This window comes from Mucilaginibacter corticis, from assembly GCF_007558865.1.
GTDB lineage: Bacteria > Bacteroidota > Bacteroidia > Sphingobacteriales > Sphingobacteriaceae > Mucilaginibacter > Mucilaginibacter corticis.
Genome location: NZ_VLPK01000006.1, coordinates 1 through 112379, shown reverse-complemented (window position 1 = coordinate 112379; position 112379 = coordinate 1). Strand labels below are relative to the sequence as shown.

The window sequence follows — 112379 nt, the reverse complement described above, 5'->3', positions numbered from 1 at the left end:
GGATCGAACGGATGGAAAAAGCAGGGCTGATCAAAAAATTTATGGCGGTACTGGACCGGGAAAAGGCGGGAATGCCGGTATTGGTGATGCTGCTGGTTAAATTGAAGGAGCAAAACACTGCCTTGTTAGACGAATTTGAAACTTTGGCTTGCGCGATGCCGGAAGTATTATCCTGTTTGAATATTGCCGGGCCATGGAACTTTGTGTTGCAGGTGGCGGCCCGGACACCACAGGAATATGCGGTCTGGTTGCTGGAGAATATCAATTCGCAGATTAATGTAGGCAATGTGGAGAGTTTGTTTTTATTGAAAGAGGGGAAGAGTTATGGCGCGATACCCTTAAAAATTTAGTGTGAACGGGTTTTACGCTAATTTTTACGGTAGGTAAAATAATAATAATCCGCGCGATTTTATTCAGGACATTTAAACTTATGCATTTTTTAAAGCATTAACCGCATGAAACCGACCTTCACTGATAATTGCAAATTGAGCCAAAGTACCCAGGTGGCCAGCTTATGGAAACTCATCGGGAATACGCCCTTTATCGCGATCTCGTATAGTTATCGTGGCGGCGCGCCGCAGGAAGTATTGGTGAAATGCGAACAATATAACTTAACCGGCAGTATTAAGGACAGGATGGCTTTATACATTTTACAGAAAGCCTGCGAACAGGGAAAGATCAAACCGGGAGATACGATTGTGGAAGCAACCAGCGGCAATACAGGAATTGCATTTGCGGCCATAGGCAAAGCGATCGGTGCCAAAGTAAAAATCATCATGCCGGACTGGATGAGTCTGGAAAGACGGGCCATTATCAAAGGCTATGGTGCAGAGATACAATTGGTTAGTGAAGAGCAAGGTAGATTTCCCGGCAGCATCCGGATCGCTGAGGCGATGAGCAAGTTAGACGGGGTTTTTCTGCCCAGGCAATTTGATAACCAGTACAATGTGGAAGCGCATGAAAAAACGACGGGCAGAGAAATAGGTCATTCCTTATTATTGGAAGAACTCAAGCCAGCCGCATTTGTTGCCGGCGTTGGAACCGGCGGAACGGTAATGGGTGTCGGCAATTACTTGCGGACCATATTTCCGAATATTAAGATCCATCCGCTCGAACCTGCAGAAAGTCCGACACTTTCTACGGGCGTCAAATGCGGCAGCCACCGTATCCAGGGGATCAGCGACGACTTTATCCCCGGCATTGTCGAGCTGGAAAAACTGGATAGCATCGTGCAGGTAAATGATGGGGACGGGATATTGATGGCACAGTTGCTCACCAAAAACCTCGGTTTATCGGTGGGTATATCTTCAGGCGCTAACTTGATAGGGGCCATCAAATTACAACAAGCTTATGGCGGCAAGCCTGTAGTGACCATCTTCCCGGATGACAATAAAAAATATTTGAGTACCGACCTCTTTAAAACGGAACCTGTAAAAGACCATTACCTGGCTAAGGATATAAAGCTGATCGCTCACCGGGTACTGGCCAGGGTTTAAAAATGTTACGCTCGTTCTTTAGATCAGAAATAGTTAAATGTAAATCAAGCCGCAGGTAGCGTCAGCGGTAAAAAATGGAGGTGCAGCCGGGTTTCGGCGTGCACCTTTTTTGGCGATAATTAAAACCTAAATATACCTATGATCAACTATGCAACTGAAGGCCTTGAAAACCTGGTGAACGAGATTGTTGCGAATGCTAAACACCATAGCTCCAATGAAACATCCATTAAATTACTCGCGTTGGAATGTAAACGCACGCAACAAATTGTTGCCAGGCACCTGACCACCCTTGACCGCAAAGCACATATCCGAAACTTTCAGGATATTTTGATGAACAGGCTGGTGACTATGTGCCGACAAATTGTACGAGGTCAGGGATAGTGATAGGGGAGAAATGAATGTATTGTTAGAGCTGCTGGCTAGTCTGAGAAATACCCTGCCCTTACGCATCAGCAAAAAAACTTTATTACCAATGGCCTTTATCGAAAGGCAATCAGTGCTATTAGAAGAACGTTGGCTAAAGCTGCATCATCTTTTTGCCCAAAAGGGCATTGATGAAATCTTAATAGAGGTGTCCCATATCCCCGTACGCAACTTCAACAACAAAGGCCGGCGGTTAACATGGAGTGATTATACCTGGTTGCGGCGATTCTTCGCGCTTCTGGAAACGATTGATTGGGAAAACCTGCCCTGCGGTTCCGAACAGGAGGCTGTCGTGTCCCAGCTCATCCGGATGGACTTTAATCACCAGCGTTTTTTCGCCTATTGCTACCGCTTGGTCAAAAGCAAGCTGGATGCTCATACAAGCAAGAAAGCAAAATTGAATGAGATCTTACACTGCAAAACACTTGTCCTTCAGGACTCCCATTTGGCTGACCATCGATTTGAACCTAAATCGGAGAAAATCAGTGTTCAGCTTTGTAACTGGATTGATGCGGAACTGCCGATGATCGCTGCGCTCGAACCGGATGATAAATTCGGCAACCCGTTCAAGTTATTACATACAATGAATATTTTTTGCGTAGGCTTATGGTATAAGATGTTATATGACCTGAAATTTTATGATGAACCGAACCTGGAAGTTTTGGCGGAAAAGCTGGTCAATAATATTTCGACTAAACGGGCAGTGGATTTATCGGCCCATAGTTTAAGTGTAAAATTTCATTTGAAAGATGAACGCATCATACGTAAACTTAGGAAATTCGTGCAGCAAATGCTGGAGTATCTGGACAAGCTCTTAGTTGAGATGGTAGCCTAAACCATGTTGTTCCAGGAAGGCCACGTATTCATTCCACAAGTGATGATTAAAATACGGCAGCTCCAAAATATCGTTCATGTGTAAATTTAACAAGTCACTCAAATTCCCAAGCCTGTTTAATAAGCAGGCTTTTTTTAGTTCTATACTAAGTGGCAATTGATGGATAGATTTCAACAGAATGGATTCGTTCATAGCAATCGATTACTCAAAAACAATTATATAGCATTTATGCTATATTTCCTAATAATACTGTTTGCAGTTTTGCCTTTATGGCAAGACGGCACATATCTGAACCTAAAGCAATTGAACTGCTTGCCATGAATGTTCGGAAGTACCGCACCAAAGCTAATATAAGTCAAACCGTTCTCGCGGATTTAATTGGCGTCAGTTATAGCCAAATTGCACGTATAGAATTGGGTGAAATCAATACATCAGTTAGTATGATTTATTTGATAGCGATAGCCCTAGAAATTGAACCTGCACAATTATTGGAAAATTAATTTTTCAACTAGCTTTAATACGTTTTAAAAGAAAATAAAGATGGTAGTACTACCATTTTCCCACTTGATTCGTGCCTGTTTTTCGTGATTTCTTTGTCGGAAATTATTAGAAAACATGAAGCAGAATTTTGACAACAACAGTTTCCGGGATTTCGAATACATCGCCGGTATGGATGCCTGGGCAAGGGCGAAATTATTTCAGGCTTATTTGGATGATCAAACTTTAAAACACCAGCTCAATTACCGCTTACAGGTTGACAGCGGCTGTGGCCCCGTCATCAGCATGAACGGCCAAAGGCTGATAAGCCTTGTTTCGAATGATTACCTCGGTTTCACACAGCACCCGGCCGTAATCAAAGCGGCAGTGGACGGTATAAATAAATACGGCACTGGGGCTGGCGCAAGCCCGGCCATCGGCGGGCATTATGATTATATTGAACAATTAGAAAAGGCAATCGCAAAATTTTTTAGAAAAGAGCATGCGATTATTTATACCACGGGTTATACTTCCAATAGCGCTTCCTTGCAGGCTATTTTGACGAGAGATGATTTGGTGATCATGGATAGCGGTGTGCATACGAGTGTGATGGAGGGCTGCCAGTGTTTTAACCGGAAAACGGTGAAGCATAATGATTTGAATGCTTATGAGCATGTTTTGAAAATGGCGGGTAAGAAACATCCATTGGTTTTGGTGATCATTGATGGGGTTTATTCTCAGGATGGGGATCTGGCACCTTTGCGGGAGATTATTGGTTTGTGTAAGAAATATGGGGCTAAATTGATGGTAGATGATGCGCATGGTACGGGTGTGATCGGAAAAACGGGTCGTGGTTTGATTGAAGTTTGTGATGCCTGGAACGATGTAGACCTGATTACGGGTACTTTCAGTAAAACTTTTGGTCATATTGGCGGCTATGTGGTGGGGAGTAAGGAGATGGTGAATTATTTGAAGTATCAGAGTAAACAGCATTTGTTTTCTGCCAGCTTATCGCCGGCAGCATTGTCAATTGTTAAAGCAATTGAGTTAATAGATGAAGAACCATTATGGATGTCGGTCTTAAAGGATAACTGTAAATACTTCCGGCATGGCCTGCAGCAATTGGGTTTGAATATCGGCAATACCCAGTCCGCTATTTTTCCGGTCAGGGTGGGTGATAAGATCAAAAATGCGAAGATCTGTTACGCTTTGCAGCAGAAAGGCGTTTACGCCAACCAGATCAATTATCCCGCAGTTTCGATGAAGGATGCGAGGATCAGGATGGGTATTACGGCGCGGCACAGCAAGGCGCAGATGGATGAGGTTTTGAACATTTGGTCGGATATCAAACGAGAATTTTCTTTATGAACTCTATTGCCCAGGTTTACCGGCAGGCCTGCAGGGAACTGGGCCTGCCGCCGGAAGAAAAACAACTGTTCCTGAAACTCCTGCGGGAGATCAGTACCAATACCATCAAACGAAAAAAAGCCTGGAACGTCAAGGAAGATTTTATGGTGCTCTGGTTCATCTCCGCGGGTCGGTATCCGGAACTGAGCCACAGCCCTTACCGCGAACTGATCGACCAATGGATCGCCCTCCATTTACCCTTTGAACTCAATGAACATGAACAAGCCCTCCTCTGGTTATGATATCGGTGAATTACGCACCAGACTCATCGCCATCAACGAACAAATTAATGACCTCAAAGTCCCGGTATTCGAAAACCGGGACGCCGAGATCCAGTTTTATAAAGTCACGAAACCAAATTTATATGCGCAGCGCATTTATGAGGTTGAATATTTCAATATCCTCAATAATATGCCTTTGGGCACTTTGGAAATACGCAAAACCTATTTTCACCAGGAACTGGTTTTTATCATCCGTTTTTTTAGGAATCACGCTTTTCATTACCAGTATTACCGGAATAACTGTACAGAATTAGACGATCGTTATTTCTTAAAGGATAGCGAACCCATACCTTATAGGATGGATTATCTTTTTGCGAAATTCATTGCCTACGAAAAAATTCAATATTATTTGATTGAACAGCTCAGCGAAAAGCCGGCTGTTCAAAAGCTGGTGTGGACCGGTGACAAGGTAAACCTCGTTGAACTGGCCTACGGTATTTACCATACGCATCAGATCAAAGCCGAAGTCTCCGATATCGTCGAAGCCCTGTCAAATGCATTCAACATCACCATCACCGGCGATGCCGCCTACCGCATGTACACCGACATCAAACGCCGGAAGGTGATCAGCCCCACCAACTACATCGACCAAATGGCCGCAACCGTCAGGCAACAAATAGAAGACAGCTACAGCATTAAAAAAACAAAATAACCCGCAATTATCTACCACTCCAAAACCTCGTTACATTTATTTTTGTCTGATAAATGAATAGTTCAGTAATCACAATCAAACGTAAAAAGTCCAGAGGTGAATACCTTGATTTTCGATTACAAAGACCATTTAAGGCTGTGCATCTTTTACAATTCAACGTTTAAACAATTGCATAATCCTTGCTTAACGCGCTTCACAGCAAATGCATTAATTAAAAAATTTAAAAATCAGTAGTACACTTGCTAAAGTTCGGAAATTTACCGAACTTTGTTTAATCATTAAATATGAAATTTGTTAGTAAGAAACCGTTATTAAAGCTAAAATCAAAGAACATAGGCAACAGGTTGCTGTGTGAAGCGATTGATGAATTGATTGCTGATATCGAATAAAACGATTGGAAAAGTAAAGAAGAAGTCATAGCAAGCAGGCCTGATGCAGACCAAGTTCATAATGATGGCTTTTATTTTTTCGATATTAATGTTCATAGAACATTGGTGTTAATAGAGCTGGGTGAAGATGGTACAGCTGACGCAGTTTGGGCTGATGACCATGAAGCTTATGAGCGGATTTTTAAAAATGATAAGAATACAATTGCTAAATGGCTTAAAAACAGAGGACTTATATGAAAGATACAAGATTGAATATCCAGGCAGATTTGGATGCTATTTTAAAAATTGGAAAGATCAATTCCGAAGTTGAGCACGAACGTGCAATTATGTTTTATCGTCAACTTCGTTTGATTGTAAAAGAACATCCTGAATTAGCGCATAAGCGAACCGAATTACAAGGGCTGATTCAAGCTTACGAAGAAAAAAATTGGATGAACGGGGATGTCTCCGATGAATTGATTGCGGAAAGCGATGCGGCCGAAGCAATAATTGAAAAGGAACGTATATTTTTTGCAAAACGCAAAGAACTGATCAAACACAAATTAAAAGAACTGTCATTAACACAACAGGATTTTGGAACAATTTTAGGGCATTCCAGCAAAAGCTACATTTCCGAATTAATTAATGGAATATGCTCTTTTTCTATGCGTGATTTTGTGCTTATTCATGGACTTTTGAATATCTGTTTCGAAGACCTGATTCCTACGAGCCGCATTGCCTTGGAAAGAAATAAAGTTGTGGCAACGGTCCATAAGATCAATCCGGATCTTAAAATAAATGAAGAGACCCTTGAACTGTTGGCCGCACAATAAATTGATGTAGTGTTCCAAATAATCAAAAAGCTAGTTTACGCTATATCTGAATTGATAGGTGAGAAAATTATAATGGCGTCAATTAAAAAAGCAATTACAAAAAACAGCAAAAGCCATGCAAATGACGCTTATGTTGTCAGGAAAATAGCCCAGGCTAAGGTCTTTATTGCTAAAGCCGGTGTTCCTAATGTCATATCAGACCTCAAAAGCACTAAATAAATCTCCTCTTAACGGCGCATCAAAACCTAAATTCATCGGTCAGCGGATTTGTTTCTTATATTTTGGAACATCCTTTCTGATTTCTTGATTTTTAATTTAATACATAGTAAAGCAATCGGAACTAAAACCAACAATACCGTTAATTAAAAATTTAAACACTTTGACAACAAGCTAAAGAACTTTAAGCTGGCTTGCTGGTCGTATAGCAGAAAGTTCAGGGCTGAACTGTATCTTCGTTGGATGAATTACCTCGTTTATCTCAGTACAGCCGTCAAATTGTTCAGCGGGGAAGAGTTGGAGCAAATATTGGCTATCAGCAGGATCAATAATGTCAAAAATAACCTGACCGGTTTATTGCTGTATCATGATGGCAGCTTTATACAGCTGCTCGAAGGCGAGCCGTCGGATCTGGCGGACACGTATAGCCGCATTCAGACCGACAACCGGCATAAGAACCTTATCGTAATCGATGAAGGGGAGCTGGAAGAACGGATATTTGCTAACTGGAACATGGGATTTCACCAGGCGAACGGCGAGGAAGCCGCGCAACTGCAAGCCTATACCGATCCGCAATCCATTAAAGACTGGCCCTCAGATTTAGAACACCCGGTTTTTACCATGCTGAAGACCTTCGTAAACACGAATTTGCGCTAGCTATGCAAAAACTGCGGGGAATGCTATTAATTTAATAATTAGATGGCTTATTGATGCATTTATAAACGTGGGTTTTTGCACAGTCTCACGGTTATAAACGTTTACAAAGTATAAAATAATGAATGGGGAAATAATTTTGGAGCTTGATAAGGTAAGCGCGCAACGATTGGGGATGATTAGATAGTAAAAACTTATTATAACTCGGGACGGTCATCATTGTTGCTTAAAAACCACGGTGTTATTTGAAAATCAGGGGTGGAAAATTTACTGTTGACCTTCTTTGGGGCATTTGCTGCAGCATGGCGAGTTGATTTTGCAGATTGATAAGAAATTTGCTTTTGTCATTCAGGTAACTCCGGAGACGAAGGGGAGATTTTCCATTAAGTGCGTCATCGATAAAATTTTTGACCGGGATCTTTTCAAGCAATACGGACTGCCCGATACTTACCGGAAAAAGGCAATACAAATGATCCCGAATCATGAATGAACCCGATAGCCATAGATCACTCCTGAAATCAAATACTACCGGCACAGGACTGGCCAGCCATGCTTTCGGGAGGCAATGTCCAGGATCGCCAGGCAGAAAACTATTTTGGCTTATTTCGAAAAACTGGTCTTTGGCTAAAAGGAATCGCTGATGTTCCCGTTTTAAGCGGGTGCCATCGACGACCCAGATCATATTTCTATAGAAGGCTTCACGGGATGAGCGCACCAGGGGGCTAATGGCTGAATGCTGAAATTCAATGACCAGGCCATTTGCAGTACGAACGTCAGCAATATGTTTTTCTCCTGTTTGATCATCTTTCAGGATGACTTCCTGCCATTCAAGGGGGAAATTGCTTTTCCAGTTGCGGTGCCACTCCGTTTCAGGCTCCCACCAGGGATCACATACTTTACTGCGATGGGCCCAATGATGAATACGTTGTGTTCCGCACTTGGCAATTACCTGCATCCCGCAACCCGCGCATATCCCGGTCAGGTTTGGTTCAGCTTCCACCCGTTTGTTATTGATTAATGCAAAACGCATAGCTTAAGTGATTAGAGGATAGAAATATAAGTAAAAATTACGCGTAGACTAAATTTTCATCATTACGGTTTCCCGTAAAAATTCATGTTTACTTAGGTTTAGATTTGAAATAAAATCTTTAATATGGCACAAAAATATTATGTTCATGATATCGCCCAAACCAGCGGCGATCATGAAGTTCACAACCAGGCTTGCTCTTTCTTGCCAAATGTCGAAAATCGTACCTATTTAGGTGAATTTAATGATTGTCACGCGGCAGTGGAAGAGGCCGGAAAATATTACACAAAAGTTGACGGTTGTTATTATTGTTCGCGGGAATGCGATCATGGCTGAGGATTTTTAACGTATCACCACCTTGAAATAGCTAAAATTACTGAAAATGAATTAGTTCTTGTATTTATGAATTTAACTCTTTAAATTCAGCGGACTTAAACAAATTATTGACCAATAACCTTATCCCATGATCCTGCATACGCAACCCGTTTTTCAATAAATTAAAATCATGGCCGTAGCGGCCCGGGTTTACTAATTGATCTATAATTTATTTTCATGAATAATTTTTACTTACGTCGTAGGAGTATCCTGTACTTGCCAGGCTTTTTTGCAGCTTTATTTTTTTTCAGTTCCTGCGGGCAGAATTTGCAGGATAAGGCGATTGAGCTGGGCCAGGACGGAAAAATAAAAAAGGAAGAACTCAGGGACTTTATAAATTTGGTTTCAGATAAAACAGATCATGGTGATCCCCAGTTTTACACTGCAAATAAAATTGACACGAATAAGGTGATCACTTTTATTACCAGCACCTGTGAAGCTGCCGGTATCAGGATCAATAAAGAGGATGTATATTCGGGCAGCGTAAAACCTATACCACCCAAAGGAAAGCCAAGCTTCAATGTTTACATGGAAGATTCAGAAAGTATGGATGCTTATGTCAATGGCCAGACTGGTTTCAAAGACGCGGTCTATTCGCTTTTAGGTAACGTGATCAATTCGGACGGGGCTTTTACAGGTACAAATCTTTATTATATCAACAATCAAATCACGTTCAGGCAACAAAATGCAAGTTCGAATACGTTATTGCAATTTATCCAGAACCTGGACCCGCAGACTTTCAGGAAAAATGGGGGTAACCGGAGCTCATCGGATATGCGCAGATTGTTTCAGCAAGTATTGGACAGTACCGATGACCGGCACGTCAATATGCTGGTCTCTGATTTCGTTTTTTCTCCGGGCCGGGGTCAAAACGCGGCCCTTTCTTTGCAACAGCAGAGTACCGGTATCAAAATCTCCTTTGCTCAAAAAATACAACATTTTGATTTAGCGGTCGAGGTTATTCAGCTGCGGTCTAATGTTTCAGGAAAATATTTTGATGAAAATGACAGGCCCACTGTTATTTCCGGCAACCGCCCTTTTTATATCTGGTTGTTTGGCCCGAAAGCGGAGATCAATGCCATTCGTAAAAATGGTCTTTTAAACAATATTAAAGGCGGGGTCGATCATAGCCTGGTGGTTTATAAACAAGCTGTCCCGCTTATCCATGCACATAAGCTGTTGTACACCAATAAACAGGGGGAGTTTGAAATGACTGATGGGGCGTCTGGTGATATTCATGGCGCCAAACCGGGCGAGACAAATAACATCTTTGCCTTTGACTTTTTGGTTGACTACAGCAAAGATATGGAAGACCTGGCTTTTTATGACGATACGGCTAATTACGTGCATGATCATAATTATAAACTGACGATAAATCGTTTGACGGCTGGTGAAGATCCGGCAAATGCGAGCTATACCCACCGGTTGCATTTGTCGACAACTGCGCTGGATGACCAGGATCTTCACGTCTATACCAAAGCAGAACCGCCGAGATGGGTAATGGCGGGCAGTTCAATGGATGACCGTAACATCAGGGACCCCTTGGAAATGCGCAAGACATTTGGCTTACAATACCTGATACAGGGGGTTTACGACGCTTTTTACGCCCCTCCTCATCAAAATAAATCAACAGAAGTTCAAATCACCGTAAAGAAGTAAATCATGTTTGACTGGCTTTATTCTATAGGAAAAGACATCCATTTCATCACGGGCGATATGCTGACCCACTTAAAAGGTTTTGATATTCGCTGTTCCGGGTATTACGGCACGCCTTACGCGACCTACCTGGCGATATCGTTTTTAATAATTACACTTGGTGGGATAGGCATGCAGTATTTTGCGATCGATAGCCCGCCAAAACGTCCTGTAGCGACCTGGTGGTTCGTCGAACTGATCATCGCCATCGTAAATTTCATTGCCGCTTACTTTGTAATAGGTTCATCAATTTCTCCGGGACATCATTGTAAGGATTTGATGCTGAATGGATTGGATGTGATCGGCGTCTGTTTTTTTAATGTCCTGTGCGGGTTGATACTTGCCATGCTAGTGACCGGGCTGCCCTGGATCCGACGGATGAGTACCAATAACGTTTTTACCACATTTTATAAAAATAACTAAGGTATGAAGAAACTTTACATTTTCGCAGTTGGCGGAACAGGGTCGCGCGTGCTGAAAGCTTTTACGATGCTTTTAGCAGCCGGTGTGAAACCAGATAGTGGTGAAGCGTATCAAATCGTGCCCATTATAATGGATCCCCATAGTACAAATCTTGATTTTCAAAGAACGACCACGCTGCTGGAAAACTATATGGCGATTACCAAAGCGATCAGGAACGGAAATGGTTTTTTTGGTACCGCGATTAGTAATTTGCGGGGGCTGAACCCCAAAACGTCGGCGCTTCCGGATACATTTACTTACGATTTGAAGAAAGTATCGGGAAGTAAGTTCAAAGATTATATTGGTTTTAACCAAATGAATGAAGCCAGTCAAAGTTTGGCGCAGGTCTTATTTTCCGGTACCACGGTGGATAAGCGAAATCAGCCCATTGACCTGCTTGATATTGAAATGGATATCGGTTTTATCGGCAACCCGAATATCGGCAGCGTGGTCTTGAATCAATTTAAAGATTCTGCTGAGTTCAGGGAATTCGCCTCGAGTTTTACAAATGAGGACCGGATAATGGTGATCAGCTCGATTTTCGGGGGAACAGGAGCGGCCGGTGCGCCAATTATTGTAAAAAATATCCGCAACGCTATGCAGGCAGACGTGGATAGCGCGGGCTTCCTGAGGGATGCCAAAATCGGCGCGGTGACGGTGCTTCCTTATTTTAATATCGCCAAAGACACCAAATCACCTATACAAAAGTCGGTTTTTATCGCTAAAACCCGGGCGGCGCTTTCCTATTATCAAAGCAACCTGGATGGGGTGATCAACGTGATGTACTACTTCGCGGATTCATTGAATGGCAAAGCGTATAAAAATGATCCGGGAAATGGCGGTCAAAAGAATAACGCACACTTTGCCGAACTTGCTTCGGCCTTGGGAATATTTGACTTTTTATCGATGAATGACACGCAGCTCAAAAATTCAAATGGAACTGTACAGCGTTCCGTTTATAAAGAATTCGGAGTAAAGGTGAAAGCGGATAAGCTCAAATTCAAGGACCTGGAGGATGAAACTTTAAGTAAGATCCGTAAAAGCCTGGCGCAACTTTCCCTGTTTAAAAAATATCTCGATGAGGAGTTATCCAACGCCATGGAAAAAACCACCTGGGCCATTATGACACCTAAGGTCGAGCCGGATTTATTGCGGGATGGATTTTACAATACCCATCTCAGGGAGTTTTTAGACGAATTTGCCATATGGCTTGACGAAATGGCGGAAAACGGGAGGGGCTTTGATCCGTTTAATTTAAAAGCCGATGTCCGGACTTTCATTACGGAACATCCTGCGAAAACGCCTTGGTATTCTTTTAAAAAGTTTAATTACAAACACGTGAACGCGAGTTTAAACGCTGCGTCTAAAAAGCGTGACTATGCAGACAATAAAGAAAAACTGGTGCATATTTTCCACCAGGCTACACAAGATACTCTTCAAAAATACTTTAAGATAAAATCCTGATTTATGAGCGAAATATTTGGTTTTTCCGGACAGGACGGCAGGCACTGGTTCAATTCAGTTATCTATGATGAAAATATCATCGAGAAGATCAAAGATCCGGAAGGTGGGGGGCAGGTGCAATTGCCGACAGCGATACCCAGTCCTTTCGCACGGCTTGATCTGATCCGAATCGCTTTTGAGCATATCAACAGGACAGCAAAACTTCAAATGTCAGAGACGGATGGCGAGGTCATCGCAAGCGCTGAAGATGAACGGCTGGTTTCCTGCACGCTTGACTTTTTGGAATTGTTTTTTCATTACGCTGATTTTAGTAAAGATTTTAAGGTCATTCCCTGGAATTTGGTTAATGACATCAGTTCGCTGGTAGGCAACGCGGATACACGTGACTTTGGGGAGGCGCTTAAGCTTTTCATCCAGCAGGATGCCAGGGTTTACAATTTTGATTTGACAGCGAACTTGTACCTGATCAAGTATAAATACAATGTGATTGGCATGACTTCGCCTGTCACGTTGTTTTGTCCAGGGGAGAATGATCTCAAAGCGCTTGATATCCGTGTGGATGGGCAGCAATTGTTCAGCCAGCCCAAGCCTTTGTATTTGCGATCGGAGCAATTTCAACGATTCGTTCATTTTTATTTTAAAAAGTACACTGCTTTAAACAATCTTATGCCCTGGCTTTCAGCTTATGTTTCCAAGAGCAAAGCCGCGTTAAAAAATATGGGTACGGAAGGGGCCAGGTCGCTCTTTCAGATGATCAGTCAAATTGAGGATAACCCGGCTATGGCGGAAATGTCCTATGCCAGTATTGGGGGCCTGAAAATCTTCGATGCGGCCGGGGAGCATTTGCCCTTAATGATGTTAAATCCTGAAATTGAGCAAAGGGCAGCTGATGCCCGGCAGCGAGCCCAGACAGAAGCCGTAAAAACCAAGGCGAGAAGCAGCGCGCTGCGTATCGACTCCGCGAAACAGGATCAGGAAAATCCTGCACTGATCCTTAGAAATGACTTACAGGAGGGGCACCTGTATTTGGATGGGCCATGGAACAATGACACAAAGGTACCAAACGTCTATCATTTACCGGTTAATGATCGCCCTTTACCCGGTTCCGGCGTAATTTATCCTCATTTGGTGGTAAGTGACTTACTGGAGCCGGTGTTGATCCGTTTGGTTTACCCGGTCAGTAAACGATTTTTTAACGGGAACTACCATGCAGACGCGGGGTTTGCAAATAAGGGATACCTAATACCGCTGAAACCTAAATTCTTTGAGTACTTTACCGTTGATCAACTAAAGTCAGGCCTGGCAGGAGCGCCAAAGATCGAAATCAGGCAGCATGTTGGCGCTGTGCTTGTCAAACTGCAAATCCCTTTAGCCAATGGCAGCTATGTGCCCATTGAACGGACTTATTATGATACTGAAAAGGATATACCGGTTTTAGAGATAGAGCAGACCAACCGCGGCTTGATCCGGGAGCACGAGGTCGGGATCACTTTGTTCCCATTCCTCAGGACGCGCATCCCTGAATTGTCAGCGCTGTACCGGGTTCAATTGGTAGACAGAAATACGAACAACCAATTCGCGGCTTTGGATTACCGGCTCGAATTTTTCGCGGACACGGATAAAGGGTATCGTCAAATCGAAAATAAAGAAAAAACGCGCAGTAATAAACGTGTCCATAATCTGGGCACGAAATATTATATTGTAAATGAAGAATTTGATTTTGTAAGTGTCAAATCTCCTGCCGCTAGCGGTCTGATCATTCCCGACTGGCAACCGTTCCACCAGGGTAATGTGACCTATGATTTTGCAATTGATTTTGGAACGACGAATACCCATATGGAGTACCGTACCTCTCAAAATCCGGTACCCCGGCCATTTGACATCGGGCCGAATGAAATCCAGATCGCAACGCTTTTTGACCCGGACACCACCAGCGAAGACTTTTCCGGCAGCGGCGCTATCGCGATCCGTGAGTCTATCCTGGAGGAATTCGTTCCTTTCCAGATCGGGCGCCCCCAATCAGAGTTTAGTTTCCCTCACCGGACCGTACTGGCATTAACGCCGAACTTAGGCAGTAATGAGACGGCCGCACTTGCGGATTACAATATCCCTTTTATTTATGAAAAGAATGATTTTCGTTATAATAGCGATTTTGAAACTGACCTGAAGTGGTCAAAGCATAACACGGAAAACTTCAATAAGGTTAAAGCTTATTTTGAAGAGCTCCTGTTTTTGATCCGGAATAAGATCCTGATCAATAAGGGAAGGCTGAGCGAAACTAAAATTACGTGGTTTTACCCTACGAGTATGCAGCCAAGCCGGGTAGCGACGCTAAAGCAACTTTGGGAAAAAACGATAGCAATTTATTTCCCGCCGAGCGTTTCCGTTTTTAACATGCCGGAGTCCCTGGCGCCTTTCTATTATTACAAGTTTTCGAATATTATTCCCGGGGGCAATCATACCCCGGCGGTATCCATAGACATCGGTGGCGGAACATCGGACGTGGTTATTTTTAAAAATAACGCCCCGCTTTTCCTCACTTCCTTCAAGTTTGCCGCCAATACCTTATTCGGTGACGCATTTTTGTCGCTGCGCAAGGACGATCTGGGGATGCTCGGAAAACATTTGCCGCATTTTAAAAAGGAACTGGGAGCAAACAATGATTATAAACAAGTCCTTTCCGCATTAGAGCAGGTGTGCCTCCGCGGAAAATCGGCAGATATCAATGCCTTTTTGTTTTCGTTGGAAGGTAACCCGAAAATAGCCGACCGGACGTTGTTTTCTTATGATATGCTATTGAACAATGACGAGGAACTAAAAATTGTTTTCCTGTATTTCTTTTCAGCTATCATTTATCATGTCGCGGACTGGATGAAGACATGTGGGGTGGAAATGCCGACTTATGTATTTATGAGCGGAACGGGTTCAAAGGTGCTCAATATTCTTTCTCCGGATAAAAGTTATGTCGAACAATTAGTATCCAGGTTATTCGCGGCGGTATACCATACAAATTCACCTGACAAGATAAAGATCATTACTGATGCTAAAATCCCGAAAGAAGCGACTAGCAAAGGGGGGCTGCTCAGTATGGGGCAAACCGCGGAATTTGAACTTGATGCTGTTAAGCGGGTTTTAAATTACGACGAGAATGGCCCCTCGGTCAAAAAACTACGTTACGACGAAGTTAATGATACAATTAAGAAGGCTGTCGTGAGCGAAGTGGCGGCATTTAACGATATTTTTATTCACCTGAATGATGACGGATTTTTGTTCGACAAATTCAGTGTTTCCAGCCGTTCATTTAATTATTTCAAAGGCCATGTGAATGATGCGCTCGGCGACTACCTGGCTGACGGCATTCAGTTTAATATGAATTTGAATGCCGAAGAGGATCGTGATAAGGTACTGGAAGAAAGCCTTTTCTTTTTGCCGCTAATCGGCGTGATTTATAATATGACGAATTACTTAAGCAGTCTGCAATGAAAAAAGCCATGACCTTAACCGGTATCATTTTGCTGGTTTACGATTTTGCATACGCCCAACCTAATGTTGAAAATAAAGATTCGCATAGCTATATCGCGCTTATTAGCGCAATTTTGCCTTACTTATGCTTTTTGCTGGTCATTTTTTTTATCATTAAACAATCGAGGTTCGAAACGAAACAAAACGCAAGACATGAAAGGTTGAAGCGATCGGTTGCGGATACAGAAAATGAGATACGCACGTTAAACCGGCGCCAACATTCCGCAACGGGTACAGACAATGAATTTGCTATCGCGAAACTCGGGGATCAGTTAGCAGAGATAAAGATCGCATTACAGCTGTTACAGGCAGATCCGATCAAAGCGCCCCTAGAACCAAGTTTGCCTGTTGTTGAAGAAATAACGGGGTTGCGGGAACCGACGCCGCCGGAACCACAGGAGGTGCAAACCCCGGAAGAGATATTTTACCTGTCGACCCCAAACGCTGATGGCAGCTTTAATGTGAGTTCGGCACAAATGAATTACAAACCGGGCGCGTCCATTTATCGATTTAAAAAGACTGCACCCAACCTGGCCATGTTCAAGATAGATGAACGCGAGGATGCGGTTAAACTGGCACTGCAATATTCCGACAAAAATATTGACCCGGTATGCGAACCAGTCAACGCCTACAGCAGGAATGCTAAAAAGGTAAAAACGCCTACGGGAGGCGACGGGCAGGCAACCTTACTAGATGATAAATGGGTAGTAACCCAAAAAGCAAAAGTTTTTTATGAATAATGACGGCATAGAATACCTCATTCTGGCTTTTTTCCTGCTATTCCAGGGATCGGTATTTCTTTGGAACATCAGGAAGATCTTCGACTATGAACATATTATTGCTGCTAACGCGGTGTTTCGCTTAATTTCGGTCGATGTAACAGATAGCCTTATCGCTGACGCTGAGTCGCGGGATTTCTATGCCGACGAGATCGGGGTACAGCAATATCATTTGACGGACGAACATAAGCCAGTAAGCGTCAACCTGATTGGTTGTAAGAATGCCTCGAAATCGCTTCAAAACATTCTTGCCGCAATTAACCGCTATTTAATACACAACAATATGGCGGCGGCTGATTTTCATTTGATCAAGGACATTACCGAGCGAAATATGGACGCGGCGGAAGAAGACATCAACCAAACGATCTCTATACCACTCTACCTGGGTTTGATGTCTACGATGATCGGGATCATCATCGGGCTTACTAAAATGCCCAACCTGGACGTGGCAGTCGATCCGACCGGGAAAGATATCTTGCTGAATCAAGGGATCACGATGCTGATAGGCGGTGTAAGGATCGCGATGATCGCTAGTTTCGTCGGCCTTGGGCTCACGATTTTAAGTTCCGGCTGGGTGTTTAAAGGCTCGCGAAACAAGGTTGAAAACCGAAAAAACGCGTTTTATTCTTTTATCCAAACTGCTTTGCTTCCCGTGATGAACCAGAGCATCGGCGCATCGCTCAATTCTTTACAGCACAACTTGTTACGATTTAATGATGAATTTGCTGAAAATCTTCAAAGCCTATCGGGTATTTTCAGGCAGAATTACGATGCCCTGGTCATGCAGGAAAATATTTTAAGGGAGATCAACGAACTGGATATGGTCAAATTGTCACGCTTCAACCTCGATATGTTCCGGGAAGTAGAGCGGTCCGTAAAAGAGTTCGAAAAATTCAACCTGGGTATGTCAAACCTGAATGAATTTGTGGATTCGTCCAAGATGTTATCCGAACGCGTAACCGACCTGATGAAACGGTCTGAAAATTTCGAACGAATCGCCGAAGCCCTTCAGGACCGGCTCTACACGAGTGAAAAACTATTAAAATTCCTGGGGGACCATTTCGAAACGTTGTCCGAGCATAAAGACCTCGTTGTAACAGCGGTGGGTGACACATCGGTATTTGTTTCCAATTTGTTCAGGGAACTGCAGGCGCATTTTCGCCAGTCCGGCCAGGAATTAAAACTTCATACGACAGAGGAACTGCTTGCGCTGAAAGCCGCGCTCGCGGACAGCCGCACCAGCCTGTCCAACCTGGAATTTTTAAAACAACTTGACCAATTGGAGCAACTGGCCAGCCTGAAACGCCTGGACGAACTGGGTAGTTTGCAGTCCCTGAGCGACCTGGATGAACTTAAACAATTGTCAGAACTTAAATTGATCAATAAGGGGGTGGCGACTTTTAATGAGAACGCGGCTTTCCAGACGCAGACCACTGCTTTATTAAAAGAGCTAAATGGCAGCATCGGTGAAGCGGTTAAATTAGTGGAGCAGGTGCACGCCGATTGGATGGCAGATAAAAATTCCGGTATCGGCGGCGCGGTCAAGCGCCTTTTCCGCCGTCAAAATTAATTCAATGAAAAAACAAGCGCAGGACGGTTTTTTCTGGCCAAGTTTTACAGACCTGATGACCAGTTTGTTTTTTATCATGCTGGTCCTGTACGTGCTGACTTTCATCAAAATGAAAATTCAGCAGGAAGTTACCGAACAACAGCTGAATAAGATAAAACAAATCACCGCTGCCGTGAAGGCCCTGGATACCAATTATTTCAGATACGACCCGGTATTCAAACGTTACCAGCTAACCAGGAATATCCACTACAGCTCCCAGGCCGCGGTCATCAGTCCTGTAGACACGACTTACCTGGTTAATGCGGGCATGTCGATCAGCAAGCTGCTGGTGCACCTTCATCAGCTCACCGGCACAGAAGATACACGTTATATTGTCATCGTTGAGGGTATGTCCTCCAAGGATCAATACATTAAGAATTTTCAGCTTAGTTATGACCGCGCCCAGTCGATCCGGGTTTTGTGGATACGCCACCATATCAAGTTTGATCCGGCGATTTGTGAACTTCAAATTTCAGGTTCGGGGATCGGTGGTGTAGGCAGGGACCCGGATGAAAATAAAAATCAACGCATTCTCATTCAGATCTTGCCGAAAATCGGCGACGTCGCTAAATTATAGCTTGCCGCAAGCCTGGCACGTGTTAATTCTGTTTTTTGCGGTAAATAGTTTTCTTAGGACGCTCAAGTTTAATGGCTTACGCCATGCAGCACGCTGCATCGAAAGTTTATGCGATTATAAGACCGTTCTCAATAGGCTGGGATATTCAGATATCAGTACAACCCGTAATTAATATGTGCACCCAGATATGGAGCAAAATTAGTAAAAATGTATAGAATAAATGTTTAAGGGGATAAAGTGATCCCTAAGCAAAAAGGTCAGTGGCATTGCACTGACCTTTTTGAGCGGCCAAAGAAGTTTTGACTGAATATAAAATATGTGATAAGGTTCGGGTAAAGTCTATTAAAATGTCACGGACATTCAGGCAACGACAGGAGATTGTCCGGACTATAGCCATCGGCTTCGGTTTTAAGATACTTGCGGCCGTTGTGGGTAGCAACGACCACGTTAACGCTCCTTCCGTTAACGGAGACAAAGAATTCGTATTTCTTTTGTTCAATCGACAGTATCGCTTCATTTTCTGCTAATTTCCAACGGCTGCGGTCCGGATTTATACCGCCGATGTACGCTATTCGCTCGTGTGCTGATGAATGGTTTCTTTTGTTGATGCAGTGCACCTGATGTCTGCTTGCCATGATCTTAATTTAAGTGATTGATTGACTCAAAATTAAAGGGTCGCGGGGCGTAATTTTTACGGGAATCCGTATCGGCTAAATATAGGTGAACTATTTCTCCCAGCCGCAAAGGGTCTTTCCCCGGCTTTTCGCCTCTTTGAGGCTGAGTTTTACAACACGGTGGCTGCAAGTACGCAATCCTTTACAATTTGGGCTTAAATGATAGCGTTTGGAACCTCGGCTGTCGCAAATGTAGACGGTGGCGGTGTCTGCCGGCGGGGTGATATTTCTGCAATCAACCAGAAGCAATGACAGAAGTAGCAAAGCTTTCATTTTAAAGTACGTAGGCTTAATTAAAATTTATTTAAATATAGCAAAATGATATGAATAACTATTTATCGTTCCTGGCAACTTGGTGAGCATGTTTTACACGCCCCGGCGCCGGGGTAAGATTTTCTTGCTTCATCCAGCGCAGGCTTGCAGGATGAGAATTCACCGATATATATGTGCGCTGTAATGAAGATCAACATTGTTCAGTGTTCGGCATGTAGCTGGTATTTTGCGATATCCTGATTTTTAGTTATGTAAAACCGCATCAGATTATTTTTTTATCCTTGCAAAAGGCAACCAGTTGTTCATTGCTGGAAATATGGAGTGTCTCACGAATATGGTTCAGACGTTTCTCCACGCTACTCAGGCCTGATGGCTTAAGGTTTTGTTCCTGAAGATAGGCTGGTAAGTTTTTTTGCAGCATTCCTTTGGCCAGTTGGGTAATGATGGCTATATCAAGCGGAGTAAAATCGTGTGCGTTTTTTGCTTTAACGGCTTGCTGAAGACCCGGCGAAATAAAGGTTTTACCTTTGTGAATTGTTTCAACCGCTTTTTGCAGTTCTTCTGTATCGCTTCTGCCTTTTTTTACATAGCCATTAACACCTTGCTCCTCAAACAACTTGCCGATCACCGACGCGCTGGACTCCGCTGAGAATACGATTATTTTTAAGGAAGGCTGCAAAGCCCTTGCAGCATCAATGAGCTCTTTTCCGCTGGAAATGATCGATATCGCCCGGTCGTCGAATGACAGATCTGTGATCAGCAACTCAAAGGGCGCGTTATCCTGCAACGCTTTTTTGAGCCTTTGCAGTGCGTTATCGCAATCATAAGCATAATTATCCCGCGCTTCTATGCCCAAATTGGTTAAGGTTTGCGTTACCGAAATTTTTATGCTTTGATGATCCTCAGCGATCAGTACTTTTTCAAACATGACTTACGAGAATGGTAATATAATGGTAATCTGTAAACCACCGTGATCTACATTTTCAAAGGTAATTTTACCGCCAATTGCCTGGATACGGATTTCCGTATTTTTCAAACCATGACCATCGTTTTTATTTTCAGAAATCCCGATGCCGTCATCAAAATAGCGGATTATAAAATGGTCTCCGATATCTTCAAACCTGATGACGACGCTGGCAGCCTGGCTATGTTTATGCATATTGACCATTAATTCCTGAAGTACAATTTTAATTTCTGCACGGCGCAGGGGACTGATTTTCTGCCATAGGGATTCGTCGTTTCCAACCAGCAAAACCTGAGTCAGGTCTGTGGCAAATGCTGTCAGCCGGGCGGAAATATATTCGTGAAAATTTTCACCGGTATTCGCGATGATTTCCCGGGAGAGGTCACGGGCACGTTCGTAGATTTCGTCAATATGATTGATCAGCCAGCTCTGGTCGATATTCGGGTCACTCTGCACCTTTTTCAGGATATAATAAATATCGCCCGCGAGTGTATCGTGAACTTTTTTTGAATCCTTCTGCTGCGTTTCCTGAACAGCGTGTAACGTTGCGGCTTGTTGTTCCTGTTTTCGCCTTTTGTACCAGGATCTGCCTAGGAAAATAAATAAGATGAGAAAGACAAAGATGCCTGCCATAAACAAGTATTGGAGCAGGATCTGATACTTTTTATCACTGTTATCCTTTAGCAATTTAAGATTATCATTTTTGGCTTGTGCCGCGTTATAACGTATCAAGGCAAATTGATTCTTGGCGTTGTTTCTTACGAGTGTGATGCTGTCGTTCAAGTGCTCGTATTTCGCAAAATAACTTCTGATCGTAGCGGGATTTCCGTTCAGGATAAGATGGTTAAGCGCCGTCAGTTGCTCAACGGGGTTTTGCAGTTTTAAAGCCACTTCGTACATGCTCCTGCCGAAAAAATAAGCGGAATCGGGCAAGCGTCCGCGGTAGATTTGGGCTAAATAATCATAATTCAGGTTTTGACCCCATAAATCGTTTCTGGAAATGCTGGACTTAAGGGCGGCAATGAGTATTGGAGCGGCATGGTACTGATGATTTTGCAGCCATTTGGTAAAGGTCAGGTTGGTCAGGGTCCTTGATTTGTCGGCAGGATTTTTTGTCGCCTCCAGTGCTGGATAATAGAGCTTTATAGCTTCATCATAAAGGTGCATTTGTTGGAAATTGTAGGCCAGGTTATTGGTTACGACGGCGCTTAAACTACTGTCATCCGCATAGCTCAAAGAACGATGGTAATAAAGAACAGCGGCTTCGCGGTTTTGTAAATTTGCGCTGGATATGCCCAGTTCGTTATAATCTGATGCCAGGCAACTGCGGTTCTTTAGCAATTGCTCGTTGAGATATTTTAAAGATTGCAGTAAGGTTTCCTGGCTTCCGTAAAAGTCACCCGCATCGGATTGGATCTGGCCCATTTGATTATAAGCCATGGCTATTTCTAAACTGTCTTTGACGGTGTTGGCAACTTTATTGAAATAAAAAAAGGCGGAGTCGTTTTGATGCCAGATAAAGCCGGAAGCTTTATTATAGTCTTTGCTATAATTGGTTTTGGGTAGTACAACCTCTTTTTGCTTGCAGGCAATCAGTAGGATCAGACAGCCCCAAATAAGGTGGCAGGTTTTTTTCAAGTGAAATATTTAGCTAAATGTAAAGCTAACTGAATTTTTCCTGAAAAAGATAAGGCAAGATCGCTCTTGCCTTACCGGTTTTAAAATAGCCGACTACAAATGAGGCGGCGTGCCAGGAGGGATATGCCCGGTTCCGCCACCATTGTCTTGTGTGGAAACTGTCGAGGTATGATCTGTATTGCCATTATTATTGTTCTGCGCAGGGCATGAGCATGCCATAAAGAGCGCTATAAGTATCTCTAACATTTTTTTAATTTTAAAAGGTTAATAAATCCGGCAGTCGCCCGGGACCTTGTTCCAGGTGTTGCTGCCAACCGTGTAAGAAGCGCTTCTTACATTTTTTGGGAAGTGGAAGCATTGGATGCGGAAGCTTTTGACTGCTTCCCAAGCCGGTTTTGGGGCCGCCGCATTTACTGCTAATTAATTCCGGCCATACGTCGTGACCGAAACGGTGAGCAAATGTAGATTCGGTTAACCCGCTTATTTGCAGATCATTCCGATAAGTCCGCTTAGTCCGGAATAATTCCGCCGGGAGGCTGATTGGGCGCGTGTAATGCGGTAGATTTATTAGATTTACCTTTAAATTTTTATCACCATGTTCGCTGAACACAAGAAAAATGTACTGGAGAGTTATCGTCTGTTGAAGGCGTCGGGGCCCCTTTCAGAAAACCTAAAACTGCCTGCACCTGCTAAATTGCGTGACGAATGTGGGGCCATCATAGAGCGGAGGTTTTCGAAGGATGACCGCGAAATTTTAAGTTCTTTTTTTGGGCATCAAGACGATCTGGCGGGTTATGTTGATGCGATTGAAGCTATCGATATCGATCTGTTTAAGCCGCTTATCCGCTTTATGAACGGGACGGTACAGAACCCGCATTCCAAGCATGTGGAACTATTGGCCTGGCTGATTGATTATCATCCGCGACCACATCGGGTGAAAGACATGTATCATGTTCCGAACGGAGATCAGATAAGCCCAGCCGTAGCCATCAAAAAGGAGGATAAAAAAGTTGAACCGAAATCTGCTGAATTTGCGACAACTGCTGCTGCTAGAAAACCATCAAAAAATAAAAATAAGATGCTTTTAGGTATTTTGTTCTTGTCAATAACGGTTTTATCATTTATACTTTTTTTTAAGCTTCGTGGGATTGAAAACGAAGTTCAAAAATGTATGTATTGGAACGGAGCGGAGTTTAAGCCGATTAGTTGTAATGAAAAGCCAGGAGACTCTGATGCTCAGGTAATTGCAAAAGATAGCGATAAGATGATAAACTTTAAGAGAGATACGAGGGCGGATACACTTACGGCGAGTTCGATAGGGAAAATCTGGTATATTAAAATTAATGGAAAAGTAGAATATTATACTGCTCCAGGTGCGCCGCCCTTGTATCCGGACCGGCGGCTATTGCCATTGACCGCTTATATTTTAAATAAATATCCGAGAAATCCGGGTTAATAAAAAGCCCGTGAAGACTTGCTTTTTTCAGTCAGGAGGATTAATTTTTTTTTGTTTAGTTGATAAAATGAGTTGGGTGTTTGGGTTTGCTTGACGGATCAAAATGCCTTTTGCGAATTTCGAACCATACATATTGAACCCTAAATTGACTATTATATAGCCAACTTGGAACTGAAATTGATCTCCCAGGGAATTTAAAAGGATACCATCACCGTGGACGTCCTTGCCCAAAGGTAAAACGCGCCGCTGAACTGATCGAATTTTGCCAGGCGAAATTGCGCGCCATTGAAACAGAAGTACATAAAATCACCAAGCAAATGAAATCATTCGCGGCAAACAAACATTAAGACAAAAATGGAAATGATCCTAACACCCGAATTCAACGACCTTTTTCCGGGTGAAAACGATACGCTAGAAGAACTGTTGAAAGACATTCCATCCTTACTGGTCGTTCAGTTCCTTGCCATGGCCAACGCCGAACTTTATTATCACAGGAGTAATGAAGGGCCGGCACAATATAAAATATTTGATTTGCTCTTGCGCCGGCAACAACCTGAAACACGCAAAGCGATTATTGAAAACGTCAATAAAAAAATTAACCGCAACCCCGATGCGAAAACTCATTTTTTCTCTGTGATTTATAACTTGGAGTTTCTGCATTATGAATTGGTCAATTACCGTGAGCTGCCTGATGAAGAAATAAACCAAGATCAAGATTTACGCCTGTTCAAAGCCTATTTTCTAATCGTGGAAAAAGTCAACGAGTCAATACGAAATACACTTCGTGAGACCCCCGTTTATGATGCGGATTATTTTGCAAAGACGACCTGGCCCTCTTTTATCGACCAGTTTGAAATCAACAGTGAGATATATCCTTTTCCAATCATGTTGCGGGGAGCGGTACTCCTTAACTATTTAAAATACCATTCGCCCTATGCGGTCTATGTTGATAATTATTTAAAAAAGCACGGTAAAGCTACCGCGCTCAATTATGTACTGGACATTTATAACCTGCTGATTTTGGGCTATAAAAAATTCAAGAACAAAAGTCCGGACCAGTGGGCGAGCTGTTCATTTGCTCCATCGGATGGCTTTGAAACGATCTTTGAACAGTTTGACCTCAATATTAAAGATTACCAGGCTGCTTTTTCCGCCGGAAAAAGCAATTACACTGGCATTAGATCCAAGCCCCTCTTAAAGCTGGAAGATGGTAGTCACCTGGTTTTAAGCTGGCCATTCCTGATCAGTAAAATGTATGATGGATTAGTATTTGATTTTTACCAGTATTCAGGGATAAATGAAGACACCAAGTTCAGGACATTTCTGGATTTTAAAAAACATATCGGTGGTGAAGTCACTGAAAAATATCTATTTCAAAAACTACTGGGCGCCTGTTTTAAAAATAAGCACCAGGTGCTCAAGTTTGACGATCTTGATATAAAAGGTCATCCGGATGCCTATTACCGGCAGGGCAACAATGTGATGTTAATCGAAATCAAGGATGCCTATTTCCCCGCCCCAGCTATCGGCTCGTACTCTTATGAAGCGATCACCGAAGCCATCGATCTGAAATTCAATAGTTCGAAAAAAGGAACCGGCCAAATCATCAAGCAGCTGCAATACCTGAGTCAGCAACCTTTCGAAAATCCCCCGGCTTATAAAAACACTAAGAACCTGACCATCTACCCGGTACTGGTTTATAGCGATCTTGTCTTTGGTATGCCGGGCATCAACGATTACCTCGACCGTGCCTTTAAAAAACAACTAGCCGCAAGCGGTTTAAGACGGCACTTTAAAACCATTATGCCCATCACGATGATCAATATCACGTTTCTTATCCAAAAGTTTGACGCGTTCGATCACAAGCAATATTCGCTTATGGAGTTGATCAGCCAGTTTCACGCCCATGCCAATTCCAAAAGGAAAAAAGCCGACCTAACCCGTGAAATCAACGATCATATAGATTCCCAGCCGACCTTTGAAGATTTTGCACTTAAAAAGATTCCCTTACGCGAAGATGGGGAGAATTATCTCACCAGCTGCATCAAAACATTTAATCTCACGAAAGGCTTACCTTGAAAATGGAGATTATTAGAGATTTGTTCTTTAAAATCTCACCAACCCATCGTGATAAATTGATTGTCTAAAATTCTTTGTTACCTTTTATAAAATTTTCTATTTTTTGCCTGGTCAGGTCTATTGCGACCACACGTTCGTTAAAACAATCTTCGCCCGCATTTTTGATCTCCAGTTTCGAAAACCAATCTTTCCATAATTTATTAAGTATATCAAAATCCCGGGGCGTACCGGGGTCATAAGGTTCCTGCGGACTGGTCGCGTGCCGTGCTTTAGCTTCCAATACTTCGACTTCCAGATCTGGAAAATGATCGGTACAATCCATGATCGGCACTATCGATGAAACTGCTCCGGAAATGGAATTACCCGCTTTGAGCTGATTAAAAACGGCAGTCCGTTGCTGGTAAGTACCGGTGTAAAACGCAATACCCGTGGCCTGATTTGTTTGTGCCTCTAAATGGCCATCTGTCAAAATGATCAATATGTTCCGATAGTCGGTGTAAAGTGTGGAAGTCTTTAAATTACGCCTGAGGTCATGGTTAAAATAGCTCCAGTAAATCGTTCGCATTCATTTTTAAACGGGTAGCCGATTCAAAAGACTTCCAGATCTCGTTCATTAAGGAAGTGTCATTGGTTATTTACCCCGGGTTGTTGACCGTATTATTTATGCGGCCGCATAGATCGGGTACGATAATGATATTCAGGCTTTGTGCCGGATTTGGCAGCCAATTGATACATTCTGCTGTTTGACGTTCGGAAAGTTTAAACGAAGAGAGCTTATCCCTTACCGCTTTTAGGTAATCTGGATCATCACCTAAGTCCGGTTTATGCTTTTCCCATGATGCATGAACTTCGTCAATATCTGCGGCTTTTTCTAACTCACCAATCACCTGACTGAACTGGATGAGCGTTACTTCCTGCACGACAGTGACCCGGTACCCTATAAAATGGATTATGTTTTTGCGAAATTCATCGCTTACGAAAAAATTCAGTTTTATTTGATTGAACAGCTCAGCGAAAAGCCGGCTGTTCAAAAGCTGGTGTGGACCGGTGACAAGGTAAACCTCGTTGAACTGGCCTACGGTATTTACCACACCCATCAAATCAAAGCCGAAGTCTCCGAAATCGTCGAAGCATTGTCAAATGCTTTCAACATCACCATCACTGGCGATGCCGCCTACCGCATGAACATCGACATCAAACGCCGGAAGGTGATCAGCCCGACACGTTTTTTAGAGGAAATGGCAGGACAAGTAAAGCAAAGCATAGAAAACAGTTATAAGTAAGGCTTTTCGTCGGTGATTACAGCTGAAGGGTTTCCATTTTTCAAACTATGCGGAGCTGTTTTTCGTAATTGTGATGAATACCACGATACAATGGAAATAAAAGACCAGGAAGCTACACCGGAACAAAAGGCTGCTATCAAGAAACTGCATAACGAAGAGGTCCGAAAATCAAAGATCAGTGCTTATATCATCGGCGCTGTAGTCTGTATCGCTGCAACATTTGTGCTGAAATTAAAGGTCTTCGACTTTATCGGAACTTACCACCATCTGGCGGATAACCTGCTGTTTGCCGGTGCCTGTAGTTTCGGTCTTTCCATCCTATCCAGGTTGGTGCAGGGTCAGATCGCCAAGACATCGCTGGAGAAGGGTTTGGTTTACAACCTGATCCAGTTTACCAGGCTGCTCAGCTTTATTATCATTGTATTTATATTTATCTCCTTTTTAAATGCGAACTGGTATACGGCGGCTGTTTCGCTCGGTCTGATCTCCTTATTGCTGGGATTTGCGCTGCAAACGCCGATCGCTTCCCTGATTGGCTGGTTCTATATTATCGTTCGCGGGCCGTTCAAAGTAGGAGACCGGGTCCAGGTGGGCAGCTTTCACGGCGATGTGGTCGAGATCAATTTTCTGGACACGACCCTTTGGGAATTTGCCGGCAGCCTGATGAGCAGCGATCTGCCCAGCGGGCGGCTGATCCGCTTTCCGAACAGCCTGATCTTTCAGAATCAGGTGTACAATTATTCCTGGCAGAAGATCCCGCTGGTTTGGAATGAAGTATCTTTCTACATTACGTTCAATAGTGATCTGGATTGGGTAGAGCAAACTGTCCGCAAGGCTTGCTTGCAGCAGCTGGATCAAAAAACGAAAGAGAACGTTGAGGCGATGCGTGACCAGATCTCGGAGATCCTGGTAGAAGATATCGAGATCAGAGAATTTCCGTTTGTTAATTTCCGGATACATCAGAATAACTGGGTGGAGGTCTTACTGATCTATATCGTGAACCCCAAACAGTCCTCGCAAACCCGGAGTAAGATTGTTAAAGCGGTGATCGCAGCCTTATTGAAAGCACCTGAAAAGGTTTCCTTCGTTGCGGAAGGCAGCTGACCTGAGTTTGTCGGGTACCGGTTATCCTCATCTTCGCCGATAATTGTTTGGAACACCATGCCTCGCTTTGCGAAGCAGATGGCTATTTGCTGAAACCCTTCCGGGATTACCAGGACCTGCAGCGCCTGCTTTTAAATTTCGTTTATAAACTACAAGTTGTATACAGAACAGGTGATCTGTTAACTTCCGGGGCTTTTAATTGGCTTAAATCAGCTGGATCACGATCTTGGACCGCTTTTTGACGCGCCGTAGTTTAAAACTAAATCATGGCGAAACGCGTGCTCGTGATCGATGATGATGAAGACATCCTCGAGATATTGAATATCATCTTTCAGGAGAACGGTTATGACACCGTTTTGTCCAATACTGGGGAAGCTGCGGAGCATTTGCAGGTCATACAACCGGACCTGGTTTTGCTGGATGTGCGGATCGTGGGTTCTGTGAAAGATGGCCCGGAAATCTGCAAAGAGATCAAGGCCCAGCAGGAAACCCGGCATTTGCCGGTCATGCTGGTCTCCGCGGAATCCGATCTCCGGATCATCGCGCAGGAATGTGGAGCAGATGCTTACCTTCCCAAACCGTTTGATATTTATGAATTGCTTGCGCAGGTAAAAGAATACCTATCTTAGCCGCATGAGCGAGCAAAAGGGGAAGTCCATCCAGTTAGGTTCAAAAAAATTAAAGGTATTTTTTGTGACCCACCTGAACCGGATCTATTATGCCAAGGCGCATCTGGTAGAATGGCTGCCAAAACTCCGGGATGAGGCCCGCTTCAGCGATCTCCGCCATGCTATCGGCGAGACCGTAGAGGACGTAGAAAAACAGATCGCCCGGATGGAATTGATCTACGAACTGCTGGACGCTGAAATCTCCAAAGGCAGCATCAATGGCGTAACCGGGCTGGTAGACGATGCTTTCGAGGCGATCCGCGAACAGGCGGCTGATGCAGAACTGCGGGATATGTCGATCATCTTCTACCTGCAAAATATCGAGAGCGTAGAAATGGCTTCGTTCCAGGTACTGCAAATGGCCGCCGTCAAACTCAAAAACAGACAGGTTACCCAATTGCTTAAAGAAAACTACGACGAGGCCAAAGCCGATCGTACCTTGCTGCTGCTGATCGCGGCCAAATACATCACGAAATAGCGAACTAATTTTAGCCTGCCTTTTCTTCCAGAAAGCCGTTCAGGTGTTCTTCCAGCAAACCGGTATTGTAGTCTGAGCCGGCAGCTAATAACGTAACTGTCAGTTCGTCACCCGTTACTATGATAATCAGCGCCGGGCCTTCGATCACTTCCGGGAAGGAAATATTGATCTCGTCGAATACATGCGCGTATTCAATGGCCAGGTTGGAGCCCAATTTTTCGTTGATATAGTCCGCAAACTCTGTTTTCAACAGGTCGAATAATTTTTCCGCGCTGAGCGGCTTTACATTTTTGATGGTTGTCATAGGCCTGTACAAGCATCGGATGGTGATTTAGTTTCACTTGTTGGCAAATATATCGGGCCGGTGGAAACATTAAGCGGGGTGAGTGCTTGTTTAGGGATAATAGCAAATCATGGAAAAATCACATGCAGCAATCAGCCGAAAAGAGGAAGTACTGTATAGCAAGCCGGATCTGACAGATCCCGAACGGGCGAAAATGCGCTCCGGCGATACCATCGAAAATTATTAAGAATAAAGAGGTAAAGCGCAAAGCCTTAATCACATCATCAAATAATTCGTATCTTGCGTGTTTAACCCCCTAATATGGACGCCATTATCAAAAGAAATAATGTGAACGTGATTGGTAATGGTGAGCAGGTCATCTTATTTGCCCATGGTTTTGGCTGTGACCAGCATGCCTGGAAGTTCGTAATTGATGCGTTTACGGAAGATTACAAAGTTGTTCTTTTCGATTATACGGGCTCCGGCCGCTCAGATTTATCGCAATATGATCCTGCTAAATATAGTAACATAGACGGTTATGCCCAGGATATCCTGGATGTCTGCCAGGCGCTGGATCTCCGGAATGTCATTTTCGTGGGTCATTCGGTGAGCAGTATGACCGGTATTTTGGCGGCGATCCGCCACCCGGAGTATTTCGTCAAACTGGTACTGATCGGGCCTTCGCCAAGATACTTGAATACGGAAAACTATACCGGCGGATTTGAACAAAAGGACCTGGAAGTGTTGTTTGAATTCATGGAAAACAATTACCTGGGCTGGTCAAGCGCGATGGCGCCGGCGATCATGGGTAATTCCGACCGGCCGGAACTGGGTGAGTTCCTGACCGGCAGCTTTTGCTCGACCGATCCGGACGTAGCGCGGGACTTCGCACGGGTGACCTTTATGTCGGATAACCGGGCTGATCTTTCCAAACTGACTGTGCCAAGCCTGACCCTGCAATGTTCGAATGATATCATCGCGCCTTTGGCCGTGGGCGAATATGTGCACCGGCATACGCCGGGTAATGAATTCCTGCGCTTGAATGCCGCCGGTCATTGTCCGCATATCAGCGAACCCGAAGAAACCATCGCCGCGATCCGCGCCTTTATTCAGCGTAACTAATGGCGGGACAAGCGATCATCGACCTGGAGGAACTGTACCAGCAGGCCCCCTGCGGCTATTTTTCCTTGTCACCTTCAGGACACATCATGAAGATCAACCGGACTTTGCTGGACTGGCTGGGCTATGAGCAGGCGGAATTGCTGGATCACAAGTTTTCCGGGCTGTTGTCCAAAGGCGGGCAAATGCATTTCGAGATGTTCTTCTGGCCGATGGCGACGGTTAATAAAGGCGTCAAAGAATTCAGCTATGAGGTGCTGAAAAAAAATGGCGAAGGATTACCCGTATTATTAAATGCTTCAGCAAAATTGGATCAAAGCAAGCGCCTGGTAGCCGTTAATGTCGTTTTGACGGATATTACTGAACGCAAGAGTTTTGAGAAAGAGTTGTTGTTGTCTAAAAAATCGGCGGAGAACGAGCACAAGCGCCTGCAATTTATGGCCGACCTGGTGCCCGAGATCATCTGGACGGCAACGCCTGACGGTTACATCGACTATGTCAACGCCCGCTTTTGCCAGTATTTTGACTGCAACGGCCAGGATACCCGGGTGTCTTTCATTATGTCCAAGGTGCATGCGGATGACCGCAGGGCTTTACTGGCAGACTGGCGCGCAAGCATGCGGACCGGGGAAGCTTTTGAAAAAAGGATCAGACTGGTTGACCGGGACGGGCTGTACGAATGGCACCTGCTGAAGGCCGCATTGTTTTTGGATGAGGAAGGTCAACTGACCAACTGGTTCGGTTCCTGCGCCAATATCCAGCAGCATGTGCTGGATATGAAGAAGAAGGATGATTTCATCAATATTGCCAGTCATGAACTCAAAACACCGATCACCAGTTTAAAAGGCCTGCTCCAGATACTGGACCGGATGAAGGGCGATCTGTCAAACAAGATGGTTCCCGGTTTGATTGACAAGAGCAACCGCAATGTCAACCGGATCAATAACCTGGTGGCCGATTTGCTGAATGCCAGCCAGCTGAATGACGGCCAGCTGCACTTAAATAAAAGTCAATTCAATTTTGCCGAACTGATCGGCGACTATGTACACCACATCCGGATCGACCGGCAATATGAGATCATCACCGAAGGCGACAGGTCCATTACGGTACTGGCCGATGAGGGGCGAATGGAGCAGGTTTTGAGCAACCTGATCACTAATGCGATCAAATATGCGCCGGACAGTATGCAAATCGTGATCCGCTTATCCCGGACGCCGCAAGGTATATTATTGGAAATTGTCGATAGCGGGCCGGGTATTCCGCCGGAAAAGCTCCCGCATTTATTTGAACGTTATTACCAGGTGAGCAGCCAAAGCGCCCAATATTCTGGTTTGGGGCTTGGCCTGTACATTTGTGCCGAGATCATCAGGAAACATGGCGGGGAGATAGGTGCTCAAAGCGTATTGGGTGAAGGCAGTACGTTCTGGTTTACCCTGCCTGCCTGATTTAATCTTTTTTTGCTTCGCGGTGCAGGTTTTCCAGGTCGGTGTTTTGTTTCATTTGTTCCAGTTCGGCATCCGGCTCGTCAATACCTAGTTTTTTTTGAATGACCTCCAGCATATGGAGGATTTTAGTGATCTCGCTTTCCGCTCGGACATTGATCTCAAATTCTACCGCCTCGCGTACTTTTTCGATCTGCCGCTGGCGGTGCTGGCTGATGAGCACGGTAACGGTAAGAAAGATCGCAAAGATGGATACCCCCAGCTCCAGGCCGCCAAAGGGATAAGGCTCGATCGCTTGCAGTCCCAGCAGGCCCGCATTCCACAGCAAATAAACCAGGATAAAAGCGAAGCAGGCACCCAAAAATCGCAGGCTGCCCAACAGGTCAGTGATGCGGGCACTTAGCCGGTCCCTGGGTGTAGTCGTGGTTTTTTTCATGCTTGTTATTTATAGCGGTAGCGTAAACCAAAAGCTGCTGCCTTGACCAGGTTTACTTTCTACGCCGATCTTGCCGCCATGCTTTTCAATGATCTCCGCGCTGATGTATAAACCCAGGCCCAGGCCGGAAAGCTCACCGCCGCTGCGGTCGGCCTGGTAGTAGCGTTCAAAAATATGGCTGACTTTATCGGCAGGGATGCCCGGTCCCTGGTCGGTGACGCTTATTTTAACCGCATGGGTTTGCTGCTCGACCTGGAGGATGATCCGGCGGGATTGCGGCGCGTATTTGACCGCATTATTGAGCAGGTTGACCAATACCTGGTCGATCTGCTGTTCATCGGCGGTAACTTGGAGTTCCAGATCGCCTTGCTGAATAATTTCATGGCTGCCGGCCGAAAGGATGTGCTGGCAGCAGCCCCGGAGCAGGTTCCCGATAGCAAAGGTGGTTTTATGGACCGGGAAACGGCCCTGGCTGATGCGGTTGGTATTCAGCAAACTGGTGATCAGGTCGCTGAGCTTATTCAGGCTGCGGTTGGCTTGCCCTAATAATTTGGCCAGTACCTCCGGCCTGATGTTGCCTTGCATCCGGTCGAGTAATTGCAGCGCGGCTTTGAGCGAGGTGACGGGCGTACGCAGCTCATGGCTGGCTACGCTGATAAAGTCTTCTTTTTGTTGTAATTGCTTGCGGCGACTGGTCACATCCGTGAAGCTGATAATGCCACCATCGCGAAGCGGGGCGGCATTAATCGATATGTATATTTTTTCCTGGTCTGACTGTACAATAGCGATTTCCTGGTCGAATACCGGCTGCCCTGTTCGCATCACCACATACATCGGATGGTCTTCCCTTAACAGTGGCGTTCCGTCCAGCCGTTCGTTATGCCATTTGGTATCATTATAATCGCGTTCCTTGAATTGTTCTTCCGAAATGCCCATGATCTGCTGCGCCATGGGATTCGCATAGGTAGGCTGTCCCGCAGCATTGACGATCACAACGCCCTCTGCCATCGTATCCAGGATACTTTGCAAACGCTGTTCGTTCGCTTCCAGCGTTTTCCGCGCCAGTACTTGTGCCGTCACTTCGACCGCCACATCCATCACACCGATAATTTTCCCCTTATCGAGTAAGGGCCGGTAACTGAAATTAAAATACCGCGTTTCCACCACGCCATTGGTTTTGATCGGCACCGGTGCTTCGTTGCCGTCGGAAGCCTCGCCCGTCTGAAAAACATGAAAAAGCTGGTCGACGGCCGGTGCACCTTTAATTTCCGGTAAGCCTTCCAGCAGCGGTTTACCGATGAGCGAAGCGTCTTTTCCTAAAATCTCCAGCATGGCCTGGTTGACCAGGTCGATCACCATATCCGGCCCGCGGAAAACCAGTATCGCTACCGGTGCCTGTTCGACCAGCCGTTTAAAATCGGTTTCGGATTCCTGCAAACGCAGGTTGAGCAAATGAATATTTTTATTGGAAAGCAGCAGTTCGCTGTTTAATCTCGATAAATCTGTATTAACGGTCTGCATGTCGAGATTCGAACTTGTCAGTTTTTTGTTCAGCGCGCCCATCTCGTTCCGGGCTTTTGCCTGTATCGTATTTTCAACCACCCAAACCGCGATCTTGACCACTATTCCCTTTTCATCCTTAATGGGATTATAGACGAAGGTTACCACCACCTGTTCTTCTCTGCCATTGCGGATCAGGGTCATTTCCACCTCGTTGGCATAATAGGGCTCGCCCGTCAGCGCCACATTTTTCAGGGCATCCTCGTACAGTTCCCGCACTTCAGCAAAAGGCTCCCAGTAAAATTTACCGATGATCGTCTCCCTGGGCTTACCCGCAACTTCGAGGAATTTATCATTCAGCAGTTCGGCTACCATTGTTGTGGCATCCAGCAGGCAAATGCCGATTGGCGCTTGCAGTACCATATTTTGAAGGTTTTGAAAGTCGGTTTGCTGCATTTTGGCGGGCCTGGTTTACTTCCAAAGTTAAAAATATAAATTAGAAGTAGAATATCACCCCGTTTTATTTTTGCCGGTATGTCGTGCCAGGACGAACGACTGCCTTAAAAACAGGGCTACACCAGCTGCGCTTTTATTTTGGAAAGCAAAACATCGAGGTCGAATGGCTTGGTCATGAAATCATTTGGCGCACCCTGCTGGTGCAGCGTTGCAGCCAGGTCATGGGTGCCCGAGATCAGGATCACCGGGATGTGACTGGTCTCCGGCCTTTCCTTTAAGTGCCTGCAAATGACCCATCCATCCAGGTCGGCCAGCATCACATCCATCAAAATCAGGGCCGGATCGAACTGCTCAATGGCCGCTGCAACCTGGTGGCCATCGGCAAGCACCTTTACCTCATAAGCATCTTCCGTTAAAATGTAAGTTAAAATATCCAAAATATGCTGATCATCATCCAGCACCAATATCCGCTTGCCCATAGTCTGTAAGATTAGTTCTAAGCAGTACAGACGAATACGGTGCCACGATCCGGCAACCGCCCTGATACTTCCTATTCAAACTAATCTTCAATGCGGCTGTTCAACAGGCGTGAAGATCGCAAGTTATAACATCAATGGCATTAATGGCCGGTTGACCAACCTGCTCCGCTGGCTGGAAGAGGCCGGGCCGGATGTCGTTTGTTTGCAGGAACTTAAATGCACCGACCAGGCTTTTCCCGAAAACGTCCTGAAAGAATTTGGCTACAACGCCATCTGGCAGGGCCAGCAAAGCTGGAACGGGGTAGCGATCCTATCCAAACACGAAATCAAAGAAACGCGGCGGGGTTTGGATGGTGATGAAAATGATACCCATAGCCGTTATATTGAAGCCTTTATCAATGGGGTGGTGATCGGTTGTTTGTATTTGCCGAACGGCAACCCTTACCCGGGGCCGAAGTTTGATTACAAACTGGAGTGGATGCGGCGGCTGATGGCGCATACACGCAAGTTGTCAGCATTTGATCTGCCGGTGGCGCTGGTAGGGGATTATAATGTGATGCCGACGGAACTGGATACCTACAAGCCTGAAAAATACCGCAATAATGCGCTGTTTCGAAAAGAATCTCGGGAACTGTTTGGTTTGTTACTGGAGCAGGGCTGGACAGATGCGATTCGGACGCTTTATCCCGATCAACGAATTTATACCTTTTGGGATTATTTGCGGGATGCTTATGGCCGGAATGCCGGGCTGCGGCTGGATCATTTTTTATTAAATACGCAATTAAAGGATAAATTGGTCAAGGGCGCGGTGGATGCGGATGTGCGGGGCTGGCCCCACAGCAGCGATCATGCCCCGGTCTGGATCGAATTAAACGTCTGATATAACAGACCACTGACAGCCATTGTTTAGCGCGTAGATTTGTTTTAAGTAGTGCACGCCATCTATGGCCGCAATCGCAATCCACCGTAATAGTACGTTCCCAGTAGGACCAACACAACAAGCGTTAAAAAAAAGTAGATTGATTTCATAGTAAATAGCTTTGGGACGTTTTAATTTTTGACAAAAAACTTATGGAGACATTTATAGCAGCGATATCTGTCAAATGGTAACCAGTATAAAAACCGCTCAAATAGTTCGCCCCGTGGAATTTTGCGGTAGGTGATGGCATCACATTTCGGACAATGGACGTGTTCCTGATAATGATTGTTAATGTCTGACATTTCTTTTATATAAATGTCTCCTTAGTACAATCCGGTGATCTTTATGTTTTTAGCTGCCGATAATAATTTTTAGTATCAGTGATAAGCTGTAAAATAACGCGCCGGTATGGAATGGGCGCGGCAGAGCGCGATGCCCGGGTGGGCGAAATCCCTGCATACCCCGGCTTGTTGCGTAACGGTATCATAGGCAGAGATTTCTACGTTCGAAAACCCAATGCGGTATTTCACATTGGTAGGGATCCAGTCTACAATGGGCATTAAAACTGACCTGCCCAGTCGTCGTCGCTGTTTCGGGTATAAAACAACGAGGCAAACCACAATAATGCACAAGTCAGCAAAGTGTTACGATGTTCCAATTGATGTCCGTGCCCGGTCAGCAATAAAATAGTATCAAGGCAAAGCACACCCATTACAACAGCTAAAAGCAATAACCGGAGTATATATACTTTATCGTTCATACCATTTCCTTCAGGTTTTTTAAACGGAACACTTCACGCGCGATCAGTTTACAGTTCGCGCCTAACTCGTCCAGGGTACAACAAATCGTTTTTATTCTTACCGGGAGTTCGTTAACCGTTTCCATCAGGTCGATGTGCAGCAGGCAATTGTCCTTCATGTCAGCGCTGCCTTTCAATTGAGCGAAGAGGCCATAAGCTACATCACGGTCGTTGCCGAAAAAATACTGGCCGTAGTCCGTAAAACCCTGCGGTGTTTTCAGGCTGAGCAAGATATAAAATCGTGTTTTCATAGCGTGTAAAATTGGAAAAGCTCCTGCATAAGCAGGAGCCTCTCTGGTCAGAAACTATTATCGCACTTATTTAATTTCGATCTGACGGCGAACCGCTTTGGCTTCTTCGCGTTTAGCGATATCAATGCGCAGGATGCCATCGGTGTAAGCGGCCTTGATATTAGCATGGTCGGCACTTTCTGTCAGCGTGAATGAACGCACGAACGAGCTATAGCTATATTCGCGTTTACTGTAGTTCTTTTGATTGTCCTGTTGATCAGCACTTTTTTCCACCGAAATGCTCAGCTGATTACGTTCCAGGTTCAGTTTGAAATCCTCTTTTTTCAAGCCCGGCGCTGCCAGTTCCACATGATAGTTGTTCTCGCTTTCGCTAATGTTCACTGCGGGAACACGGGTGATCATGCGGTCGCTGAAAAAAGTGTCGTTAAAGATGGAATCAAAAACATCACTAAAGCCTGGCATTAATGTGTTGTTACGGTTGTTGTTGAATTTAACTAAGGTCATGGCCTTCTCTTTTAAAAGTTAACAATAAAATTAATTAAACTAATGCCCAGACAACAAACCCTGTGCCAGCCGGTTAACGCGGAAAAAATTGCAGTTTCCCGCTGAAAATTTTTCAGCGCCGGTGTCAAATTTTCAGGTGCCGCCGTCCCGAATAAAAACCCTAACTTGCATTTACTTTGGGGTATAACCATCAAGCTTAAGTTATGGATGTTGCTGTTGCCGGGTCGGTTTTGATACTTATTGCTTCAGTGTTTTTATGCTCGGATCAATTCTTTAAAAGCGCAGGGATGGTTAGCCATATCAAAATCGTATTACTCATGATTCACATACTTAGATCGGGCAGATCATAATTAATTCGTTTTTTACTTTAATTCCAATAATTGCACGGTTACATCTGTCCCCGAAAATTGAAGTGATGGCTGATAAGTTTTTGATAATTCCTGTACAAGACGGGCATCCGGGCTGACACGGTAATACCAGGCCGGAGAATCTATCATATCACCTATATCTGTGATAAACTCGGTATTGTAAACCAGCCAAACCCTTTTTGCCTTTTTAAATTTATTAAAATCGGGGCTAAGGTTGTGATAATAGTCGGCGTAATCTTTTGACTTTAGCCTTTGGTCGGTACCCTCAATGGCGTTATACTTAAAATTGTACATCAGCTTATAAAGCCTGTAACCTGATAAATTATTCCAGTATACATAAACCGCGTCGCCTGGTTGGTAATGTTGATCTATGTAAGTTAAGGCCTCACGCTGGTAAGATTTTTTATGCGAGTAGAAAAACTGTGGTTTAAGCAGGTAATAGGGATAATCCGAAGCCATTGATCATCTCGTTCCGGAATTGCATACAATCAATTCCGAAAAACTTTGACCGTCTTAATTCATTGATTATAATATGAATTTTTTCCACAGTAATTACACAAATTGGTAGTCTATATCTTACGAAATCGTATGGTCAAGCTATCCGGAATATCCAACGAAGGATCGCGTGATCTTTGATTTAATCCCCTATTTTCGTAGCTTAAATTAAATATAGTTCAGAAAATTATGAAAGCAGAAGCGACAAATGCGGAAAAATTCATATCTGCCATGTACAATTTGAGCAGTGCGATAAAAACTGAATCCGAGCATTGTTGCAAGCTCTGCGGTAATCTAAATGAGAAAGAATTATTCATTATCGATTTTATAGGCGGAAAAAAAAGTGTCAAAATGAGTGACATCGCAGACTTTCTGCAAGCTCCCCTGAGCACACTAACCACTATCGTCGATAAGCTGGTCGCCAATAAATTCCTCTTACGCTATAATTCTAGTGATGACCGGCGGGTCGTAAAAGTTGAGCTTGACCGGAAAGGAAAGGCATCCTATAAAGAATTCAACAACCAGAAGGAGATCATGGCCAATAAGGTCTTAGGCCATTTGAGCGAAGTAGAACAAGGAATTCTGATCACTAATCTCATGCAGCTCACCGCTTCGATGAACAAGTGATTTTTTAGTTGAATATTAAGAAGTCCGGACAGTTTTTAAATACAAGTAATGTCATTTGAATCTAAAAAAAATGATTCATATTAGAATACTATTTCGATATCCGTACTATTGCATAATCGAAATATAAATATGAACGAAAGTATTTTAATTACCGGCGCGAATGCCGGGCTAGGTAAAGAAGCTGCCCGCCAGTTGGCCTTAAAAAAAGAAACCAAAAAGGTCATTCTTTTCTGCAGAAACCAGGTAAAAGCCGAGTTAGCAAAAAAAGACTTGGAGGCGCAAACGGGAAAGAAGATCTTTGAGATCTTGATAGGCGATGTTTCGGATGCAGGTTCGGTAAGAAATGCCGTAGAAAAAATAAAGGAACCTATCGATGCCGTAATTTTAAATGCAGGTGGAATGGTTGGAAAGACTGCTTCGCAAATCACCCCTTCCGGTATGAATCAATTGGCCGCCACGAATATCTTAGGTAATGTTGTGTTAGTTGAAGAATTGATCAAGCGTGATCTGTTAGGAAAAACGGTGTTATTCGTAAGTGCCGAAGCAGTACCGGGCGTAAAAAGCCTTGGCATGAAACCGGTTGCCATGAAGAATTCTTCTATTAATGAATTTGCCGGCGTTTTGGATGGTTCCTATTTCGGCAAACATTTCGATGTAACGCAGGCTTACGGCTACGTGAAATATGCTGGAACGATGTGGGCCTTAGCCATGGCCAGAAAACATCCCGACCTCAAATTTGTGGTGATGAGTCCCGGGAACACCAAAGGAACAGGGGCTCCGGACAGTTTGCCTGCGCCTATGCGCTTTATGCTGAAATATATCATGATGCCTATTGTGTTTCCTTTATTAGGAGACATGGTGCATAGCTTGGAAACAGGGGTAAAACGCCTGGTAGATGGCGTTTCGGACGATCGGTATAAAAGCGGCGTTTTTTATGCAAGCAGAGAAGGTAAGTTATCAGGCGATGTCGTTGACCAAAGCACTTTCTACACGGATCTGAAAAATACTACCTATCAGGATAACGCCGATATAGCTATTCACCGGTTCATCAGATAAGCTTGAAAGAAATTATCTCCAACTGTAAAAAGGCGACGTTTCTGATCGAGAAAAAACAGATCGGCGGCATCACTATGCGCGAGGAGATGGCATTACAACTTCACCTGGCCTGTTGTTCCTTATGCCGGGTTTACGAACAACAAAGCATCATGATCAATGACTTGATTCATAAATTTCAGTTCATCAAGGTAACACAACTTGACGACGATCTTAAAAAGGAAATGCAAAAACAAATTGCAGCAAGCCTGGAAAAAATTAATTAAAAACATGCAAATCAAAAGAATCATTACGGCAGAAGGCCAAAACGGCGTAGCCACTAGGACGGATAGCTTCGACACCTCCGCCATTGACTTCCTCACCAATCTCTGGGGATTCGACCGGGTTCCCGATCTGCCGGTCAGGCAGGAGGAAGTTTTAGGCGAATTCCAGAAATTAGGCATTTTTGGCCCGCCCGGCAGTATGCGGATTGACCTGTTTACGCTCCCGCCTGAAACGGAAAAAGGGCCGGGCGAACTCAGGACCTCAGGCCCGATCGATATGGGTACGCCGGCAATGATTCCCGGCGAGGGCGAAGGGATGCACCGCACGGACAGTATCGACCTCGCCATAGTTCTCGGTGGCGAAGTTACCGCCGGATACCCCGGCGAAGATGGCAAATTACACGAAGTAATGATGACCACCGGGGACCTGATGGTAACGAACGGAACGTTTCACAGCTGGCGTAACCGGTCCGGCCATGATTGCACAATCCTATTTGTCGTTTTCGGCGCCGTGCGCAAGACGGCCTGACAAAAATGAAAAAACATAAAGATAAAGTTGCCGTCATCACCGGAGGAAATAGCGGCATCGGTTATGGAATAGCAAAGGAACTGATCGCGCAAGGGGCCGAAGTAGTGATCACCGGCAGAAGTCAAAACGCTGTTAAAGAAGCTGAGCAGACATTAGGCCCGGGCACCACAGGTATTGTCGCCGACCAATCAAATATCGCAGACTTAAGCCAACTGGCAGATCAAATAAAGAAACAATTCGGGCACGTTGATATGCTGGTCATTAAAGCAGGCATCATGTATATGTCATCTATTGAGGAAACAACTGAAGCGCAATTCGATGAAATCATGGATGTGAATTTTAAGGGTGCCTTTTTCACCTTGCAGAAATTTTTACCGCTCATGGAAAGTGGTGCTTCCGTGATCTTCATATTAGCACTCAGCGCTACACAGGGTACGCAAAACAGGTCCGTATACAGCGCCAGCAAAGCGGCGCTGAAATCATTGGCAAGGGTTGCCGCCATTGAATTAGCGCCTAAAGGCATCCGTGTAAATGCCATTTCGCCCGGGCCGTTCAGCACGCCGATTTTTGGAAAAAGCGGTGCCCCGGCTGCCGCACTTGAAAAATTTGCGGATACGATATCCCAGAAAGTCTTATTGAAAAGGTACGGGGAACCCGGTGAGATCGGAAAACTGGTGTCATTTCTTTCCTCTCAAGATGCCTCCTATATCACCGGAGGTGATTATGTCATCGACGGCGGTATGTCCATCAACGTTAGTTGACAAAGTACACACATGAGAATTATCCACAAGCCGCACCGCGCAGCTTTCTTTTCAACATCGATTGTCTGGACTTCAAATATAACTTAGTTTTATCCTGTATTTTTTATATATCAGGATTTTAACAATACCTCTGCTAAATACGATGCTATAATAGCCATTTGTAAAGGCTTTTCTTAAAGAAAACCCATGATTACGGCACTTCCTGGCGCATCCTGCTACCGGAATCCATCACCGATCAGGTGTTTATCAAAGCGCAGCGTATCCGCACGTTGGAAGAGATAAAATTAGCCAGGGTCGATGAAGATGTTACCGGGGAATACATTGGTATCGTCGACTATTGCCTAATTGTTATGATGCAACTGGAATCGGGTAGTGATACGCCTATGGAACTTCCAGAAGATAAAGTTAGCCAATGGTACGACGACAAGGCACGGGAAACCAAAGAATTATGGCTTTAGCAAAGAAAACATTAACTGTAATCACTTCAGTTCATATGACTCGCGAATATATTTGAACAGGCCGGGCCGCAGGTCTTCCGTTGTGGTCAGCCGGATATGGTTAGCAAATTTCCGGCCTACAGCCACGCTTTTGATAACAGGTTTCTCCGGGTGTGCTACTGCCGAATAGAATTTAATGTCCAGCCATTTTTTCATGGGCCGGATGATGAGGAAACCGACGCGCCGGGTAAAGACGATGCAGTTCGGGGTCACACCGATAAGCACTTTTGGCCAGTCGGCCACTTCTGCCAATATCTTATCAAATACCAATACCAGCTCCGGTGAACGTCCTTCAAATAAGCTATCCAGGCTGACCCGCCGGCAATAATGCCGGTAGTCAGCCCAGGGAAGTTCACGGTCACATTTCGGGCAGGTCCAGCTCATTTATGCTTCGTGCGGCGCCTGTTGGTGCTGTACGATATCCTCCAGCTCATCCAGGCCCGTTTTATGCTTTTTCTTTTTCTTTTGTTTGTTTTTGAGGTAATCCTGGGCGTGCTCGTGGCGGTAAGCTTCTGCCTCGGCAGCACGTTTGCCGCGCAGATAGAACCAGATACCTGCACCGGCCGCTAAGGCTCCGGCAACGATGGCGCCGACGATGAGGCCGGTATTATTTTCTTTATGGAATGGGTTTTTCATAGGAGCTATTTTGTTAGTGCAACAAGCGCCGGGACTTTTAGTTGTGCAAATATTGAATTAAGACAATTCTTTAGTTACAAGTTAAAACTATACCGGAATAAGCTTGTTAATCAGGTACATCTAAAATCAATCAAAACTATGGCAACAAGAGGGACAAAAGTGGAAAGGCATTCGGTATCCGAGCAACCACATGAATTGAAATACGAAGCAAAGAAAACGGGAACAACGCCTAAGAAGGTGGAAGACGCCAAAAAGGCTGCGGGCAGCAATCAACGATCAGCGGTCGAAAAAAAGATCAAATAGTAAGTAATTGTGATTAATTGCATGAGCCCCGAAAGGGGCTTTGTTGTCAGGAGATCAAAGTAAAAAAAAACGGGATGGGCTTAAAGGAATACGTCAAGAAAAGGGATTTTGAAAAGACCGCGGAACCCAAAGCCGGGGCCAGCAAGGATAAAGACCATTTGATTTTCGTGGTGCAGAAGCATGATGCCTCGCGTCTGCATTATGACTTCCGGCTGGAAATGGACGGCGTACTCAAAAGCTGGGCCGTGCCGAAAGGCCCCAGCCTGGACCCGAAAGTAAAGCACCTTGCCATGATGGTCGAAGATCATCCATTCGACTACCTCAACTTCGAAGGTATCATTCCCAAAGGCGAATACGGTGGCGGCACGGTGATCGTTTGGGACGAAGGTACCTATGAACCGATCGAACCGATCAAAGGCAAGAAAGCCCAGGAAAAACATTTACTCAAGCAACTGGCCTCAGGTCAGCTGAAGATCAAACTGCACGGTGAAAAACTCAACGGTGAATTCGCCATGGTCAAAACCCACGGCATGGGTGAGAACGGCTGGCTGATGATCAAGCACAAAGACGAATTTGCGACCAGCGAGGATATCACAAAAAAAGATAAGTCTGTACTCTCTGGTAAAACCATCGAAACCATGGAAAAGACCAGTGAAAAGGTCTGGCAGCATGGGCATGAAGAAGATGTGGTACCTGACCAGGAACTGGCTGAAGAAGTAGAAACAGCAGAACCGGAAACCACTAAAGCAGATGTTGCAAAAATTTTAAAGGCAGCTCCTAAATCCAAAGTACCGGCCAATATCAAACCCATGAAAGCCACGCTTGTTGACGAGCCTTTTGACGAGCCGGGCTGGGTCTTTGAAGTTAAATGGGACGGTTACCGCGCCATTGCCAATATCCAAAAGGATGAGGTTTCGCTCATCTCCCGCAACAACCTGCCCTTTGAGAAATATTACCCCATCAACGATGCGCTCAAAAAATGGGGCATGAACGCAGTGCTCGACGGCGAGCTGCTGGTATTGAATGACAAAGGCATCTCCGATTTCGGTGCTATGCAGAACTGGCGCAGCGAAGCCGACGGCAACCTCGTATTCTATATCTTCGACATTTTATGGTACGAAGGCAAAAACCTGATGGGCCTGCCCCTAAGCGATCGCCAGGCAATCTTACAATCCATTTTACCAACTGACAACGATCATATCCGCCAGAGCAAAGTATTTGATGCGAATGGCATTGACTTCTTTGCGGCCGCCGAACGCATGGGCCTGGAAGGCATCATCGCCAAAAAAGCCGACAGCGTTTATACCTCCGACCTGCGTTCTAAAGAGTGGCTGAAAGTTAAAGTACAAAGGCGGCAGGAAGTGGTGATCGCGGGCTTCACTAAAAATGAAGGCACCGGCAAGTCCTTCAGCGCTTTGGTACTCGGGGTCTATGACGCCAAAGGCGACCTGCAATTTGTGGGTAAGGTAGGCACGGGTTTTTCCGATAAGCTGCAAAAGGAAATGATGGCCCAATTCGAGCCGCTCATCACCAAAGACAGCCCATTTGACTATGAGGTAGATGTCGATAAACCGACGCGCTTCCGCCCCAAACGCATGGGCGCCCAGCCAACCTGGCTCAAACCCGAACTGGTTTGCGAAGTCGGATTTGCCGAGGTAACTAGCGATGGCGTATTCAGGCAAGCTTCCTTTAAGGGCATGCGTACCGATAAAAAAGCCAAAGACGTGGTTTTGGAAACACCGGTGGATACGGAAGAAACGGTAGCCGAATCTGATGCTGCCGAACCAGCCAAAAAGGAAACATCCAAAACGAAGAAAGCAGATCTGAAACTGGAACCGGTAAAAAGCACCGGGCGCAAAACGCTGCTCAATCCGACCGAAGATACCCAAACCAAAAAGATCTGTGGTCACGAACTCAAATTCAACCATGTCACCAAACTCTATTGGCCCGAGGATAAAGTGACCAAGGGCGATATGCTCAATTATTACTATAAGGTCGGTGAATACATGATGCCGTATTTGAAAGACCGGCCCATGTCGCTCAACCGCTTTCCCGGTGGTATCCACGGCCAAAGCTTTTACCAGAAAAACGTCACCGATAAAGCACCCGATTGGGCTAAAACCTTCGACCATGTGACCGATGAAGGTAAAGTGACCAAATACCTGGTCGGCACAGACGAAGCTAGTTTATTATGGATGAACTCCCTGGGTTGCATCGAGATCAACCCCTGGTTCAGCCGGGCCGAAACACCGGACAATCCCGATTATTGCGTAATCGATCTGGACCCGGATAAACATACCTATGACCAGGTGGTGGAAGCGGCTCGCATCGCCAAAGATATTCTGGACTCGATCGATGTGCCCAGTTTCCCGAAAACTTCGGGCTCGACCGGCATGCACATCTATGTCCCGCTGGCCGGTAAATACACTTATCAGCAAAGCCAGCTCTTTGCCAATATCATCGTTAAACATGTCCACGAACAGATACCGGACTATACCAGCCTGGAGCGCAGCATTGCCGCCCGCAAAGGCAAAATGTACCTGGACTATTTGCAGAACCGTCCGGGCGCCACTATTGCCGGGCCTTATTCCCTGCGCCCCAAACCCGGAGCGACGGTATCCATGCCATTGAGTTGGGATGAAGTAAAACCCGGCCTGACCATACAGCATTTCAACATCCATAACGCGCTTGACCGCCTCAAAGAGACCGGCGACCTTTTTCATGGAGTGCTGGGAGAGGGCATAGATTTGGCCAATACCTTAAAAAATGCACAAAGTGTGTTTAAGTAGCAATTACTGGCCGGTCTGACGATCCGGCAAGGTGAACCAAAAAGACGAGCCCTTGCCGATCATGCTGTCCACGCCGGTCTGCCCGCTATGACGCCGGATGATCTCCGCCGAGATGTATAAGCCGAGACCCACCGGAGGTTTGCGTTAAAGCCAGGCAGTGACCTTGGTTAATAAGTTTTCAGGAAATTTTATAAATAATTTCAGCGGCGTTAAAGCGCCGCTTTTACCCGGCTGACATCCGGGCCGTCGCCGCGCCCTTCATAGAAGGACATATCTTCATCGGCGCCGACCAGGCGCCAAACCTGGCCACCAGGGGCCTGGAAGTATAAATGCGGGTCGGGTATATCCAGCTTCCGTACGCCGGCAGTCAAAATTTTTGTGGTCATGGTTGGCACATCGCCGGTTTTCAATTCCAGCCACAGGAACCGCGCTTTGCGGCCGATCTCGCTTTCGTCCGGTACGTCGTCGTACAGGAATGCAATAAAAAAGTCGTCGCCCAGCCGGATCAAATCGCGCTCCGGGTCATCGCTGCGGAGTTCACCGCCCAGGGTTTCGAGGTAGAATTTACGGATGTTACCGCGTTCACTGCGCTGGACCACCACAGAAGCGTGGTTGCTAATGCTCACTTTTTTCATATCATTTACTGTTTTAAGAAAATTATCACTGATAATGCTGCGCCAGCCTTCACTGACCTGCGCGTAACATTCTTTGGCAGGTGTCAGGCCCTCATGGGTAAAACGGAGCTGACCGGGCGATAGCTCAAAGACCAGCCGCGTGCCGGTCCATTCGGCGGGATCTTTCAGCCAGCTTAAATTACTTTCGATCACTTCAAAGACCAGGTATTTACCGGGAACCAGCTCGGTGACCTGTTGTTTCGAATAGTGAGTACCCGGGTGCCTGATCGTAAAGACATCATATAAAGCGCTACTCTTGCCTTCCAGGTCCTCAAAACCCCACCATTTTTTGACGTTTAGCAAGGCCTCGAATACGTGTTCTGGTGCCGCGCTTATTGTAATAGTCACGCTGACGCTGTCACTATGTAATAACTTGTTCAGGTTCCCCTTGACAACAAGGTCACAAAGCCCTGCCAACCGATCTTGTTCATGTTCCATCACTTCGCCGTCATAGGTAAAAGTCAGCCGGGTGCCGCGTCCCTGGGGTTCCAACTCGAAGATCATTTGCGTCCCCGTCCAGCTAAAGTAGTCGGTTTTTCGGATGCTGTCCGTCACCAGCCAGGCCAGCTTTTTAGCCGGAACAAACTGGGTTACTTTGTTTTTGGAATAATGATCTTCGCCTGACCGGAAGATAAATTCATCATCCAGGCGGATCGATGACCCTTCCATCGCTTCAGGCCAATAGTCTTCGACCTGATGGATCAGCACATCAAAAACAGCTTCCGGTATCCGGGGCACCGCGACCGTGGTGGTATAGACTGTGTTCATCGCTGCTTAAAATCTCCTTTCCCGGTTGTTAGATAAGAAAATAAACTGTTCCTGATCCAGTGGGTCCAGCCCGGCTGGCAATCTTTGTAGCACTCGGATTCCGGCGTTATTCCCTCGTGCGTAAAGCTGATCTCCGTTTCACTGCCACTTTCGTCCAAGTCGAAAATCATGAGGGTGCCGCTCCATTCGGTTTTATCTTCGTACCACGGCATAAAACAATCACCCACCGACCAAACCACTCTTTTGCCGGGTATCAGTTCGGTAATGGCGCAATTAAAATAGGCTTCCTGGCCCATCCTGATCACAAATTGATCGTCGAGTTTTTCGGTAGGGCCTTCAATGGTGACTCCCCACCAGGCGGGTACCTGGCAGATCTTTTCCAGCGCTGCTGCAGCGTGGAGCGGTACGGTTATACTGGTGCTAAAGTTTTCTTCCATCCTGCAAAGATGGACGGTTGCCAGACGTGGGTATTGTACAAATCGGAAGTCAGGCGCGGAAAGCCTGGCTGCCGAGTTCGTTCAGGCTGCGTTGCAATTCGGTGGGCGTCGCCCCAGTAAAACGTTTGAAAGCCCGCAGGAAATGAGACTGGTCGTGGTAATGCCGGTACATTTCATCCTTGAGATTCCCGCTGATAAACGCTTCGTAGCAGGGTCCAAAGCGAGTGATCGCCGCCAGGTTCTTGGGATTCGTGCCTAAGCGTTCCGCGAACTTGACATTCAGCCAACGAGCGCTATATCCGGTTTCTTTTTCCAGTTGGGAGATGCTCACGACGCCTTGGGTAGCCGTGATTCGTTGGGTGCAATAGTCGAAAATTGGGTCGCTGCTTGTCGCTGCTAACCTGCTTAACAAAAATTCCTGCAAGAGCTGCACTTTAGCCGCTAACGTACCGGCTTCGGCCATGCGCCAGCGCAGCCCGGTGACTGCCTGGCCCGCCAGGTCTTCCAGTGGCAGGATCTGATTCTTGAGATCCGCATAACCCAGCCGGAAAAAACGGTAAGCACCCAGCGGCTTGAATTCCACGCCAATGGTGCCCGTCTGCGCATCCGTCTGCGCGTCCAGGCGCACGGGTTCATCGATCAGGCCGGAAAGGGTGAGTTGGTATTCAGGCATGACGAAGCTTTGTCCAGCGATGTTTGTGCCGATACCGTTGCGGTAAGCAAATGCCATTTTAAAATTGCCGTTGGGTACGATCAGTTTTACTTCCCTCTCGGGCATCCGCCCTTCACTCTCGAATACCCACAGTTTTGCCAGGAATGGCTGTAGTAGCGGATGCGGCAGGAGCGATATAAAGTGGAATTTCGGCATTGCTGGTTATTTGTAAATTAACTCATTTGCCGTCTCGGCCGTTTCCTTGGCATGGTATTTCAAAGCCGGCCTCTTATCAAAAGGGCGTACGCTCATCTCCACGAAACCATAGCCCAAACTAAACCCTGCCGCTTTGTCTTTCACAATATTCAAAGCTACTACGCTCCCGTGCATACTGAACACATCCAGCAAAGTGGTCTCCGTCATCTCCCGCGGAAAACCCACTACGAATAATTTTGAGGTCATAGGGCAAATATAAACAGGGACCGTGAAAAAATAAACCAGTAACACGATAAGTTTAGCAGGGATCCCTTGCCACACTTATTCCTTAAACCCTGCCATGATGATCCCCCTTACCGCGTGCGGAAGGCGACAATCGCACCGATGCTGCACCAACAGTATCACCTGTTTGCTCCGAAGCCCGCGGCCATCCCGGGTTGACCGGCGGTTTGATATTCTCCGTCGCCATTTGTCCCGGGCTGGCCAATGCCGTGCCTGAAGTGACGATAAAGGGGCGGCCCGAACCTGCCAATACAGCGCCAATGGTTTGAATGGCTATCTTGTCTACTTCGCAGACTTCCGCGAAACGGGTAAAATCATGAATAAAACCGGCATGGATCACGCCTTCTGCCTGTGCGGCGCCGGTCCGCAAACTTTCCTGGTCTTCCAGATCGCCGCGCAGCACTTCTGCGCCTGCATGAATTATCTTTTAGGCCGATGCTTCCGAGCGCGCCAGCCCCGGCGCCTCCTGGCCTGCACTTAATAATTCCTGCACGATGGCAGTTCCGATGAAGCCTGCGGCTCCGTTACCAAATACTTTTATAGGTCTTTTTTTCTAATAAACAAAGATTTAGCAGTTTGTAGTCGATTCGTGTGAACGGTTATGTTTCAACGACCATTTCACCATTTCGGAGATCACCGGCTCCAGGTCCTTTCCGCTTTCGGTCAGGCTATATTCCACATGCGGCGGAATGACCGGCATGGCTTTCCGGTTGATGATGCCGTCAGCTTCCAGTTCCCTTAACGTTTGGATCAGCATCTTCTCTGAGACAGCCGTGATGGCCTTCCTTAATTCGCCATAGCGTTTGGTACCGGAGAACAACTGGCGGATCACCAGCGGTTTCCAGCGGTTGCCCATTTTATAGGCAATGAAAGTGATGGGGCACTGGGTGGTGACGAGCCGTTTATTATATTGATTGGTAGAGCTTTCTTTTACAGCCATGATACATACTATTTGGTAGGTACTTGATACTTCGTAAGTACAAATATACTTTTGTTCCGTAATCAAAACGAAAGAAAAAATGAAAGCAATAACGATGACCGGTAAAGGACAGGTGGCTTTGACCGAAGTTCCAAAACCAGAACAAGTCAGCGCAGGACATCTCCTGATCAAAATGAGTGCGATGGGGATCAACCCCGGCGATAAATTCCTGATCAGCGGGAATGCTCCCGCCGGGATGTTTACGCAAAGTCGGTACGATATTGCCGGTGTATCAGGTGCCGGCCAGGTGACCGCCATCGGTGAAGGAGTGCCCGAAAAGTATTTGGGCAAACTGGTGACCGTTTACCGGTCACTGAGCGACGGCAACATTAGCGGCACCTGGAGCGAATATGCCCACCTGCCTTACCTCCAATGCGCTATCCTGCCGGATGATGCTGATCCGGCTGATCATGCAGGGTCGCTGGTCAATATTATTACCGCGTACGCGGCCATGCAACAATTCTTAAAGGTAGGGCACCAGGGTGTGATCATCACAGCCGGTAATTCAGATACGGGCAAAGCAATGCTGGGTTTCGCCCTTGAGGCCAAGCTGCCGGTACTATCGATCGTCCGGAACGAAAGCAGTAAAGCGGAACTGGAAAAACTGGGGGCAAAGCATATCCTGGTGCAGGGAACCGAACAATTTGCGCAGGAATTAATGACGATAGCGACAGCGTTGAAAACGACCGCGGTATTTGACGGTGTCGGCGGCGAACTGCTTAGTCAGCTGATACCCGTACTGCCCGCCGGCGCGACAGTTTACGCTTATGGTTTCCTGGGCGGCCCGGCCCCGGTATCTTTTCATACCGGTATGCTTACCAAAGGGATCACCATCAAGGGCTTCAGTAACTTCAAAACAGCAACGGTGCAAGACCCCCAGCAATTAGCGCAGGCGCTGGAAGCGATCAGCCAGGTGATCCACCTGTCGTTCTTCAAATTCAACGCGGGAAAACAATTCAGCCTGGAAGAGATCGAAGCGGCTTTATCCTATACTGCTGCCGACGGCAGTAAAGCCGTATTGGTAATCGGATAGCTTAACAAGGCCCACGGGCCATTACTTAAAAGAACGGGGCCGGTAACCCGTTCTTTTAGGCGGACCAGTTATACAATAAAACAGATAAATAACTATCTTTAGGAGCATGCTATATAAATTTCGCGAGCTCTGGGAACAGTACCAGTCTTTTCAGCGACGGCTGGATGTGGGTGCCAAAACCCTGCTGCTGGAAGAAGGCCAGCGTTCTGAGCACTATATCTATATCGAAAAGGGGGCTGTCCGCACTTATTTTAATAATAATGGTGAGGACAAAACGGTGCAGTTCTTTTTCGAGGGTGAAGGATTGATGGCCATTGAAAGTTTTATGAACGATGCGCCGAGTCCCATTGCCATTGAAACCATCGAGCCCTCGGTATTGTACCTTTTGCCTAAGCCGCAGGTGCTGGAAATGGTGGCCCGACTCGGTGCGCAGTTGGTGCCATTGCTGGTGCAGCGCCAGATACATTATATGCACGAATTCGTTTCCTTTATCCGCGACACGCCCGAACAGCGCTATCAACAATTGTTGACCGAACGACCCCAGCTTATCCTTCGCGTACCGCAACATTATATCGCTTCGTACCTTGGGATCAGTAAGGTCCACCTGAGCCGGATCAAAAGCAAACTGGCCAAGGGCAAGCGGCATTTCTGAGCATTTGGTAACATATGTTATCGTCCGCGGACAACATCCGGGCTAAATTTGCAGTATGAAAGCAGCTGTAATATCCACTTCGAATAGCCTTCCCCAAGTGACGGAATGGCCCGTACCCGTCCCATCTAATAACGAACAAATATTGGTCAGCGTAAAAGCTGTCGCCCTTAAACACCTGGACAAAGCCCGCGCTTCCGGCAGCCATTATTCCAGCCAGGCACCGGAAGCGGGCGGCAGGATCGTCGGCGGGGATGGCGTTTGCCTGCTACCGGATGGCCGCCGGGTCTATGCGATGGGTGAAGGGATGATGGCCGAACTGGCCCTGGTCGACCGGGACCGGATCGTACCGGTACCTCAGCAACTGGATGATGAGACTGCGGCGGCATTGCCAAACGCTGTGATCGGCGCAGCAATGGCACTTCTCTTTAAGGCCGACATGCAAACCGGTGATGTGGTACTGATCAACGGTGCCACTGGGTTTACCGGGCGGGTAGCCGTGCAGCTTGCCCGTCACTATGGGGCCAAAAAGGTGATCGCGACCGGCCGGAACGAGACATCGCTCCAGGACTTGCTGGCGCTTGGCGCGGATGAAGTACTGTCGCTCGATCAGGAGGAGGCAATGCTCCAAGAAAATTTGGCTAGATTAAACGCGGAAACGCCTTTTGACGTGGTGCTCGATTACTTATGGGGGCCGAGCGCCGGATTGATACTGGGCTGCCTGCAGGGTAAGGGCGCATTCACCCGTCGCGTGCGTTATGTTTCGGTGGGGGCCATGTCAGGGAAATACATCCAGTTATCCGCCGAGCTCCTGCGCAGCACTAACCTGGCTTTGACCGGCTCCGGACTTGGGGCCTGGACACGCCAGCAGGTGGGTTTATTGTTCAGTGATATCCTGCCGGAAATGTTCGAGCTGGCCGCCCAGGGTAAGATCAGGGTGGAAACCATCCCGGTCAGGCTGGAAGACCTGGCTGGATTATGGTCACTTGACATGCCCGGCGGGCGCCGTCCCGTCATTTTGATCTGAGCCGAGCGAGACACAGAAAAGCTCATTAAACAAGAAATTATGGTTTAATCAAACAATAACCGTATTTAACGAATGAGGTTGCCATTCAGTATAGATGTTAGTTAATTATGATACCAAGTAGTAAAATTTATAAGGGATGAACTTGATAAACCAAACAACAGAACAGATCCTCGATTTGGTTCCCGCATTCTTTTTAGCTAATTATTTTAATACGTGGTCAATGAACATACATAGCAAAATAATGTTGTTAATCATTCTAGAACCTACAGGAATGGAGCAAAAATTACTCAAATTAGAACAAGTATTAATTAGCATAAAAAAACGTCGGGGGGAATTAGAATACAGTCAATACAATATGGCGGAATTTTTAGAAATTACACACACGGATATAGTAAAATGGAATCCGGAGTGAATGAATTATCTGTAGAAAGATTTATCAAATTGCAGGTGTTCTACGTACTACGGTAGCAGAATTATTGAATTGAAGATATATTATTTTGGAACTTAGTAAGTAAGCCCGTTACTCTAATAACTTGATGTCTCCTTGTTCCAATTTCAAAATATTCAAAGTATAAACCTACTAAAGCAAAGAAAACATCATAGGCAATAAATGAGTTACTTGATGAATTTTCCTCCGAAAAAATTATTAAATCGCCTACATTGATAATCGGTTTCCCTTCTGCTGATGAATTATTTAAAGTTAAGTAGGTGAGAGCGTCTTTTTGAAAATGAATCATTCCATAATTATTCGATTGATAAATTTAAAATAAAGCAGAAATATTACAAAATTATTTCCGAAAATCAAACAATTTGTACAGTCTGATATTATAAATACAATTGGTTGGCTTTAGTGGTGCTTTAATCAATCAGTTAATTAAGTTAGGGCTAATCTTTTGATAAGGTTAGCCTTTTTTGTATAACAGATTTAGCCAATAAATTTTAAACATGGTTTCTGAGCAACCATAAAAGTAACCTTCCATAATAATAAGTGAAAAAAAAACCCGGGGGAAATATTCATTAACCAATAAAACAAAATTTAACTAACTTATATTTTATAAATACTTGATTATACAATTAGGGGTAATTCAATTAATCAGTAAGTATGTTAATTGGCTAATCAGAAATGGTTAGCCTTTTTATTTAATTACAATATTCGGAACATTCTGAATAAGCTCACGTTCATTAACTGGTGATTCATAACACCATTGGTTATTGTTGTTTTTAAATGAAGGCTAACTTTGAAATACAGGTTAGTCTTTTTTATTAGTTGATAGCATTAGTTGGGTCATATCGCCAAATCGCTTCAACGGTATGCGTTAAATAATATAAAGCCTCACTTAACACCATATTGATACCAACAATACTATCCTTGTTTTTTAATACGGTTTCCACATCATCTAGTCTAATATTGGTTCTTTATCTGCATAATCAACTTCAAACCTGAAAAACTCAACTTGGTCTTTTAACAGATAGATTACTTCCATTAATCCCCGGGTCTCTGTAGTAAAGTAGAAATTATATACAAATAAAGAATTTCTTGAACGGAAAGGCTTACTTAAAAATTCTTGTACATCTTTCACTGGTGTCATAGCTATAGGTTGTAACAAATGTTACGCCATTTATTAAGTTATGTCCCGGACTATGATTGAAATATCTAATAAATCTTAGCTATCCGGCTTCAAAAAGATGTTTTAAAATATCGTTATTAATAATTTCTTGGCAGGGCTTTGAGTTGTAAATAAATAAACAACTGCCATCGATATTGCATTTTTGAATTTCTTGAATGTTCGCTTTCGGCATCATACTTAGATTGCATAGCCTCACATTCTGCCCAATTTTTATTATAAATTTCTGCAATTTCTGATTTAAAGTTATCTGTAAAAACTGCGGAGTGAAGAGCAGTAGCAAATTTACGTGTAAAAAGCTCTGTAATATCAAAATGCAATTGTTCGTGATGTAAAAGATAATCATCATCCCCATTGTAATGACTCCAACTCATTGAATTTTTAGGGTAAAAATCATTATTTATATCAAAAGTAACAATATACTCACAATCAAGATTTAGTACCTTATATGTGTAATCAATCTGAGAATATGTTGAAGCACTCCAACCAAATCCGAGTTTGCCCTTGAAATCGCTCCAAACCAATGGTCTTTTTTCATCCCATCTAATTACCTCTTGTTGTGCTTTTGTCAAAGTGGGACTGATAATTAAAAATAAAAAAACAACTGGTTTTAATATTTGCATTGATAGTGTACTTAGAATAAGGTCATTCGGCACAACTAAAATACAAATATTTTAGAAACCAATAATTTTTTCATAACACTTGTTTGCTAATAACTTTAGCAATAGCTTTGTGTTATGATTACCGCCGACCAGGCTATGAACGAATATTTAACCCGTGTTTGCGCCTTCTTGAAGCGTGAATTGCCAATTAAGTACTGGAATTTGATTAATGTTGAAAATGATAAAGTTGTCATCAAGCTTAATCAATTAAACTAAACCTTTAATGATGTCTATCTGGAATTACAGGAGTACATTACTGAACGCATATATAAGGTCAGGGAGCGACAATTTGACCTTAACTTTAGTATCTGGTCACCAACGCAGGAAAGAAGTTTTAGCATCTTTAAATAGCCCCGGCGATGATGTTTAACTGGCAGCTAAAGGTATCATTTGAGATTAATGGTAAGCAGCATCAGCTTACCTTTGATAAGATTATTATTAAAGGTAATAGACCTGAGAAGTTTTACCGTGTTCCGGCAAAAAAAGGTAATGTCGACTTGATAAAACACAACAATCAATGGTTGATTACAAACGGCCAGTATCATCTATCTTATGAAATGGTAGATGCGCCCGGTGAGGGTATTGAAAGAGCGGTCAGAAACGAAGAATTAAATTTAGATTAATCGGCTGTGCATGTTGGGTGTAGCCTTTATTACAGGGCAAGCAACGGAGCTGAGTAGGATTTTGCTAAATTTTATACCATATCTGCAAAGAGTTTACGGCAAGGCCGGAGGCGTTGATAAATACGTACTGTTACATTTGATCAAACTCTATAGCGAAAAAATTATCAGGGCTGAGTTTGTAGGCTCGAGAGGAGAATTGCAAGAAATGCTTGATCAAATAAATAATATTAATGTGGGCGACCCGAATGCAATACAAAAAACCCTTCAGCCCGCTATCGATTTGACAGGTATCCGCACATTGGAAGACAGAAGGCGATGGCTATATCTATATGAAGAAATTTGATGGGTATTTTTATAATTTTTAAAGGTTTAGAAAGCACCGCTTGTTTATCAGTAACGCAAAACATTGATAGGTTTTAATCGATTATTCCTGCAGTAAGTGCCACCCAAGTTGCCGTCGGTTTCTTTTTTAATGTAGAGGTGATGCGTACTAAAAGTTCATCATCCCCATTTGCAATCAGCTTAATCTTCCTGCCAATAACCGTCGCCCCCACAAGGGCAAGGTAATCCAGGCTATTTGTGTCATACATGTCCATCGTATCAAAATGGTCCTCATACACATTGTTCTGGAACAGGTCGAAGTAATTGTTGATGATATGATCAATGTCAGCAACGTCTTTTGTTCGTGAAGGTTTATCGCCATAGGCAATCAGCTTTAGCATGACCAAGGCCTCCAAACTGCACACCTTCAGTTTTTGCCCGGATTGCAAGTTTACTTCGGTTACAAAAGGATAGGCCTCTCGAAATCCAGGCATACTAATTACAAACAAAGCTGGGTCCGAAAGGCTGATCTCCCGTTGATCATTCTCGATGTCGCCAAACGGCAACAGGTCGATCTCCAGCGTTGACTTGTAAAATAGTTTAATCGCTTCACTGGGATGAGCCTCAAAATCGCCAGACCTGACCAGTGCGTTTTTCAACGCGAGAAATTGGCTTTCATCCCCAACCTGGATGGCAATGTCAACATCTTTAGTTTTCCGGGTGTTGAGATGGTCACCAAGTTGTATATCCCTGGCGATAGCGCCAACCATGTAAAAGTCGATATTTAACGAAATGAGGATTGGCTCTATTCGGGCCAACATTTCGAGCAAAGCGGGTTCTAATATTTCCGACATATCAGATCAGGTATTGATTTTTAATGCGTTCGGCAGTTTCCTGGTTGCGGCTGTCCATGCTGGTGGCTAGTTCTGCGTATGCCATAATTGGCGGCACAACATTCCGGTGCTCCTGTGCCTGTTGTAAATCGTCAGACCAAAATTGGCTTATTGCTTCGACTTTGCCTTTAGGATCAGGAATAAGCTTTTGGTCTTTCATGAGGTTGGTTTTATCCAGCCTGGTATAGATGGTGAATATCTCTGGCCGGAGGTGAGTCGTTAATATTGCTCCGGCATTTTCGCCGCCCCAGATGATGTGCTTATTATTTATTTTTTGCCAGTCCTCTTTTTCCTGCATCCAGCGAAAACGCCCGATTCGTATTTTCGGTTTAAGAATGCTGCTGTACAACTCTATCCAGCGATTTTCCAGGAGTTGTTCATTGTCTAAAAAGTAAGCGGCATTTTTAGTGGGATCAGCTTGAATTAAAAAGCCTTCTTCTTTCAGTTCTGCTAACAAGGGGCCAACGTTTCCCAATGCGATGCCCGCCGCAGCTGCAACTGTGCGGTAGTTAGCGTTCAAAAGGCCTTTGTCCGCCAAGAGGGCAAATAAGAATTTGAGGCCTGTTGGATTCCAAAGCTTGCCTTCTTTAACCAATCGGGTCTCTGTTACTTTTCTGTCATTGATATAAAAATAGAAGTCTTTAGTTTCGATGTAGCAGTTGCCGGATGCCTCCAGGTAATTGATTCGCCGACCTTTTAACTCACTTTTTATAGTTGAAGGAATGTATTGTGCCAACAACATCCAGTTTGAACTTGTGTCTTTGAACTGCTGTATAATTTGGGGCAATTGAAAGCTGCGAATTTCGTTTTTGACTTCCGCAAAAAAATTCTGCTGCTTATCCTTAAAATTAAGTAGCAAATGAGCATCAGCATTTGTCTTTCTATCTTCTAAGGCAGTAATTTTCAGATCAGCCCCGGTAATCAGCGTAAACGCATTTATTGCTTGATCCAGAATTTCCGTTTCCCTCATGTTCAAAAATTTAAAGCGTTCATGAATCATGAACAATCAAATATAATGAACATAAATTAGATTTACAATTATTAATAGCTTTATATAAATATGTATTATCTGTAGAAATTAAAATAATATCAGGGCAGTGTGTAAAAATCAAACCAATTAAATCCGGACAAATATTTGCTTTCGCTATTCAGCAAGCATAACAGAATTTATTTAGGCGACGAACTCAAGAAAAAACTGGTCAGCAACTAGGTAAGACACCGGCGGCAGCCAGAAATATCATTGAACATTTTGCAGGCAAGGGCCTTGTTAAAAGCTCAAGCCCGGTCTCTTTTGGTCGGGGCACTTTCGCTCATTACGCTTTACATAAAGTGGTCACTTTTGAAGATCTCCTGGGCATTACCCGGACAAGACGGCAACAGCTGTTCCGCCTGCTCAGCGCCATCAAAGCTTGCGGCGGCATCCTTTCCTATTACGAAGCCCTAAAGATCGGCGCCGCGCCGCTGCTTCCGTCCAAAACAAAAACCATCGGACTAGACCGATTGCTTAAAGAACTACAATTCTTCGAGGCTATCAGCATTTCCGCCGACCGGTATGAAGTCAAATATTTGATTGCCGATTATGTGGAGCCAGTGCGAATTGCAGCTTTGAAAGCGTGTCACTACAGCCTGATTGCGGCTAAAGCAAGTGCCAGCCTGTTGGGTGCGCGGGAAATTGAATGGAGTTGGAACGCAGCAATGCGGAGCTGGAAACAGCATGAGATTTAGCCTGCGGCCAGGCGCAACCAACAGGTTGGCTCTTGCTGCGCGGGCGGTTGGTCTGGTGAAATGAAAATAAAACTGACCGGCGGCATGGCCGAAGTAACGGTAGGAGCGGCATCCTCCCCGGCAGGGGAAGATATAGCGGATAGCGCGGGCCCGGTAGGGCACTTCCCAAGAAATAATTTTGGTATTTTTACAGTTTATGGAAGGCCAGGAACCGATTATTTACTCACCGGCAGCGGTACTTAATATTTTTAATAACTCGATCTCGCTGAAACAGACGCAGCGGATTATTCAGCTGCGCGGTATTTTCGTGATGGGGAAGGGCGCTTTTTATAACGGCAGCTATTATGATAGTTTGCGGGATGAGTCGACTAATGCGCAGATCACGCTGGTGGTGCCGGCACTGATCCGGAACGAGCTGCAACACCATAAGACGGTAACGATCAATGGCTATATTACCAGGCGGGTGGTAAACAATGCCAGCCGGATCGAGATCCAATTAACGGTAACCGAGCTGGTCGGGCAAACGCAAAACAAGTATTCGGAGGAAGAACTCAAACGGATCGAACTCCAGCAGGACAAGGCAGCAGCAGACTTCCGGGACGTACAAAGCTGGATCAAGGAAAAGATCATCCATGAGCAACCGTTCAGGATCGGGGTGATCATTGGAAAAACGGCCATCATCGACAGCGATATCAAACATCAGTTGCGGGAATCTATCGGCTTTTACGAGCTGGAATTCTATAGGATCGACTTGAGTACGGAGACGGAGATCATAGCGGCGATGACCCAGCTCGACACGCATACGGATATTATCGTGATTTCGCGCGGGGGAGGAGAGAACCTCGACATCTTCAATAAGCCGTCGATCGCGGAACGGGCCTTACAGCTGAAAGCATTGTTGGTCACAGCCATCGGTCACAAGGAAGACGTAACGCTTTTGCAAAAGGTGGCAGATAAAGCATTCATTACGCCGTCGGAATTCGGGCAATTCCTGAATGACACGTATAATCACACCGTGGAAGAAGCGCAGCATTCCCGTGCACAACTGGTGGAATCGGTGACTAATTAATTGTCTGCCGGTTACCAAAAGGAAATTGACAACCTCAAAGAGCAGGTCAAAAACCTGGAAGAACTCAAAAAGCAAAGTGCGGCAGATATGCAAAAGGTTTACGAAGAGAAGATCAGTGGTCCCAACCAATTGCAGTTGGAAAAACAGGCGTTGTACGAGCAGCGGATCGCTGAACTGAATAAAAAGAGCAATGTAAACTGGATAGCGGTGATCATCGCCGTTGTGTTAGGCCTGCTCATTGGTTATTTGCTGCATCTAGTATCATCGTTCGAATACATGAAAATCTCGCCTTGACTGTTCAGCGGATATTTTTTTTAAAAAGATTGGCAATTTAGTAGTGCGCAAATAGGCTGCGCAGGCAGGCTTTTACTTTGTACTTGACAAAGTTAACCTCTTAAGCATTTTACATTTTAAATATTCAGAAAATGAACGGACTTCAAGAAGTGATTCTGATCAGCGAGATCGTCCTACAGTCTAAAATAGCGAAGCGGGCTGCTGAACGATTGCAGGAGACACATGGACATTTTGATCACTTGGAAACCTGTTTGCTATTCAATCCATTCTGGTTTCTGTGGGAAATGTCTCCAAAATTCTTTGGCCCGACAAAAAATATAAAAAAACGCGGTGAAGAATTAAGCAATTGCTTAGAATTGATACAAACAATCCACTTTCTAACCGTTCATTTCGAAACCATTTCGAGGATTAGGACGAGCGCGTAGAGATAAGCGTATTCAAACACTAATTATTGTGCATGCTTTTTTAAATCAGAATAGCCTTTTTTTATAGTCTTATTATAATATATACTGTGGATTATTGCCTTTATTGTTACCTTATCAGTAATATTATAGAATTATTCACTTCGGATCATTAAACTCTTATCAAAAGTTAACCTGTTAATGCTAATCAGGATTAATTAGTTATTTTCTTTGAAATCTTAATTGCCATATTGCATCAACATCGTGTGTTAAATAATATATGGCATCGCTTACTATCATATCAATGCCAAAATTAGTTTCTTTATTTTTAGTTAAAGTTTCCACACTTGCAATGATAATTCTAGGCTGTGCTTCACCGTTATAGTCAACTTCGAAGTGAAAAAACTCTACCTGCTTTTTTAACAGGTAGATTACTTCCATCAGCCCAAGACTATCTGTCTTAAAATAGAAATTAAATTGAAATAAAGAATTTTTTGACCCAAATGATTTACTTAAAAATTCTTGTGTTTGTTTTTCCGGCGTCATAGCTAAAAGTTGTAAGCAAATGTTAAGCCAATATTAAAACAAAAAAAATTAAGTCTACAAGTTTGCGAAGTGACCTGTCTATTCCTGATATAGCTTGTCACTAAAGAAAAGAATACGAAAGCAATTCCGTGGAAGAAAAAGCAAGTTGCGGCTGTCGTAAAACGAAAGCCATTTGAAAAGTTCGACGAACAGACTAAAATAGAGAGCGTTGAAGAGATAAATACCGTTATGATCAGTTGCCTGGGGGCAAGTCGCAAATACCGGGTTCCGAGAAACACGATAAAAGCATGGGCTGGTAAGCTTAATTTGACTACTTTGCTGAGTGCAGAAAACTCTTCAACGCTTCCAGGGATGACCCAAAGTCAGGAATCAAAGTTACTTATCAAGAAAATAAATGAGCTTACCAAAGCATTAGAATTATCCCAATTGAAGAATCTTGCTTTGGAAACAAATATCGAATTAGCGGAAAGTGACCTTTATATAAAGATCCGAAAAAGGCGAGGTACCAAACAATCTTAAGGATGCGGCAAAAGTAACCAGAATACACCCTGGTAGCTATTTGTGCACTTTTTGGTGAAAGCCGTCAGGCTTATACTTAGCTCATCATATTGCGGCAAGGACGAGTATAGCACATATGGTTGTGTTGGCACTGGTGGGTGAGTTCCGTGCTGCTGTTCCTATACCGGAAAGCCCGAAGCAGGAGCAACCAGGCCTGGAGAGTTCCGGGAGACGTTTTGTTTTCGCAAGGTAAAAAGAAATTTAATTGCCGGTTAATCCCTCGGTTTGGGAGGGGGGGTACAAATCCCCCATACTGGGGGATTGCGATGGTAGTGCAGATAGAGTAGCTTTGAAATACTATGAAAAGCTTATGTTATTTCCTTAGGGTAGCCGCGGTCAGCCTGATCACCTTAACCAGCCTGCGTTGCAAGAAGAACAGTCCGGACGATTCGCGTGTTACTCCGGCGATTAAAAGCATCAGTCCTTTACAGGGCATCGCGGGAACGTCGGTGACCATCAGCGGTGTCGGCTTTGATACCGTGTTAAGCAAAACCAGTGTAAAAATAAATGGTCAGCCTGCTGTCGTAAAATCGGTGGCCGCTGACCAAATCGTAGCGGTCGTTCCGGAAAACGCAGGAAGTGGCGAAATAACAGTGATGAATAATAATACCTCCCTGCCTTTTTCGGCCAGCTTTACGTTCAGATCGGTCGCGGTCAGCAAAATCCCTGTTGATGTCGGTGCCGGAGGTCCGCCTAATGTGTTTGACGGAAACCCTATTACGGACCTGGCGGCAGACGCGGCCGGAACACTGTATGTCAACGCGCATACAGATACGGTGTTTAAAATATCTCCCCTCGCGGTGAAGACCATGCTGGCCAAAGTCGGCAGCGGCGGCACCACCTTAGGCGGGACATCGGTGGATGCAGCCGGTAACGTTTACGCAGTGGGCACCAATGATTTTAAGATCTATAAGATAACGTCCGCGGGTGCTGTAAGTGTTTTTGCGGGTAGCGGTGTTTCGGGCTATGCAGATGGAAAAGGGGCTTCGGCACAGTTCACAGCGCCTTCGGGGATGGCGAACGACCCTTCCGGCAACTTATTCGTCACCGATGTTTACCGGGTGCGTAAGATAACGCCTGCAGGTCAGGTGAGTACTTTTGCAGGTAAGGCGACTGCGGGAAAGGCAGACGGACAGGGCACCGCTGCCAGCTTTGGCAGCTATGGGGCTCTGCAGCATATTACCACAGATCCAGGCGGGAATGTGTACGTAAGCGATGACGATCCGGGATCCCGGTACGCCCAAAACAAGGCTTTTTACATTCGCAAGATAACACCAACCGGCAATGTCACTACGCTCGGGCCGTTGCCGATACAATCCGCGCCCTGGGCCAATCAAGGCCCAATGAGCTTGCCCTTCACATCGCTGCTAGCGGCAGATGCCGCAGGCAACCTGTTTTTACCCGGATCTTCCTATAACAACGGTTCTACGGCATCCGGCGGCTGCTGTACCTTCGGCCCGATATTTATGTCCGACGAGGCGCTGAACTCTTCCGTTTTCTATGAGCTCAATAATGTATTATTTTACTTTATCACGATTAACTATACCGGTATCACGTTCGACCCGGCGGGCAATTTGTATATCAGCGCTACAACGGGCTGGGGCCGTCGTTTTTATGAACCACCAGTTTACACCGGCAGCGTAATCCTGAAATTTACTGTACACTAAAATCATGAAAATCAAAGTCCTAATCACAATCATCACTTCCATCGTTGCCCTATCGGCCTGTGAAAAAGAGCGCCCGAAAGAACGTTCGTTAGGAGCAGTGCCGCTCCCGGATTCTGCCGTGTTTGTCACAACAATTGATACGAAAGGTATCAATATATTCGTGCTGAACGCCAGTAACGGCGAATTGAATACAAAATATAACTATCCTTCGACCCCTAACACCACCTGGTGCTACCCGGCCGCGGGCAACGGACTTTTGTACAGCCTGGAAGACCACCAGATCCGGGCCATCGATCCGAAAACAGGAACGGAGCTATGGACGGATGCCGTGGATAATGCAACCGTCCCCATTCTGCACGAAGACACTTTTTTTGGGTTTACAGGCTCTCAACTTTATGCAATGGACGCGATCAAAGCCAGCGCTAAACCGTTGTGGACGTATGCGATGGCTGGCGGGCCCGCTGATCTGCGCTATGCGAACGGCATCCTGTACGTCTGCAAGGATAAGCACATTGTCGCGCTGGACGCTAAAACGGGTGCCGAAAAATGGGGTCTGAGTAATGGCCCTTATGCGCTGGGGGCATTGAACAGCGGCATTATCATTTCCGGATTGATGACGATCGACGCGACCAGCGGCAACGAACTAGGCACCGTTACACCGCCCCTAATCCCTTTTAAATCAGATGAGGATGTATCGTATCCAACGCTGGACTACGCGACAATGGAACTTTCTTTTGTCAGTACAAGACATTATGGGCCCTCTCATTACGGCAGGGGCTACCTGAGCGCGGTGCAAAAAAGCAGCGGAGCGGAAAAGTGGCGAAGAACTTATGGTGAGGGTATCGGTTCCTATGATACCACTAATGTCGTGAATCAGATATGGCATAATCAATTGCTCATCACCAAGACCGTCATCACCGGCGCGGGGAAATACGGCTATACCCTGGCTGAAAACCACTGGATGGCAGATATGAATACAGGCGCTTTAACATTAAACCTGAATGATGGCGGGAAAGGTATCACTGAGGTCGGTTTTATCCTAAACAATACCCTCTATCTCCAGAAACGATCCACCCCGACCCTGAATGGCCTGCCTTCACCTTCGCCGGGAGACTATACCAATGCCAGCTTCCTGTATGCCATCGATCTCTTAACCGGAAAGGTTAAATGGGATGCCAGCAAAATACTGGAGGGTTATGACGGTTTCGTGCACAATTGTGTCTTTGCGGGAGGCAAGGGATACGGTGCGCTGATCCAGTAAAAACCGGCGTTGTCAGTTGAGCCAGTTATTTGTTCCGGCGATCTTCAGCGCATCGGCTTTGCTGCTGACGGCCAGTTTTTGATAAATATTTTTAATGTGGCTGCGTACGGTTTCCTTGCTGATGAACAGGTCCAGCGCGATCTTGGTGTAACTTTTACCCGCAGCGATCCCCTGTAATACTTCGGTTTCCCGGCCGGATAGCGGTGAATCCGCAGCGCGGGAAAACGAACGGACGACCATTTTGGCGATCTGCAGGCTCATCGGCGCTCCGCCGGCGAGGGCCTCCGCAATATCCTGGAGGATATTGCCGCTATCGGAATTCTTAACGATGTATCCGCCTGCTCCGGCGCACAAAGAACGGAACACCTTTTCGCTGTCTTCTAAGACAGTGATGATCAGCACAATGCATTCGGGCCGTAGTTTTTTGATCCGCTGGGTACCCGCTATCCCGTCCATGCCCGGCAGATCGATATCCATCAGGACTAAATCCGGCGCATCGGCCGCCAGGTTTTTCAGCGCAGCTTCGCAATCGGAATAATTACCTATAACCTGGTAATCTTGGGTCTGGTCAATAACGGCAGCAAAACCTTCGCTGATCCTTGGATTATCTTCCACAATGACTATTCGTTTCTTCATAAAAATCAAATTAAATACTGTACGGGAACTGTGATTTCTACGGCGGTACCGCTTGCTTGCTTGTGGACAGTCAGCCGGAAATGATTCCTGGTGCATCTTTTTTCCATATTACTCAAACCATAATGCGTTGTCGCCGGATCGGCTTCTTTCCAGGAACCGTTATCAGACAGCCGATAAACCAGCTTGCCCGGTGTCGCCCAAAGCCGGAGCCGGACCTCGCTGGCACCGGCATGCTTCACGACGTTGGTCATCGCTTCTTTAAAGATAAAAATGATATGGAGCGCGGCAGAGGGGGCCAGTTGTACCTGCTCAATCGCTTCTGCTTCGGCGGAAAATGCGATATCAAACTGATTATAAAATAGCTGTCCGTACCCGGTCAGGTAATCAAACAGGGTAGCTGGTTCATCACTGTGATGATTCAGGTGCCAGAGAAAATCCTTGCTGCTGGCATAAAGGCCGTTGCTGTTGCTGATAATACTATCCACCAGCGGCTGGACCTCGTGATCCTGCTCCAGTTTCATTTTGAGCAGGGACGCCTGCCGCGTGATGGCCGAGAGCATATTCCCGGTCTGGTCATGAAAGTCAGTGGCCATCGTTTCCCGTATGCTGTTGAGCTGATCTGTCCTCGACTTTACTGCTTCGTCCAGCACCGTGATCTTTTGTTCCTGCAAGGCATTGAATTTCAGCCGGGCCTTTTCCTGGTCAATCTGCAGGTAAGCCAGGAAGCCGCCGAAAAACAAGGTGATCAGCTCATTCATGCCAAAGGCATAAAGTGGTTCCCCCAAAACGGATCCTACTGCAGCCGGCAAATGGGAGCGCAGCGTAGCGTAATAAAAAAAGCCAAAAAAACAAAAGTTACCGATGATGGCTAACCAACCCCACTTTTTATCGGTCCAGATCGAAACCAGCAGGTACATATGAATGATTGCTACATTTGGAGAATAGACAATCCCAGAATCGGCAACGAGGCCATACATGATCCAGTAACAGGTCAGCGCGGAGATGGTCATCGGAACGCGGTAATGCCCCCACCAACGGATGGTAAGCAGCATAATGACATTAAACAGGTCGTTGACGAGGTAACCGCTAATCGGTTTACCCATATAATGAGCGAAAACGGGAAACAGCAGCATGAGTGGGATCCCGATCAATGCGGTGCTCACAACCCCCCGTAACTCCTGGTAACGGGCATGATCGGGTTTACCGCGATAGGCGGGCGGCATCCAAAAATCAACGGCTTTATCAAATGTCATCGTGCTAAGTTAAGACATCCCATAGCGAACCGTGCCTGTTCCCCTCAAAATACCGCAAAATGGGGGATTGTCCTGCGCGAGCTTGTGATTTAGCTTTGTGGTTAAATGCTTATGAAAAAACTACTGCACTTCGCCTGCCTGCTGCTTCTTACTTTTGCAGGCTGTAAAAAAGATTCGCAAACGCAAACGCCCGAACCAGCCAAAGGCAGTATCAGCGGGATGCTCCAGGTGCCGGGTTCCATGAGTAGTATCACGGCCAGTGCCACGATTAACGGTCAACCGGTAAATTACACAACAAAGGCCGATGCCTCCGGCAGTTTTAAGTTTAGCGGACTGCCTGCGGGCGTTTATTCTATCGATTTTGTACCGGGAGGGGCTTTAATAGCAAGTAGCGTGACAGCCACAATTTACGCCGGTCAAAATATAGACCTGGGCACTATCTATACCTATGTTGGCTCAGGAAAAATAACGGGTACCTTCAGTCCGGCCGGGCTGACCACCGGCATATTTATCAGCTATACTACCAGTGATGGTACCGTAAGGTCTATGCTGTCGAACGCGCTCACCACATCAGGCACCATCCAGGCCAATCTCCCGCCTGGCACCTACACCATCACTTTTAGCGATGTATGGGGTTATATCACGCCGCCGGCTCAAACCATCAAAGTAAGCAACGGTCAAACGACGGACCTGGGCGCCATCGTTTTTGAAAAGGCGAAGACGGGTAGTATCAGCGGCACGGTCATACCGGCAAATGCGTCTTCCAGCATTACGATCGCGCGACTAGGCGCAATCTTGACCGCATTAGGTCCGGTACAAACCTTTACCATCAATGCGGATGCTGCCGGCCATTTCAGACTGGGCGATTTGGATGGAGCTTATTATTACGACATCAGCGTCAATCCTGCCGCAGGCAGCAGTCTGAATGCGCCGGTTAAAATCAGAATATTTTTACCAAGCGGGCAGGATATGGACCTCGGTAATCTGGAACTAACCTCCTCGCCGGCGCTGCCTCAGCTTTCTTATTTCCGGGATAATCAAACTGTTTCCATCCCCCTGGTAACGGCTGATCTGGTTTCCCGGCAACTCACGATTGCGCAGCCCAGGGACATTCACGGAGCGTATTTCGGCCTGACGCTCAATAATGTTACCGCCCCCGGCGATTACATCTGCAACGGCACAACAGGATCAAGCATCACCCTGGCAACCGACAGCCATAGCGACTACCCTCTGAATTGGGAAAGCAATTCAGCCGGCGGCAGCGGCCTGATCAAAGTGACCGCCTTTGACCCGGTTCATCAGACGATATCCGGGACCTTTACGGCAACGCTGGCGTTCGGCGGTAACATTACCAACATCACCAGCGGCGCATTTGTAAACGTTCATTACAGTAAACGATGATTCACGCCGATCGGGCAACCGCAATAAGGACCTTATTTTGGGGCTGAAAATATATCCAATACAGATTGCCATTCAAGATTATATCGATATCACGAAGCGCTTTCGCAAAACTGTAAGCGTATTTAGACTGTTTCATTGATTTCACTTGATTCAAACGATGCCAAGGGCGACTGAGCGAGAAGGCCGCTTTGTATTTTTGCGGACCATTTAAACCTAATGGTCTGCTAAACGAAAGTTTGTGACATCGTTAATCAATCAATCACCAGTTTCTTTTGGAGAAGATTGTATACAAGTAAAGGGCTCGGTAGCAAAAATTATTGCTTTTCTTTTACCTATAGCTAGTTCTGGCGGAAGTTTTGAGGTAAAATAATGCAAAACTCTTAAGTGAAAAGGCGGCGGCCGAATATCCCGACAGCGTGATAACGACGTATAAATAGACAGCGTCACCTGGCAAACGGTTAGTTGGATAACATCGCTCGTTGGAAATGAGGTATTTCATCAATCGAAAACTTTAAAGATGTGCTATTTCCGATTGCTGTTTATATTTGCCAGGAGCCATACCGGTGATCTTTTTGAATATTTTTGAAAAATAAAATACATTCTCAAATCCCGTACTTGCGGCGATCTGTGCAAATGTCATTTGAGTGGTCACGATTAAATACTGCGCCCTTTCAATTCTTTTTTCGTTGATATAATTTACTGGCCGTTCGCCGGTATGCTGCTGAAACAAGCGAGAGAAATAGTCACTGTTTTGATTAGCTCTTTTAGACAATTCGCTTACCGACAGAGCTTTATGAAGATTTAGTTGGATATGACTTATAGCATCTAATATCTTGACCGGGATCTGATTTTCCTCATTATGTTTAAAAACGCCTTGCATTAAGAAACGAGATACCAATTGTAAGATGATTCCCTGTGTCTCCAAAAACGTTGACATAGATTGCTGGTTATTGAGTTCCCTATACTCCTTGTAAAAAATATCCTTTTCGTATATGCTTGGATTGTCAGAACGATTGATTCCCCGACCCGGGTTGATCTGCAGCAACCGAATGAAGTTTTGGATATCTACATCAGTCGCTTTCACTTTCATTATCGATCGGTTGTTAGCAAACAATGATATGCCATCAGATGATTCTTCAAAGAACTGAATGAAATATTGGCTCAGATAGTTTTGACAGCTCAAATTGCATAGCGTAAAACTTGGAATGATAAACAGATAACCAGGTTCCAGTTGCAAGGTGGTTGTAACGTCGGAGAGCTCGCCCTCACCGGCATCAATGTAATACAATCGGTAATAAGGGCTTATAACATTTTTATAGTTCCATTTTATATCCAAATCGGCGTGGTCAACATTCAGTAAAGAAAAATTGTGTTTTAAAACCCTTTTAAACATGTCTTAAATTTCAAGAAAGATAAGAAAACCATTTTAAGTAAATGTCGGTTTTGTATAAAACAAAGTCTAATTAAATCAAATGATTTCGTCCGCCGGTTATTAATTTTGCTCATCAGCCGCGAATATTTAGATGATAAAGCGACCACCAATCATAACATAAAATAATTTATCATCAGCTGATGGTTAATGAGCGTTTATCTTATTAGTCGAAAGCAATAAAATGTATATGGAAAGACGAATCTTAATAAAAGGAATGGCAGCCGGGCTGTCTTCATTGTATCTTTCAAAGAGTTACGCGGTCCGCTTATTAAAAGCGCCTTATACCGATCCTTTTAAACCCACCTGGGATTCGTTGACACAATACCAGGTGCCAGATTGGTTTCGCGATGCTAAGTTTGGTATGTGGGCGCATTGGGGGCCGCAGTGCCAGCCCGAACGTGGCGACTGGTATGCGCGCGGCATGTACCAGGAAGGCAGTGATCAATACAAATATCACTGCGACAAATACGGGCACCCGTCTAAGTTTGGCTTTAAAGATGTTATTCATGAATGGAAGGCAGAGAACTGGGACCCGGAAGAATTAATTGGTCTTTATAAAAAAGCAGGAGCCAAATATTTTATGGCGCTGGCTAATCACCACGATAATTTTGATTTGTATAACAGCAAGTACCAGCAATGGAACTCGACGCGTATGGGCCCCAAAAAAGACTTGGTAGGTGGTTGGGCCAAAGCTGCCAAACATCATGGGTTACGGTTTGGCGTCAGCGTGCATGCCGCGCATGCCTGGAGCTGGATGGAAACGGCGCAACGGGCAGATAAAAACGGGCCAATGGCGGGCATTCCGTACGATGGTAAAGTGACCAAAGCCAATGGTACCGGTAAATGGTGGAACGGGGAAGATCCGCAGGAATTATATGCGCAAAACCACCCTTTAAGTCAAAATAGTCTAGATGATGGAATGATCCATCGCCAGTGGAATTGGGGAAATGGTGTAACTCCGCCGTCAAAAGATTACTGTGAAAAATTTTATCAGCGTACTATTGACCTGATTGATAAGTACGGCCCGGACGTGGTGTATTTTGATGATACCGCTTTGCCGTTATGGCCCCTTAGTGATGCCGGCTTACGGATAGCGGCACACCTCTACAATAAAAGTATAAAAAAGCATGGGAAGTTAGATGCCCTAATTTTCGGTAAGATCTTGAATGAGCAGCAGCGTAAATGTATGGTATGGGATATTGAACGCGGTCAAAGCAACCAGATCGAAGACCAACCCTGGCAAACCGACACCTGCATAGGTGGCTGGCATTATGACCGTCGCATTTATGAGCACAACCAATACAAAAGCGCCAAAACCGTTATTCACACGCTCATTGATGTAGTGAGCAAAAATGGTAACTTGATGCTGAATATCCCGGTAAGGGGCGATGGGACCATAGATGATAAAGAACGTGCGGTAGTGGAAGATATAGCGGCCTGGATGCAAATTAACAGCGAAAGTATTTATGGCACCCGGCCATGGAAACTGTTTGGCGAAGGGCCGGCGATAGAATCTGCGGCACCATTAAGTGCACAGGGTTTTAATGAAGGTAAGGGCAAGCCATTTGGAGCGGCAGATATACGCTTTGTTAAAAAAGATAAAACTTTATATGCTACCCTGTTAGCCTGGCCCGCTGACAAAACCGCTGTGATCAAAACATTGAACAACGGGAATGCTGGAAAAGTAGAAAAGGTAAGCTTATTAGGGTATCCTCGACCGTTGGAATTTGCGCAAAAGATTGACGGTTTAATAGTAAATTTACCGGAACAAGCGCCGGGCAAAAATGCATTTGCCCTAAAAATAGAAGGAGCAATCGCATAAGTTTTGGAGATTCCATAACTTGGGCACCCTACAGTATGTATGATGTTGTAATAAGCATGAAGCAGTTTATCCTATCAGTTAAATCCCGATAACAAAATTAATCAATAAGGCAAGCAGCGTGTGACAAATTTAGAATTACCACCAATTTTATTTGGTACAAGCGGCCTTGGAAATCTATATGTCGCGCTCAGCGATACGGATAAAAAGGATATTGTTGCCGAATGTATCAGGCATTCAAAAAAGCCTGTCGTATTCGACTCGGCCGGTAAATACGGCGCAGGTTTGGCTCTGGAGTCTTTGGGCAAATGTTTAAGGCGATTGCGGGTGGCGCCGGACGAAGTACTGATCAGCAATAAACTTGGCTGGCTACGTACTGAACTGACTACCTCTGAGCCCACTTTTGAACCCGGGGTTTGGAAAGAACTACAGTATGATGCCCGGCAAAAGATCAGTTATGATGGGATTTTGGAATGCTTCGAACAAGGCAACATGCTATTGAACGGTTATCAGGCACAACTGGTTTCAGTGCATGATCCGGATGAATACCTGGCGGGAGCCGCCGATCAGGCAGACAAAGAACAGCGTTACCGGGATATTCTTGGTGCTTACAGCGCACTTGCCGAATTAAAAGAATCCGGCAAGGTAAAAGCTGTCGGCATCGGCTCTAAAGATTGGCGGGTAATTGAAAGGATCAGCCGTGACGTTCAGCTGGATTGGGTAATGATCGCCAATAGCATGACCGTACACAGTCATCCGCGCGAACTGGTGATTTTTATGAAAAAGCTGGAAAGTTCGGGCGTAGCTATTATCAATTCTGCCGTTTTCAACGGGGGATTTCTTACGGGCTCTGACTACTATAACTACCAGGCTGTTGATCCGGAAAATCATGCGGCGCTTTACAGGTGGCGCACCGCTTTTGATCAGTTGTGTTTAGCCTATCAGTTAAGACCGGCCGAAGTAGCTGCTTATTTCGGTTTGAAAGCACCTGGTGTAAAAAGTATTGCGCTCAATACTACCAATCCCAAAAGAGTGGCCGATAATATTGCCATGGCAGCGGTCAAAATACCCCCGGAATTTTGGAGAGTAATGAGAACGCAGGGTCTAATGGATGAATCCTATCCTTACGAATATTTAAACGAAGATTGATCTATGAAAACATACTATTTGGCACTTGATCTCAAAGATGACCCACAATTAATTGCGGAATATGAACGCTGGCATCAAGCCTGCAACGGCTGGCCGGAAATACGAAAAAGTATCCTGGACGCGGACATCACCGATATGCAGATCTATCGTACAGGAAACCGGTTGTTTATGGTAATGGAGACCGGTGAGACCCTCGATCCTGCCAAGAAAGCAAAACAGGATGCCCAGAACCCAAAAGTAAAGGAATGGGAAGAATTGATGTCTAATTTCCAGCAACCCCTTCCCTGGGCGGGCGATGGCGAAAAATGGGTTTTGATGGACAAGATTTTTCAACTGTAATGATGATGAAAATATTAGCCTGCACAGAGCCCGGCGAACTGGCTTATGGAGAAAAAGAAATGCCCGTTCCCGACACTGACGAATCGCTTATCCGAATCAAACGCATCGGCATTTGCGGTACCGACCTCCATGCTTTTGAAGGGACCCAACCTTTTTTCAGCTATCCGAGAATTTTGGGTCATGAATTATCCGGTGTACTGGCAGACCCGAATCGTGCCGAAGGCTTTGAAAAAGGTGAAGCAGTTACCTTCATACCCTATTTCAATTGCGGTAAATGTATTGCCTGCCGCTCCGGCAAGCCTAATTGCTGCACCAGCATTAAGGTTAGCGGCGTGCATATCGATGGCGGTATGGTTGAATATCTGTCGGTACCGCAATATGCGCTGGTGCATGGTGAAGGGTTGAGTTTTGATGAACTGGCGTTGGTTGAGCCGCTCGCCATTGGTGCCCATGGCGTACGGCGTGCAGAAGTGCGTTCAGGCGAATATGTACTGGTAATAGGCGCCGGCCCGATAGGCCTGGGCACCATGGAATTTGCCCGGATAGCCGGTGGTAAGGTGATCGCAATGGACATGAACCAGGCCCGGCTGAATTTCTGCCGCGACCGCCTAAAGGTCGACCATCTTATTAATGTCACGACCGATGATGTAACCGCCAAATTAGACGATATCACGGGAGGTGATATGCCAACCGTGGTTATTGATTGTACCGGCAGCCAACGTGCCATTAATAATGGATTCCAGTATATGGCGCACGGAGCACGGTATGTGTTGGTTGGCCTGCAGAAAGGCGAGATTAGCTTCAGTCATCCGGAATTTCATAAGCGTGAAGCGACGCTGATGAGTAGCCGCAATGCTACCCGTGCCGATTTTGAGCATGTCATCGCTTCTATAAAAAAAGGATTAGTCGATCCAAACAACTACATTACGCACCGTGTAAATTTTGATGAGATCGGGGCAGAATTTGAAAGTTGGCTCGATCCCGCTAATGGAGTAATTAAGGCCATGGTAGAGTTGTGATAAACAATAAAGAATAAAAAAGAAAATTTTAGAAGAAAAGAATCCCTGAATTTTTCAATCCCGTTTATGATGAATAGAATTGAAGTTTATATATTAACCCCGGTAATTAAAATTAATTTCTTTTAAATGAAGGCTTTTATTTTCGACCTTAACGGAACCATGATCGATGATATGGAATATCATACCTCGGCATGGCTTCGGTTGTTAAACAATGAATTAGGGGGCAGTTTTACCTGGGAAGAAGTTAAAAAGGAGATGTATGGTAAAAACCCTGAAGTTTTGGTGCGGATTTTTGGTCCGGAGCGCTTTACTGCGGAAAAAATAAATAGTTTATCGATAGCAAAGGAAAAGCAATACCAGGCGGAATTTCTACCCCATCTCAAACTTTTACCGGGTCTCCATGAGTTTTTGGAAGCTGCCTATCAAAAAAATATCCCAATGGCCATCGGTTCGGCGGCCATACCTTTTAATATTGATTATGTATTGGATAATTTGAATATCCGGCACTATTTTAAAACTATCGTAAGCGCCGACGATGTGGTGCTGAGTAAACCACACCCGGAGACTTATCTGATAGCCGCTGAACGCTTACAAGTACCTGCCGCAAATTGTCTGGTGTTTGAAGACGTGCCCAAAGGAGCAGAAGCGGCCGCTAACGCCGGCATGAAAGCGGTTATCATTACCACTACTCATCAGCCACCTGAGTTTGATGGCTTAACAAACATATTGCACTTTTCCGGTGACTTTACGGGTGAATTTTATAATAAAATCTTGTATAATTAAGTATTGTCGTTCATATAGCGGCAGAATTTAATCTGTTGCCTTGACAGGATAACCTAACAATGCAAGCATTTTGACCCCATAACGGGTACCTAATTTGCGATATCCTTCAGCGGTGAAATGTAATTTATCCGGGGATGCGCTGCAGCCTTCGGACGAAATTACGTAGGAATTAGGAATGGTTTCCGGTAGCCGGGCGATGATTTTGTTCATGGAAGCGCAGGCGCCGCCCTGATCAGCACTTACCAGTTCTCCGGCAAGTAAAGGCACCGCTTTGGGTTTAAGTTTAAGGTCAGTCATCAAATTATCATAGATACCTTTTACTTTCCTGGTCCATAAGGTATCATTCGTATTAGACTCTCCCTGGTGGATTAAAATACCCTTTATAACACCTTTTTGCTGTGCTAGTCGGGCCAGTTCAACCAGCCTTGCGTAGGGGTTACCCTCGTATTCAGCGATCATATTTTTCATCCAGCCGGGTACACTTGTGACATAGGGTTGGAAGTTGTCCTTTTCAAATAGCTCGATCCTCGAACCGGCTACAGAAATATTGATAATACCTATTTTTACCCTTTTAGGTAGATTCGCAACAAGGGTCCGGCCAAAATAATCAGCAGGAGTTAATCCGGTCTTACACCGGCACAAAGGCGGCACGGCGGTATACCAGGTATCTTTCATCCGGCCAAGATCCGGACAATCCACGGCTTGTAATACTTTGAACCGCGGATCGATCCCTGCCGTATCCTGAGCATCGAACCGGGCGTTCCCCTCCATATTGGATTGACCAAAGCACAAAAATATATAGAACTTGGAGTCTTGCGCAAAACCCTTTCCGGCGGTCAGCAACAAAGCGAAGAGTAAAAAATATCTTTTCATAGTCATGAAATGAGTTCAAAACTGAAATAGCTAAGGTTTAAATATCAACTGCGCAAACATATACAAGCCGTCCTTCCAAACTTTAAAGTCATGTACGCCGGGCGCTATATAATAAATATGAGGTACACCTTTTGCTTCAAGATATTCATGTGTCCGTTTGCTAAAGCTGAGCAGGCCGTCGCTGGCCCCGCAGGATAGCCAGAGCAGTTTTAATTGTTTTTTTGCTGCTTCCGGATCGGGGACAAGTAATTCCGGAACCTTAGTATTCGGTGCAGAAGAAAAACCGCCTACCCAGGCAAATTTGTCCAAATGGCCCAGACCGAAGTTAAGCGACTGGCCGCCGCCCATAGATAAGCCGGCTATAGCCCTGTCGTCCTTATCCTTTAAAACTGGATAAGTTTGCTCAATGAATGGGATCAGATCGTTAAGCAAGTCTTTTTCAAAAGTCGCGAAAGCGGCAACCTTTTCCGGCGCCATGATATTGCCGGTGGCGCGGTCATCCTTCATGGCGCGGCCATTGGGCATCACAATAATCATAGGGGTGACTTTACCCTCCGCGTACAGGTTATCAAGGATTATTTGAGGATTGCCGCCTTTTAACCATTCTTTTTCGTCGCCGCCTATGCCATGCAAAAGATAAAGCACCGGATACTTTTTGTTTGTTGTGTAACCCGGCGGTGTATATACCATGGCCTTGCGCATAGTGTCAACAGCTTGGGAAAAATAGCTAATGCTGTCAATGTTACCGTGTGTTATATCTGTGCGTAAATGATCAAATCCCGGTAATGGTTGCTCAACCGGCGCTTGCGCAAATACAGTCGAACAAAATGTCATCAGCATTAGCAGGCTGATAGTCAGCAATCGTGATTTTATGATAGACATGTTATTAATAAATAAGGATTAATGAACTTTGGTTTAATGATCTGATATTTACCGCTAAGGTGCATCAAGCTGAACAGGTAAAGCAAGCCGTCATAATAGGTATCATAATACCCGTCTTCATACGGTTCCAATTTAGCATTCCAAAGTGCATGGACAAAATCAAGACCGGCAGAATTGCGACTGATGTGTGCAGTGGTGGCCGCCGTTGCTACCAGCCCGATAGAATGCCTTAGTTTTTTAACGATTCCCGCCTGAAGAATAAATTCCGGACGTGAACCGTCGAGATTGAATTGATCTTCAAAGGAGTTTATTCCTTTGGACCTGAGGAAGTCCTGGAACCTGGTCGCGTAAGACTCCTGCCAGCTTTTATCCTTGCCGAACCAGACATAGTCCATGGTGATATTCATAGGAACCCGCCAGGAGTCATAACGGAAACCGGCGGGCATCCAGCTGGTGGGGTGCGGCTTTCCGGAAAATTCGGCATAATCAGAATTCAGCGCAGTAACAGGGTCGCAGGCGCTATGCAAAAAAGCACGCGATGTGTCCGCACAATCTTTATAAAATTGTTTGTGGCCGTCTTTGGCATACAGCGCCCAGATTTCATAGAATGCCGGCAGATGATAGGATGGGTCGGTCCAGTTATAGTTACCCCCTTCGGGGACAAAACTGATCTGTTTATGTGTTATGTTAATCAGGTTGTAAATATTTCCGGTCCCGTCTTTTTTCCACATGGCATCCAGTATGTTTCGGGCTTCAGCGTAATAGTTGATGCCGGTACCATTTCCCCAGCGGTTAGCAGCAAATAAAAGGTCGGTAATGAAATAGAGCTCACCATCGGATGCCGAACCTTCAGAATTACGTTTCATGGTTTGCGGGTTGATACTCCAGGCAAAATACCCTTGCCGCGGCCCGGACTGATGCTGAAGATACTTTTTGGACCACCGCCATATGCGGTCAAAAACTTCTTTTTTGTCCAACTGTACCGCGATCATCATTCCATAAGACAGGCCTTCGGTCCTTGCATCGTGATTCTTTACATCTGATATATAGGCCATAGAATCGCCTACGGTAAAATAAACCCGGTCCGGCCCCTCAAATATTGTTTGATAAGCATCTGCAATTTTCCGGTCGATGGCTGCCTGGCTGTAGCCGGCGGCTTTAAATATATTGGGATAAATCCCCGATTCGATTGCCGCCCCGGTGTTTTTCCGGATGCTCGCTCTTTTAGACTGACCGATGGATATACCAGGCAATACAGCGAATAGCGTTAAAGCTAATATTAATTTTTTCATATCCGTCAATCCAAAAATTGAATAGTTTTTACGGAGATATCCCGGGCTGTTCCGGCAGGAAACTTAACAAAGATGTCATGCTGGCCGCTTACTTTCTTTAGCGCACTGCTATAAGATTTCCACCCGGTCGACCGCTGCAGCGGAATCCTGGCGATCAGGGTTCCTTTTTCCAGATCATCGAGCCATATTTCAAGTTGCCCCCCGACCTTCGCATTCACAGTGACACTGACCGCTTTCGGTTGGTGTCCTGTTTCAACGCCGGAAAGCATAAACCAGCCACCGTAAACGGTGGTATTAGTAACGCCGGCCTCCGTCCCATAAGGGTGTCTCGTTACCCCGTAATAATTGCTGTAGCCGACCGCTGGTAATGCCGAACCGCCGTCTTTACAAATAAAGCAATCAAAGTCGGCCGGTTGCCCTTCGGCAAACAAACCTATACTAGTCCCTACCCAAGAATTGAAAGCGGGTTGCGCTTTGTCCAGGTTTGCTGCGTTGACAGGAGCGCCAAGCGATATCCAGGTTTTACCATCACTGCTGCAGTAGGCGCTTAAAAAATGTTGATACCTTTCCAGTTTCAACCATACGATATTACCTAAAGTATTGGGAATGCTGCGCTTTGCCGTATCTAGTTCGAAAACTATCTTTTTGCCGTTGTCGTAGCCGGTAAATAATTTCACAACTACTTTTTGGTTTCCGTTGGTTAAGTATATTCCGGCCTGGCTTGTCGCTGAGCTGGCATTCAGGTCAACCCGGGTAACTGCTGCATAAAAATGATCGGTCTCTTTTTGTACCAGGTGGGTTCGTCCTGTATCAGGCTTTAACCTTACCCAGCCTTTTCGGTCGGTGAGGGAATAATTTGTGCTTGCTTTCTTAGTTAGGAAGTGCCAGTTCAGATCAAGTACTTCTTCGTTAAAATAGTCGGTTTTAACACTCCTCCAGGGAATGCCCGACTGTGGCAGATTTGGTTTAATGATCGGTTGGGTAGTTGGCGCCATTCCCCAGGGGCGGTCACCTTCCCAGGTGACGGGAAATAGCGAGGTTTGACGACCCATTCCGGACCAGTCATCTCCCTCGTAATTTTCGTAACTCTGGCCAATCGTCCACCAGGTTCCGTCAGCCAGCTGAAATGGTGCGGAGATATGGTTTGGGCGGCGAAACCGAACCTTAGGATCGGTTACCGGCTTAAAGAAGTTGCCCAACCGCTCCCATTTGGTCGAGTCGCTGGTCAGTGCGGAGGTTCTTAGAACATACTGTCCGCCCGTAACATCACCGGCAGGGAAATAATAATAAAATCCGTTACGCTTGCACATCACCGGGCCTTCGGCCCAGCTATATTGCAGCCGGGCATTGATCCAGTCCAGCTTAATGACGTTTTCGGTTAATTGCCCGTCCCGGCCCAAGGCCTGTAAGCGGTTAATCTTCTGGCCATTTTTGATCACCATATAAGGTTTGCCGTCATCATCTACAAATATGGAATTATCATAGCCCAGGTTGCCCGTGGCCGGATTGGATTTAACCTGTACGGGATCGGACCAGGGACCAGCTGGCGAACTGGCTTTACAAAACCATTGTCCGCCAGCCGAGAAGTAGATCCAGTAAGACCCGTAAAAATAGGTGATGGCTCCCTGCCAGATCCCGGCCGATGGCTGGTCGTTCACCCAAGTTGCCTTTGCTGCAGGTAAAACCCGGCTGATGACTTCCCAATGAACCAGGTCTCTGGAATGGTAAATGGGCAGATAGGGATTAAAATGAAAAGTTGAACCGCAATGATAAAAGTCATCTCCTACTCTAAGTAGCGTTGGGTCAGGATGATCGCCCGGCAAGACCGGATTAACGTAGGTCTGTACCCGCTGATACCTAAGGGTAGAGTCGGGAGTCTTAACCGACTGGGACCTGGCAACTGACACACTGATCAGGAGCGGAAGTATGATGCTTAAAAAACGGTAATTATCCATAATGCAAATATTAATTTCCTTCTGTTAATTTAAAAATTGGCTACTGACCAATAGGCCTTTTTTCGCTGAAGATTTTCATCAAATAATAGGGGGTAAGCTTTTATTATAACCGGGTTACTTTGGTCGCTGGCAGCGGCTCCGCCGGCGAGACCGCCGTTTCTGGAATCCAGCCAGCTATAACGGTCGGAGACATTCCAAAAAGTAACACCGGTGATCACATTTTTATAGGCCCTGAATATTTCAAACAATTCTTTATAGCGCGCCGCCTGCCGGTCCGCCAGCGCCGGGGTTAATCCTGAGTCCGCATTTGCCTGCGCATTATGGTTTCGCCCTCGGACGGTAATATCCAACTCGGTGATCTGTATTTTTAGCCCAAGGGATTTATAACGGTCCAGAGCCTCACGGATCAGTTCGGGAGACGGGTTATCCAATTTCCAATGACCTTGCAATCCTACCCCGTTGATCGGGATCCCGGCATCCACGAGACTTTTTAATAACTTGAATATCTTTTCACGCTTCGATTCGTTTTCGCTGTTGTAGTCATTGTAATAAAGCGCCGCCGACGGATCAGCCGCATGTGCATATTCGAATGCCTTGGGAATAAACTCTTCGCCGCAGATTTTATACCATAATGAATTGCGCAGATAATTATCGGGCTTATCGTCAATCGCTTCATTGACCACGTCCCAGGCATAAATTTTGCCTTTAAAGTGCGTAACAACCGCGGTAATATGATCTTTTAGACGCTTTAATAAAACTTCTTTACTTACCTGCCCGCCGGTGCTGTCTTTAAACATCCAGGCCGGGGCCTGGGCATGCCATAACAAGTTATGACCCCGGATGCGGATATGATGTTTAATGGCAAAGTTTACGATGGAGTCCGCATTCCGCCAATTGTAAAAATCTTCACGCGGGTGTATCGGCCCCATTTTCATATCGTTCTCCGGAGTAATACTATTAAACTCATGAATGATAAGTTTGGCTTCATCGCCTTTCAGCGCGCGGATATTTACCGCCACGCCGATTGGAAAATATGCCTTGTAATAATCCTTTAAGCCCTTGTTTTCGTCACGGGTCAGCATTTGACCGCTCACGTTTGTTACCAGGCATAACCAATAAAGCGTACCAATAATGGTCAGCCTTAGCGTGGGTTTTTCTTTTAGTATCATTCTTTGTGTTTTATTTAACTAGTTAGCAGCAGTTACGCGGTCGCTGATATGGAAAAAATCAAAATCCGCCCAGCCGCCGGCCGCTTTTGTAGCATAATTGAACAAGGCAAACCGGTAACCCATAAAATGAGGGATAGTATAAGCCATTTTCAGCCGGCTACCCAATGACGTCCATAATTTGCCGTCGAGACTATAATAAAAATCAGCCACATCTTTTTTTTCTGTAAAGTCGCACTCAGCTTTAAAATAAATTACTTTTTGGTTGAGCGGTATTTTTTGCACCTCTACAGGCTTGCCGGTGCCGGCGTTGACCATAACGATCGATTTACTGTTACCCTCTACTTTCACACCCGCCAATCCGTAATTTTTTTGCAAAAGGCCCAAACCCGCAAAATCACCGTCATGCATGTGCGAAACATCCAGCGCGGTTGACCCGCTGCACACCGGGCCAATCGTTCGTTGGGTCAGGGAGTTTCTGGCCATCAGAAAATCTGAGTCCACCTTTCCTGTTTTTAACCGTAAAAAACCCTTCCTTTCACCAATTGACCACAAGGCAGCGTCAGGGTTATGGTTCCATTGCCAGACCAATGGCAACGGCCGATCACTTTTTTTTCGGCTAAACTCATCTGATGCAATGATCCCCGGTATCAATCCGCGGCTTGCAGGGAGTTTCAATGTCTCCGGCACCTTCCCCTTTTCGCCTAAAATGGGCCAGCCGTCTTCCCACTTTACAGGAACGAGGTAAGGGACACGGCCCACCGAACCAAAATCGCGAAACAAATAGGCGTACCAGGCGCCATCGGGCGTATCTACCAGTCCGCCTTGTGCGACTCCTTGGTCTTGAAAACCAATTCTGCCCTCATAAGGCCCCGTAATTTTATCGGCCCTATGAATAACAACCGTCCGCATGCCGCCGCGCGGCCAGGTGATATTGAACAGGTAATACTTGCCATTTATTTTAAACAACTGAGAACCTTCAGCCCCTAAACCGCCATTGGCACCGGAAGGCAGGCTGGCATTTTCTATAACAACCTGATCAATACCGCCCGGTTTGATTCCGGTAGCATCGCTGTTAAGCTCTACCAATCTTAATTTCCCGCTGCCCGTAATCATATAGACCTTTCCATCATCATCGAAAAATAACGAGTGGTCATGTAAAGCCGGCTTAAAAGCAGCGGCTTTCCAGGGGCCCCGTTCGATATCCTTTGTCGTATAAACGTAGGTCTTACCCGTAGTTTGGGCGAACGTACTTACATAGAAGAGGCCATTGTGGTAGCGAAGGCTGCTTGCCCAGGACCCGCGCCCGTACGTGCTTTTTCCATTTTGAAGGTTGAGTTCGTCCACATTGGCCAGCGTGTCATAAGCATAGCTGACGATTTTCCAGTTTACCAGGTCGGTCGATTTCATGATCGGTACGCCCGGACTCATGTGCATGGTGGTGCTGCTCATGTAATAGGTAGTACCAACACGCACTATCGAAATATCCGGTACATCTGCATCGATAATGGGATTATGTGCCTGAGCCTTGATAGTATCCGGCGCTGAGGCGAACAACAGCAGGATGAATGCCACTTGGAAAATTGCTTTTAGCATAAAAACGCGGTTAATAAAATCTTACATTACCAGAATTTAACATACAACATCGTCAATAACAATAGCGTCAATATGATCAAAGCCAGGGTGGAACGTTCTACCCTGAACATGCTGCTATCTATCGCCAAAGCTTTTGCATTCACTTTTGGCCCGACCAGGCTGATGCCGACCATAACAATGATCGTAAAGAGGAACGAAAGCCCCATGCAGATCAGGAATGGGATTTCATAACCACCCTTGCCATTAGGAAAAGCCGTATATAAAATAGTTTCGCTACCGAATAAGGCAGGCGCATAGTTATTGAACAGTACTGACATAGCAAAGCCGGTTAGGATGCCCGCGATAGCTGCGGCTCCCGTTGTACGCTTCCAAAAGAAACCCAATATAAAAATGGCGAATATTCCCGGGCTGATAAAGCCTGTATATTTTTGAATAAAGGTAAAACCACCCTCGCCACCGATACCTAACAGATCTTTCCAGGTTAGCAGTATAGAAAAAACCAATGCCGCAAAAATAGTAACCCTTCCGACGATCACCATCTTCTTTTCGCTCGCCTGTTTATCAATGTGTTTCTTATAGATGTCTAAAGTGAAAATAGTAGAGATACTGTTTGCCTTGCCAGCTAAAGATGCGACTATCGCTGCGGTAAGCGCGGCTACTGAAAGTCCTTTCAAACCGGTCGGAAGGAAACCTAACACCGCCGAGTAAGCATTGTCCGAATTGAAATGCCCGCCAGTTTGCATCTCTTGTTGCAGTGCGCCGTTTTTGTATAAAACATAAGCTGCTATACCCGGTAAGACAACTATTATGGGCATAGCCAATTTCATTAAACCTGCAAATAAGATACCCGTGCGTGCGGTTTTCAGGTCAGCGCCTAATGCGCGTTGGGTGATGTACTGGTTGCAACCCCAGTAATTCAGGTTGACGATCCATTGTCCGGCGAAATACATGGCAATTCCGGGTAAAGCAAGATATTTATTGATCTCCACCTGTGATGTACCCGCTTTAGGTTTAGGCAATATCATTTTAAAATGATCAGGGGCGTCCTTTATCATGGCGTTAAAACCGGCCAACGCGCTTTTTCCTAAACCAAAATGGTCGCTAACTAAAGTTAATGCGATATAGGTTGTTGCCAGCCCCCCGATAACTAATACCAGTACTTGGATTACATCGGTAAAGCCGATAACCTTCATACCACCCAACGTAATGAACAGGGCAAATACGGCCAGGGCGATGATAATATAATGCATCGAATCCTGATCGCCGCCCGAAAGATTGTTAAGTGCCAGCGCGCCGAGAAACAGGATAGAGGTCAGGTTCACAAATACATACAGGAATAACCAGAAAATAGCCATGACAAAACTTACCGTTTCGTTATACCTGGTATGCAGGAACTGCGGCATAGTAAAGATCTTATTCTTGAGGTAAATCGGTATGAACCAGACGGCCACAATAATCAGGGCGATGGCAGCGACCCACTCATAGGCTGCTACGGCTAAGCCCACAGCAAAACCCTGCCCGCTGGCCCCGATAAACTGTTCGGCGGATATATTAGAGGCGATGAGAGACGCACCGATAGCCCACCAGGTAAGCGATCCTTCAGCAAGAAAAAAGTCCTTACTGTCTGATACGCCTTTGATTTTTTTGCGGCTGTACACCCAGTAACCATAGGTGGATACAACGATGAAATAGACTACAAATATTACGTAGTCAATGGTTGAAAATCTATTCATAACAATGTTTTATTGGTTTCTTAAAGGTGTTGCTTTAGCGTAACAATAATCAGGGATATCAAAACCCATCTTTGATCCCCCTGAATGCAATCTGGTTATAATTTATAGGCCACTTCGTTCCATAGCAATTCATTCCGGAACTGTGGTATGGTAGTTCCTTCGCCGATCCTCAAAAATTCGATGCCGGCCATATCTGCAAAATCCTGTAAATGTTCCGCAGTGAGATTTTGACTATAGGCCGTATGGTGTGCGCCGCCGCCATAGATCCAGGCTGCACAGCCTGTTTTCATGTCAGGCAATGGCTTCCAAAGTACACGGGCTACAGGTAAGTTAGGCAGGTCTGCAACAGGCTCGACAGCCTCGACCTCATTTATTAGTAAACGGAACCGGTTGCCCATATCGATCAGCGAAGCATTTAAAGCCGGGCCACCTGCTACATTAAAGACCAGGCGCGCCGGGTCGGCCTTGCCGCCTATACCTAATGGATGTACCTCTAAAGATGCTTTACCACTGGCCAGCGACGCGTCGACCTCCAGCATATGTGATCCTAAAACAAGTGAATTATTTGGATCGAAATGATAAGTATAATCTTCCATAAATGCATTACCACCCGGAAGGCCGGCACCCATCACTTTGAATGCCCGTACCAGGGCAGTAGTTTTCCAATCGCCTTCACCAGCAAAGCCATAACCATCAGCCATTAAGCGTTGCGCAGCGATACCAGGCAATTGGATCATGCCATGCAGGTCCTCGAACGTATCAGTAAAGCCCTTAAAGCCACCGTTAGTTAAAAATTTGCGCAATCCAAGTTCGATCTTTGCAGCCTCGTAAACCGATGAATGTTTCGAACCGCCTTTTTTTAGCTCAGCGGCTATAGTGTAATTTGCCTCGTATTCATTGATCAATGTCTTAATATCGGTATCATTTACGGTATTGATAACCGCCACCAAATCGCCGATACCGTAAGTATTCACCGCGAATCCGAATTTTAGCTCGGCTTCTACTTTATCGCCGTCAGTTACCGCCACGAAACGCATATTGTCGCCAAAGCGGGCGAACTTTGCGCCCTGCCAGTCATGCCAGCCCGCGGCAGCACGGGTCCAGGCGGCCATTTGACCCAGTGTCTCAGGATCCTGCCAGTGACCTACTACTACTTTACGGTTCATACGCATACGCGAAACCATGAAACCAAATTCCCGGTCTCCGTGCGCACTTTGGTTAAGATTCATAAAATCCATATCAATACTGCTCCAGGGAATGTCCCGGTTAAATTGGGTATGTAAATGAAGCATAGGCTTTTTTAGAATGCTTAAACCCCTGATCCACATTTTGGCAGGAGAGAAGGTATGCATCCAGGCAATAATGCCGATACAGTTTTCCGTCGTATTTGCCGCTTGCAGGGTCGCATAAATTTCTTCGGTGCTTTTAACCACCGGTTGATATACAATGCGAACTGGTATGTTTGCTGCGCCATCAATTCCGGCAGCTATTTGCTGTGCATGTTCAGCGACAAGTTTTAAGGTTTCCTCACCGTATAAATGCTGGCTTCCGGTTATGAACCAAACTTCAAATGTTTTTAAATCTATCATGTATTATAAGTTTGTATTATTATTCGATGCTATAGTGCGGTAATTATTGTGTTTCTTAACCGGTTTTTACTGCCCATAATAGGAGTGCGGTCCGTGTTTGCGTTCAAAATGTTTTTTGATCAACGCATTTTTTAAACGTGGCGCATTGCTTTCTATCTGTTCGGTTAAAAGCGCCATTTGTGCTACACTTTCCAGCACCGCGCTATTGTAAACCGCCTTGGCAGCAGTTTTACCCCAGGTAAAAGGCGCGTGGTTTCCAACCAGTATCATTTCTACCTCGTTATAATCATGCCCATTTTGTGTAAAATGGTTCATAATCTGGAAACCGGTCTGGTATTCGTAATCTCCCTCAATCATCGCATCAGCCATAGGCGGGGCGCAAGGTATATCAACCGTTAAGTGATCTGCATGCGTGGTACCGAAGATCGGGATGCACCGCTGCGATTGCGCCCAGGCGGTAGCATATGTAGAGTGCGTATGTACAATACCGCCTATACCAGGCCAATGCTTATAAAGAACAGCATGAGTTTGGGTATCGGATGATGGCCGCAGGTCGCCTTCAATAACGTTGCCATCAAAATCAACGATCACCATTTTTTCCGGAGAAAGGTCTTCATAGGGAACGCCGCTTGGTTTGATTGCAAATACCCCAAGCTCCCGGTCCACCGCACTGACATTACCAAAGGTAAACAGCACCAGCCCCAATTTAGGTAACTGCATATTCGCCTCGTAGGCCTCATCCTTAATAGCCTGATATTTGCTGATGATGGGTTTTTTTTCAATTGTCGCAGCAGCCGGTTTTGCTTTAATTTCCCCGGCTATAAAGTTGCCAAGCGTTTGATATTTTTGGTAACGCAAAGCATAAATTGCCGCAAGGTTTGCATTAGGTAAATATTCGGCATCAAAACCTCGTCCCATCGCCTGCATGGCATCGGCAACGGTTGGATAGATCTCAGCTACTACAGCTGCGAACATCGCCGCTCCCAGCGCACAGGTATGTTTGAATTGATGAATGCGTATAGGCATTCCCAACACATCTGCCATCATTTGCATCACAAACGGCGATTTTTTGGCAACACCACCAATACCTATAATCCCTTTTACCGGGATACCTTCGCTGATGAACCTGTCGACAATGCTTTTTGCGCCAAAACAGGTTGCCTCAGCCAGCGAACGAAAAACGCGTGGTGCATCACTTCCCAGCCCCAGGCCGTTGATTGCGCCCTTCAATTCCTGGTTGGCGTCCGGTGTCCGGCGCCCGTTTAACCAATCTATAGACAGTTCGTTATCAATGTCCAAAGGCAATAAAGCTGCCTGGCGGCTTAGTTCCGGGATGATCTGGTCGGCTATTTCCGCCTTTAATCCAGCTAGGGTTTTGCTGTCGACGATTTTTGAATCATCCAGGACGTTGTTTACCGGCCATAATAAAACATTTTTAAACCAGGCATACGTGTCGCCGAAGGCCGATTGTCCAGCTTCCAGTCCTGTCATACCCGGTATAACAGAGCCGTTCACCTGCCCGCAAATGCCTTTAACCAATCTATCACCGATTTCTTCGGTAGGGGCAACCAATATATCGCAGGTGGAGGTGCCCATGACCTTACTTAAATAATAGGGTTCTATCTGTCCGCCAACCGCGCCCATATGAGCGTCAAAAGCACCGGTTCCGATAACTACATCAGTTGACAGGCCGAGTCTTCCTGCCCACTCGGCGCTTAATTTACCCGCAGCCTGGTCTGCTGTATAGGTTTCGGTAAATAGTTTATTGGTAATGCCTTTTAGTAGTGGATCAAGTGTGGCGAAAAAATCATCGGGCGGTAAGCCACCAAATTCTTCGGCCCATAAAGCTTTATGCCCGGCTGAGCAACGGCCGCGTTTGATATCCTTTACATCTGTACCGCCGGTTAATAAGAACGGTATCCAATCACAGTGCTCCACCCAGGAATGTAGTGATGTTCTCACTTGTTCATCCACTCTTATAATATGCAGCAACTTGGCCCAGAACCATTCAGAAGAGTAGATCCCGCCGACATATTTTAAGTAATTGATATCGAATTTGGCTGCGTGCTCGTTGATCAGGGCAGCCTCAACAACCGACGTATGATCTTTCCATAAAATAAACATCGCGTTGGGATTGTTTTCAAATCCTTTGGTTAATGCCAGCGGCGTTCCGGTCTTATCGACGGCTACTGGTGTAGATCCTGTCGTATCTACAGAGATAGCTTTCACCGCCTGCGCAGCTACGTGACCCCCGGCTTGTTCTAAGCAATGTTTGATCGTAGTTTCCAAACCCTCTATATAATCAAGGGGGTGTTGTCTGAAACGGTTCTCAGCAGGATCACAATAGGTGCCTTGCTGCCAGCGGGGATAATTAAATACCGACGAGGCTACTTCCTCGCCATCAAACGCATTGATCAATACAGAGCGAACGGAATCTGAGCCATAATCGACCCCGATTACAAATTTATCTTCTCTCATTTTGGTTTATAATAAGTGTCTAATTAACACTTATTTTTTCAAAACAAAAAATTTTTGTGAAAAAGATTGATTTAGTGAAACGGTTGGTAAGAATTGTTAAACCTGCAATGTGTCCGGATTAGGAAGAATGTTGATAAACGACTGGAACTTAGTATAGTAATTCTGTTTATTTAACTGGTAGTAAAATGCGCCGCGTTTAGATCCTGTCTTATCTTTGTCGTCCAGTTTGATTAACAGTCCGGTGGCTAAGACGCGTTTGCTGAAATTTCTTTTGTCTATGCTGGTGTTAAAAACACTTTCATAGAGCACCTGCAATTGGGGTAACGTAAATTTTTCAGGCAAGAGTTCAAATAAAATAGGATGAAGCGCCGCTTTATACCTGATCCTTTTTTTTGCTGCTTCGACCATATCCTGCTGGTCAAAAATAAGTTTAGGCACCTTTTTAAGTGGAAACCAGTCTGCGTGATAATCTTTACTTAATTGAGCTTCGTATTTGTTGATGTCTATCAGGGCAAAATAACTGACTGAAACTGTGCGTTCTAAAGGATCACGTTTGGTGTTGCCAAAGGTGTAAAGCTGCTCCAGGTATACCCCTTGCAGATTGGTAAGTTGTGTCAGAACGCGGTTAGCGGCCTGATCTACACTTTCGTTAGCTTGTACAAATCCACCCATTAAACTCCAGTTTCCCTTTTCCGGTTCAAAGTCTCTTTTGATCAGCAAGATCTTTAATGTCTCACCGTCAAATCCAAAGATAATGCAGTCTACTGCCAATAAAAGCCGGGTCTGTTTGGAATATTTCTGCATTTGATAGGGTTAATACGCCGGCAAATATAGGTTTTTTAAGCATGATCTGAGGTGTTTGAGTAGGCCCGTGACGGTTTTAATTTTATTATTTTTAAGTGTTGTTTTAACAATTAAAAATAAATATTATACCTTAGCCTTTGATTTCATGGCACGACAGCCGATCCGGCATCGACCATAACTACCAAATTATTTTATTAAAACCGATAATTTATGAAAAGGCCTCAACACAAATATTTATTATTATGGAGCCTACTGCTCATCGCAAGCAGCTGTGATGGACCAACAGGAACAAAAACGACCAGGGATACCACCGTGGCCGATGCAGTCAAATTAAAGGCGGCCAACTTTCAACGAACTATCCATGACAAAAAAGTCAAGCTCTACACCCTGAAAAACAGTACTGGCGCCAGTTTGGCAATAACTAATTTTGGCGGACGTATCGTGAGTTTAATGGTACACGATAAGAATGGTGCTTTAAAGGATGTCGTTTTGGGGCATGATGATTTAACAGGCTATCAAACCAAGCCGGAGAATTATTTTGGCGCGATCATCGGCCGTTATGGTAACCGGATAGCCAAAGGAAAATTTACACTGGCAGGTAAGACCTACCAACTGGATATCAATGACGGAGTTAATACGCTGCATGGGGGATTCAAAGGATTTTATGGTCAGGTATTTGACGCTGTTCAGCCCGACAGCAGCTCGCTCGAATTAACTTATACATCAAAAGACGGAGAAGGGGGCTATCCCGGCACGTTAAATGTAAAAGTCGTTTACAACCTTACAGCTGATAATGCTCTGCGAATTACGTACACCGCTACAACAGATAAAACTACTATTATAAATCTGACAAACCATGCTTATTTTAATCTGAATGGAGAAGGTAAAGGTTCGATATTGAACCACCTGTTGACGATCAGAGCGGATGCGATTACACCTGTCGATACTACGCTTATCCCTACTGGTCAACTCCAGACTGTGAAAAATACGCCGTTTGATTTCACAAAAGCCAAAGCCATAGGCGCAGATATAAATAATCAAAACGAACAGTTAAAAAATGGAAAGGGCTATGACCACAACTTCGTGCTGACCAAACATACAATAAAACAAGCTGTGGCTACCGTAATGAGCCCGGAAACGGGCATAGTAATGGACATTTATACCGATGAGCCAGGTCTGCAATTTTATTCGGGTAACTTTTTAACTGGTAAAACGCATGATGGTAAAGGCGGTAAGGCGTATGGCTATCGTTCGGCCTTTTGTCTGGAAACCCAGCATTTCCCCGACGCTCCTAATCAGCCTGCTTTTGCATCAACCACTTTAAATCCGGGCCAAACTTGTCATACAGTTACCGAGTATAGATTCTCCATAAAGAAATAATTTTACATCGCTATTTTACAAATTCATGAAAAAAATATCGTACAAACATCGGGTTCTTCTCTGCGTATCAATGATCGTCAGTTCAATGCCTGCTGCCACGGCGCAAAAAAAGGTAGCCTATCTGTTTGCTTACTTTACAGGTAACGGGAAATCTGAAGAAGCCATACACTTTGCTGTCAGCAGAGATGGTTATAATTTTAAAGCGCTTAACCAGGATGCGCCCATTCTAAATTCCGTTAAGATCAGTTCGACAGGCGGCGTTCGCGACCCACACATTTTGAGAGGAGAAGATGGAAAGACATTTTATATGGTTGCCACAGATATGCAGGTGGCAAAAAATGGATGGGGACCTAATACGGCCATGGTTTTAATGAAATCAACCGACCTGATTAACTGGAGTTCTGTAGTAGTTAACATTCCATCAATTTTTAAACAGTTTGCAGATGTTAACAGGGTTTGGGCACCACAAACCATTTATGATCAAAATGAAAAGAAATACATGCTGTACTGGTCTATGAGAATTGGTAACCAGGCTGATATTATCTATTATGCTTATACCAATAAGGATTTTACCGGCTTTATATCTGAGCCTAAGCAATTGTTCTTTAGTCCGGGTAACAAATCATGTATCGATGCAGACATCATATACAAAGACGGAAAGTTTAACCTGTTTTTTAAAACTGAAGGTTCGGGTAATGGTATAAAAAAGGCAGTATCAGGTTCGCTTACTTCGGGTTATGTTCAGGAAGATAAATATTTACAGCAAACAACAGACCCGGTAGAAGGGGCAGGCGTATTTAAACTAAATGAGGGAAAGGACTATATTTTGATGTATGATGTATATACAAAAGGTAAATACCAATTCACCAAAAGTAGCGATCTTGAAAATTTTAAAGTGATTGATCAGGATGTGTCTATGGATTTTCACCCCCGACATGGCACAGTATTGCCGATCACTGAAAAAGAATATCAACGATTGACAGCCAAATGGGGAGCCGCAGACGACCATAACCCGGCTTTAAAAGGAGAATTTGCCGATCCCGAGGTGCTGTTTTCTCAAAAAACCGGCAAATATTATATCTATCCGACAAGCGATGGCTTTACCGGTTGGAGCGGAACTTACTTTAAAGCTTTTTCTTCATCAGATCTGGTTAAATGGAAGGACGAAGGTGTCATTTTGGACTTGCCAAAAGACGTGATCTGGGGCAAACGCAATGCCTGGGCGCCCACCATAGCCGAGAAGAAAATCGACGGCCAATACAAATACTTTTACTATTTCTGCGCCGCTCAAAAGGTAGGTGTGGCCACCGCGGATAATCCGACCGGCCCCTTTAAGGATAGTGGCCATCCCCTCATAGATAAACATCCGGCAGGAGTTAACGGTCAACAAATAGATCCTGATGTTTTTAGAGACCCCAGGACGGGTGAGTATTATTTATATTGGGGCAATGGATACATGGCAGGTACCCGATTGAACGAGGATATGCTTTCTATAGATACCTCCGCGATCAAAGTGCTCACGCCTGATAAATCTTTCAGGGAAGGAACAGAAGTCTTTTACCGAAAAGGGAAATATTATTTTATGTGGTCTGAGGATGACACCCGCAGCGAAAATTATCAGGTACGGTATGGTACGTCTGATTCGCCGCTCGGGCCGATCAATGTGCCGGCTGATAACCTTGTTTTAGCAAAGGACCCTGAGAACGGGATTTTTGGAACAGGTCATAACGCAGTGTTACAAATTCCTGGTAAAGACGAATGGTATATCGTTTATCATCGTTTCAATCGCCCCAGGGGTATTACCATGGGCGATGCAGCCGGCTTCCACCGGGAGGTATGTATAGATAAACTGGAATTTAACGCAGACGGGAGTGTAAAAAGAGTAATACCTACCTTAAAAGGCATCCACAGATGATTACAATGATGGCAAAGAGTTCCCTTATTTATGATCAGTTTATCAGCTGTTGTGCATGCGCAAAGCGGGCGGTCGGTTTTGGATTTTGAATACATGCAATAATTTTTCATTTAGATAACCGGTACTTTCATTATGCACAAGAAAATTTTAAAACTTATTTCATTTTTTATTCTGATTGGTTCGAGTATTTCAAATGCGCAAAACTATCAGAAAACCCAATCAGGCGCAAAGGCTACTATCGGAGATATTTCTTTGGAAGTAGAGTTTTATAGCGCTACGATTGTACGTTTAATCAAAGCACCTGCCGGTAAAGCTTTTACCAGGGAAAGCCTTTCTGTAATAAAAAAGCCCGGCCAGGTGGTGGTTAATTACAAACAGAAGGGCGATATTCTTCATTTAAAAAGCGACCAACTTGACGTTAGCTTAAACGTTAAGACGGGCGATATCGCATTTTTGAGCAGTAATGGAAAGGCGCTATTGCGCGAAAAGCAAAACGGGATGGCATTTATCCCATTTAATGACGCGGGAAGTCATACCTACACCGTTTCACAAAGTTTTTTATTGGACAAAGAAGAATCTATTTATGGTTTGGGCCAGCATCAACGCGGCAACTTGAACCAACGGGGCCAGCGCTATGATAACATGATACAGGGAAATACCGAAGACGTAGTGCCCTTTTTTCAATCGGTAAAAGGCTATGGCGTTTTTTGGGACAACTATTCACCCACTTCGTTTGACGATAGCGCAGATGGAACCAGCTTTAAATCAGATGTTGGCGATGGCATTGACTATTATTTTATGTATGGAAAAAATGCGGACGGCGTGATCGCGAATATGCGCGACCTTACCGGCCAGGCCCCTATGTTTCCGTTATGGACATTTGGCTACTGGCAGAGCAAAGAGCGGTATAAAAGCCAGGATGAGTTGGTGAGTGTTGTGAAAAAATACCGGGATTTGAATGTTCCGATAGACGGTATTATACAGGACTGGCAATACTGGGGGGGCAATTATCTATGGAACGCTATGGATTTTTTGAATGCCGATTACTCCAATCCGCAAAAAATGGTTAACGATGTGCACGCACTAAATGCCCACATGATCATTTCAATATGGGCATCTTTCGGCCCGCAAACCTTGCCTTATAAAGAATTGAAAGCAAAAAATATGCTGCTTGACTTTAACACCTGGCCCGAATCTGGTTCTGACAAGTGGCCGCCAAACTTAGACTACCCTTCAGGTGTAAGGCCTTATGATGCGTATAACCCGGAGGCGAGAGATATTTACTGGAAGTATATGAATAAAGGGCTGTTCTCCGTTGGCATAGATGGGTGGTGGATGGATTCTACCGAACCGGATCATCTGCACTTCAAACCCACCGACCTTGACCTTAAAACCTATCTCGGTTCGTTCCGCAAAGTGCGTAATGCTTTTCCGTTGATGACCGTGGGGGGCGTATACGATCATCAGCGTGCAGCAAGCTCAGATAAACGCGTGTTCATTCTTACCCGTTCCGCATTTGCGGGCCAGCAACGTTATGGTGCTAATACCTGGTCGGGCGATGTTACATCGTCATGGCAAGCGCTCAAGCAGCAAATTCCGACCGGCTTAAACTTTTCATTAAGCGGGATACCTTATTGGAACAGTGATATAGGCGGGTTTTTCTTATCCAAGTTCAGGAGGAAGCTGGCAGATCCGGACTATCGTGAATTATACGTCCGTTGGATCGAGTTTGGCGCTTTTTGTCCAATGATGCGTTCGCATGGGGCGGATGCGCCAAGGGAAATCTACCAGTTTGGCAGTAAGGGAGACAGAGCATATGATGCTATCGACAAATTTATTAACCTGCGTTACAGCCTTCTACCGTATATTTATTCTGCGTCTTGGGAGGTTAGCAGCCATCAGTCGAGCATGATGCGGGCATTGGAAATGGATTTTGCCAATGACAAAAACACTTGGGATACCAATGACGAGTATATGTTCGGTAAATCATTATTGGTTAGCCCTGCCACCAGCCCGATGTATACGAAGCCCGGTAACACGCTTGAAGGTAAGGATACGGTAAAAGAAGAGGACTTTAGCGTGGTTAAATCAAGGCATGTGTATTTGCCCGCCGGTGCTGACTGGTACGATTTCTGGACAGGCGAAAAATTAAAAGGCGGCCAAAAAGTTAGCAAACCAACACCACTGGATATTATACCACTATATGTTAAAGCCGGCTCGATTTTGCCTTTTGGACCGCAGGTGCAGTATGCAATGGAGAAAAAATGGGACAATCTGGAGATAAGGGTTTACCCAGGCGCAGACGGCGATTTTACCTTGTACGAAGACGAGAACGATAATTATAACTATGAGAAAGGTAAATATACCGAGATCAAATTCCACTGGGATGATAGGAAGCGCACCTTAAAAATATTTGATCGTATAGGTTCTTTTAGTGGAGTGCTTGTAAACCGCAAATTTAATATTTCGGTTGCATCCGCAGATGGAAACCAGACCGCAGATTTAAAAGCGTTTAAATCGGTTACATACGATGGCAAAGGGGAAAAGGTTAATTTATAGAAAAAATTACCTCATGAACAAATATGGTAACAAGTTCAACACAACAGAAATGAATGTTCGCTGAACACTGCAAAGTTGATAGGAAATTGGAATAATAAAGACACTTAATGTGTAAGGCAACTGCAAGAGTGAGCAAAATGCTTTGCTGCTTTGCTCAGGCTAATCAATTTATAAGCAAATAAATAAAATATGATCAAATACTTAGGTCTATTGGCAGTTTGCCTCCTATTTAATACCAGCGGTACAGCCTTATTGGCGCAGAACGCGCCCGTTAGTTTAACCCCGCCTTCGCCACCCGCGCCGCGTATCAACGGACCGGCAGTTTTTGGTGTGAGGCCCGGTTCACCAATAATTTATAACATTCCTGCAACGGGTACGCGCCCAATTAATTTTGCAGCCGAAAACCTGCCGGAAGAGTTGACAGTTGATGCTGCTACTGGTATGATAACCGGTACGCTTAACACTGCTGGTGAATATGCAGTTATCTTAAAGGCAAGCAACAAGTTTGGAAATGCGCAAAAAAAGTTCAGAATAATTGTAGGTAGCCGCATTGCACTGACACCACCAATGGGCTGGAGCAGTTGGAACGCTTTTGGTGCGACCATTACGCAGGAAAAAATTGCAAACACAGCCCGGGCAATGGTAAAAAGCGGATTAAGCCAGCATGGTTTTACTTACATTAATATGGATGATGGATGGCAGGGTAAGCGTGAGGGTAAGTATATGGCTTTGCAGGGAAATGAGAAATTTCCGAACATGGGGGCACTGGTTGATACCATTCACAAATTAGGTTTGAAGGCTGGTATTTATTCAACGCCATGGGAAACATCGTATGCAAAGTTTGCCGGTGGCAGTGCTGAAACTGCAAGTGGCGAATGGAAAAAAATTGGCAACAAGTTCGGGGCAATATCATTTGCCAAGAATGATGCTGATCAGTGGGCCGAATGGGGTATCGATTACCTGAAATACGACTGGCCTATAGATGTATTACATACCGAAGAAATGAGCAAAGCATTACATTCAAATAAGCGTGATATAGTTTTTAGTTTATCCAACAGCGGAAAAATAGCCGATGCAGAAGCCTATGGTAAACTTGCAGAAAGCTGGCGCACAACCGGCGATATTTATGACGCCTGGCAGGACGGGGATGCATTTTGGCATTTTTCGGTATCCGAAATAGGTTTTTCTCAAGACAAATGGGCTACTTTCGCTGCGCCAGGCCACTGGAACGACCTGGATATGTTGGTAGTCGGCCAATTAGGATGGGGGCCTAAAGTAAAACCTACCCGTTTAACGCCGGATGAACAATATAGCCACATTACCCTTTGGTGTATGCTATCTGCTCCACTGATATTGGGTTGCGACCTGGATAAATTGGATGATTTTACCATTGGCCTGTTGACAAATGATGAAGTATTGGATGTAAACCAGGATGAATTAGGCAAACAGGCTACCCGAGTAGGCAGTAATGGTGCCATAGACATTTTTGTAAAACCTTTGGCTGACGGAGCTTATGCAATTGCTGCGTTTAACCGGGGCGATGCTGCCAGATCTACCAATTTAAATAAGGCGGGCTTTTTCGGTGTATCCGGTCGCATTACAAAGGCGCGTGATTTGTGGCGACAGCAGGATATTGATAAATTTAACGCTAACAGAACGTCAATAACTGTACCTGCGCACGGCGTGGTATTGTTGAAAGTATGGGTAGGTAAATAATATGAATTATTAATAAGATGCACTTTTATAGATATATAGGAAATTATAACAGATAAAATGAGCAATCTTTTCTTAAAAGCCTTTATTACTTTGGTAGCAACCGGCAGTTTTAAGCTGGCTTTAGGACAGCCAAACAAAATGCAAATGTTTAGGCTAAACCAAGTGCAACTCTTGCAAAGCCCGTTTCTCTCGGCAGAGCAAACCGACCTCGAGTATATGCTTAAACTGGAGCCTGACAGGTTATTAGCACCATTCTTGAGGGAAGCAGGATTGGCACCAAAAGCGCAAAGTTACGGTAACTGGGAAAATACTGGGCTGGACGGGCATACTGGCGGGCATTATTTAACAGCTTTAGCACAAATGTATGCCGCTACCGGCTCGGCAGAATGTAAAAAAAGGATGGATTATATGTTGGGCGAATTGGCTCGCTGCCAGCTAAATAATAGAAATGGGTACGTTGGCGGTATCCCCGGCGGGATGTATATGTGGGCACAGATGAAAGCAGGCGACTTTAGCGAATTCAATAAAAAATGGGTGCCATGGTATAACCTTCATAAACTGTTTGCCGGGTTACGGGATTGTTACTTGTTGGCTGGAAATCGGCAGGCTAAAGCGATATTTTTGCACCTTGCTGACTGGGCCAATGAAGAAATTTCCGGTTTAGCAGAAAAGCAAATGCAAAATATGTTGAATACGGAGCATGGAGGAATGGACGAAGTGCTCGCTGATGCTTATGCCCTTTCCGGCAATCATAAATATTTGGTATTGGCAGAGAAATTTTGTCATAAACAAGTGCTTGATGCGTTAAAACTTCACGAAGACAAGCTTACCGGTTTACACGCCAATACACAAATTCCAAAAGTTATCGGTTTTGAACGCATAGCTGAATTAACAAATGATACGAGCTATTCATCTGCAGCCAGTTTTTTTTGGAGAACGGTAGTTAATAACCGCACGATATCGCTCGGTGGAAATAGCGTTAAAGAGCATTTTAACCCATCTGACGATTTTTCTTCGATGATCGAATCAGAACAGGGCCCCGAGACCTGCAACAGCAACAATATGCTCAAGCTATCAAAAATGTTGTTTGTGGATGAGGGTAAACCTGAGTATATGCATTTTTATGAGCGTTTGTTGTATAACCATATACTTTCATCACAGCATTCTGTAACCGGAGGTTTTGTGTATTTTACCCCTATACATCCACAACACTACAGAGTTTACTCTAGCGTGGATGAAAGCTTTTGGTGCTGTGTAGGTACCGGTATGGAAAACCACGGTAAATACGGCGAACTGATTTATACCCATAAAAACGATAATATTTATGTCAATCTTTTTATACCATCATCCCTAAACTGGAAAGAAAATGGCATCAAGCTTATTCAACAAAATAAATTCCCTGATGAAGAACAAACAAACATAAAAATAGAAGCCGCTGGCTCAAAACGTTTTACCTTATTTGTGAGAAAGCCGGTTTGGGTAAAATCAGCGGCCTTTGCGATAAGAATTAATGGAAAAGAGATAAACAACCTGACTTATTCGGGCGGATGTGCCGGAGTTAATCGCATTTGGCATAAGGGTGATAAAGTTACCATTACTTTGCCGATGACAAATTCTGCAGAATACCTGCCCGACCATTCGGGATGGGTTTCTTTCCTACATGGCCCAATTGTATTGGCAGCGCCGACTGATACGACAAATATGCCCGGGCTTTTTGCGAGTGGCAGCCGTTGGGGGCATATTGCCAGCGGCCCGCTGTATGCATTGACGAGGTCGCCTTTGCTGATTGAAAATGGCACTGATCCTGCTGCCGAACTAAAAAAAGTTGCCGGTAAGGAAATGGAATTCAAGATCGGCGACATCACAGAACAGCCTCAATTTAAAAACCTTAAACTTATCCCTTTTTATAAAGTACACGATACACGATATATGCTTTATTGGCCTATTACCACACAAGATAATATACAGAAGAAAGAAGCGGAATTGGCGGCGCTTGATGAAACTTATTTAAAACTAGCTCCCCTTACTATTGACCAGGTATCACCTGGAGAGCAACAGCCGGAGAATGATCACCACTTACTATTTGACATCAGCCAAACAGGCTTGACACGCAATATACACTGGCGTTCGGCTACCGGAAAATTTAGCTATCAAATGCGGTATAATCCGGCAGCAAAATTTTTAAGGATAGCCTATAATGCAAGCGATAAAAATTGCTCATTCGATATTTTGGTCAATAAAATTAAAGTTGCGCATATCGTATCGGAAGAGTCGCAGGAAAATACTTTTACAAACAAAGAATACCCTTTACCGGCGGGTCAGGTCGGTCCTTTGTATGTCGAATTTGTGGCGACTGATGGCATGAAGACTGCGGCTGTATCTGATATAAGGATTATGAGATAATAGTTTAGTTTTACTTGCCAGGGTAATTACCCTAACCTAACAGTCTGATTTTTTTAAGAAAAACAACCTCAATTAAACTAGAAAAAAAATTCCTAACTTAAATAATAACCTCTTCAGATAGATCATTGCATCACAATAAAAAAACGCCCTCTTTAATAGCTTTTTGATAGACCTCCCGGTTAAATGAATATAAGTAGGGTGATCGGTGAGGGCCAATTTTTTTTTGTTCTTTCAGTTTGACAATTAAATTCATAGACAATAATTTTTTCAAAAAATTGCGTTCATCTAGCTTTCGATTCAGCAATCTCTCATAAAGATGATGTATTTCGGGGTATGTGAACTTTTCTTCTAAAAGCTCATATCCTATAGGATAGAAATACAAGTGTTTGCATAAGGATTTCCTGGCCTCATCAATGACATGGCCCGGATCAAATAAAAGCGACGGCAAGCGGTCTATATCCCACCACCGGCAATCCGTGAAAAATCCGCTTTCATGTACAGTAACCTTTGAAAATTCTATAAGGGTATAGAAACCTACGGCAATTTTAGGCTTGAACATCCAGTGATCGCTGGGTATTTGCCGGCCCGTGGTCTTATAAAATGAATCGGCATTGATGTTGGCATCAAGATACTGGCTACAGGAGTTGAACAACTTGAACTGACTTAAAAAAAGTTTATCCAAACCCGTGCGCCTCTTTACGACACTGGCAGCTGCCTCTTCCAGGGTTTCTGTCCTTTTCATAAACCCTACAGGCAACGTCCAGTTGGGCGAGCCGGAGGGACGTTGTAAAAGTACCTTAAGTTCTTTTTCGTGGTAACCAAAGATGACATTACAAATAATCAGATCGCACATGTAATGTTGATCGCCATGATCTATAAAATTGATCCAATTTGCTTCCATTGATGACACGGTTCCAATTTAACAAATTATAAATTGCTTCTTGTTTTTTAAGTGGGACTTTATATTCTGTAAAAACTACATAATGAGTTAATATGTGTATATTGCATTCCTATTAGTTGTAAATGGAATCCTACCTGAATTCATTATGCCAGCTTAATCTGCCTTTCCATGGTTTAATTCAAACCATTTTGGTTATGCTGTTTGCCACTTTTTTAATAGTGGTTACCTACGTCACTTCGCGTGAAAAACATCGTCAAAGAATTCAACATATTATATTTCCAGGCCAGGTTTTGGCGGCGTTAAACTTAGCAGGACCACCTTTTGCGATTTTCAGGATATCAGATTTAAAAATTTGCTACATCAATAGATCGTTCGCCGAACTTTGGGGAGAACATATAACCAACGAAATGTATGCGCAATCGCTATGGACAACTACTGATGGGGAACTATTGCGGGCATTGACAGATGTCGCACAAGACGGCCTCCGAAAAGTTATCATCTACAGGATGAGTACCGGATATGATCAACGTGTATTTCAGGCAGAGATAGACACATTTGAGCAGAAGCCACAATTTGTTGTTTTGATTATGCACGATATTAGTCGATTGTGAAACAAAAGGTAGCTGCAGGATTGTTTGGAAATAAGTCGAATATCCAAACCGGTATGTCGACGATCGCATAAAGGGGTTATTGTATATGCATTTCAGAGAAACCTACCGTGACCTTATTGTATGATCAAGCCTTGCCGGATTTCCAGGCTTTTGGCTTCAGCAGGCTTTTAGGGTTGCCGTTCTCCCACAATTTGTATTGTAATTACTTGCTAATTTTGGTTTGAGCTTAGGTTCTTTTAATTCGTCAAAATTACGACGCCGGACTCTCGCTCAGCTGGCATAAACTCAATGGTGAAAGTGGTGCCTTCAGCAACCTGGCTGCTGACATTTATGCTGCCGCCCATAGTTTCAATCTGACTTTTGACCATAAATAAACCCACTCCCCGTGCATCAATATGCTGATGAAAGGTATTATATAAACCAAAAATTTTATCCCCGTTTGCCGCCATATCGATTCCTAAACCGTTATCCGCAATGTTTAGCATAACCAGCCCGCGCTTTCGCCATGATCTAACAGTCACCGAAAGCGGCCTGTCCGGCGAGCGGTATTTAATGGAATTGCTGATGAGATTAACCAAAACGCTCTCCAGGTAAGCGGGATTAAACAAAACTTGCACATCCGGATCTATCTCAACGGACAACGAGGCACCTACAGCCTTAAGCGAGGGCAGGAGCACATCGCTGACTCTTTGAACCTCAGTCAACAAATTCAAATTCCGGCGGCTCACCTCAAGCTGCTGAACAGTCACGACATCATTGAGATGGGCCAGCGTTTCCAGGAGGGTTCCTGACGTTTTATCAAGCATTTCAACAAGGACGTCTCGTTCCGCAGCTTCCTGTTCTTCCCGTATCATGCGGCTCAGCAACTGGATATTCCCGCTGTAGGTGCGCAGATTATGGGAGACAATATTAGCAAAATTCAGCAGACGCTTGTTTTGACTGTCAATAATCTCCGAATTTTTCTTCTGCTGACTGATGTCAGCGATCTGCGCAATAAAATATAACGGCTTTCCGCCTTCATTACGTACCAGCGACACATTGACCAGGGTCCAGATCAGAATCCCAGAAGCATGCCGAAAGCGTTTTTCCATGCTATAGTATTCTATCTCTCCGCTCAGCAGCTCGGCCAACATCCGTCTTCCGGTATCCAAATCTTCTTTTACGAGCAGTTGCGGCCAGGTTTTGTCAAGGAGCTCTGCTGCCCCATAGCCGAGCATACGGATCAGGCTTGGGTTCACCTCCAGCCAGCGGCCATTGAGTGATACCAGTGCCTTGCCGATCGATGCAAATCGAAAAGCCTGGGCCAATCGTTCCTCTCTTTCTTCCAGCTGATGCCGAACAATGACTTCGTCGGTAATGTCCTCCAGTGTACCGTATAAGACAGATGTGTGATTTTGTTGCCGGACTGCTGCCCTTATTTTGAGCCAGCGGCTTTTGCCGGTGGCAGTAATCAATTCGGCTTCCGTGGTTTCTGGCATGCCGCTGTCGACGACTCTGCGGAAAACTTTCCGGAGACGATCGGATTCTTTATAAAAGTGAAGCGCCTCTTCCTGGCTGGCAGTGAATTCCGGACCGACTTCAAGTAGCTCATAAACTGTACTGTTCCAAAAACATTCCCCGGTACTTAAATTACGCTCCCAAATGCCGAGACGGGCTAATGGCTCCACAAGTTGATAAAGTTCGAATTGGGTGTGCATTAATGCTGAAACAGTTTTTTAATTTTAAAATAACTTTTTTTTACGAAAGAAAACAAAAAAAGTTTTAAAATACAGCATTTGAGCTACCTTTGAAAATTTTGCCCAATTTTTTCAAAATCCAGCAGGATGCCTTAAAAGGTTCAGAATGAGTGATTTTTCGCCAGGAAAGTGGAAAATGGCGACAAATAGAATGACTGCCTGAACTGACTGCAACCACATCCTACATCAGTAGGCGATCGGGTAAACTACTACAAAGGAAGCAGCATTTAATTGTTAATTCACGTTCGTGGTCAGTGTCACTAATGACCTCAGAAAAGATATTAAATTAATAAACGCACGCCGTTGTTAGATTATTATTAGGAAAACACAGTCTGGCCGAATTTAGATTTTTCTATGGCAGGTAGAACAATGCTATGGCGAATTTCTTCATTATTTAATGAATATTAACTAGAATTTACAAACCGGCAATACACTTAATCCGTAAATCGATTATTTGCTATTATGCCGAACCGAAAACTTAAACTACCTGAGGAAATATTAATACGTGCAATGCGGGAACGCCATCCAAATGGGGCCCGGGCATTATATGATATGTACAGCACCGCTTTGTACGGGATCATCTCGCGGATCATTCCTGATTCTGCGCTCGCCGAAGATCTGTTACAGGAAACATTCATTCGCGTCTGGCAATCGGTAGACAAGTATGACGAATTGAAAGGGAGGTTGTTTACTTGGATGGTAAATATCGCCAGGAATCTCGCTATCGATAGCCTGCGATCCAAGAGTTATCGGAATGGACTCAAATGCCACGGCCTGGAGAATAGTGAATTTATCGAGCACAAGTCAACTACTATAGAAGACTGTTTAGACTACAGGCTAATCCGATCAGGCGTTATGCGCTTGCGTCAGGAAGAAATGCAGATTATCGATCTGATATATTATTGTGGATATACTCATATTGAAGCGGCAGAGGCGCTGGGCATACCGCCGGGTACCGTAAAGACTCGGGTCACTATGGCTGTCAATCGGCTGAGGAGATATTATCAGAAAGGGTTGGCAATAGCCAGTTAATATACTTTGTCTAAATGCAGTAATTGTTTTATTGCCATTGGAGTCAAACTTTTGCCTAGCTATTGATACAGCGGGACAAAATTTGAATCATCAAGATCGCAGCGTACCGCCATGCTGCTGAACTGGATGTCGCCGAAAATGTTTGCAATGGAAGCATCTGCAGCATCTCTTCCGCTCGCGATCTTTATCAGGCCGTTGATGGGCACCAGTTTAGTGGCATCAAATAAGATCCACTCACCCCCGAGATAGGCTTCAAAACAAGCATGGAAATCCTGTGGCACGAGCAAATAGGCATAAGCTGTAAAGTAACGTGCCGGTATGGATAATGCGCGGCAGAGCGCGATGCCCAGGTGGGCGAAATCCCGGCATACCCCGGCCTGTTGTGTTACGGTATCATAGGCAGAGGTTTCTACATTGGAAAACCCACTGCGGTATTCTACATTGGTATGGATCCAGTCCACTATAGCCACGACCTTTTCGTAGGCGCTGCCAAGGTGCCCGAACAGGTGGCCTGCCAATCGCCCCAGTTTATCCGACTGGCAGTAGCGGCTGGGATAAAGCATCGGCAAAATCTCGGGGGGCAACTGGTCAACCGGCGTTTCAAACAGCTCGGCGGGATTTTTCGCAGTATACGTATGATCTACGATGGCCTGGTAGGAGATGCGGAGCGGTCCGTTTTCTGTCAGTTTGAGGCGGATCAGCCGGTTCTCTCCGTTTACAGCGCAGATCTCTTCTAATTTGTGGTACGGCTCTATGATGAGCGTCTCTGAAGAAACCGCCTGCTGTGAAGTCCGTAAAGCGTGCACGTTAAGGATCAGCGTACCCGGGCCATTTACCTGGTAGTTGAGCTCGGCGGTGGTAAAAAATTTCATATGCCTCTAACAACAGCTTTAGAACTTGGTTTGAAAATATTTTCCAGTCCTAATGGCAAAAAAGGCGCAAATATCACAGCCAAATTTGGGGAAAAACTGGATTTTTTGAAAAAAGATGCAAATTAAAAATATTTTTTTTCTCAAAAACAATACTTAACTGTCATGGCTTTTCAACGTGTTAATTGACGTTTAATTTGAGTTTAAATTTTTATAATGGAAGTGATAAATATTCTTATCGTAGACGATAACGCAGATAACCTACACGCCTTGGAGCTATCTTTGGAACGGGATAACGTCGTTATTTTCAGCACGACATCCCCAGGAAATGTCCTGAAAATTTGCGCGGAAAACGATATTTCTATTGCACTTATCGATGTGAAAATGCCGGATATTGATGGTTTCCAGGTACTGGAGATGATCAAAAGTGATCCCTTAACAGCGCACATCATGGTTATTCTTATTACCGGCTACTCCATGAGTTCGGAACATGTGGTTAAAGGATTAAGTAACGGGGCAGTTGATTACTTATTTAAGCCACTTGATCTGTATATAACCATTGCGAAAGTCAACTCGCTGATCACCCTGGTTAACTACCAAAAAGAAATAAAAAAGAAAAATGAGGAGCTGGAAGTTTATCAGCATGAACTTTTTAAAGCGATCAGGAAAACGGAGAAGAGCAAAATTATCAAAGAAAACTTTTTGGCTAATATGAGCCATGAGATAAGAACACCGCTAAACGCGATCATAGGGTTGACCCATCTGTTGAAAGATACCGAAAATTATGAAGAGCAGCAGGAAATGATCCGTTTGATGGAACATTCTTCCCAGGCCTTATTGGGTATTGTCAATGACATACTGGAAAGCGCCAAGATTGACGCGGGTAAAGTTGAAATCGTGCGTACAGAAACGGACATGGTCAATTTAGTTGAAACCATTTGTGACCTGACGCGACCCATGGCCAAAGAAAAAGGGCTTGACCTGGTCTGTGAGATTGGCGATAATGTGCCCGCAATGATGATGGCGGATTCCCTCAGGATCAATCAAATTTTAATAAACATCATCAACAACGCCATCAAATTTACCCTTCGCGGAAGTGTTACTGTAAATTTAAAACTGATCGAAAAAAATGAGGATAAGGCCCTGCTTCAATTTACGGTAAAAGATTCCGGCATTGGTATTTCCAAATCGTCCATAGATAAAATTTTTACCCGTTTTGAACAGGTCGAAGATAAGACCTGGCAAAAATTCGGAGGTACCGGGCTTGGCCTTTCCATAGTCAAGCGGCTGATTAAACTCAAAGGAGGAACCTTGCACGTGGAAAGTGAAATTGGCGTGGGCACAACATTCACTTTTGAAAATTGGTTCCATTTAGCGGAACATGCCCAGGTGGAAGGTGCTCAGCAGCAAGCTGTGCCCGGAAAGATGGATAACTTGAATATATTGCTGGCGGACGATGATGAATCAAACCAGTACATCATTGTCGAAATGCTGAAAGAATGGAATATCACTGTAGCTATTGCCGAAAATGGATGGGAGGCTATCGAAAAATTGAAAGAAAATAATTTTGATTTGATTTTAATGGATACCCATATGCCCGTTATGAACGGTTATGAAACTACACGCTGGATACGCAAAGAAATGCCTGATCCCAAAAAAAATATTCCCATCCTAGCGTTTTCAGCCTCCGTAATTGAAAAAGAAAAAAGGGCCGCTACCGAAGCAGGGGCTAACGACTTTATTGAAAAGCCTTTTGAAATAAACTACCTGGTAAATAAAATAAAAGATTTTGCAATTAGGTGAGCTTATAGAATGACTGAATTACTTGCTGTCCTTTTTGAAGAATTTAGCAAACAGGTATTCGACATACCCAACACTGAAATAGTCGAGAAACTTCCAGTTGGGAAAATGGTCTTTTTTCAGGGATTTTAAACCGGCCAGTATGGTTACGATAATCAGTAGAAATGCAGCTACGCTAAATAAAATTTCGATGATCAAGACAAATGCACTCATTTTCTTTTAAACTTAAATTTAAATAGCCTCTGGTTAAATATTTTACCAATAATAACAAATAGCTATTGAAAAACAGCTTTTATCTCAATTTTTTTTATAAACAAAGCCAGGGTTTGATGGTTTTTAGGTTATGGGCTACGACAAATTAATGTTGACGAGATTGGATCACTTTCGCGCGGTGTTAGGCATACTGCCGGGGACTGCTGAAATCGCTGCCGAACTGCTGATCCTTTCTGCCGGAAGTGAACGCGGCGGCTGGAGTTACCGTCATCTGGACATGCCGGGCGAGACCCTGTATTTTATCTTTCGTAAGGCCGGTTACAGTGACGGGCTTGCGGCCGTATGGGAATGCGTCGACCGCGACCTGGATAAAATCATGAAAGAACAGCTCGGCAGCTTTGCCTGAAACAATAGGGTTGTCTGACAGTTGTAACTGTATGGAAAATTACCCGATCATTATCAGCGTGGATAAGGAAGTGCATCATTTTGAGGTGGGCGAATACCCGCATCATAATGGAGAGCAGTGCAAGTATAAGGTGTTTGAACATGGGGTCTATGTGGCCAGCTTTGAGCCGGATGCGCAGGATTTCCTGCACATCTGCCAGAACCCGGGTGAAATTAAGGAAGCGGTGCTGCATTTGCTGGCTGATAAGATCGAAGCTCATCATCCGCAGGGGATCAATGACAACATTAGAAAATTAAAACTATGAGAAGTATCTGGACAGGTTCCATCGGCTTTGGCCTGGTGAGCATCCCCATCAAATTGTTTTCAGCGGTAGAGGAAACCCGGCTGGACCTGGACATGCTGGACAGCCGCGACCATGCCCACATCAAGTTTCAGCGGGTAAACGAGCACACGAAAAAGGAAGTCCCTTATGATAAGATCGTTAAAGGCTATAAATACGATGATGATTACGTGATCATCGAGGAAGCGGACTTTGAAGCGGCAGCGCCGGAAAAGACCAAGGTCATCGAGATCGAAAACTTTGTGGACGTCGCTTCGGTCAACCCGATGTATTATGAGACTTCATATTACACCGAGCCGGCGACGAAAAAGAACAAGGCTTATGCTTTACTGCTGGCAGCGCTGAAGAAATCGGGTAAAGCGGGCCTGGCCAGGTTTGTGCTGCGCAGCACGGAAAGTTTATGTATCGTACATCCGGTGGATGACGCTATTGTGGTCACCCGTATCCGTTTCGCCCAGCAGATCCGCAGCCAGGAGGATCTTAATTTGGATGAAGATATCAAGGTGAGCGATAAAGAGTTGAAAATGGGCCTGGCCCTGATCGAGCAGTATGCCGAGCCGCTGGATCTATCGAAATATAAAGATGAATACCATACCGAGCTGATGAGTATCATCGAGCAAAAGGCCAAGGGTAAACGTCCGACCATCAAGAAACTGAAACCGGTGAAGGCCAAAAGCGATGATCTTTACGATCAGCTGATGAGCAGCCTGAACGCTAAAAAAGGAGCCTGATGAAAGCCGCCCCTTAAGGCGGCTTTCATTTTTTTGACTTATTTGAGGTTGGTTTGGATCTTTTGGATCTCTTCTAAATGGTGTTGCACTACCGGTGCCGTCTTGGTGGCGAAAGCTTTCAGGTCCGCGTCTTTACCGCCGGAAGCTTCGGATTGCATTAAAGCTAATGTTTTCTGGTGGCCTTCGACCATGGCTGCGACGTAGGCTTTGTCAAATGCGGAGCCGCTCAGCTTACTTAGGCTGTCGCTTTTAGCCTGGTGTTCGGCGTCCAGGCCGGCTGGAAGTACAGTAATAGGTGGTCAATACTTTGATTTGCCGTACGGGTTTTGCTTTAACAGATCCGTTACTTCCACCATTTCAAAGGAAACTTAATTTCTCCGATCGAACGAACAACCAGGTCCGGCTTATAGCCATAACGGATCAAGCCATTTTCATCCGCTATCCCTGACAGTACCAGGATTGTTTTGAATCCCATGTAGATCCCGCCGATAATATCGGTTTCCATGGTATCGCCGATGACGGTAACGTTCCCGGGCGATAGCTGCATATAAGCAGCTGCCGAGCGCATCATAACGGGGCTGGGTTTGCCGATGACAAACGGCTCCCTGCCGCAGGCTTCCTCGATCATGGCGGCGGTAGCGGCGATGCCCAGGTTGTTCCAGCCGGAGCGGCGCGGCGAAGGGTCACGGTTGGTGGCAAGGAAACGCGCCCCGTCGATGATCATATCGACTGCTGCATGCACTTTATCCAGGCTGAATTCCTGGCCCTCGCCTAACAGGACGATATCGGGTTTTTTGTCGACCATACGGATGCCCGCATTTTTCAGACTTTTGAGCAGGCCGCCTTCACCCAGTACATGAACGGTGCAGCCGGGGTAATGTTCAGTCAGAAAGGTAGCCGTTGCCATCGCGCTGCTGTAAATATGGTCCTCTGTAACCTCAATGCCCAGCTTCGCCAGCTTGGCTACGGCGTCGGCCCGGCTTTTGGAGCTGTTATTGGAAAGAAAAGTGAACGGGATGTTTTTGTCGAGCAGTCTTTTAACGAACCGGTCTGCCCCTTCAATCAGTTCTTCGCCGGCGTAGATCACGCCATCCATATCGATCATTAAGCCATGTTTGTTATGTGTTCTCATGCTGATACTACAAAGTGAATAGCGAAATGTTACCGCCTTGTATCTAAAAAAAGCCGTTATCATAAACGGCTTTTTTAGATATCGTGGTTATTTTAATCGTCCGCTAATTCCCTGCCTGCGTCGTGGTTTGCCCGGTCTTCGGCAATTTCTGTTAGTTTGGCGTCAGCCAGTTTTTCTTCATCAAGGGTTGATTTTAGAATTTCGGCAATCTCCGTTTTCTCGAGGGTCGTGGCCAGCGCGATCATGCCGCCATAAGAAGCGATCTCGTAATGTTCCGCTTTCTGACCGGCAAAGATCAGGCCCACGTCACGCTGCGCAGTACCTTCTTCCGTAGCGCTGATGATCTCATCGCCTTCATCGATAATGCCTGCCATGGCATCGCATTTTCGGCTTTCCGGCTCCAGCCCTAAAAGATTAAAGATTTGCTCCAGCCGGGTTACGTGGGTTACAGTTTCAGATAAATGCATTTCAAAGGCGTTTTTCAGCTCTTCCGAAGTGGCGGCATCGGCCATGTCCGGCAAGGTTTCCACCAGTTCCCTTTCGGCCCAAAGCAGGTCTTTCAGTTCATTGACGAAAAATTCCATGAGTTTAGACGTGCCTTCATCAGCAGCCTGTTCATCCTGCCAGGCTTCTTCCTGCTCCACACTTTCAGGTTCCGGGATAAAACCTTCATTCAGCTGGAAGTCGTTATTTTCGGCGTTTACATTTTCTTCACCCGCCGCTTCGTATTCGCCAACGATCTTTCCCTGGGGAAATTCCGTTGATGCAGGTTCTTCGTCCGAGTGGTTTAGCCGGTTTACGATTTCGTGTGCATATTCCGCGCGGGCCTCGCTGCCACCTTCCTCCATATCTTCGGCGGCGATTATCGTATTGTTGTCCGGTGAAGGCGCACGGTTATAGAATTTATCATCGTTAAAATGTTCGTGCGCATAAAACTGCGGTTGTTCATAGGGCGCGGTGCTGCCGCCGAATACTTCCCGGATTAATACTTCATCTTGCGGATCCAGTTCGCCGGTTTGGTAAGCAGGCAAGCCCGCTAATTCTTCTGCCGATCCAATCGGGATGGTAAGTGTTTCCTCATCCGTTGACAGTTCGGCAAGGCCAATGGGTACCAGTACGCGTTTGTCTTCGTCGCTGATCTCGTGTTCTTCGCTGGCCTGTAATTCCACGATCAGGTAGCGTACTTTTTGTGCCTGCGCGTCAAACAGCAGGTCGCTCACTTCGCCGACCTTTATACCACTGCTTCCCACCACGTTCCAGCCGGTGATATCCGGTTCGCCCTCTCTGATTTCATAATCACTGTTGCTCAATTCTTCCAGCGTGCGCTTAGCGGGCTGGTTTTCTTCTTCTTCAAATGCCATTTCTTTTGTTTTTGATGATTAATTATTATGCTGACCGCTGGTTGTTGTGTCAGCATTATTTTGTGTCCCCTGACCGGAATGGCCATGGAAAATAAAATAGAGAATCGCCACTGCGATCACTGCGATTAAAAGCCATAGCCACCAGGGGCTGGATTTTTTTGGTTGGACGTTGATATCTGCCATGTTGTGTTATTGTAATTTGTTAATGTGATGCATTAGTTTTTACCCCGGAACAGGGAAATGATATAGATAATGATCGCAATGATGATGACCACGGCGATGATGCCTACAACAGCACCTGCTTTAAAAATACCGGCAATAGCGGAACAACCGCTCAGCGCCATCAGCATGACCGCGAATAACCCGCTTATGATTATTTTTTTCATAGCCTTAGATTTTAGTGTAGGTACTCCATTGCGCGATGCCTTCTGGTTCAGCATTTTTGACTTCTGCGCTTTTCACTTCGCTCAGCTCTTTGTTGAGTTTTTCGGAATCTTTTAATTCAGCTTTAAAATCATCTTCTAAAATTATTTGACCTTTAGTTTCTTTTGCCTGGGCGATCGGATTTTCTACATAGACAAATTGCTTACCCATGCCTTTGATCTCGCCTTCGTTCCATGGGCCGCGAACTGTCCCTTCAGACAGGTTATACACGTTTTGCAAGTAGCGCGGGTCAGCGGCCAGTACGCCCGGCGGGAAGTTGGGCTGGATCGTGTCCAGCGCCGCTTCGAACATTTTGTAGTGGGTTACTTCACGGGTCATCAGGAAGGAGAGTGTTTCCTTTACATAAGGATCGTCGGTAAACTTCATCAAATGCTCGTAAACTAATTTTGCTCTTGATTCTGAAGCCAGGTTGCTGCGCAGGTCGACGGTCAGGTCGCCATTGGAGTGAATATAGGACGCACACCAGGGCACGCCCTGGCTGTTTCTTGGTGTCGGGCCGCCGCCGGTAATGATAGGGAACTGCGGGTTTGCTGCAAGCGCGGCATGAATAACACTTTCTTTGGCTGCTTTGCCGTTCATAGAAACCATGATCTCGCTTTGCTCAGCGGCGTCTTTTAATTCGCCGTTGACACCTTTTAAAAGCATCTGGATGGTCGCGCCGACGATCTCCAGGTGACTGAATTCTTCGGTTGCGATATCCATCAGCATGTCGTATTTATCCGGGTGCGGCTGTTTGGCGCCGAAGGCCTGGGTGAAATACTGCATGGCAGCAGCAAGTTCGCCGTTTTCGCCGCCGAATTGCTCCAATAACAGGTTGGCAAAACGCGGATCAGGGCGGGATACCCTGGCGTTGAATTGTAGATCTTTTACGTGGTGAAACATATTGTTATTTTTTAATGGTTAAAATGTTAGAGATTAATCCTCTTCGTTAACTTAGCAATTACAATGCCTTTTACTTCTAATTAAAAAAATTAAATTCAAATTAATTTAAAACAAAACAGGAACAGATTGGTAGGCTCATTGGCCTGAAGAATTGATGGCTTGGCTGAGGCCAAAATCATCGTCAGCGTACGCGATGCGGGGTGGGTATCAAGGCTGAAGATCTCCCCCGCTTATTTGAACGATATAACCGGGTCGAGCATAGCCAGACGCAGTATATTTCCGGGTTCGGGATTAGTTTGTACCTGAGTGCCGAGATCATCAAACGCCATGGTGGACGCATATGGGCGGAAAGTGAACTGGGAAATGGTTCTGTATTTTATTTTACGCTGCCGCAAACAGTTTCGGGATCCTGAGTAGTGCCTATAAATTCGGTACCAATGGGTTTGATGCCGGTTTGTTTATACTGCGAGATACACATAGCCTGTCCGTTCTGCAGGGCAGAAGTGTGAGGTCAAAGGCACACTGACAACAAACAAATCTGTATCAAGTATCGCATGAAAGTAAAATGCAACTGCTGCCTTAAACAGGTCAATATCATGATAGCTGATTAATGGTCTTTCATGGTCATCAATCAATTCGAATACATAACTTCGAAGTGGAATATACGTACGATCCTCAATATATAAGGTAGCTTCCAATGATACCGTTCCTTCATGCAATACATAGTCCTCTGCCTGAAATACTTGCATTCTAAAGTCGTCTGTTCGACGTTTGATGATGGTTTGTCTACCAATGATGGTGACGTTGTAAGCTTCCATGATTTAATTTCTTTGACACAAAGTTATGCTAAAAATATTAGCAATTGCAAGATCGTTTTATTTATTTAATAGGAATTACTTGAACAGATTTGAAAATCGTTTGTGATTTAAATCAAACGCGGGTGGACTCATCCTGCCGTTTCTTTGTGACATCAAAAAACATAAAGCATATGAAAACAAATCATTTTAAAGAAAACCGCGAGCAATTGATGGTATTGTCCATCCTCATAACATTCTTAATTCCTAAATCTGCAACCGGTGGTAAATACGCCATTTGGGAAGAAACCGTGC

124 protein-coding genes (1 of these 124 running past the window's edge) are annotated in these 112379 nt (G+C 45.1%); 67 read left to right on the top strand and 57 right to left on the bottom strand.

What is annotated here, in order from left to right:
• The 4 genes from FO440_RS22345 to FO440_RS22330 all read left to right on the top strand — a co-directional run.
• Positions 1-350, top strand: partial view of an Lrp/AsnC family transcriptional regulator gene (locus tag FO440_RS22345; protein WP_144250538.1) — the 3' portion only. 124 nt of this gene lie to the left of the window's left edge; only the last 350 of its 474 coding nucleotides appear in the window; its start codon lies off the left edge, out of view; it ends in the stop codon at positions 348-350.
• A 105-nt stretch (positions 351-455) separates the two neighbouring features.
• Positions 456-1496 (top strand): PLP-dependent cysteine synthase family protein, encoded by a 1041-nt coding sequence (locus FO440_RS22340; RefSeq protein ID WP_144250537.1) that lies wholly within the window; start codon positions 456-458, stop codon positions 1494-1496.
• 138 nt (positions 1497-1634) lie between these two features.
• Positions 1635-1877 (top strand): hypothetical protein, encoded by a 243-nt coding sequence (locus tag FO440_RS22335; RefSeq protein WP_144250536.1) that lies wholly within the window; start codon positions 1635-1637, stop codon positions 1875-1877.
• Positions 1878-1890: 13 nt separating this feature from the next.
• The gene (locus FO440_RS22330) at positions 1891-2754 is read left to right on the top strand and encodes a hypothetical protein (protein WP_144250535.1); all 864 of its coding nucleotides are present in this window, start codon (positions 1891-1893) and stop codon (positions 2752-2754) included.
• Here the strand turns inward: FO440_RS22330 and FO440_RS22325 are convergent.
• On the bottom strand, positions 2734-2946 hold the full coding sequence (locus FO440_RS22325; RefSeq protein WP_144250534.1) for a hypothetical protein: 213 nt from the start codon (positions 2944-2946) through the stop codon (positions 2734-2736). The genes FO440_RS22330 and FO440_RS22325 overlap by 21 nt on opposite strands.
• Positions 2947-3023: 77 nt before the next feature.
• Here FO440_RS22325 and FO440_RS22320 point away from each other — a divergent pair, with 77 nt between their 5' ends.
• The 7 genes from FO440_RS22320 to FO440_RS22290 all read left to right on the top strand — a co-directional run bounded on the left by FO440_RS22320 (position 3024) and on the right by FO440_RS22290 (position 7645).
• The gene (locus FO440_RS22320; RefSeq protein WP_144250533.1) at positions 3024-3254 is read left to right on the top strand and encodes a helix-turn-helix domain-containing protein; all 231 of its coding nucleotides are present in this window, start codon (positions 3024-3026) and stop codon (positions 3252-3254) included.
• Between the two features lie 115 nt (positions 3255-3369).
• Positions 3370-4599, top strand: a complete 1230-nt coding sequence (locus FO440_RS22315) for an aminotransferase class I/II-fold pyridoxal phosphate-dependent enzyme (protein WP_144250532.1) — start codon at positions 3370-3372, stop codon at positions 4597-4599.
• Positions 4596-4880, top strand: coding sequence for a hypothetical protein (locus FO440_RS22310; RefSeq protein ID WP_144250531.1), 285 nt, complete (start codon positions 4596-4598; stop codon positions 4878-4880). Before FO440_RS22315 ends, FO440_RS22310 begins: the two co-directional genes overlap by 4 nt.
• Positions 4855-5571, top strand: coding sequence for an RteC domain-containing protein (locus tag FO440_RS22305; RefSeq protein ID WP_186292758.1), 717 nt, complete (start codon positions 4855-4857; stop codon positions 5569-5571). Before FO440_RS22310 ends, FO440_RS22305 begins: the two co-directional genes overlap by 26 nt.
• A 622-nt stretch (positions 5572-6193) precedes the next feature.
• A complete protein-coding gene (locus FO440_RS22295) occupies positions 6194-6772 on the top strand; it encodes a helix-turn-helix domain-containing protein (protein WP_144250529.1) in 579 nt (192 codons plus the stop codon).
• 72 nt (positions 6773-6844) lie between these two features.
• Positions 6845-6991: a hypothetical protein gene (locus FO440_RS24590; protein WP_186292757.1), complete on the top strand. Its 147-nt coding sequence runs from the start codon at positions 6845-6847 to the stop codon at positions 6989-6991.
• A 240-nt stretch (positions 6992-7231) separates the two neighbouring features.
• Entirely contained in the window at positions 7232-7645 is a 414-nt protein-coding gene (locus tag FO440_RS22290) for a BLUF domain-containing protein (RefSeq protein ID WP_144250528.1), read from the top strand.
• Between the two features lie 238 nt (positions 7646-7883).
• Here FO440_RS22290 and FO440_RS22285 read toward each other — a convergent pair whose 3' ends face one another.
• Positions 7884-8672 (bottom strand): competence protein CoiA, encoded by a 789-nt coding sequence (locus tag FO440_RS22285; protein ID WP_144250527.1) that lies wholly within the window; start codon positions 8670-8672, stop codon positions 7884-7886.
• A 123-nt stretch (positions 8673-8795) separates the two neighbouring features.
• Between FO440_RS22285 and FO440_RS22280 the strand changes: the two genes are divergently transcribed.
• From FO440_RS22280 to FO440_RS22245, 8 genes are all read left to right on the top strand, one after another.
• Complete coding sequence (locus FO440_RS22280) at positions 8796-9005, top strand: hypothetical protein (protein WP_144250526.1); 210 nt, start codon at positions 8796-8798, stop codon at positions 9003-9005.
• Positions 9006-9221: 216 nt separating this feature from the next.
• Complete coding sequence (locus tag FO440_RS22275) at positions 9222-10703, top strand: hypothetical protein (RefSeq protein ID WP_144250525.1); 1482 nt, start codon at positions 9222-9224, stop codon at positions 10701-10703.
• Positions 10704-10706: 3 nt separating this feature from the next.
• Complete coding sequence (locus FO440_RS22270; RefSeq protein ID WP_144250524.1) at positions 10707-11162, top strand: hypothetical protein; 456 nt, start codon at positions 10707-10709, stop codon at positions 11160-11162.
• A gap of 3 nt (positions 11163-11165) precedes the next feature.
• Positions 11166-12665, top strand: coding sequence for a hypothetical protein (locus FO440_RS22265; protein WP_144250523.1), 1500 nt, complete (start codon positions 11166-11168; stop codon positions 12663-12665).
• A 3-nt stretch (positions 12666-12668) separates the two neighbouring features.
• Positions 12669-16148 (top strand): cell division protein FtsA, encoded by a 3480-nt coding sequence (locus FO440_RS22260; RefSeq protein WP_144250522.1) that lies wholly within the window; start codon positions 12669-12671, stop codon positions 16146-16148.
• Positions 16145-16927, top strand: coding sequence for a hypothetical protein (locus FO440_RS22255; RefSeq protein WP_144250521.1), 783 nt, complete (start codon positions 16145-16147; stop codon positions 16925-16927). Before FO440_RS22260 ends, FO440_RS22255 begins: the two co-directional genes overlap by 4 nt.
• On the top strand, positions 16920-18536 hold the full coding sequence (locus tag FO440_RS22250; RefSeq protein ID WP_144250520.1) for a hypothetical protein: 1617 nt from the start codon (positions 16920-16922) through the stop codon (positions 18534-18536). Before FO440_RS22255 ends, FO440_RS22250 begins: the two co-directional genes overlap by 8 nt.
• A 4-nt stretch (positions 18537-18540) precedes the next feature.
• Complete coding sequence (locus FO440_RS22245; protein ID WP_144250519.1) at positions 18541-19152, top strand: OmpA family protein; 612 nt, start codon at positions 18541-18543, stop codon at positions 19150-19152.
• Between the two features lie 350 nt (positions 19153-19502).
• Here FO440_RS22245 and FO440_RS22235 read toward each other — a convergent pair whose 3' ends face one another.
• The 4 genes from FO440_RS22235 to FO440_RS24585 form a co-directional block, all read right to left on the bottom strand.
• A complete protein-coding gene (locus FO440_RS22235; protein ID WP_144250518.1) occupies positions 19503-19787 on the bottom strand; it encodes a DUF3892 domain-containing protein in 285 nt (94 codons plus the stop codon).
• A gap of 574 nt (positions 19788-20361) precedes the next feature.
• Positions 20362-21027, bottom strand: a complete 666-nt coding sequence (locus tag FO440_RS22225) for a response regulator (protein ID WP_144250516.1) — start codon at positions 21025-21027, stop codon at positions 20362-20364.
• A 3-nt stretch (positions 21028-21030) separates the two neighbouring features.
• On the bottom strand, positions 21031-22701 hold the full coding sequence (locus FO440_RS22220; RefSeq protein ID WP_144250515.1) for a tetratricopeptide repeat-containing sensor histidine kinase: 1671 nt from the start codon (positions 22699-22701) through the stop codon (positions 21031-21033).
• 93 nt (positions 22702-22794) lie between these two features.
• Positions 22795-22947 carry a hypothetical protein gene (locus FO440_RS24585; RefSeq protein ID WP_186292756.1) on the bottom strand — a complete coding sequence of 51 codons (153 nt, stop codon included), beginning with the start codon at positions 22945-22947 and terminating at the stop codon, positions 22795-22797.
• Between the two features lie 349 nt (positions 22948-23296).
• Here FO440_RS24585 and FO440_RS22215 point away from each other — a divergent pair, with 349 nt between their 5' ends.
• Both FO440_RS22215 and FO440_RS22205 read left to right on the top strand, forming a co-directional pair.
• Positions 23297-24157, top strand: coding sequence for a hypothetical protein (locus tag FO440_RS22215; RefSeq protein WP_144250514.1), 861 nt, complete (start codon positions 23297-23299; stop codon positions 24155-24157).
• Between the two features lie 354 nt (positions 24158-24511).
• Positions 24512-26236 (top strand): hypothetical protein, encoded by a 1725-nt coding sequence (locus tag FO440_RS22205; protein WP_144250513.1) that lies wholly within the window; start codon positions 24512-24514, stop codon positions 26234-26236.
• Positions 26237-26300: 64 nt separating this feature from the next.
• On the opposite strand, the gene FO440_RS22200 is transcribed toward FO440_RS22205, so the two are convergent.
• Together FO440_RS22200 and FO440_RS22195 are read right to left on the bottom strand one after the other, a co-directional pair.
• Positions 26301-26801 (bottom strand): hypothetical protein, encoded by a 501-nt coding sequence (locus FO440_RS22200; RefSeq protein WP_144250512.1) that lies wholly within the window; start codon positions 26799-26801, stop codon positions 26301-26303.
• Positions 26802-26871: 70 nt separating this feature from the next.
• Positions 26872-27156, bottom strand: coding sequence for a hypothetical protein (locus FO440_RS22195; RefSeq protein ID WP_144250511.1), 285 nt, complete (start codon positions 27154-27156; stop codon positions 26872-26874).
• A gap of 24 nt (positions 27157-27180) precedes the next feature.
• On the opposite strand from FO440_RS22195, the gene FO440_RS22190 reads away from it, so the two are divergent.
• From FO440_RS22190 to FO440_RS22175, 4 genes are all read left to right on the top strand, one after another.
• A complete protein-coding gene (locus tag FO440_RS22190; RefSeq protein WP_144250510.1) occupies positions 27181-27519 on the top strand; it encodes an RteC domain-containing protein in 339 nt (112 codons plus the stop codon).
• Positions 27520-27609: 90 nt separating this feature from the next.
• On the top strand, positions 27610-28623 hold the full coding sequence (locus FO440_RS22185) for a mechanosensitive ion channel family protein (RefSeq protein ID WP_144250509.1): 1014 nt from the start codon (positions 27610-27612) through the stop codon (positions 28621-28623).
• Positions 28624-28889: 266 nt separating this feature from the next.
• A complete protein-coding gene (locus FO440_RS22180) occupies positions 28890-29252 on the top strand; it encodes a response regulator (protein ID WP_144250508.1) in 363 nt (120 codons plus the stop codon).
• A gap of 4 nt (positions 29253-29256) precedes the next feature.
• Positions 29257-29769, top strand: a complete 513-nt coding sequence (locus FO440_RS22175; protein ID WP_144250507.1) for a DUF892 family protein — start codon at positions 29257-29259, stop codon at positions 29767-29769.
• Positions 29770-29779: 10 nt separating this feature from the next.
• On the opposite strand, the gene FO440_RS22170 is transcribed toward FO440_RS22175, so the two are convergent.
• Positions 29780-30073, bottom strand: a complete 294-nt coding sequence (locus tag FO440_RS22170; RefSeq protein WP_144250506.1) for a hypothetical protein — start codon at positions 30071-30073, stop codon at positions 29780-29782.
• Positions 30074-30373: 300 nt separating this feature from the next.
• On the opposite strand from FO440_RS22170, the gene FO440_RS22165 reads away from it, so the two are divergent.
• Positions 30374-31174 carry an alpha/beta fold hydrolase gene (locus tag FO440_RS22165; RefSeq protein WP_144250505.1) on the top strand — a complete coding sequence of 267 codons (801 nt, stop codon included), beginning with the start codon at positions 30374-30376 and terminating at the stop codon, positions 31172-31174.
• Positions 31174-32616: a sensor histidine kinase gene (locus FO440_RS22160; protein WP_144250504.1), complete on the top strand. Its 1443-nt coding sequence runs from the start codon at positions 31174-31176 to the stop codon at positions 32614-32616. Before FO440_RS22165 ends, FO440_RS22160 begins: the two co-directional genes overlap by 1 nt.
• Before the next feature lies 1 nt (position 32617).
• Here FO440_RS22160 and FO440_RS22155 read toward each other — a convergent pair whose 3' ends face one another.
• From FO440_RS22155 to FO440_RS22145, 3 genes are all read right to left on the bottom strand, one after another.
• Positions 32618-33049, bottom strand: a complete 432-nt coding sequence (locus FO440_RS22155) for a DUF1003 domain-containing protein (RefSeq protein WP_144250503.1) — start codon at positions 33047-33049, stop codon at positions 32618-32620.
• A gap of 9 nt (positions 33050-33058) precedes the next feature.
• Positions 33059-34972, bottom strand: coding sequence for an ATP-binding protein (locus FO440_RS22150; protein ID WP_262711511.1), 1914 nt, complete (start codon positions 34970-34972; stop codon positions 33059-33061).
• Positions 34973-35121: 149 nt separating this feature from the next.
• A complete protein-coding gene (locus tag FO440_RS22145) occupies positions 35122-35484 on the bottom strand; it encodes a response regulator (protein WP_144250501.1) in 363 nt (120 codons plus the stop codon).
• A 109-nt stretch (positions 35485-35593) separates the two neighbouring features.
• Between FO440_RS22145 and xth the strand changes: the two genes are divergently transcribed.
• The gene (gene xth, locus FO440_RS22140) at positions 35594-36364 is read left to right on the top strand and encodes an exodeoxyribonuclease III (protein WP_144250500.1); all 771 of its coding nucleotides are present in this window, start codon (positions 35594-35596) and stop codon (positions 36362-36364) included.
• Positions 36365-36780: 416 nt separating this feature from the next.
• Here the strand turns inward: xth and FO440_RS22135 are convergent, their stop codons facing one another.
• From FO440_RS22135 to FO440_RS22115, 5 genes are all read right to left on the bottom strand, one after another.
• A complete protein-coding gene (locus FO440_RS22135; RefSeq protein ID WP_144250499.1) occupies positions 36781-36963 on the bottom strand; it encodes a transglutaminase-like domain-containing protein in 183 nt (60 codons plus the stop codon).
• Positions 36963-37163 (bottom strand): hypothetical protein, encoded by a 201-nt coding sequence (locus tag FO440_RS22130; RefSeq protein ID WP_144250498.1) that lies wholly within the window; start codon positions 37161-37163, stop codon positions 36963-36965. Before FO440_RS22130 ends, FO440_RS22135 begins: the two co-directional genes overlap by 1 nt.
• Positions 37160-37453: a hypothetical protein gene (locus FO440_RS22125; protein WP_144250497.1), complete on the bottom strand. Its 294-nt coding sequence runs from the start codon at positions 37451-37453 to the stop codon at positions 37160-37162. The genes FO440_RS22130 and FO440_RS22125 overlap by 4 nt, the downstream gene beginning before the upstream one ends.
• A gap of 66 nt (positions 37454-37519) precedes the next feature.
• Complete coding sequence (locus FO440_RS22120; RefSeq protein ID WP_144250496.1) at positions 37520-37957, bottom strand: Hsp20/alpha crystallin family protein; 438 nt, start codon at positions 37955-37957, stop codon at positions 37520-37522.
• A gap of 362 nt (positions 37958-38319) precedes the next feature.
• A complete protein-coding gene (locus FO440_RS22115; RefSeq protein WP_144250495.1) occupies positions 38320-38784 on the bottom strand; it encodes a hypothetical protein in 465 nt (154 codons plus the stop codon).
• Positions 38785-39009: 225 nt separating this feature from the next.
• Between FO440_RS22115 and FO440_RS22110 the strand changes: the two genes are divergently transcribed.
• The 6 genes from FO440_RS22110 to FO440_RS24940 all read left to right on the top strand — a co-directional run bounded on the left by FO440_RS22110 (position 39010) and on the right by FO440_RS24940 (position 42511).
• Positions 39010-39447: a MarR family winged helix-turn-helix transcriptional regulator gene (locus FO440_RS22110; RefSeq protein ID WP_144250494.1), complete on the top strand. Its 438-nt coding sequence runs from the start codon at positions 39010-39012 to the stop codon at positions 39445-39447.
• 129 nt (positions 39448-39576) lie between these two features.
• Entirely contained in the window at positions 39577-40503 is a 927-nt protein-coding gene (locus tag FO440_RS22105) for an SDR family NAD(P)-dependent oxidoreductase (RefSeq protein WP_144250493.1), read from the top strand.
• A 2-nt stretch (positions 40504-40505) separates the two neighbouring features.
• Positions 40506-40766: a hypothetical protein gene (locus tag FO440_RS22100; protein WP_246104297.1), complete on the top strand. Its 261-nt coding sequence runs from the start codon at positions 40506-40508 to the stop codon at positions 40764-40766.
• The gene (locus FO440_RS22095; protein ID WP_222104035.1) at positions 40738-41292 is read left to right on the top strand and encodes a cupin domain-containing protein; all 555 of its coding nucleotides are present in this window, start codon (positions 40738-40740) and stop codon (positions 41290-41292) included. Before FO440_RS22100 ends, FO440_RS22095 begins: the two co-directional genes overlap by 29 nt.
• A 5-nt stretch (positions 41293-41297) precedes the next feature.
• Positions 41298-42053 (top strand): SDR family oxidoreductase, encoded by a 756-nt coding sequence (locus FO440_RS22090; RefSeq protein ID WP_144250490.1) that lies wholly within the window; start codon positions 41298-41300, stop codon positions 42051-42053.
• A 239-nt stretch (positions 42054-42292) separates the two neighbouring features.
• Positions 42293-42511: a DUF1599 domain-containing protein gene (locus FO440_RS24940; RefSeq protein WP_246104296.1), complete on the top strand. Its 219-nt coding sequence runs from the start codon at positions 42293-42295 to the stop codon at positions 42509-42511.
• A gap of 21 nt (positions 42512-42532) precedes the next feature.
• On the opposite strand, the gene FO440_RS22080 is transcribed toward FO440_RS24940, so the two are convergent.
• Together FO440_RS22080 and FO440_RS22075 are read right to left on the bottom strand one after the other, a co-directional pair.
• Positions 42533-42934 (bottom strand): DUF5655 domain-containing protein, encoded by a 402-nt coding sequence (locus FO440_RS22080; protein ID WP_144250489.1) that lies wholly within the window; start codon positions 42932-42934, stop codon positions 42533-42535.
• Positions 42935-43186, bottom strand: coding sequence for a hypothetical protein (locus FO440_RS22075; RefSeq protein ID WP_144250488.1), 252 nt, complete (start codon positions 43184-43186; stop codon positions 42935-42937).
• 138 nt (positions 43187-43324) lie between these two features.
• Here FO440_RS22075 and FO440_RS22070 point away from each other — a divergent pair, with 138 nt between their 5' ends.
• On the top strand, positions 43325-43489 hold the full coding sequence (locus tag FO440_RS22070) for a DUF3606 domain-containing protein (RefSeq protein ID WP_144250487.1): 165 nt from the start codon (positions 43325-43327) through the stop codon (positions 43487-43489).
• Between the two features lie 74 nt (positions 43490-43563).
• Positions 43564-46278 (top strand): DNA ligase D, encoded by a 2715-nt coding sequence (ligD, locus tag FO440_RS22065; RefSeq protein WP_144250486.1) that lies wholly within the window; start codon positions 43564-43566, stop codon positions 46276-46278.
• A gap of 3 nt (positions 46279-46281) precedes the next feature.
• Here ligD and FO440_RS25150 read toward each other — a convergent pair whose 3' ends face one another.
• The 7 genes from FO440_RS25150 to FO440_RS22030 all read right to left on the bottom strand — a co-directional run bounded on the left by FO440_RS25150 (position 46282) and on the right by FO440_RS22030 (position 50313).
• Positions 46282-46410 carry an ATP-binding protein gene (locus tag FO440_RS25150; protein WP_144250485.1) on the bottom strand — a complete coding sequence of 43 codons (129 nt, stop codon included), beginning with the start codon at positions 46408-46410 and terminating at the stop codon, positions 46282-46284.
• A gap of 77 nt (positions 46411-46487) precedes the next feature.
• The gene (locus tag FO440_RS22055; protein WP_144250484.1) at positions 46488-47720 is read right to left on the bottom strand and encodes an SRPBCC family protein; all 1233 of its coding nucleotides are present in this window, start codon (positions 47718-47720) and stop codon (positions 46488-46490) included.
• Complete coding sequence (locus FO440_RS22050) at positions 47717-48157, bottom strand: SRPBCC domain-containing protein (protein WP_144250483.1); 441 nt, start codon at positions 48155-48157, stop codon at positions 47717-47719. The genes FO440_RS22055 and FO440_RS22050 overlap by 4 nt, the downstream gene beginning before the upstream one ends.
• Before the next feature lie 49 nt (positions 48158-48206).
• On the bottom strand, positions 48207-49025 hold the full coding sequence (locus FO440_RS22045) for a helix-turn-helix domain-containing protein (protein ID WP_144250482.1): 819 nt from the start codon (positions 49023-49025) through the stop codon (positions 48207-48209).
• A gap of 6 nt (positions 49026-49031) precedes the next feature.
• Entirely contained in the window at positions 49032-49271 is a 240-nt protein-coding gene (locus tag FO440_RS22040) for an RNA recognition motif domain-containing protein (protein ID WP_144250481.1), read from the bottom strand.
• Between the two features lie 82 nt (positions 49272-49353).
• Positions 49354-49710, bottom strand: coding sequence for a Rossmann-fold NAD(P)-binding domain-containing protein (locus FO440_RS22035; RefSeq protein WP_186292755.1), 357 nt, complete (start codon positions 49708-49710; stop codon positions 49354-49356).
• Positions 49711-49875: 165 nt separating this feature from the next.
• On the bottom strand, positions 49876-50313 hold the full coding sequence (locus FO440_RS22030; protein ID WP_246104295.1) for a winged helix-turn-helix transcriptional regulator: 438 nt from the start codon (positions 50311-50313) through the stop codon (positions 49876-49878).
• 13 nt (positions 50314-50326) lie between these two features.
• Here FO440_RS22030 and FO440_RS22025 point away from each other — a divergent pair, with 13 nt between their 5' ends.
• From FO440_RS22025 to FO440_RS22015, 3 genes are all read left to right on the top strand, one after another.
• On the top strand, positions 50327-51319 hold the full coding sequence (locus FO440_RS22025; RefSeq protein ID WP_144250480.1) for a zinc-binding dehydrogenase: 993 nt from the start codon (positions 50327-50329) through the stop codon (positions 51317-51319).
• A 106-nt stretch (positions 51320-51425) separates the two neighbouring features.
• Positions 51426-51971: a Crp/Fnr family transcriptional regulator gene (locus FO440_RS22020; RefSeq protein WP_144250479.1), complete on the top strand. Its 546-nt coding sequence runs from the start codon at positions 51426-51428 to the stop codon at positions 51969-51971.
• 55 nt (positions 51972-52026) lie between these two features.
• Positions 52027-52995 (top strand): quinone oxidoreductase family protein, encoded by a 969-nt coding sequence (locus FO440_RS22015; RefSeq protein ID WP_144250478.1) that lies wholly within the window; start codon positions 52027-52029, stop codon positions 52993-52995.
• A 473-nt stretch (positions 52996-53468) separates the two neighbouring features.
• Here FO440_RS22015 and FO440_RS22010 read toward each other — a convergent pair whose 3' ends face one another.
• The 4 genes from FO440_RS22010 to FO440_RS22000 all read right to left on the bottom strand — a co-directional run bounded on the left by FO440_RS22010 (position 53469) and on the right by FO440_RS22000 (position 55243).
• Positions 53469-53732 carry a hypothetical protein gene (locus FO440_RS22010; RefSeq protein WP_144250477.1) on the bottom strand — a complete coding sequence of 88 codons (264 nt, stop codon included), beginning with the start codon at positions 53730-53732 and terminating at the stop codon, positions 53469-53471.
• Between the two features lie 526 nt (positions 53733-54258).
• Positions 54259-54387, bottom strand: coding sequence for a hypothetical protein (locus FO440_RS25010; RefSeq protein WP_262711508.1), 129 nt, complete (start codon positions 54385-54387; stop codon positions 54259-54261).
• 5 nt (positions 54388-54392) lie between these two features.
• Positions 54393-54584: a hypothetical protein gene (locus tag FO440_RS22005; RefSeq protein ID WP_144250476.1), complete on the bottom strand. Its 192-nt coding sequence runs from the start codon at positions 54582-54584 to the stop codon at positions 54393-54395.
• Between the two features lie 116 nt (positions 54585-54700).
• Entirely contained in the window at positions 54701-55243 is a 543-nt protein-coding gene (locus tag FO440_RS22000; RefSeq protein ID WP_144250475.1) for a DUF922 domain-containing protein, read from the bottom strand.
• A gap of 398 nt (positions 55244-55641) precedes the next feature.
• On the opposite strand from FO440_RS22000, the gene FO440_RS21995 reads away from it, so the two are divergent.
• Together FO440_RS21995 and FO440_RS21990 are read left to right on the top strand one after the other, a co-directional pair.
• Positions 55642-55905, top strand: a complete 264-nt coding sequence (locus FO440_RS21995) for a hypothetical protein (RefSeq protein ID WP_144250474.1) — start codon at positions 55642-55644, stop codon at positions 55903-55905.
• Between the two features lie 10 nt (positions 55906-55915).
• Complete coding sequence (locus FO440_RS21990; RefSeq protein WP_144250473.1) at positions 55916-56248, top strand: hypothetical protein; 333 nt, start codon at positions 55916-55918, stop codon at positions 56246-56248.
• Positions 56249-56321: 73 nt separating this feature from the next.
• Here the strand turns inward: FO440_RS21990 and FO440_RS21985 are convergent, their stop codons facing one another.
• Together FO440_RS21985 and FO440_RS21980 are read right to left on the bottom strand one after the other, a co-directional pair.
• On the bottom strand, positions 56322-57080 hold the full coding sequence (locus tag FO440_RS21985) for a nucleotidyl transferase AbiEii/AbiGii toxin family protein (protein WP_144250472.1): 759 nt from the start codon (positions 57078-57080) through the stop codon (positions 56322-56324).
• A 1-nt stretch (position 57081) separates the two neighbouring features.
• A complete protein-coding gene (locus FO440_RS21980) occupies positions 57082-58089 on the bottom strand; it encodes a type IV toxin-antitoxin system AbiEi family antitoxin (protein WP_186292754.1) in 1008 nt (335 codons plus the stop codon).
• Positions 58090-58448: 359 nt separating this feature from the next.
• On the opposite strand from FO440_RS21980, the gene FO440_RS21975 reads away from it, so the two are divergent.
• Genes FO440_RS21975 through FO440_RS21960 form a run of 4 tightly spaced genes read left to right on the top strand, consistent with a single transcriptional unit; the run spans position 58449 to position 60207 of the window.
• Positions 58449-58844, top strand: a complete 396-nt coding sequence (locus FO440_RS21975) for a hypothetical protein (RefSeq protein ID WP_144250470.1) — start codon at positions 58449-58451, stop codon at positions 58842-58844.
• Between the two features lie 60 nt (positions 58845-58904).
• A complete protein-coding gene (locus FO440_RS21970) occupies positions 58905-59087 on the top strand; it encodes a hypothetical protein (protein ID WP_144250469.1) in 183 nt (60 codons plus the stop codon).
• Complete coding sequence (locus tag FO440_RS21965) at positions 59041-59913, top strand: exodeoxyribonuclease VII large subunit (RefSeq protein ID WP_144250468.1); 873 nt, start codon at positions 59041-59043, stop codon at positions 59911-59913. The genes FO440_RS21970 and FO440_RS21965 overlap by 47 nt, the downstream gene beginning before the upstream one ends.
• Complete coding sequence (locus tag FO440_RS21960; RefSeq protein WP_144250467.1) at positions 59914-60207, top strand: hypothetical protein; 294 nt, start codon at positions 59914-59916, stop codon at positions 60205-60207.
• A gap of 623 nt (positions 60208-60830) precedes the next feature.
• Here FO440_RS21960 and FO440_RS21955 read toward each other — a convergent pair.
• A complete protein-coding gene (locus FO440_RS21955) occupies positions 60831-61154 on the bottom strand; it encodes a hypothetical protein (protein WP_144250466.1) in 324 nt (107 codons plus the stop codon).
• Between the two features lie 228 nt (positions 61155-61382).
• Between FO440_RS21955 and FO440_RS21950 the strand changes: the two genes are divergently transcribed.
• The 3 genes from FO440_RS21950 to FO440_RS21940 all read left to right on the top strand — a co-directional run bounded on the left by FO440_RS21950 (position 61383) and on the right by FO440_RS21940 (position 64640).
• Positions 61383-61673, top strand: coding sequence for a hypothetical protein (locus FO440_RS21950; RefSeq protein WP_144250465.1), 291 nt, complete (start codon positions 61383-61385; stop codon positions 61671-61673).
• 338 nt (positions 61674-62011) lie between these two features.
• Positions 62012-63379: an IPT/TIG domain-containing protein gene (locus FO440_RS21945; RefSeq protein ID WP_144250464.1), complete on the top strand. Its 1368-nt coding sequence runs from the start codon at positions 62012-62014 to the stop codon at positions 63377-63379.
• A gap of 4 nt (positions 63380-63383) precedes the next feature.
• The gene (locus FO440_RS21940) at positions 63384-64640 is read left to right on the top strand and encodes an outer membrane protein assembly factor BamB family protein (protein ID WP_144250463.1); all 1257 of its coding nucleotides are present in this window, start codon (positions 63384-63386) and stop codon (positions 64638-64640) included.
• Positions 64641-64652: 12 nt separating this feature from the next.
• On the opposite strand, the gene FO440_RS21935 is transcribed toward FO440_RS21940, so the two are convergent.
• Both FO440_RS21935 and FO440_RS21930 read right to left on the bottom strand, forming a co-directional pair.
• Entirely contained in the window at positions 64653-65276 is a 624-nt protein-coding gene (locus tag FO440_RS21935; RefSeq protein ID WP_144250462.1) for a response regulator transcription factor, read from the bottom strand.
• 5 nt (positions 65277-65281) lie between these two features.
• Positions 65282-66529: a sensor histidine kinase gene (locus tag FO440_RS21930; RefSeq protein WP_144250461.1), complete on the bottom strand. Its 1248-nt coding sequence runs from the start codon at positions 66527-66529 to the stop codon at positions 65282-65284.
• A 111-nt stretch (positions 66530-66640) separates the two neighbouring features.
• On the opposite strand from FO440_RS21930, the gene FO440_RS21925 reads away from it, so the two are divergent.
• Positions 66641-67930, top strand: coding sequence for a hypothetical protein (locus FO440_RS21925; protein WP_144250460.1), 1290 nt, complete (start codon positions 66641-66643; stop codon positions 67928-67930).
• A gap of 511 nt (positions 67931-68441) precedes the next feature.
• On the opposite strand, the gene FO440_RS21920 is transcribed toward FO440_RS21925, so the two are convergent.
• The gene (locus FO440_RS21920) at positions 68442-69323 is read right to left on the bottom strand and encodes a helix-turn-helix domain-containing protein (RefSeq protein ID WP_144250459.1); all 882 of its coding nucleotides are present in this window, start codon (positions 69321-69323) and stop codon (positions 68442-68444) included.
• Positions 69324-69549: 226 nt separating this feature from the next.
• Here FO440_RS21920 and FO440_RS21915 point away from each other — a divergent pair, with 226 nt between their 5' ends.
• From FO440_RS21915 to FO440_RS21895, 5 genes are all read left to right on the top strand, one after another.
• Positions 69550-71184 carry an alpha-L-fucosidase gene (locus FO440_RS21915; protein WP_144250458.1) on the top strand — a complete coding sequence of 545 codons (1635 nt, stop codon included), beginning with the start codon at positions 69550-69552 and terminating at the stop codon, positions 71182-71184.
• Positions 71185-71304: 120 nt separating this feature from the next.
• Positions 71305-72330, top strand: a complete 1026-nt coding sequence (locus tag FO440_RS21910) for an aldo/keto reductase (RefSeq protein WP_144250457.1) — start codon at positions 71305-71307, stop codon at positions 72328-72330.
• A gap of 3 nt (positions 72331-72333) precedes the next feature.
• Positions 72334-72669 carry an L-rhamnose mutarotase gene (locus FO440_RS21905; protein WP_144250456.1) on the top strand — a complete coding sequence of 112 codons (336 nt, stop codon included), beginning with the start codon at positions 72334-72336 and terminating at the stop codon, positions 72667-72669.
• A complete protein-coding gene (locus FO440_RS21900; RefSeq protein WP_246104294.1) occupies positions 72669-73688 on the top strand; it encodes a zinc-binding alcohol dehydrogenase family protein in 1020 nt (339 codons plus the stop codon). Before FO440_RS21905 ends, FO440_RS21900 begins: the two co-directional genes overlap by 1 nt.
• A gap of 126 nt (positions 73689-73814) precedes the next feature.
• Entirely contained in the window at positions 73815-74471 is a 657-nt protein-coding gene (locus FO440_RS21895) for an HAD family hydrolase (protein ID WP_144250455.1), read from the top strand.
• Between the two features lie 27 nt (positions 74472-74498).
• Here the strand turns inward: FO440_RS21895 and FO440_RS21890 are convergent, their stop codons facing one another.
• From FO440_RS21890 to FO440_RS21845, 10 genes are all read right to left on the bottom strand, one after another.
• The gene (locus FO440_RS21890) at positions 74499-75344 is read right to left on the bottom strand and encodes a sialate O-acetylesterase (protein WP_222104034.1); all 846 of its coding nucleotides are present in this window, start codon (positions 75342-75344) and stop codon (positions 74499-74501) included.
• A 30-nt stretch (positions 75345-75374) separates the two neighbouring features.
• Entirely contained in the window at positions 75375-76226 is an 852-nt protein-coding gene (locus FO440_RS21885) for an alpha/beta hydrolase (RefSeq protein ID WP_144250453.1), read from the bottom strand.
• Positions 76214-77518, bottom strand: coding sequence for a glycosyl hydrolase family 8 (locus tag FO440_RS21880; protein ID WP_144250452.1), 1305 nt, complete (start codon positions 77516-77518; stop codon positions 76214-76216). Before FO440_RS21880 ends, FO440_RS21885 begins: the two co-directional genes overlap by 13 nt.
• Positions 77519-77523: 5 nt before the next feature.
• Positions 77524-79473, bottom strand: coding sequence for a family 43 glycosylhydrolase (locus tag FO440_RS21875; protein WP_144250451.1), 1950 nt, complete (start codon positions 79471-79473; stop codon positions 77524-77526).
• Positions 79474-79502: 29 nt separating this feature from the next.
• On the bottom strand, positions 79503-80642 hold the full coding sequence (locus FO440_RS21870) for an endo-1,4-beta-xylanase (RefSeq protein WP_144250450.1): 1140 nt from the start codon (positions 80640-80642) through the stop codon (positions 79503-79505).
• An 18-nt stretch (positions 80643-80660) separates the two neighbouring features.
• Positions 80661-82235, bottom strand: a complete 1575-nt coding sequence (locus FO440_RS21865; protein ID WP_144250449.1) for a glycoside hydrolase family 43 protein — start codon at positions 82233-82235, stop codon at positions 80661-80663.
• A 26-nt stretch (positions 82236-82261) separates the two neighbouring features.
• Complete coding sequence (locus FO440_RS21860) at positions 82262-83968, bottom strand: sodium:solute symporter family transporter (protein WP_144250448.1); 1707 nt, start codon at positions 83966-83968, stop codon at positions 82262-82264.
• Positions 83969-84063: 95 nt separating this feature from the next.
• Entirely contained in the window at positions 84064-85557 is a 1494-nt protein-coding gene (gene araA, locus FO440_RS21855) for an L-arabinose isomerase (RefSeq protein WP_144250447.1), read from the bottom strand.
• 66 nt (positions 85558-85623) lie between these two features.
• Complete coding sequence (locus FO440_RS21850; RefSeq protein WP_317129820.1) at positions 85624-88035, bottom strand: ribulokinase; 2412 nt, start codon at positions 88033-88035, stop codon at positions 85624-85626.
• A gap of 96 nt (positions 88036-88131) precedes the next feature.
• Complete coding sequence (locus FO440_RS21845) at positions 88132-88839, bottom strand: NUDIX hydrolase (RefSeq protein ID WP_144250446.1); 708 nt, start codon at positions 88837-88839, stop codon at positions 88132-88134.
• A gap of 210 nt (positions 88840-89049) precedes the next feature.
• On the opposite strand from FO440_RS21845, the gene FO440_RS21840 reads away from it, so the two are divergent.
• The 5 genes from FO440_RS21840 to FO440_RS21820 all read left to right on the top strand — a co-directional run bounded on the left by FO440_RS21840 (position 89050) and on the right by FO440_RS21820 (position 98812).
• Positions 89050-90219: an aldose epimerase family protein gene (locus FO440_RS21840; RefSeq protein WP_144250445.1), complete on the top strand. Its 1170-nt coding sequence runs from the start codon at positions 89050-89052 to the stop codon at positions 90217-90219.
• A 25-nt stretch (positions 90220-90244) separates the two neighbouring features.
• Positions 90245-92134 carry a family 43 glycosylhydrolase gene (locus FO440_RS21835; protein WP_144250444.1) on the top strand — a complete coding sequence of 630 codons (1890 nt, stop codon included), beginning with the start codon at positions 90245-90247 and terminating at the stop codon, positions 92132-92134.
• 132 nt (positions 92135-92266) lie between these two features.
• Positions 92267-94693, top strand: a complete 2427-nt coding sequence (locus tag FO440_RS21830; RefSeq protein ID WP_144250443.1) for a glycoside hydrolase family 31 protein — start codon at positions 92267-92269, stop codon at positions 94691-94693.
• A 189-nt stretch (positions 94694-94882) separates the two neighbouring features.
• Entirely contained in the window at positions 94883-96409 is a 1527-nt protein-coding gene (locus FO440_RS21825; RefSeq protein WP_144250442.1) for a putative Ig domain-containing protein, read from the top strand.
• Between the two features lie 57 nt (positions 96410-96466).
• Positions 96467-98812, top strand: coding sequence for a glycoside hydrolase family 127 protein (locus tag FO440_RS21820; RefSeq protein WP_144250441.1), 2346 nt, complete (start codon positions 96467-96469; stop codon positions 98810-98812).
• A 130-nt stretch (positions 98813-98942) separates the two neighbouring features.
• Here the strand turns inward: FO440_RS21820 and FO440_RS21815 are convergent, their stop codons facing one another.
• Positions 98943-99713, bottom strand: coding sequence for an NUDIX hydrolase (locus FO440_RS21815; RefSeq protein ID WP_144250440.1), 771 nt, complete (start codon positions 99711-99713; stop codon positions 98943-98945).
• Between the two features lie 122 nt (positions 99714-99835).
• Between FO440_RS21815 and FO440_RS21810 the strand changes: the two genes are divergently transcribed.
• Positions 99836-100324: a hypothetical protein gene (locus FO440_RS21810; protein ID WP_144250439.1), complete on the top strand. Its 489-nt coding sequence runs from the start codon at positions 99836-99838 to the stop codon at positions 100322-100324.
• 236 nt (positions 100325-100560) lie between these two features.
• On the opposite strand, the gene FO440_RS21805 is transcribed toward FO440_RS21810, so the two are convergent.
• A complete protein-coding gene (locus tag FO440_RS21805) occupies positions 100561-102021 on the bottom strand; it encodes a sensor histidine kinase (RefSeq protein ID WP_144250438.1) in 1461 nt (486 codons plus the stop codon).
• Positions 102022-102522: 501 nt separating this feature from the next.
• Here FO440_RS21805 and FO440_RS21800 point away from each other — a divergent pair.
• The gene (locus FO440_RS21800) at positions 102523-103092 is read left to right on the top strand and encodes an RNA polymerase sigma factor (protein ID WP_144250437.1); all 570 of its coding nucleotides are present in this window, start codon (positions 102523-102525) and stop codon (positions 103090-103092) included.
• 59 nt (positions 103093-103151) lie between these two features.
• Here FO440_RS21800 and FO440_RS21795 read toward each other — a convergent pair whose 3' ends face one another.
• A complete protein-coding gene (locus FO440_RS21795; RefSeq protein ID WP_144250436.1) occupies positions 103152-103964 on the bottom strand; it encodes a transglutaminase-like domain-containing protein in 813 nt (270 codons plus the stop codon).
• Here FO440_RS21795 and FO440_RS25005 point away from each other — a divergent pair, their 5' ends adjacent.
• Together FO440_RS25005 and FO440_RS21790 are read left to right on the top strand one after the other, a co-directional pair.
• Positions 103965-104090, top strand: a complete 126-nt coding sequence (locus FO440_RS25005) for a hypothetical protein (RefSeq protein WP_262711507.1) — start codon at positions 103965-103967, stop codon at positions 104088-104090.
• Positions 104091-104177: 87 nt separating this feature from the next.
• The gene (locus FO440_RS21790) at positions 104178-105764 is read left to right on the top strand and encodes a response regulator (RefSeq protein ID WP_144250435.1); all 1587 of its coding nucleotides are present in this window, start codon (positions 104178-104180) and stop codon (positions 105762-105764) included.
• Positions 105765-105782: 18 nt separating this feature from the next.
• On the opposite strand, the gene FO440_RS21785 is transcribed toward FO440_RS21790, so the two are convergent.
• Positions 105783-105974, bottom strand: coding sequence for a hypothetical protein (locus FO440_RS21785; RefSeq protein WP_144250434.1), 192 nt, complete (start codon positions 105972-105974; stop codon positions 105783-105785).
• A gap of 130 nt (positions 105975-106104) precedes the next feature.
• Here FO440_RS21785 and FO440_RS21780 point away from each other — a divergent pair, with 130 nt between their 5' ends.
• Genes FO440_RS21780 through ku form a run of 3 tightly spaced genes read left to right on the top strand, consistent with a single transcriptional unit; the run spans position 106105 to position 107451 of the window.
• Positions 106105-106380 carry a hypothetical protein gene (locus FO440_RS21780; protein ID WP_144250433.1) on the top strand — a complete coding sequence of 92 codons (276 nt, stop codon included), beginning with the start codon at positions 106105-106107 and terminating at the stop codon, positions 106378-106380.
• Positions 106381-106411: 31 nt separating this feature from the next.
• The gene (locus tag FO440_RS21775; RefSeq protein WP_144250432.1) at positions 106412-106684 is read left to right on the top strand and encodes a hypothetical protein; all 273 of its coding nucleotides are present in this window, start codon (positions 106412-106414) and stop codon (positions 106682-106684) included.
• Positions 106681-107451 (top strand): non-homologous end joining protein Ku, encoded by a 771-nt coding sequence (ku, locus tag FO440_RS21770; protein WP_144250431.1) that lies wholly within the window; start codon positions 106681-106683, stop codon positions 107449-107451. Before FO440_RS21775 ends, ku begins: the two co-directional genes overlap by 4 nt.
• A 38-nt stretch (positions 107452-107489) precedes the next feature.
• Here ku and FO440_RS21765 read toward each other — a convergent pair whose 3' ends face one another.
• The 6 genes from FO440_RS21765 to FO440_RS21750 all read right to left on the bottom strand — a co-directional run bounded on the left by FO440_RS21765 (position 107490) and on the right by FO440_RS21750 (position 111270).
• Complete coding sequence (locus FO440_RS21765; protein ID WP_262711509.1) at positions 107490-107723, bottom strand: DUF4142 domain-containing protein; 234 nt, start codon at positions 107721-107723, stop codon at positions 107490-107492.
• A gap of 71 nt (positions 107724-107794) precedes the next feature.
• Entirely contained in the window at positions 107795-108583 is a 789-nt protein-coding gene (locus tag FO440_RS21760) for an HAD-IIA family hydrolase (protein ID WP_144250429.1), read from the bottom strand.
• 92 nt (positions 108584-108675) lie between these two features.
• On the bottom strand, positions 108676-109944 hold the full coding sequence (locus tag FO440_RS21755) for a DUF892 family protein (RefSeq protein WP_144250428.1): 1269 nt from the start codon (positions 109942-109944) through the stop codon (positions 108676-108678).
• An 18-nt stretch (positions 109945-109962) separates the two neighbouring features.
• The gene (locus FO440_RS24580) at positions 109963-110127 is read right to left on the bottom strand and encodes a hypothetical protein (protein ID WP_186292753.1); all 165 of its coding nucleotides are present in this window, start codon (positions 110125-110127) and stop codon (positions 109963-109965) included.
• 32 nt (positions 110128-110159) lie between these two features.
• Positions 110160-110330: a hypothetical protein gene (locus tag FO440_RS24575; protein WP_186292752.1), complete on the bottom strand. Its 171-nt coding sequence runs from the start codon at positions 110328-110330 to the stop codon at positions 110160-110162.
• 4 nt (positions 110331-110334) lie between these two features.
• Positions 110335-111270: a manganese catalase family protein gene (locus tag FO440_RS21750; protein WP_144250427.1), complete on the bottom strand. Its 936-nt coding sequence runs from the start codon at positions 111268-111270 to the stop codon at positions 110335-110337.
• A gap of 200 nt (positions 111271-111470) precedes the next feature.
• Between FO440_RS21750 and FO440_RS21745 the strand changes: the two genes are divergently transcribed.
• The gene (locus FO440_RS21745; protein ID WP_144250426.1) at positions 111471-111683 is read left to right on the top strand and encodes an ATP-binding protein; all 213 of its coding nucleotides are present in this window, start codon (positions 111471-111473) and stop codon (positions 111681-111683) included.
• 45 nt (positions 111684-111728) lie between these two features.
• On the opposite strand, the gene FO440_RS21740 is transcribed toward FO440_RS21745, so the two are convergent.
• On the bottom strand, positions 111729-112088 hold the full coding sequence (locus tag FO440_RS21740) for a hypothetical protein (protein ID WP_144250425.1): 360 nt from the start codon (positions 112086-112088) through the stop codon (positions 111729-111731).
• Positions 112089-112379 lie beyond the last annotated feature (291 nt).

What these genes read in the sequence shown, in the direction of transcription:
- FO440_RS22340 (WP_144250537.1), top strand. Translation starts at nt 456, where the DNA reads ATGAAACCGACCTTCACTGATAATTGCAAATTGAGCCAAAGTACCCAG.
- FO440_RS22335 (WP_144250536.1), top strand. Translation starts at nt 1,635, where the DNA reads ATGATCAACTATGCAACTGAAGGCCTTGAAAACCTGGTGAACGAGATT.
- FO440_RS22330 (WP_144250535.1), top strand. Translation starts at nt 1,891, where the DNA reads ATGAATGTATTGTTAGAGCTGCTGGCTAGTCTGAGAAATACCCTGCCC.
- FO440_RS22325 (WP_144250534.1), bottom strand. Translation starts at nt 2,946, where the DNA reads ATGAACGAATCCATTCTGTTGAAATCTATCCATCAATTGCCACTTAGT.
- FO440_RS22320 (WP_144250533.1), top strand. Translation starts at nt 3,024, where the DNA reads ATGGCAAGACGGCACATATCTGAACCTAAAGCAATTGAACTGCTTGCC.
- FO440_RS22315 (WP_144250532.1), top strand. Translation starts at nt 3,370, where the DNA reads ATGAAGCAGAATTTTGACAACAACAGTTTCCGGGATTTCGAATACATC.
- FO440_RS22310 (WP_144250531.1), top strand. Translation starts at nt 4,596, where the DNA reads ATGAACTCTATTGCCCAGGTTTACCGGCAGGCCTGCAGGGAACTGGGC.
- FO440_RS22305 (WP_186292758.1), top strand. Translation starts at nt 4,855, where the DNA reads ATGAACAAGCCCTCCTCTGGTTATGATATCGGTGAATTACGCACCAGA.
- FO440_RS22295 (WP_144250529.1), top strand. Translation starts at nt 6,194, where the DNA reads ATGAAAGATACAAGATTGAATATCCAGGCAGATTTGGATGCTATTTTA.
- FO440_RS24590 (WP_186292757.1), top strand. Translation starts at nt 6,845, where the DNA reads ATGGCGTCAATTAAAAAAGCAATTACAAAAAACAGCAAAAGCCATGCA.
- FO440_RS22290 (WP_144250528.1), top strand. Translation starts at nt 7,232, where the DNA reads ATGAATTACCTCGTTTATCTCAGTACAGCCGTCAAATTGTTCAGCGGG.
- FO440_RS22285 (WP_144250527.1), bottom strand. Translation starts at nt 8,672, where the DNA reads ATGCGTTTTGCATTAATCAATAACAAACGGGTGGAAGCTGAACCAAAC.
- FO440_RS22280 (WP_144250526.1), top strand. Translation starts at nt 8,796, where the DNA reads ATGGCACAAAAATATTATGTTCATGATATCGCCCAAACCAGCGGCGAT.
- FO440_RS22275 (WP_144250525.1), top strand. Translation starts at nt 9,222, where the DNA reads ATGAATAATTTTTACTTACGTCGTAGGAGTATCCTGTACTTGCCAGGC.
- FO440_RS22270 (WP_144250524.1), top strand. Translation starts at nt 10,707, where the DNA reads ATGTTTGACTGGCTTTATTCTATAGGAAAAGACATCCATTTCATCACG.
- FO440_RS22265 (WP_144250523.1), top strand. Translation starts at nt 11,166, where the DNA reads ATGAAGAAACTTTACATTTTCGCAGTTGGCGGAACAGGGTCGCGCGTG.
- FO440_RS22260 (WP_144250522.1), top strand. Translation starts at nt 12,669, where the DNA reads ATGAGCGAAATATTTGGTTTTTCCGGACAGGACGGCAGGCACTGGTTC.
- FO440_RS22255 (WP_144250521.1), top strand. Translation starts at nt 16,145, where the DNA reads ATGAAAAAAGCCATGACCTTAACCGGTATCATTTTGCTGGTTTACGAT.
- FO440_RS22250 (WP_144250520.1), top strand. Translation starts at nt 16,920, where the DNA reads ATGAATAATGACGGCATAGAATACCTCATTCTGGCTTTTTTCCTGCTA.
- FO440_RS22245 (WP_144250519.1), top strand. Translation starts at nt 18,541, where the DNA reads ATGAAAAAACAAGCGCAGGACGGTTTTTTCTGGCCAAGTTTTACAGAC.
- FO440_RS22235 (WP_144250518.1), bottom strand. Translation starts at nt 19,787, where the DNA reads ATGGCAAGCAGACATCAGGTGCACTGCATCAACAAAAGAAACCATTCA.
- FO440_RS22225 (WP_144250516.1), bottom strand. Translation starts at nt 21,027, where the DNA reads ATGTTTGAAAAAGTACTGATCGCTGAGGATCATCAAAGCATAAAAATT.
- FO440_RS24585 (WP_186292756.1), bottom strand. Translation starts at nt 22,947, where the DNA reads ATGTTAGAGATACTTATAGCGCTCTTTATGGCATGCTCATGCCCTGCG.
- FO440_RS22215 (WP_144250514.1), top strand. Translation starts at nt 23,297, where the DNA reads ATGTTCGCTGAACACAAGAAAAATGTACTGGAGAGTTATCGTCTGTTG.
- FO440_RS22205 (WP_144250513.1), top strand. Translation starts at nt 24,512, where the DNA reads ATGGAAATGATCCTAACACCCGAATTCAACGACCTTTTTCCGGGTGAA.
- FO440_RS22200 (WP_144250512.1), bottom strand. Translation starts at nt 26,801, where the DNA reads ATGCGAACGATTTACTGGAGCTATTTTAACCATGACCTCAGGCGTAAT.
- FO440_RS22190 (WP_144250510.1), top strand. Translation starts at nt 27,181, where the DNA reads ATGGATTATGTTTTTGCGAAATTCATCGCTTACGAAAAAATTCAGTTT.
- FO440_RS22185 (WP_144250509.1), top strand. Translation starts at nt 27,610, where the DNA reads ATGGAAATAAAAGACCAGGAAGCTACACCGGAACAAAAGGCTGCTATC.
- FO440_RS22180 (WP_144250508.1), top strand. Translation starts at nt 28,890, where the DNA reads ATGGCGAAACGCGTGCTCGTGATCGATGATGATGAAGACATCCTCGAG.
- FO440_RS22175 (WP_144250507.1), top strand. Translation starts at nt 29,257, where the DNA reads ATGAGCGAGCAAAAGGGGAAGTCCATCCAGTTAGGTTCAAAAAAATTA.
- FO440_RS22170 (WP_144250506.1), bottom strand. Translation starts at nt 30,073, where the DNA reads ATGACAACCATCAAAAATGTAAAGCCGCTCAGCGCGGAAAAATTATTC.
- FO440_RS22165 (WP_144250505.1), top strand. Translation starts at nt 30,374, where the DNA reads ATGGACGCCATTATCAAAAGAAATAATGTGAACGTGATTGGTAATGGT.
- FO440_RS22160 (WP_144250504.1), top strand. Translation starts at nt 31,174, where the DNA reads ATGGCGGGACAAGCGATCATCGACCTGGAGGAACTGTACCAGCAGGCC.
- FO440_RS22155 (WP_144250503.1), bottom strand. Translation starts at nt 33,049, where the DNA reads ATGAAAAAAACCACGACTACACCCAGGGACCGGCTAAGTGCCCGCATC.
- FO440_RS22150 (WP_262711511.1), bottom strand. Translation starts at nt 34,972, where the DNA reads ATGGTACTGCAAGCGCCAATCGGCATTTGCCTGCTGGATGCCACAACA.
- FO440_RS22145 (WP_144250501.1), bottom strand. Translation starts at nt 35,484, where the DNA reads ATGGGCAAGCGGATATTGGTGCTGGATGATGATCAGCATATTTTGGAT.
- FO440_RS22135 (WP_144250499.1), bottom strand. Translation starts at nt 36,963, where the DNA reads ATGCCCATTGTAGACTGGATCCCTACCAATGTGAAATACCGCATTGGG.
- FO440_RS22130 (WP_144250498.1), bottom strand. Translation starts at nt 37,163, where the DNA reads ATGAACGATAAAGTATATATACTCCGGTTATTGCTTTTAGCTGTTGTA.
- FO440_RS22125 (WP_144250497.1), bottom strand. Translation starts at nt 37,453, where the DNA reads ATGAAAACACGATTTTATATCTTGCTCAGCCTGAAAACACCGCAGGGT.
- FO440_RS22120 (WP_144250496.1), bottom strand. Translation starts at nt 37,957, where the DNA reads ATGACCTTAGTTAAATTCAACAACAACCGTAACAACACATTAATGCCA.
- FO440_RS22115 (WP_144250495.1), bottom strand. Translation starts at nt 38,784, where the DNA reads ATGGCTTCGGATTATCCCTATTACCTGCTTAAACCACAGTTTTTCTAC.
- FO440_RS22110 (WP_144250494.1), top strand. Translation starts at nt 39,010, where the DNA reads ATGAAAGCAGAAGCGACAAATGCGGAAAAATTCATATCTGCCATGTAC.
- FO440_RS22105 (WP_144250493.1), top strand. Translation starts at nt 39,577, where the DNA reads ATGAACGAAAGTATTTTAATTACCGGCGCGAATGCCGGGCTAGGTAAA.
- FO440_RS22090 (WP_144250490.1), top strand. Translation starts at nt 41,298, where the DNA reads ATGAAAAAACATAAAGATAAAGTTGCCGTCATCACCGGAGGAAATAGC.
- FO440_RS22080 (WP_144250489.1), bottom strand. Translation starts at nt 42,934, where the DNA reads ATGAGCTGGACCTGCCCGAAATGTGACCGTGAACTTCCCTGGGCTGAC.
- FO440_RS22075 (WP_144250488.1), bottom strand. Translation starts at nt 43,186, where the DNA reads ATGAAAAACCCATTCCATAAAGAAAATAATACCGGCCTCATCGTCGGC.
- FO440_RS22070 (WP_144250487.1), top strand. Translation starts at nt 43,325, where the DNA reads ATGGCAACAAGAGGGACAAAAGTGGAAAGGCATTCGGTATCCGAGCAA.
- ligD (WP_144250486.1), top strand. Translation starts at nt 43,564, where the DNA reads ATGGGCTTAAAGGAATACGTCAAGAAAAGGGATTTTGAAAAGACCGCG.
- FO440_RS22055 (WP_144250484.1), bottom strand. Translation starts at nt 47,720, where the DNA reads ATGAACACAGTCTATACCACCACGGTCGCGGTGCCCCGGATACCGGAA.
- FO440_RS22050 (WP_144250483.1), bottom strand. Translation starts at nt 48,157, where the DNA reads ATGGAAGAAAACTTTAGCACCAGTATAACCGTACCGCTCCACGCTGCA.
- FO440_RS22045 (WP_144250482.1), bottom strand. Translation starts at nt 49,025, where the DNA reads ATGCCGAAATTCCACTTTATATCGCTCCTGCCGCATCCGCTACTACAG.
- FO440_RS22040 (WP_144250481.1), bottom strand. Translation starts at nt 49,271, where the DNA reads ATGACCTCAAAATTATTCGTAGTGGGTTTTCCGCGGGAGATGACGGAG.
- FO440_RS22025 (WP_144250480.1), top strand. Translation starts at nt 50,327, where the DNA reads ATGAAAGCAATAACGATGACCGGTAAAGGACAGGTGGCTTTGACCGAA.
- FO440_RS22020 (WP_144250479.1), top strand. Translation starts at nt 51,426, where the DNA reads ATGCTATATAAATTTCGCGAGCTCTGGGAACAGTACCAGTCTTTTCAG.
- FO440_RS22015 (WP_144250478.1), top strand. Translation starts at nt 52,027, where the DNA reads ATGAAAGCAGCTGTAATATCCACTTCGAATAGCCTTCCCCAAGTGACG.
- FO440_RS22010 (WP_144250477.1), bottom strand. Translation starts at nt 53,732, where the DNA reads ATGATTCATTTTCAAAAAGACGCTCTCACCTACTTAACTTTAAATAAT.
- FO440_RS22005 (WP_144250476.1), bottom strand. Translation starts at nt 54,584, where the DNA reads ATGACACCAGTGAAAGATGTACAAGAATTTTTAAGTAAGCCTTTCCGT.
- FO440_RS22000 (WP_144250475.1), bottom strand. Translation starts at nt 55,243, where the DNA reads ATGCAAATATTAAAACCAGTTGTTTTTTTATTTTTAATTATCAGTCCC.
- FO440_RS21995 (WP_144250474.1), top strand. Translation starts at nt 55,642, where the DNA reads ATGATGTTTAACTGGCAGCTAAAGGTATCATTTGAGATTAATGGTAAG.
- FO440_RS21990 (WP_144250473.1), top strand. Translation starts at nt 55,916, where the DNA reads ATGTTGGGTGTAGCCTTTATTACAGGGCAAGCAACGGAGCTGAGTAGG.
- FO440_RS21985 (WP_144250472.1), bottom strand. Translation starts at nt 57,080, where the DNA reads ATGTCGGAAATATTAGAACCCGCTTTGCTCGAAATGTTGGCCCGAATA.
- FO440_RS21980 (WP_186292754.1), bottom strand. Translation starts at nt 58,089, where the DNA reads ATGAGGGAAACGGAAATTCTGGATCAAGCAATAAATGCGTTTACGCTG.
- FO440_RS21970 (WP_144250469.1), top strand. Translation starts at nt 58,905, where the DNA reads ATGAAAATAAAACTGACCGGCGGCATGGCCGAAGTAACGGTAGGAGCG.
- FO440_RS21965 (WP_144250468.1), top strand. Translation starts at nt 59,041, where the DNA reads ATGGAAGGCCAGGAACCGATTATTTACTCACCGGCAGCGGTACTTAAT.
- FO440_RS21955 (WP_144250466.1), bottom strand. Translation starts at nt 61,154, where the DNA reads ATGACGCCGGAAAAACAAACACAAGAATTTTTAAGTAAATCATTTGGG.
- FO440_RS21950 (WP_144250465.1), top strand. Translation starts at nt 61,383, where the DNA reads ATGATCAGTTGCCTGGGGGCAAGTCGCAAATACCGGGTTCCGAGAAAC.
- FO440_RS21945 (WP_144250464.1), top strand. Translation starts at nt 62,012, where the DNA reads ATGAAAAGCTTATGTTATTTCCTTAGGGTAGCCGCGGTCAGCCTGATC.
- FO440_RS21940 (WP_144250463.1), top strand. Translation starts at nt 63,384, where the DNA reads ATGAAAATCAAAGTCCTAATCACAATCATCACTTCCATCGTTGCCCTA.
- FO440_RS21935 (WP_144250462.1), bottom strand. Translation starts at nt 65,276, where the DNA reads ATGAAGAAACGAATAGTCATTGTGGAAGATAATCCAAGGATCAGCGAA.
- FO440_RS21930 (WP_144250461.1), bottom strand. Translation starts at nt 66,529, where the DNA reads ATGACATTTGATAAAGCCGTTGATTTTTGGATGCCGCCCGCCTATCGC.
- FO440_RS21925 (WP_144250460.1), top strand. Translation starts at nt 66,641, where the DNA reads ATGAAAAAACTACTGCACTTCGCCTGCCTGCTGCTTCTTACTTTTGCA.
- FO440_RS21920 (WP_144250459.1), bottom strand. Translation starts at nt 69,323, where the DNA reads ATGTTTAAAAGGGTTTTAAAACACAATTTTTCTTTACTGAATGTTGAC.
- FO440_RS21915 (WP_144250458.1), top strand. Translation starts at nt 69,550, where the DNA reads ATGGAAAGACGAATCTTAATAAAAGGAATGGCAGCCGGGCTGTCTTCA.
- FO440_RS21905 (WP_144250456.1), top strand. Translation starts at nt 72,334, where the DNA reads ATGAAAACATACTATTTGGCACTTGATCTCAAAGATGACCCACAATTA.
- FO440_RS21900 (WP_246104294.1), top strand. Translation starts at nt 72,669, where the DNA reads ATGATGATGAAAATATTAGCCTGCACAGAGCCCGGCGAACTGGCTTAT.
- FO440_RS21895 (WP_144250455.1), top strand. Translation starts at nt 73,815, where the DNA reads ATGAAGGCTTTTATTTTCGACCTTAACGGAACCATGATCGATGATATG.
- FO440_RS21890 (WP_222104034.1), bottom strand. Translation starts at nt 75,344, where the DNA reads ATGAAAAGATATTTTTTACTCTTCGCTTTGTTGCTGACCGCCGGAAAG.
- FO440_RS21885 (WP_144250453.1), bottom strand. Translation starts at nt 76,226, where the DNA reads ATGTCTATCATAAAATCACGATTGCTGACTATCAGCCTGCTAATGCTG.
- FO440_RS21880 (WP_144250452.1), bottom strand. Translation starts at nt 77,518, where the DNA reads ATGAAAAAATTAATATTAGCTTTAACGCTATTCGCTGTATTGCCTGGT.
- FO440_RS21875 (WP_144250451.1), bottom strand. Translation starts at nt 79,473, where the DNA reads ATGGATAATTACCGTTTTTTAAGCATCATACTTCCGCTCCTGATCAGT.
- FO440_RS21870 (WP_144250450.1), bottom strand. Translation starts at nt 80,642, where the DNA reads ATGATACTAAAAGAAAAACCCACGCTAAGGCTGACCATTATTGGTACG.
- FO440_RS21865 (WP_144250449.1), bottom strand. Translation starts at nt 82,235, where the DNA reads ATGCTAAAAGCAATTTTCCAAGTGGCATTCATCCTGCTGTTGTTCGCC.
- FO440_RS21860 (WP_144250448.1), bottom strand. Translation starts at nt 83,968, where the DNA reads ATGAATAGATTTTCAACCATTGACTACGTAATATTTGTAGTCTATTTC.
- araA (WP_144250447.1), bottom strand. Translation starts at nt 85,557, where the DNA reads ATGATAGATTTAAAAACATTTGAAGTTTGGTTCATAACCGGAAGCCAG.
- FO440_RS21850 (WP_317129820.1), bottom strand. Translation starts at nt 88,035, where the DNA reads ATGAGAGAAGATAAATTTGTAATCGGGGTCGATTATGGCTCAGATTCC.
- FO440_RS21845 (WP_144250446.1), bottom strand. Translation starts at nt 88,839, where the DNA reads ATGCAGAAATATTCCAAACAGACCCGGCTTTTATTGGCAGTAGACTGC.
- FO440_RS21840 (WP_144250445.1), top strand. Translation starts at nt 89,050, where the DNA reads ATGAAAAGGCCTCAACACAAATATTTATTATTATGGAGCCTACTGCTC.
- FO440_RS21835 (WP_144250444.1), top strand. Translation starts at nt 90,245, where the DNA reads ATGAAAAAAATATCGTACAAACATCGGGTTCTTCTCTGCGTATCAATG.
- FO440_RS21830 (WP_144250443.1), top strand. Translation starts at nt 92,267, where the DNA reads ATGCACAAGAAAATTTTAAAACTTATTTCATTTTTTATTCTGATTGGT.
- FO440_RS21825 (WP_144250442.1), top strand. Translation starts at nt 94,883, where the DNA reads ATGATCAAATACTTAGGTCTATTGGCAGTTTGCCTCCTATTTAATACC.
- FO440_RS21820 (WP_144250441.1), top strand. Translation starts at nt 96,467, where the DNA reads ATGAGCAATCTTTTCTTAAAAGCCTTTATTACTTTGGTAGCAACCGGC.
- FO440_RS21815 (WP_144250440.1), bottom strand. Translation starts at nt 99,713, where the DNA reads ATGGAAGCAAATTGGATCAATTTTATAGATCATGGCGATCAACATTAC.
- FO440_RS21810 (WP_144250439.1), top strand. Translation starts at nt 99,836, where the DNA reads ATGGAATCCTACCTGAATTCATTATGCCAGCTTAATCTGCCTTTCCAT.
- FO440_RS21805 (WP_144250438.1), bottom strand. Translation starts at nt 102,021, where the DNA reads ATGCACACCCAATTCGAACTTTATCAACTTGTGGAGCCATTAGCCCGT.
- FO440_RS21800 (WP_144250437.1), top strand. Translation starts at nt 102,523, where the DNA reads ATGCCGAACCGAAAACTTAAACTACCTGAGGAAATATTAATACGTGCA.
- FO440_RS21795 (WP_144250436.1), bottom strand. Translation starts at nt 103,964, where the DNA reads ATGAAATTTTTTACCACCGCCGAGCTCAACTACCAGGTAAATGGCCCG.
- FO440_RS25005 (WP_262711507.1), top strand. Translation starts at nt 103,965, where the DNA reads ATGCCTCTAACAACAGCTTTAGAACTTGGTTTGAAAATATTTTCCAGT.
- FO440_RS21790 (WP_144250435.1), top strand. Translation starts at nt 104,178, where the DNA reads ATGGAAGTGATAAATATTCTTATCGTAGACGATAACGCAGATAACCTA.
- FO440_RS21785 (WP_144250434.1), bottom strand. Translation starts at nt 105,974, where the DNA reads ATGAGTGCATTTGTCTTGATCATCGAAATTTTATTTAGCGTAGCTGCA.
- FO440_RS21780 (WP_144250433.1), top strand. Translation starts at nt 106,105, where the DNA reads ATGGGCTACGACAAATTAATGTTGACGAGATTGGATCACTTTCGCGCG.
- FO440_RS21775 (WP_144250432.1), top strand. Translation starts at nt 106,412, where the DNA reads ATGGAAAATTACCCGATCATTATCAGCGTGGATAAGGAAGTGCATCAT.
- ku (WP_144250431.1), top strand. Translation starts at nt 106,681, where the DNA reads ATGAGAAGTATCTGGACAGGTTCCATCGGCTTTGGCCTGGTGAGCATC.
- FO440_RS21760 (WP_144250429.1), bottom strand. Translation starts at nt 108,583, where the DNA reads ATGAGAACACATAACAAACATGGCTTAATGATCGATATGGATGGCGTG.
- FO440_RS21755 (WP_144250428.1), bottom strand. Translation starts at nt 109,944, where the DNA reads ATGGCATTTGAAGAAGAAGAAAACCAGCCCGCTAAGCGCACGCTGGAA.
- FO440_RS24580 (WP_186292753.1), bottom strand. Translation starts at nt 110,127, where the DNA reads ATGGCAGATATCAACGTCCAACCAAAAAAATCCAGCCCCTGGTGGCTA.
- FO440_RS24575 (WP_186292752.1), bottom strand. Translation starts at nt 110,330, where the DNA reads ATGAAAAAAATAATCATAAGCGGGTTATTCGCGGTCATGCTGATGGCG.
- FO440_RS21750 (WP_144250427.1), bottom strand. Translation starts at nt 111,270, where the DNA reads ATGTTTCACCACGTAAAAGATCTACAATTCAACGCCAGGGTATCCCGC.
- FO440_RS21740 (WP_144250425.1), bottom strand. Translation starts at nt 112,088, where the DNA reads ATGGAAGCTTACAACGTCACCATCATTGGTAGACAAACCATCATCAAA.